Genomic DNA, 95,426 nt, shown 5'->3' with positions numbered 1-95,426 from the left:
TTCCGGAATGCGGGGCAGATCGGAGAAGACGGAAATATCAGCCTTTCCTTCTCCCATGCATCGGACTATGTGGTGGTAGTTGACCAGCCGGAGAACGGGAAAGACAGTGCCCGTTCAGAGGAAAAGGGAGAGAAAACCTGGAAAGAGAGAGAGACCGCAGAGATTAAGAAGAAAGAGAATCCGGTCACCACAGACAGCGGAACAGATGAAGACGACAGTAATTCCGATAAGCGAAAGAGTCCGAAGACCGGAGAAGAATAGTATGATAAAAAAGCGCGAAGTTCTTTTAATAAAAAGGCTTTGCGCCTTTTTTGTTCCATATATCCTTGACAGATATATCGTTGTCTGATATATTTGATATGTCGAATGACGATATATCGGGTATTGATAAATAAGAAACAGGGGGTGAGAACTTTGGCAGAAAAACAGGCTGCAATGACAGAAGCAGTCTATTATATTCTTTTATCCCTGCAGAGGCCCAACCACGGATACGGAATTATTCAAAATACGTTGGAACTGACGGGAGGAAGACTGGAACTGGGAGCCGGAACTCTCTACGGGGCCATCAATACATTGTTGGATAAGCAGTGGATTCGGCTGTACAGTGAAGATAAGAAGTCAAGGAAGAAGAAACAGTATATTCTGACAGAGCGGGGACTGCTGGCTTTGCAGCAGGAAGTCAGAAGACTGGAGGAACTGGTGGAAAACGGCAGACAGGTATGGTCAGTTAAGGTTTTGGAACCGGAGATTTTAAGCGAAGAGTGTCTGCCGGCAGCACAGGTTACTCTGGGAGGAATATCATGAGAAAATTCAGATTATATTATGACAAAGAGAAAGAAGAAGCCTGGCTGAATAAAATGACTGGCCAGGGATGGGCCATGACAGGTTTTTTTCTGGGAGTTTTTACGTTTGAACCATGTGAACCAGGAAAATATACCTATCAGGTAGATCTGCCGGAAATTTCCGGAATGTTTGTCAGACGTGGGGAAGCCAGGAGGGAATATATTGAATTTGTGGAAGCCACCGGAGCAGAATATGTGTGTTCCTGGGCAGTATGGGTCATTTTCCGAAAAGAAACAGAGAAAGGAGCATTCAGGCTGTACACAGATGCGGATTCCCAGATTCGGCTGTACCGGCGGATTCGGCTGCTGTTTCTGGTATTTTTACTGTATTGTGCAGGAATCAGTGTATCCAATACCTGCAGTTCCTGGGATTATGTCAGGGAATCTCTGCTGCCTTCAGGATGGAATTTTTTCACCAGCGGTGATTTTCTCTGGCTGCTGCCTCTGGCGGTCAGTTACGCTGCAACCCTTTTGTTCCTGGTTATGGCAGTCCGTTTTACCATAAAAATATATCATCTGAAACGGAAAAAAATTTCTCCTTGACAGAAACCTTAATATGTATTATTGTATTATATAAATAGTACAATAATACATGGATGCATGAAGAAAGGAATGAGTATGAAAGAATTACTACAGGTGCGGGATTTAAAGAAGACTTTTAAAATTTCCGCAAAACAGCAGAAAATTCAAAAAACAAAGGAAAAGGAAAAGGTGGCGGTCAATCATCTGAGTTTTACCGCATATCAGGGAGAAGTTTTTGGGCTCCTTGGTTCTAATGGTGCCGGAAAAACCACCACATTGCGTATGATGGCGTCTCTGATTACGCCGGATGCAGGAGATGTGCTGGTGGACGGAACCAGCGTAGTGAAAAATCCTTCCGGAGTCCGCAGCAAAATCGGATTTCTTACCAGTGAACTGAAACTGGAAGAATTTTTCACTCCCAATTATCTGTTTGATTTCTTTTCAGATCTTCATGGAGTGAACAGAGAAACGGCTGCAAAGCGGAAGAGGGAACTGTTTGACAAATTCCAGATTTCAGAATTTGCGGAAGTGAAGGTGGCAAATCTTTCCACAGGTATGAAACAGAAGGTATCTCTGGTAATTTCCATTGTACATAACCCGGATATTATCATTTTTGACGAGCCAACCAACGGACTGGACGTACTGACAGCAAAAGTAGTGACTGACTTCCTGCTGGAGCTGAAAGGACAGGGCAAAACCATTGTGGTATCCACCCATATTTTCAGCCTGATTGAAAAAATATGCGACCGGGTGGGTATTGTTATTGACGGAACCATGGTGGTCTGTGACACGCTGGAGCATCTGACAGAAGAAAAATCCCTGGAAGAAAAATTTTTTGATATTTATGCAGAAAGAGCAGGTGAGACCGTATGAAAAGCAACATGATAACAGTAATGAAGAAAGAGCTGACACGATTTTTTACCGATAAACGAATGGTGCTTACCACGCTGCTTATGCCAGGACTGATGATTTATCTCATGTATTCTCTGATGGGCCAGGGATTTGCCTCCCAGTATGAGGATTCTGAGGATTTTAAGGCAAAAGTTCAGGTGGAATCTCTGCCGGAAAGCATGAAACCTGTGTGGGATCAGGATATTCCCATGGAATATACGGAACTGTCAGGAGCACAGGAAAAGGAAACTGCACTGGAATCCCTGTCAGAGGGAGAGGGCGAGTATCATCTCCTGGTATCTTTTCCGGAAGACTTTGATACAAAGGTGGCAGAATATGATGTGTCCTCCGGACAGCCCGCCCCTGCAGTTGAGGTTTACTACAATTCCAGCGATACGGATTCCCAGTCAGCCTATGTTATGATGACACGGATGTTAGACAGTTATGAATCTGCTCTGGCCAATAAGTTCGATGTAAATCCCGGCGAAGAAGGGTACGATCTGGCTTCTGAGGAAGATATCTCTGCAAAGATGTTTTCCATGATGATACCCATGCTGATGATGGCTTTTCTGTTCAGCGGATGTATGGCCATTGCGCCGGAATCCATTGCCGGTGAAAAAGAGCGGGGAACCATTGCAACCCTGCTGGTAACACCCATGAAACGAGGACATCTGGCTCTGGGGAAAATTTTGAGTTTAAGTTTTATAGCCCTTTTGAGCGGTCTTTCCAGTTTCCTTGGCACCATGCTGTCACTGCCCAAACTGATGGGTGACTCAGGAAGCGTAAATGCAAATGTTTACGGGATACAGGATTATCTGATGCTGCTTCTGGTGATTCTTTCAACCGTTCTGGTGATTGTTGCCATCGTTTCCATTGTGTCCGCCTTTGCCAAAAACGTAAAAGAAGCATCCGGATGGGTTACCCCCATTATGATTGTTTCCATGCTTCTGGGAATCACTTCCATGGTGGAAAGTCTCTGCAGGACAGAACCAGTATGGTTCCTGCTTCCGCTGTACAACAGCGTGCAGTGCATGAACGGTATTTTTTCACTGAATATGAACATGGTAAATATTGCTGTAACGGTAGCGTCCAATATCTGTTATGCCGGAATCGGAGTATTTGTTCTTAAGAAAATGTTTGACAGTGAAAAAATCATGTTTTCCAGGTAGAAAAACCTGTTGTATATTTCAGCGGTAACGGGTTTTATGCATATTTCAGAAAGACAGAGACATACTACGGAGTAAAAAAGAGAGGTACGGTATGGAATCTGTCTGGAAGAAAAATATTGAAATTCCCCGCAGGGAAAAACTGGAAAAAGAACTTCACACAGAAGTGGTGGTGCTGGGCGGCGGTATGGCGGGGCTTCTGACGGCTTATCTTCTTCAGGAACAGGGCCTGGAGACGGTGGTACTGGAAGCGGGACGTATTGCAGGCGGGCAGACCTGCAATACCACCGCCAAAATCACGTCCCAGCATAACCTGATTTATGGATATTTACAGGAAAAATTCGGCATGGAAAAGGCAGGAATGTATGCCCATGCCAACCAGCAGGCCATTGAAACCTATGCCCGCATTATAGAAAAAGAGGACATAGACTGTCAGTTTAAGCGTTGTCCTGCTTTTCTTTATACCAGAGAGGAAGGAAGAAGAGAGGAACTGGAACAGGAAGCAGAGACAGCCAGGTCCCTGGGAATTCCATCATCCTTTACCAGGGAAACAGAACTGCCTTTTCCGGTGGAGGGAGCAGTACGCTTTGAGAATCAGGCCAGATTTCATCCGCTGGAGTTTATCAGAAAAATCAGTGAAAAATTAACAGTTTACGAGGAATCCAAAGTGGTACGTGTGGAAAATAACTGTGTGTTTACCCAACAGGGTATGGTGGAAGGGCAGCATGTGGTATTTGCTGTTCACTATCCCTGGCAGGTAGTGCCGGGATATTATTTTCTGCGGATGCATCAGGAGAGAAGTTATGTGATTGCACTGGACATATCAGAATGGGAGCCCATGGAAGGCATGTATCTGGGAGCAGGAACAGAAGGATATTCCTTCCGGACCATGGAAAAGGACGGGAGACGGATTCTGCTTCTGGGCGGCGGAGGCCATCGTACCGGTGAGAACAGTTCCGGCGGAAAATATGAGATACTCCGGCAAAAAGGCCGGGAATACTTTCCGAACAGCAGAGAGATTGCCTGCTGGTCTGCACAGGACTGTATGCCCATGGATAAAGTACCTTATATCGGTTATTTTTCTTCGGAAATACCGAACTGGTATGTAGCCACAGGATTTGGAAAATGGGGCATGACATCTTCCATGGCGGCGGCATCCATAATTTCTGATATGATTTCCGGAAAAACCCATGTAGATGAGGAAGTTTTTACGCCCCAGCGTTTTCCGGTGTCAGCCCTGTCTGAAAATTTTACAGAAAATGCCATTCAGGCTGTGAAGGGGCTTTCCAGACAGGCTGTTTCCATGGAGAAATTTCCGGGTAAATGCCCTCATATGGGATGTAAACTGGAAGAAAATGCGGATGAACACACCTGGGAATGCCCTTGTCATGGCTCCTGTTTCACATCAGATGGAAAACTGATAAACGGTCCTGCCAGGCATGGACTGACAAGATGATGCTGAGTTTAAAATTTTCATATGGAATGGAACACAGTTTTATGCTGAGAGAAAAGTGCTGAACCAGTTACAGCCGGACTTTGAACAGTCCGGCTGTTGATATTTTGGATGTGGATGAATATCAGTTGATAATCGCCAGTTTTCCATACTTTTTACAGCAGTTTCCGGGTAATGGCTTCCGCAGTGGAAGATCTGGCTGCTGCAAACAGTTCCGGGTTGCGCTTACAGAATACATAAAAAAGACATTCAATCAGGAAAAGCTGCCCCACTTTGGCGGCCACGGACCCGGACTGAAGAGGACTCTCATTATAACCGCAGAGCAGGATAACATCTGCAAATTCTGCCGCCCGTGATTTTGGAAAATGGGTAATCAGTATAATGGGAATATTCCGGGCCTGGGCAATATTCATAATATCTTCCATATCTTTGGTGGAGCCGGAATAGGAAAAAAATAAAATTACATCTTCGGAGGTTGCCAGTGCAATATTGATGGCCTGCATGTGGGAATCTGAAATATGGACAAAGCGTGAGGAGGCTGTGGAAAAACGTGCCCAGGCCTCCATGGCCATAACCATGCTTCCGCCCTGACCAAGACAGAAAATCCGGTCTGCACAGGAGAGCAGATCTACAGCCTTTGAGACGTCTCTTTCATCCAGAAGCTCCAGTGTTTCATTCAGAGAAAGTACATTGGAAGCATGGAGTTTATGAAAAACGCTGCTTACGGTATCCTCAGAGGTTATGGTCTCCGGAGAATCAGAAGGGTCCCCCAGGTCGGTGACATAAGCTGCTTTTGCCAGCGCCAGTTTAAAGTCATTGTACCCTGACAGTCCCAGACTGTGGCAGAAACGTGTGATAGAAGCCTCAGAAACGCCGCTGTTTTCTGCCAGTGTGGAAATAGAAAGGTACTGGGTGTTGGAAGTGTTGGTAAAAATGTAATCTGCCAGTTTTTTACCGGAGCGTGTGAGGGAATGATATTGTTCCGTGATGTATTCCAGAATATTGCCGTTCAAAATATCGCCTCCTTTGATGTGACGGTAATTCAGGGTCTGAGGACTGTTTTTTTTAAGGGAAAAGGCTGCTTTCAGCAGCCTTTCTGTGCGGTTTTGGTCAGGGAGAGAAGCTGTCCAGGACAGCGGCTCCCAGCATACCTGCCTGATTGCCCAGCTCTGCCTTTTTGATCTGAATGTGGCGGAAGCTGGGGATCAGATTCTGATACAGTTTTTCCTGCACCTGCTGCAGCAGAGAGGACTGTTCCATAACGCCGCCTCCCAGAATTGCACAGGCCGGATTGAGCGTGTGAACAATGGAAATCAGACCATATACAATTTCCATAATCCAACAGTCTATGATTTGCCGAACCTGAGGTTCCTGCTGTCGTTCAAAGACAGCCCTCCCGCTGGAGAGGGCAGGATCCAGTTCCGTGGCAGCTTTTACCAGAGCAGTGGTGGAAGCATAACGCTCATAACATCCGGAAAAAATATCTGCGTCCGGGTTCCGGTCCTGAGGATGAACAATGATTCCGCCAAATTCCCCGGCAGAGCAGCTGCATCCCTGACAGAGTTTTCCGTCTGTGAAAATGGCGCCTCCCACACCGGTTCCATAAGTCAGGCAGACGAAATTTTTCTCTCCGCGCCCCGCTCCGAATACAGCCTCTCCGATGGCTGCTGCATTTACATCGTTCTGTACAGCGGTGGGAACATGAAATTCCTGTTCCATCAGGTCTTTTAACATGGTTCCGGTGTAACCTGGAAGGTTTTCATTAGCATAAATAATACAGCCTCTGGCCGGGTCCACCTGTCCGGCAGTGCTGATGCCGATTTTTTCAAAAGAACATATATTTGTATATTCCCGAATGATTTCCATGACCCGATTAATTACGTGAGCAGCGCCTTTTCTGGCTTCTGTGGCGGTTTCACGGATTTCGGATAACCTTCCGTCCTGATACAGACCGGATTTGATGGCAGTGCCGCCGATATCAAGTACCATTGTGGCCATAATAGTCCTCCTTATGTGCTGGTAAACAGATTTAAAATACAGATACGCCTCTGTGAATGACCTGTTTGAGATTCAGAGCTTCATCCAGCACAGCCAGATTGGCGTATTTGCCTGGCGTCAGACTGCCGTAGTCTTTCCAGAGTCCAATGGCTTTTATCGGATTGGCAGCCGCACATTTCACTGCGCTTTCCAGAGGGATATCCATGTCTTTTACAGCAGTGCGCAGGCAGTCCATCAGGTTTGTTACAGAGCCGGCAATCGTACCGTCCTCAAGTACAGCCAGATTACCGCTGACATTCACGGTCTGCCCGCCCAGGTCGTAAGAACCGTCTTCCATGCCGGCAGCCCGCATACTGTCACTGATTAAAATAATTCTGTCGTCACCGAAGAGTTTGAAAGAGGCACGAACCACTGAAGGATGGATGTGCACACCGTCGCAGATCAGTTCCGCCATACAGTGTTCCTGTTCCGCAGCAGCTCCGATGGGACCGGGAGCCCGGTGAGTGAGGGGCGGCATGGCGTTGTACATATGGGTAAGCTGGGAGGCGCCCAGAGAGAACGCTTCTTTGGATGTCTCATAATCGGCAGTGGTGTGAGCCAGCGAAATATTGATGGTTCCGCTGTTTTCACGGATAAATTCCATGGCTCCTTCTGTCTCCGGCGCAACCACAACGGTGCGGATGCAGCCTCCGGAAATATCCTGCAGGCGTTTCAGCATGGCGGTATCTGCCGGATGAATATAGGCTGCATTCTGAGCACCCTTTTTTTCCAGACTGATAAAAGGCCCTTCCATATACAGCCCGCAGAAATCAGCTCCGTTGGGACAGGAAAAATCTCTGGCTGTCTGGCAGATCTGAGAGAGGACTTCTTCAGACATGGTCATGGTGGCAGGAGTAATGGAGGTGACTCCCTGCCGGAGTTCATATTCGGCAATGGTGCGGAATGCCTCTGTTGTACCGTCACAGCAGTCTTTGCCCATGCAGCCGTGAAAATGAATATCTGTCAGTCCGGGAATCACATAGCTGCCGGAAGCATCGGTAACGGTTTCTTCTCCTTCTGCAGCCTGGTATTCTTCTTCAGATACAATTCTGTCACTGCAGATATAAACAGTTCCCGGAGAAAATACACCGTCCTCCTGAAATACCTGTCCGTGAATAATTTTATGTTTTACAGTCATAATGATTTGCCTTTCTATTTTGCAGAATGAAAGAGAGCGGGACACTGAGACAGAGCGCCTTCATCAGCCACCAGAGTCACATTGCTGTGGAACTGCAGGATGGAAGCGGGAACCTGAGGTGTTACCGGACCGAAAAATGCAGTTTTTACAATCTCAGCCTTATCCTCTCCGGAAACCACAACCAGAATACTGCGGGCGGACATGATGGTCTTTATACCCATGGTATAGGCCTGCCGGGGCACATCCTGTTCAGAAGCGAAAAACCGCATGTTCGCCTGGATGGTCCGCTCAGACAAAGTTACGCAGTGGGTTTCCTTAGCATAGGAAGTATCCGGTTCATTGAAACCGATATGGCCGTTGTGTCCGAGTCCCAGGAGCTGAAGATCCACACCGCCGGTTGCGTGAATGATTTCATTGTAGGTTCTGCAGGCGGTTTCGCTGTCAGCTTCCATTCCATCAGGCAGGAAAGTTCTGCTTTTGTCAATATTTACTTTTTTAAACAGATGTTCATTCATAAAGTAGTAATAACTCTGGTCGTTGTCACGGGGAAGTCCTTTGTATTCATCCAGATTGACAGTGGTGACCTCTGAAAAATCCAGAACTCCCTGATTGTACCATTCCACAAGCTGGCGGTAGGCGCCGACTGGTGTGGAACCGGTAGCAAGGCCCAGAACACAGTTCGGTTTCATAATAATCTGTGCGGAAATAATGTCAGCCGCTTTACGGCTCATTGCATCATAGTCTTTTGTCTTGTAAATTTTCATGATAACCCCCATTTGATTTTTGAAAACAGATGAAAAGTTAATAAGTATCTGCCGCCATTATACCATACCTGTGGCTTTCTTTCAATAAAACAGGAAAATAAATGTTAGAAATTTTCAAAAATAAAATAAAATGAAAAATATTTTCAAAAATCTATTGACAAATGACGAAGGTGACTATATTATGAAATTACAAAATACATAACATGAGCTAACTGAGGTAAGTTCATGTGCAGAAAAGGAGGATGTATTATGAAGTATCGTAAAATTCTGGCACTGGCGTTAAGCTGTGTGATGGCGTTTTCTGTTGCAGCCTGCGGAAACAGCGGCGGAGACAAGAAAGAAGATACCACCCAGAAGGAAGACAGCAGTGCTCAGAAGGAAGACAGCAGCCAGGGGGAAGACAGCGAAAGCGATGACGGGGCCACAGCATCCGGAGACAGCACAGATATCACACTGTGGACATATCCTATTGGAAACTGGGGTGATTCCGCTACGGTAGACGGTCTGATTGCAAACTTTAACAAGGCTCATCCGGACATCAATGTAACTGTGGAGTATCTGGACTATACCAATGGCGACGACCAGATTAACACTGCAATCGAAGGCGGAAAAGCACCGGATCTTGTAATGGAAGGACCGGAGCGTCTGGTGGCAAACTGGGGAGCAAAGGGACTGATGGTAGACCTTTCCGATTTGTGGACTGACGAAGCCAAAGAAGCAATCTACGATTCTGTGGAAAATGCATGTCAGAACAATGACGGTGTATTCTATGAATATCCCCTGTGTATGACAGCACATACCATGGCAATCAACAAGGACATTTTTGAAAAAGCAGACGCACTTCAGTATCTGGATGCGGAAAAAGGAACCTGGACAACTGAGAATTTCCAGAAAGCAGTAGAAGCAGTTGCAGCTTCCGGTCAGGCACAGGTAGGAGCAGTTTACTGCGGCGGCCAGGGCGGCGACCAGGGAACACGTGCACTGGTTAACAACCTGTACGGTGGAACATTTACCAATCCGGAACATACAGAGTATACAGCAGGCAGCGCTGAAAATATCAAAGCACTGGAACTGTTAAACGGAATGGAAGGAATTACCTTTGACGCTTCTATCCAGGGCGGCGACGAAATCAACCTGTTCTGCAATGGTACACTGGCAATGGCATTCTGCTGGAACGTTTCTCAGGAAAAGAATAATGCGGAGAATCTCAGCTTTGATGTTCTTCCGATGGCATTCCCCACTGAAAGCGGAGATCCGCAGCTTTGCGGCGGTATCTGGGGATTCGGTATCTTCGATAACGGCGATGCAGCCAAAATCGAAGCAGCGAAAACCTTTATCGACTTCATGGCAAATGATGAGACACAGGTTGTTGAGAGCGTAAAAGCATCCAGCTACTGGCCGGTAAAAGATCTGGGCAATATCTACGAAGGCGATGAACTGATGACAGAGTATTCCAAATTCATTCCGTTTATGGGTGATTACTATCAGGTTGTCGGCGGATGGGCAGAAGCACGTACCGCATGGTGGAATATGCTTCAGAAGCTCGGAACAGGAACCGATGTGAAAGCAGCGGTAGATGAATTTGTAAGTACCGCAAATGCTGCAGCGGCCGGCGCGGCAGAATAGGAAGCAGTGCAGAGATTCTGATATTTTGAATGGAATTTGCGCCCCTTCCCGAAGAGTGAATATCTGAGGGAAGGGGTGTTTTTTATCTTAACAGGTAAGACCTTGTCACGCTAAATCATGAAAGTGTCTTTCCTGTAAGATAAAAACAAAGATGCACACGCAAATGCAAAGGAAATATGTCGCCAGGGCGACGCATTTGCGGCGCAGAATTTCGTAAAACGAAATTCTTTTTTATAAAATTTTGAAGGATGTGGAAAGGGGGAACTTTTAATGAATAAGAAGAATCCCATGAGCAGAGCGCTGGTGCGCCGGGAAACCATTGCAGGATATGCCTTTATGATTCCCAGCCTGATTTTCTTTCTGGGCTTTGTCATTTATCCCATGGTACAGTGCGTATTCACCAGTTTTTTTGATTCAACCATGAATCGGGAGGATATTTTTGTAGGATTTGCCAATTATACAGAACTGTTTCAGGATGAAATTTTCATGGGGGCGTTGAAAAATACCTTTATCATCGTGATTGTTTCTGTTCCGGTTACCTGTATTTTCTCTCTTTGGGTAAGTTCGGTTATCTATGATCTGAAAGGGCCGGTCTGCTCGGCATTTCGCTGCATTTTCTATCTTCCGGTGGTAACAGGTTCTGTTGCGGTTACGGTGGTATGGAAATGGATGTTCAATAATTACTATGGTATCTTTAATTATGTGGGAACCAGTACAGGGCTGTTAAAGCAGAATATCAACTGGCTGGGAGATGAAAGGTTTGCTCTTGGGTGCATTATCCTGATTCTTCTCACCACCTCTGTGGGCCAGCCCATCGTGCTGTATGTATCAGCCCTGAATAATGTGGACCAGTCTCTGGTGGAAGCTGCCGAAGTGGATGGTGCTACAAAAATGCAGTGTTTCTGGAAAATCAAATGGCCTCAGATTATGCCCACCACTTTGTACATACTGGTAATTACCACTATTAACAGTTTCCAGTGTTTTGCATTGATTCAGCTTCTGACCAGCGGCGGACCAAATCACAGCACAGATACGATTATGTACTACATTTATTACAATGCATTTAAACTGTATCGTTACGGTTATGGAAATGCCATGGGCGTAATCCTGGCAATTATCATTGCAGTTCTTTCTGCAGTACAGTTTAAGATGGCAAAATCAGAATAAGGGAGGAGGATTGTATTATGGATAAAAAATTAAATCGAACCGGCGGATACAAAGTGATTTCCGTAATTATTATCGCGATTTTTGCTATTGCATTTGCATTTCCTCTTTACTGGATTATTACAGGGTCTTTTAAAACTCCTGCTGCGATCAATTCCACAACGCCTCAGTGGTGGCCTCAGGAATGGGTAATGGATAATTATCAGAAACTGTTTAGCCGGCAGGTAGCGCCTCTGTGGGAGATTCGCATTCCCTTTACAGACGCCAGTTTTGCAGGGCCGGAGGTACCGGCAGCAATGCGCTGGCTGTTGAATACCGTGTTTATGGCAGTGGCATCCATGATTCTTACCTGTATTACCGCAGCTATGGCAGGTTATGCGCTGGCAAAGAAACGCTTTGTGGGACGTACTATTATGTTTTCTCTGATTGTATGTGCCATGGCACTGCCGAAACAGGTCATTCTGATTCCGCTGCTGCGTGAAATGTCTTCCCTGGAACTGTACAATACGATCTGGGCGGTGATTTTCCCCATTGTAGGATGGCCGTTCGGCGTATTCCTGATGAAACAGTTTGCGGAAGGTATTCCAGGAGAAATGATGGAGGCGGCCAGAATAGACGGAGCAGGAGAATGGAAAACTTTCTATACCATTGCCCTTCCCCTGATCAAACCGGGAATCGGCGCTCTGGCAATTTTTACCTTTATCAATTCATGGAATGACTACTTCATGCAGTTGATTATGCTGAGCAGTACCGATACACTGACCATTTCTCTTGGTATCGCCAAACTGCAGGCAGAAAATGCAACGGATTTTGGACTGATTATGGCAGGTGCATCTCTGGCAGCAATTCCGATTATTATCGTATTCCTGGTTTTCCAGAAATACTTTACAAAGGGAATTACCATGGGTGCGGTAAAAGGCTAGACGTCCGAAGCGGACACAGACGATTGGAAGGACAGGGGGCGATGTATTGATTTATACAGAACTTAACAGTCTGAAACGCTATCTTGGACTGGGAAAATGTCTGGACAGAGCCATTGAGTATCTGTGCAGCCATCCACTGGAAAATCTGGACGCGGGCCATTATGAGATTGACGGTAATCTGATTTATCTGAATGTGTTCGAATACGATACCATTCCGGAAGACCAGGCATTTTTTGAAGCCCATGAAAAGTATGCGGATATCCATATGACCATCATCGGAGAGGAAATGGTGGGCGTTTCGGAGCTTTCTGCAGTTACAGTAAAATCTTTGAATAAAGAAGCAGATCTTATGGAAGTTGGAGGTGCGGTGGAGCACTATATGCATCTGACGCCGGGAAAGGTACTGATTACCCTGCCGGAGGATGCCCATAAAGTGAAACTTGCGGTCAAAGAACCCTCCGCAGTAAAAAAGGCAGTAGTGAAAGTATATACAGGTTAAGGTTGACAGTTGATTGAACAGCTTTGAAGAGTGAGGGAAAGAAATGAAAAATACAGAAAAATATCAGGGAATTATCCCGGCATTTTATGCATGTTACGATGAACATGGGAAGGTAGACGGAGAACGGGTGGAACTTTTAACCAGGCATATGGTAAAAAAAGGTGTCAAAGGTGTCTATGTGGGCGGTTCCTCCGGAGAATGCATTTACCAGACCGTTGCAGACCGGAAACTGACGCTGGAACATGTGATGAAAGCCGCAGAAGGAAAACTGACGGTGATTGCCCATGTGGCCTGCAATAACACGGCAGACAGCCGGGAACTTGCAGCTCATGCGGAAAGCCTTGGAGCAGATGCTATTGCGGCAATTCCTCCCATTTATTTCCATCTGCCGGAATATGCCATTGCCGAATACTGGAATGATATCTCTGCCAAAGCGCCGAATACGGATTTTGTAATCTATAATATTCCCCAGCTTGCAGGTGTTGCACTGACCATGCCCCTGTTCCGGGAAATGAGAAAAAATCCGCGGGTGGCGGCAGTGAAGAACAGCTCCATGCCGGTTCAGGACATTCAGATGTTCAAGGCAGAAGGCGGAGAAGACTTTGTAGTGTTCAACGGACCGGACGAACAGCTTGTTTCCGGCCTTGCCATTGGGGCAGACGGAGGAATCGGCGGTACTTATGGGGTAATGCCGGAGCTTTATCTGAAAATAGAAGAACTGGTGAAAGCAGGAAATCTGGAAGAAGCCCGGAAAGTGCAGTATGCTGCAAATGAAGTAATTTATGCAATGTGCGCCTGTCATGGAAATCTGTATGGCGTAATTAAAGAAATCCTGAAAATCCGGGAAGGAATGGATTTGGGAGGCGTGAGAAAACCCCTTCCGTCACTGATTCCGGAAGATGCAGAGCAGGTCAGAAAATGTGTGGCTCTGATTGACAGGGCAATGGATGAATACTGCCGGTAGGTGTTTTACACAGCTGCGCACGGGAACCTGACATTCCGTGCGCAGCGGTATTTGAATGAAATGCCGGAAAATGTAAAAATGTTGGAAACCATGGTTTGAAAACAGCAGTTCATAAGTCTGAGCCGCTGTGATTCAGGAGGAAACAGCAGTGAAAAAAGAAGAAATTTTTGAACAGATAAAAGGAAAAGTCATTGTATCCTGTCAGGCAGTGCCGGGGGAACCTCTGTATGTGGAAGAAAAATCCATTATGTATCTAATGGCAAGGGCTGCAAAGCAGGCCGGGACTCCGGCTATCCGTACCAGCAGTATCCGGGATGTGCTGGCCATCAAAGAAGAGACGGGGCTTCCGGTCATCGGTCTGATTAAAGTACAGTATGAAGGATTTGAGAGTTATATTACGCCAACCATGAAAGAAGTGGATGAACTGGTTGCAGCCGGCTCAGATATCATTGCCCTGGACTGTACGGAGCAGAAGCGGGGAGATGGAAAATCTGTCAGCGAATTTATACAGGAAGTGCGTGAAAAATATCCGGAAGCTGTTCTGATGGCAGATATTTCCACCTATGAAGAAGGAGTGAATGCATGGAAGCTGGGCATGGACCTGGTAGGAACCACCATGAGCGGTTATACCTCTTATACACCAAAACTTTCAGGGCCGGATTATGATCTGGTTCGGAAACTGTCCGATACTCTGGACATTCCGGTAATCGGAGAAGGAAGAGTACACAGTCCCGGACAGGCAGTGGAAATGCTGGAAGCAGGGGCTTTTGCAGTGGTAGTAGGCGGTGCAATTACAAGACCTCTGGAAATTGCCCAACGGTTTATTCAGGCGGTGGAAGGAAGGAAGGCATGAAAAAGCATATTGTTTGTTTTGGGGATTCCAATACCCATGGTTACTGTGCCCGGACAGGAGGAAGGTTTGGAGAAGAGCAGCGGTGGACCTGTCTTCTTCAGAACAAACTGGGGGAAGAGTATCTTATTATAGAAGAAGGATTAAGCGGACGTACCACCTGCTTTTCAGACCCCATACATGAAGGATTGAATGGGCTGGAGTATATTTATCCCTGTCTGATGAGCCATGAACCTGTGGATTTGCTGGTAATTATGCTTGGAACCAATGATACGAAAGAGCGGTTCGGTTCTTCCGCTGCCTGTATTGCTCTGGGGTTGAAACGACTGGTACAAAAAGCCATGGCGACGGTGGACTGCTGGCGCGGAGGGAGGGCAAATATCCTGATTGTGACTCCTCAGAATATTCATCCCAATTATGCCCGGACAGAAATCGCGGAAACCATGGGGGCCGGATGTGCACAGAAATCAGAGAAACTGGCGGAAGAATTTCGGAAAATCGCGGAACTGATGGGGTGCCATTACCTGGACGGAAATAAGGTGATTACAGCGGAACCTAATGACATTGACTATATGCATCTTACCGAACAGGGACATTGGCAGCTTGCAGAGGCTCTTGCGGAAGACATCAGAGAGATTTTGTCCTGAGAAGCAGCCTGATTTCAGAAACGTCTTTTAACATCAGGTAAATGCAGAGAGGGTGGTAAAAAGAGATGTAAGGGAAAAGTCTGATTTTCTCTTACATTTTTTTGTTCTTACAGGAAATACTGTTTTATTGCGGGGTGTGAAAGTATATGGGTGAAAATCTGCGGTGCTTTTGCAGCTTCACAGATTTTTCACAAATAATTAGCACTCATCTGTTGACAGTGCTAACAAATAGTGTTATATTACATGTAGAACAAAAAAGAAGCAGTTGAAGGAGGAAGGACTTATGTTAGTACCCAGTATTTTTAATAACAGTCTCAGCAATGATTTTTTCAGTGATTCATTTGACCATATGTTTCGGGATGCATTTCGTTCACCTTTTGAACGGGGAAACAGCCTCGCATGTATGTCCACCGATATCCAGGACCTGGGGGACAGATACCAGATGGAAGTGGAACTGCCGGGATATGATAAGAAAGATCTGAAAGCAGATTTGAAAGACGGATATCTGACCATTTCCGCAGAGCGCAATGAGAGCAGAGAGGAAAAAGATGATAAAGGCAGATTTGTCCGCCGGGAACGTTACATGGGAAGCTGTCAGAGAAGTTTCTATGTGGGAAAAAATGTAACCCAGGAAGAGATCCATGCCAGCTTTGAAAATGGAGTCTTAAAACTTGTATTTCCCAAAAAGGAAGCTCCCGCAGTGGAGGAGAAAAAATATATTACAATTAAATAAATATGGATTCAGGAAATTGTTATATAATCCTGATTTAAGAAACCGCATTCTTTTTATTTTGAAAGGAATGCGGTTTCTTATTTTATCTTACCAGGAAATACATTTTTATGCTGGCGCGGTTGCCTGGCTCATTGCCCGCGAGAATGAAAATTTTCCAGTGAATACCGGGTGACAAAGATAAAATTTTTATAATTTCTTGCAGGAACCTCTTTTTCTCGAAGAAAAATCGTTGTATAATAACTTATTGAGCGTCAGCAGTCAGGAAAGGAGAAAAGAGAGATGGATATGGAGATTAAGGAAGAAGATTTGCGGGAGATGTTCGAGGTTTCCAAACAGGAACTGGAAAAAGGATTCAGGGAAAAAGACCTGGGGGCCATTCATGACGCGGCAGTGGGTCTGGCAGAAATTACCTATATGCTGGATTTTTTTAATGTGGAAATATAGTGGATATATAAAGGAGAATAAACATGAGTAAAGTGAGAACAAGATACGCACCGAGCCCCACCGGGAAAATGCATGTGGGCAACCTGCGTTCTGCATTGTACGAATTTTTGATTGCAAAACATGCAGGCGGGGAATTTATGCTCCGCATCGAGGACACGGACCAGGAACGTTTCGTGGAGGGAGCTACGGAGATTATTTACCGCACCATGGAGCAGGCGGGGCTTGTCCACGACGAAGGCCCGGACAGAGACGGCGGATTCGGTCCCTATGTCCAGAGCGAGCGGATGAAAACAGGGATTTATATGAAATATGCAGAGGAACTGGTGAAAAAGGGAGAGGCATATTACTGTTTCTGTGAGAAAGAACGTCTGGAATCTCTGAAAACGGAGATAGTGGAAGGCAAGGAGATCATGATGTATGACAAGCACTGCCTGTCCCTGTCAGAAGAAGAGGTAAAAGCAAACCTGGAAGCCGGAAAACCCTTTGTGATCCGTCAGAATATTCCCATGGAAGGGACAACCACTTTCCATGATGAACTGTACGGAGATATCACCGTGGAAAATGCAGAGTTGGACGACATGATTTTAATCAAGTCGGACGGATATCCCACCTACAATTTTGCCAATGTGGTGGATGACCACACCATGAATATTACCCATGTGGTGAGAGGAAATGAGTATCTGTCTTCTGCCCCCAAGTATCAGCGGCTGTATGATGCGTTCGGTTGGGAATCTCCGGTTTACATTCATCTGCCCCTGATTACGGATGAAAATCATAAGAAACTCTCCAAACGGAGCGGTCATGCCTCTTTTGAAGATCTGCTGGGACAGGGATTTGTCACGGAAGCAGTAGTGAATTTTATTGCTCTGTTAGGCTGGAGCCCGGAAGAAAACAGGGAAATCTTTTCTCTGGAAGAACTGGTACAGGAATTCGATTACCACAGAATCAGCAAATCTCCGGCGGTGTTTGACATGGTCAAATTAAAATGGATGAACGGGGAATACCTGAAAGCCATGGATTTCCACAGATTTTATGAAATGGCCGAGCCATATCTGAAAGAGGCGGTTCATAAAGAGTACGATCTGAAGAAAATTGCAGCCATGGTAAAGACCAGAATTGAGGTTTTTCCGGATATTAAGGAACATGTGGATTTCTTTGACGGTGTGCCGGAGTATGAGATTTCCATGTATGCCCATAAAAAAATGAAAACCACACCGGAATCCTCACTGGAAGTTTTGCGGGAACTTCTGCCTGTATTTGAAAAGCAGGAGGATTATTCCAATGATGCACTGTATGAGACTCTCTGCGGCTATGTGAAGGAAAAAGGCTGCAAGAATGGTTATGCCATGTGGCCGGTGCGTACGGCAGTTTCCGGAAAGCAGATGACGCCGGGAGGAGCTACGGAACTTATGGAAGTTCTGGGCAGAGAAGAATCGGTGGCAAGAATTCAGGCAGCAATTGCAAAACTGGAAAAGGAATTATAATCTATGAGTCTGAACAAATCTCAGACCCAGGCAGTCAGACATACCGCCGGACCTTTGCTTGTACTGGCAGGTCCGGGGTCTGGCAAGACCACCGTTATCACAGAACGGACAAAATATCTGATTACCGGTCAGAATGTAGATCCGTCCCATATTCTCGTTATCACCTTTACCAAAGCGGCAGCCACAGAAATGAAAGAGCGGTTTTACCGTCTGACAGGGGGTAAAAAATATCCGGTTACTTTCGGAACCTTTCACGCTGTTTTTTTTCATATTTTAAAACATGCCTATGGATTCCATGGTGGAAATATTATCCGGGAGGAACAGCGCTTTCAGTTTATGGGGGATATTATCCGGCGCATGCATCTGGAATATGAGGATGAAAAAGAGTTTATGGGAGATTTGCTGGGTGAAATCAGCCTGATGAAGAATACGGGGATTTCTCTGGAACACTATTATTCCAAAACCTGTGCCAGAGAAATTTTTGAACAGATTTACCAAAGCTATGACAGCAGGATGAAACAGCAGCGTCTGATTGACTTTGATGATATGCTGGTGTACTGTTATGAGCTGTTTGACCAGAGGAAGGATATCCTGTCTGCCTGGCAGCGTAAATATCAGTATATTTTAATTGACGAGTTTCAGGATATTAACAAACTTCAGTTCGATATTGTAAAAATGCTTGCGCTGCCGGAAAACAACCTGTTCGTGGTAGGAGATGATGATCAGTCCATTTACCGGTTCCGGGGTGCAAAGCCGGAGCTGATGCTTGGATTTGCACAGGTATATCCGGAAGCAGGGCAGGTACTTCTGGATGTGAATTACCGCTCCGGGAAATCCATTGTGGATGCATCCCTGCGGCTGATTTCCCACAATACCAGACGGTTTGAAAAAAACATATGCTCCGGTGAAAATCAGGATTCTTCCGTACAATATTATCTCTGGGAAAATCAGCAGGAGGAAGGAAAAGGGGTGATTGAGCAGATTTTAAAAGACTGCCGGGCCGGATACAGCTATAATGATATGGCTGTGCTGTTCCGCACCAATACCCAGCCCCGGATTTTCATGTCTCAGCTTATGGCATACAATATTCCCTTCCGCACCAGAGACAATATTCCCAATCTCTATGAGCACTGGATTACCAGGGATATTCTGACTTACATACGTCTTGCCCAGGGGAGCAGGAGCCGGAAGGACATGCTGCAGATTATGAACCGTCCCAACCGGTATATTACCAGGGACAGCCTGATGGAAGAAACGGTGGCTTTTGATGTGTGGGCAGATTATTTTTATGAGAAGAAACAGCACTGGGTGGCAGAACGGATTGAACAGCTGGAAGCAGATTTGCGTGTTCTGAGCAGAATCGGGCCTTATGCGGCCATCAATTATATCCGGATGGGCATTGGCTATGAGGAATTTCTGGAAACCTACGCGGAGTATCGCAGAATCAATGGAGAACATTTGCTGGAAGTGCTGGATGAACTTCAGGACGGGGCCCGTCAGTTCCGCACTTATGAAGAATGGTTTGCCCATATGGAGGATTATACCAGAGAACTGCAGCGGCAGAAACAGCAGCAGGAGCTGCTGACAGACTGTGTTTCTCTGGCTACTTTGCACAGCGCCAAGGGACTGGAATATGAAAAGGTACATATTCTCGATGTAAATGAAGAACTGATGCCTTACAAAAAAGCTGTTCTGGATCTGGAGCTGGAGGAAGAACGCAGAATGTTTTATGTGGGGATTACCAGAGCCAGAAAAGAACTTTGTATTCACAGTGTCAGGAAATACAATGGCAGGGAGCTGGATGTTTCCAGATTCCTGGAAGAAATGCAGCCGGGTACATCATAAAAAACCAGGCAGAATACAGGATTCCTGGCATACCGTTACATATTGCTGATATGATAACCGTACGGCAGAATCGCTGTATTTTGTCCCGGCTTTCTGTTTCTTTTTCTGAATATGTCAGGAAAAGTGCAGGGAACTGTCTGTTCCGGAGAAATCTCTGTCAGTCATCGCCCAGAAGCGAATCCCATTCTGCTTCATCTAACAGTTCGTCAAACCGGTCGGTGACCGCTTCGTATTCATCGTCGTTTTCGATATTTTCCAGAGAAGGATTTCCATCGTCATCTTCGTGGTAACGGTAGATGAACACCTCGCCCTCCTCATTGTCATTTCCATCCTGATCCAGGGGAAGAAGCACAATGTAATCCTGGTCTTCCAGTTCAAAAATAGTCAGGATTCTGCATTCCACTTCCGAATCGTTGTCCAGGGACAGGGTTACAAGGATATCGGAATCATCGTCTTCCATTCCGTCCGTTTCGGGGCTGGTGTTTGGCTTTTCACTCATAATTAACCTCTTTTCTTCTATATAATTGACTGAATATAAAGTTCTGGGTGTCTGGACAGATCCAGATATTTGTTTGCAGCGGTGCTGACCACCGGACGGGAAAGATATTGTTTGTTGATAAGAATGATCTTACCGGAGGAACCGTCGTTCAGCAGCACAGAGTTACCGATATAAGTGTCTATAATACGGGACAGGAAAGGCAGCAGATACTGAGATTCATACCGTTCAAAGCCTTTCCGCTCAAAAGTGGCAATGACTTCAAAAGGACAGATGCCTTTCCGATAACAGCGGTTGCAGGTCATGGCGTCGTATACGTCAGCGATGGCAATTATTTTGGCAAAGTCAGAAATTTCATTTCCTTTCAGTCCGGAAGGATAGCCGGAACCATCGCAGCGTTCGTGGTGCATGAGAACAGCAGAGCGAACCCGTTGGTCCAGATTGAAATCTGCAAGAATCTCCATACCGTATCGGGGATGCTGTTTTACCTGTTCGAATTCTGCCGGAGTCAGCGTATCCGGTTTGGTAAGAATATCCGGGTCAATTCTGCATTTTCCGATATCGTGCAGTAATCCGGCCAGTGTCAGGATTTCCAGATCTTCATCGGAAAAATCAAGCCATTTTCCCATCATGCGGCTGATAATAGCCACATTGATACAGTGAGCATAGGTAGTGTCGTCAATCTGGCGCATGTTGTGCAGCATATCAAAAACGGAAAGAGATGTGAGGTGGTTGCTGTACAGGCTGCTGATTTGTCCCAGAAGGGCATCAGAGTCAAGAACTTCGGTTTTATTCATCAGATTTTGGAATGCATTTTCCAGAAATCTGGTTTTTTTGGAGTAGTCGACTTTAAACATGTGGAATTTCCGACTGCGCTTTACTTTCTGAGCATAAGATTCCGTATCGTTATCCTGAGCGGAATCTTCCACAGAAGCATCGGAAATTTCCCGTTCCGGGATAATCTGAACACTTTCGATACCGTAAAATTCCAGATAGGAAATTCGCTGGGAAGTTATTATTGTGCGGGCAGGAAACAGAAGCTGGCCTGTTTTACTGTAAACAGGAGCAGCAGTGACCATTCCTGCGGACAAATCTCTGGTTGCTACTTTTGTCATTGCCATTTCCCCCTTTGTCTTGTTAGCAGTGAGAAAGCCGGTTGCAGAATCCGGACTTTTCTCTCCTTTACAGAATACCATATGCAGGAAAAAATTTCTACCGTCATTTGAAATCTTATTGACAAAGGAAATTTTTGTGATATACTTTGAATATCAAAATATTTGAAAATTAAAAGGAGAATGAAAGATGTTAGAGAAAATAAAAGAACTGATTGCAGAACAGTTAAACACAGAGGCAGAAAAAATCACATTGGAGGATTCTTTTAAGGACGACCTGGGAGCAGATTCCCTGGATTTATTTGAGCTGGTAATGGCGCTGGAAGATGAATACTCTGTGGAAATTCCTTCGGAGGAGCTGGAAAAACTGGCAACTGTAGGAGATGTGGTAGAGTATCTGAAAGAAAAAGGCGTGGAATAAGAGGTGTGGCAATTGAAGACGAAGATAACAGAGCTGTTGCAGATAGAAGTGCCCATTATTCAGGGGGGCATGGCCTGGGTGGCAGAACATCATCTGGCGGCCGCTGTGTCGGCAGCCGGAGGGCTTGGAATTATCGGCGCTGCGAATGCGCCGGCAGACTGGGTGCGGGGTGAAATCCGCAAAGCCAGAGAGCTGACAGACCGGCCAATCGGCGTCAATGTCATGCTTTTAAGCCCATATGCAGATGAGGTGGCGCAGGTACTTGTGGAAGAAAAAGTTCCGGTGATTACCACTGGCGCCGGAAATCCTGGAAAATATATGGAAATGTGGAAAGAAAGCAAAAGTAAAGTCATTCCGGTGGTCGCCAGCGTGGCGCTGGCCAGGATGATGGAGCGTGGCGGTGCAGACGCAGTGATTGCGGAAGGGACCGAGTCCGGCGGCCATATCGGGGCTGCCACCACCATGACGCTGGTGCCTCAGGTGGCAGATGCAGTAAAGATTCCGGTGATTGCAGCCGGAGGTATTGGAGATGGAAGAGGCATTGCGGCAGCCTTTATGCTGGGGGCTCAGGCAGTTCAGATTGGAACCCGGTTTGTGGTGGCAGAGGAATCCATCTGTCACCCCAGTTACAAAGAGCGGATTATCAAAGCAAAAGACATTGATTCCGCAGTAACCGGAAGAAGTCATGGACACCCCATACGCCAGCTTCGCAATCAGATGACAAAAGACTACATAAAGAAGGAACAGGAAGGAGTTCCATTTGAAGAACTGGAACTGCTCACCGTAGGCTCTCTGCGGAATGCAGTGATAGACGGGGATGTAAAGAACGGAACTGTAATGGCAGGTCAGATTGCAGGATTAATTAAAAAAGAACAGAGCTGCCGGGAAATGATAGAGGAAATGATGGAAGAAGCCGCAGCTTTGATGCAGGGGGCAGGAAAATGAGAAAAATAGCATTTGTTTTTCCGGGGCAGGGCGCCCAGTATACCGGAATGGGAAAAGATTTTTATGAAAATTATGACAGGGCGAAAGAAGTGTTTGCCATTGCAGGAAAAGTATCCGGCATGTCCATGGAGGAACTGATTTTTCAGGAAAATGAAAATCTCAACATTACAGAATATACTCAGATAGCCATGCTTACTGTGGAACTGGCTATTTTGAAGGTGCTGGAAGAAAAAGGGATTTCCTCCTGCGTCAATGCCGGTTTAAGCCTGGGAGAATATGCGGCCCTGACTGCTTCCGGCGGGCTGTCGGTACATGACGCCCTGAAACTGATTGTAAAACGGGGCAGATTCATGCAGGAGGCAGTGCCCACAGGCGGAGCCATGACGGCAGTTATGGGCGCAGATACCGGTCTGGTGGAAAAAATCTGTGAAGAGACAAAAGGAATTGTATCCATAGCAAACTACAACTGCCCTGGCCAGATTGTGATTACCGGACAGGAACAGGCTGTGAAACAGGCAGCAGAAGAACTGAAGGAATCAGGCGTTAAGCGTTGTATTCCTCTGAAAGTCAGCGGGCCTTTCCATTCTGAAATGCTTGCAGATGCGGGGAAGAAGCTGGCGGCAGAACTGGAAAAAGTGGAAATCGAAGCGTTAAAGACACCTTATGTTTCCAATGTAACCGCTGATTATGTCAGAGACACAGAGGCTGTGAAAGAATTGCTGGAGAAGCAGATTTCCGCTCCGGTGCGCTGGCAGCAGAGCGTGGAACTTATGACAGCAGACGGAGTGGATACCTTTATTGAAATCGGGCCGAAAAAGACCCTTTCCGGATTTTTGAAAAAAATTGCACCTGATGCGGAAAGCCATCATGTGGAAACAGTGGAAGATATGGAAAAGCTGCTGGAAATTCTTAAGACAGAAGGATGAGAACACAGCCAGGGAACAGGAGGGAACCGGTATGGAATTAGCAGGAAAGACAGCTCTGGTGACAGGAGGCTCCCGCGGGATTGGCAGAGCCATTGCAAAAATGCTGGCTGCCAGAGGAGCCCATGTGGTGATAAACTACAATGGCTCCCAGGAACAGGCAGAGCGGACCAGAACAGAAATCCAGGCGGCGGGAGGAAGCGCATCACTGTTTCAGTGCAGTGTGGCAGATCCCGAAGCTGTGGAAGAGATGATAAAGCAGGTGGCGGCAGAATATAAAAGACTGGACATTCTGGTGAATAACGCAGGAATTACCAGAGATAACCTGATTTTAAAAATGACAGAAAAAGAGTTTGACGAGGTGCTGGACACCAATCTGAAAGGTGTGTTTCATACCTGCAAACATGCGGCAAAGCAAATGCTGCGCCAGAAATCCGGCAGTATTGTGAATATTTCTTCCATTTCCGGGATTATGGGAAATGCAGGTCAGACCAACTATGCTGCTTCCAAAGCAGGAGTGATTGGCCTTACCAAGTCTCTGGCCAGAGAACTTGCTTCCAGAGAAATCCGTGTCAATGCAGTTGCTCCGGGATTTATTGAAACGGAAATGACAGAAAAACTGCCGGAATCTGCGGTGGAAGCCGGGAAAGCTCAGATTCCTTTCCGGCGGTTCGGCACGGTGGAAGAGGTGGCGAAAGTTGTCTGCTTCCTGGCTTCTGAAGATGCATCTTATCTGACCGGGCAGGTGATTCAGGCAGACGGCGGCATGGGAATGTAAAAAAAGAGATGGAAATGGAAGGAGACAGAATGAAACGAGTTGTAGTAACCGGAATGGGCGCCATTACCCCCATCGGACTGAATACAGAAGAATTCTGGGAAAGCCTGAAGGCAGGAAAGACAGGATTCAGTGAGATTACCCAGTTTGACACTTCAGATTTCAAGGTGAAAATAGCGGCCAGTGTCAGAGGATTTGAGGGCAGGAATTACATGGATGTAAAATCTGCAAAGCGTATGGAGCTTTTCTGCCAGTATGCAGTGGCAGCGGCAAAGGAAGCGCTGGAGCAGTCCGGCATTCAGATGGATCAGGAGGACCCTTACCGGGCAGGGTGTGCAATTGGTTCCGGTGTGGGAAGCCTTCAGGCCATGGAGCGGGAGCATAAACGTCTGCTGGAAAAGGGACCGGGCAGAATCAATCCCCTGCTGGTGCCTCTGATGATTACCAATATGGCGGCCGGAAATGTTTCCATTCAGTTTGGTCTGAAAGGAAAAAGCATCAATGTGGTGACAGCCTGTGCCACAGGCACCCATTCCATCGGAGAAGCATTTCGGACCATACAGGTGGGAGATGCGGATGTGATGGTGGCCGGAGGAACAGAAAGCGCCATTACCCCCATCGGAATCGGCGGATTTACCGCTCTGACCGCATTGTCTTCCAGTAATGATGTGAACCGCTGTTCTATTCCCTTTGACCGGGAGCGCAGCGGATTTGTGATGGGAGAAGGAGCCGGCGCAGTGGTGTTAGAGGAACTGGAACATGCCAGAAAACGCGGTGCGGCCATTCTGGCAGAAGTAGTGGGATATGGCGCCACCAGCGATGCCTTTCACATTACTTCTCCGGCAGAAGACGGTATGGGAGCAGCCATGGCCATGAAACAGGCGCTGGCAGACGCGAAAATTGCACCGGAAGAGGTGGAATACATCAATGCACATGGTACCAGTACCCATCACAACGATTTATTCGAGACCAGAGCCATTAAACAGGCCTTTGGAGAACATGCTTATGAGCTGAAAATCAATTCCACCAAGTCCATGATCGGGCATCTGCTGGGAGCAGCCGGCGCAGTGGAAGTGATTGCATGTATTCTGCAGATGCAGCATGACTATATTCATGCTACAGTGGGACTGCAGGAGTCAGAGGAAGAACTTGATTTGAATTATATGAAAAATAATGGAAAAGACCAGAAGTTTAAGTATGCTTTAACAAATTCTCTGGGATTTGGCGGGCACAATGCCAGTCTGATTCTGAAAAAATTTGAGGAGCAGGAATCCTGAAAGGGGAAACCGACAATACAGTCAAAACAGGGAGTGGAGACAGCAGCATGGAATTTGAAAATCTTGTAAAACTGATTCAGACTGTTTCGGAGTCTGAACTGACCCGTTTTTCCTATGAGGAAAAAGGGGTAACGATTTCAATGAAAAAAGAGAAACAGCAGACACTGGTTGCGGTGGAACAGGGCACGGGAGGAGTACCGCTGGCGGCGGGAATTTCTCTGCCTGAGGCCGTTCCCTCTGCAGAAGTATCCACAGCCGTTCCGGCAGAAGGAAATGTGGTGAAATCTCCTCTGGTGGGAACTTTTTACAGCGGACCCGAACCGGAGACAGAACCTTTTGTAAAGGTGGGCGATCATGTATCCAGAGGTCAGACCCTTGGAATTGTGGAAGCCATGAAACTGATGAATGAAATCGAAAGCGACTATGAGGGCGTGGTAAAGCAGATTCTGGTATCCAATGAAGATGTGATAGAATTTGGCCAGCCTTTGTTTGTGATAGGTTAGTGGAAAGCCGAAAGGAAAAGACAGGAGGAACTGCAATGTCACAGATGGGAACCAGAGAGATTATGGAAATTATTCCCCACCGGCAGCCTTTTTTACTGCTGGATACCATAGAGGAACTGGAGCCGGGAGTACGTGCTCTGGGGAAAAAATGCGTTACTTATAATGAGCCCTTTTTTGCAGGTCATTTTCCGGGAGAGCCGGTGATGCCGGGGGTACTGATTGTGGAAGCCCTGGCGCAGACCGGCGCGGTGGCCATTTTAAGCCAGCCGGATTTCCAGGGCAAAACCGCATATTTCGGAGCCATCAACAAGGCACGGTTCAAACAGAAAGTGGTACCGGGAGATGTACTGCTGCTGGAAGTTGAAATTGTGAAACAGAAAGGGCCGGTTGGAATCGGAAATGCAAAAGCGACGGTAAACGGAAAAACGGCCGTTTTGGCAGAACTGACTTTTGCTATTGGATAAAAGACCGGATCAGAGATAAGTATAAAAGTTAAAGGAGCATTTTATATGTTTCAGAAAATATTGATTGCCAACAGGGGAGAGATTGCTGTGCGTATCATCCGTGCCTGCCGGGAGATGGGAATACTCTCTGTGGCAGTATACTCAGAGGCAGACCGGGAAGCCCTCCATACCCAGCTGGCAGACGAAGCAGTCTGTATTGGGAAGGCTTCCGTATCGGACAGTTATCTGAATATGGAACGTATTCTGAGCGCAGCTATTGCCACAAAATCCCAGGCCATTCATCCTGGGTTTGGATTTTTGTCAGAAAATGAACATTTTGCAGATATGTGCGAAAAATGCGGAATAACCTTTATCGGCCCCTCCGGGGACATGATAGGAAAAATGGGAAATAAATCTCAGGCCAGGGTAACCATGATGGATGCCGGAGTTCCGGTGGTGCCAGGAACCAGAGAGCCGGTGTATGATGCAGAGCAGGGCCTGGAAATTGCAGAAAAAACAGGATTTCCCGTGATGATTAAAGCCTCCTCCGGAGGGGGTGGAAAAGGTATGCGTGCAGCATCGGACCGGGAAGAATTTGTGAACGCCTTTCATCTGGCACAGCAGGAGTCTGTCAATGGGTTCGGAGACAATACCATGTATATTGAAAAATATATGGAAGATCCCCGGCATATTGAAATCCAGATTCTGGCGGATAAATACGGTACGGTGCTCTGGCTGGGAGAGCGGGACTGCTCCATTCAGAGACGTCATCAGAAACTGCTGGAGGAATCACCCGGTACAGCCATAGACCAGGAACTGCGGGAGCGCATGGGAGAAACTGCCGTGCTTGCAGCCAGGGCTGTGGGCTATGAGAATGCAGGAACCGTTGAATTTCTGTTGGATAAAGATAAAAATTTTTACTTTATGGAAATGAATACCAGAATTCAGGTGGAGCATCCCGTTACGGAAATGGTCACAGGCGTGGATCTGGTAAAGGAGCAGATTCGGATTGCGGCAGGGGAGAAGCTCAAACTCCGGCAGGAGGATATTATGCTGAGAGGCCATGCCATTGAATGCCGCATTAACGCGGAAAATCCGGAAAAGAATTTTATGCCCTGTCCGGGAACCGTAAAAGACCTGCATTTTCCCGGAGGAAACGGTGTGCGGATTGAATCAGCCCTTTACAATGGATACACCATTCCTTCCTTTTACGATTCCATGGTGGCCAAGGTAATCGTACACGGAGAGGACAGAGAGGATGCGATTCGGAAAATGCGCAGTGCGCTGGGAGAAGTGGTGGTGGATGGAATTACCACCAACCTGGATTTTCAGTATGATATTCTAAATCATCCGGCTTTTCTTTCGGGAAAAGTAAACACCGGTTTTATACAGGAATATTTTGAAAAAATAAATCAGGAATAGATAACTGTGGCAATAATTTTGGAAGGAAGGCAGGAAAATAAATGCTGAAATTTAAAAAGACCGGATCTGTTCCAATGTCCGGAAAAGAACCGTCAGTACCGGAAGGTCTCTGGATTAAATGTGATGGCTGCGGAGAACTTCTCTATAAAGAAGATGTGAGACAGAATCATTATGTATGCTATAAATGCGGAAAGTATTTTCGAATTACCACAAAAAAGCGTCTGAGAATGGTTGTGGATAAAGGTACTTATGAAAAATGGGACGAAGAGCTGGAAAACAGAGATCCTCTGAATTATCCGGATTATCAGAGCAAAATTCTGTCCCTGCGGGAAAAACTGAAAATTGACGAGGCAGTTACCTGCGGCGTGGGTACTATTCACGGGGAACGGGCAGTGGTCTGTGTCTGTGACGGAAGGTTTCTCATGGGCAGCATGGGATCTGTCACAGGAGAAAAAATCACCAGAGCTGTGGAACGTGCCACCCGGGAAAGGCTTCCGGTGATTATTTTTACCTGTTCCGGCGGCGCCAGAATGCAGGAAGGTATGGTATCGCTCATGCAGATGGCAAAAACTTCCGGGGCCCTGAAACGCCATTCCGAGGCAGGGCTTTTCTATATTTCCGTACTGACAGACCCCACCACCGGAGGCGTAACCGCCAGTTTTGCCATGCTGGGGGATGTGATTCTGGCAGAACCTGGGGCACTGGTGGGATTTGCAGGGCCGCGGGTCATCGAACAGACCATCAGACAGAAACTGCCGGAGGGATTTCAGCGGGCGGAATTTCTGCTGGAGCACGGGCTCATTGACGGGATTGTGGAACGGGAAGACCTGAAAGATACCCTTGCAAAGCTCATTGCCATGCACCGGCAGGTGGAACCCAGAGAAGGACTGATACCAAACCGGAGAAAAAGGCCGGCGTCCCAGGAAGAATTCCGAAGAAAAGAAAAGGTATCTGCCTGGGAGCGGGTACAGCGGGCCAGAGCCCAGGACCGTCCCGGAGCCCTGGATTATATCCGGGAAATTTTTTCTGATTTTCTGGAGCTTCACGGAGACCGTCATTTTGCAGATGACGGGGCTGTTGTGGGAGGAATCGGATATTTTGACGGCTGCCCTGTGACTGTAATAGGACAGCAGAAGGGTAAAACCACCAAAGAGAATATTACCCGGAATTTCGGTATGCCCTCACCGGAAGGATACCGGAAAGCACTGCGTCTGATGAAACAGGCAGAGAAATTCCGTCGTCCCATCATCTGCTTTGTGGATACTCCGGGCGCTTTCTGCGGGATGGAAGCAGAAGAACGGGGACAGGGAGAGGCCATTGCCAGAAACCTGTTTGAAATGTCCGATTTGACGGTACCGGTTTTAAGCATTGTTATCGGTGAGGGCGGCAGCGGAGGAGCCCTTGCGCTGGCAGTGGGCAACGAGGTGTGGATGATGGAAAATGCCACCTATACCATATTGTCTCCGGAGGGATTTGCGTCCATTATGTGGAAGGATGCCCAGAAGGCCCCAAAGGCGGCAGAGCGGATGCGGGTAACAGCGGAAGATTTAAAGGAACTTGGAATCATTGAAAAAATCATCCGGGAGCCTCAGCCGGCAAATCCTCAGAATATTTCAGAAATTGCAGAGGGAATGCAGGAAGAAATCCGCAGGTTTCTCCATCAGTATCTCCCTTTGGAGAAAGAAGAACTGGCAAAGCAGCGTTATGAAAGATTTCGGAGGATGTAACCATGAGCAGAACACTTAAAATCGGTGATTTGGAAGTGCCCGTTCCTGTCATCCAGGGAGGTATGGGCGTAGGCGTCAGCCTTTCCGGGCTGGCGGGAGCTGTGGCAGGCTGCGGAGGCGTGGGCATTATTTCCACAGCACAGATTGGCTACCAGGAGAGGGGATTTGACCAGTCCCCCATTGAGACCAATCTGAAAGCTCTGGCAAAACACATCCATCAGGCCAGAGAACTGGCAAAGGGTGGCGTGATAGGCGTAAACATTATGGTGGCTACCAGAAAATACGGGGAATATGTTCGGGCTGCCGTAAAAGCAGGAGCAGATCTGATTATTTCCGGAGCCGGGCTTCCCACAATTCTGCCTTCTCTGGTGGAGGGAGCCGGAACGAAAATCGCTCCCATTGTGTCCTCTGTGAAGGCAGCCTCCGTTATCTGCAGGCTCTGGGACAGAAAGTACAGACGCTGCCCGGATCTTGTGGTAATTGAAGGACCCAGAGCAGGAGGTCATCTTGGGTTTTCCAGGGAGGAGCTGGAAACCATAACAGAAGAGTCCTATGAGCAGGAGATACAGGGCATTATGGAAGTGGTTCAGACATATGGCGAAAAGTATCAGCGCCATATTCCCGTGGTGTCCGCAGGCGGAATCTATGAAGGAAAAGATCTGCGGCATGCGTTGGAACTGGGCCTGGACGGAGTGCAGGCCGCTACCCGGTTTGTCACCACTTATGAATGCGATGCCAGCGAAGCATATAAGCAATCTTATATTCAGGCTGAAAAAAAGGATATACGGATTGTAAAAAGTCCCGTGGGAATGCCGGGACGCGCCATCTGCAATGAATTTGTCCTTCAGTCGGAGGGGCGGACAGGAAAAAATCTGAAAAAGACATGGAAATGCCGTCAGTGTCTGGAAAAATGTAATCCCGCAGAGATTCCCTACTGTATTACAGAGGCCCTTATCAATGCGGTAAAGGGTAATCTGGAGCATGGGCTGATTTTTTGCGGTGAAAATGCCTGGCGGGCCCGGAAACTGGAGCATGTGGCAGAAATTATGAAAGAATTCGCGAATGCGTAAAAATATGGTACTAAAGTGCAAAACTCCCGGAAAAAGTCCTTTCCAAATCTTTGAGAAGTTGCTATAATACAAAGGTAGACAGAAACAATTGTTCCAGAATCGGTTCTACTGGAGTGGTTTGAGAAGGCAGAACAAAAGAGACAGGACAGTTACAGAGAAGAGGAAGACATCAAGGGAGGCACATATGAATTTTCAAATCTGTTCCGGAAATCAGGAAAAGGCAGGCGTAACAAAACAAAAGGATATCATTTCGTTTTTCGTTCAGGCAGCAGGAAATTCCGCCTGCAATCTGCTGTTATATCCCAAAGATAATGGTCCGGTCCGGAAAATTCCCATGGAAGTGCAGAAAAATGATGAGACGGTATATACGGTAGGAATTCGCGGACTGGACTGGAAAAATTACGATTATAATTATGAAATTAACGGGGAAGAGGTGACAGACCTCTATGCCCGCAGAATTACCGGGCGGGAAATCTGGGCAGATGAGACCCGCAGGCCCAGAGAACAGAAGGCAGAACCCTTTGTCCCGGAAAAAGAAAAAAAGCGGATGGAGCGGGAACTTCCTGCAGTAAATCATGTTTCCTCAAAACAGCAACTCAGGGAAAAAGGTACAGCAGGAAAAATTAAAAGCTCTTTTTATTTTTCGGATTTTAGCTGGAAAGATAAGGATTTTCGAAGAATTAAAAAAGAAGATATGATAATTTATAAACTGCATGTGCGCGGATTTTCCATGGGTATGCAGGGCACTGACAGGCGTAAGGGAACAGTGGAAGCAGTAGAGCGGAAGCTGGATTATCTGAAAGAACTGGGGGTTACCACGCTGCTCTTTATGCCTTTGTATGAATTTGAAGAAATTATTATGCTGGATAAGACCAAGGTACAGGAGCATCCCAGGGATCTGATTAATTACTGGGGGTATACCTCAGGGAGTTATTTTGCTCCGAAAGCGTCTTATCTGGGTAAAAATCATGATCCCGACAACCTGAAACGACTGATTCAGAAAATGCATGAGAAGGAAATGGAATGTATTCTGGAGTTTTATTTTCCGGAAAAAACAAATCCTCATTTAATTATTGAAGTTTTGCATTACTGGCACAGGGAATACCATGTGGATGGATTCCGCCTGATGGGGATCCCGGCTGTGGCGGAGCTGGCGGCTCTGGACGGTGGGCTCAGCGGCTGCAAACTTTTTTTCGAGAGTTTCCGGGAAGAACTGGCAAAGGACAGCGAGCGGTTCGGGCCGCTGCTGTTTACCTATAATGACGGATTCCTCTACGGCGTGCGCAGAAGCCTGAACCACCAGGGCGGCAGCATTCATGAATTTGCATGTCAGATGCGCAGACAGCAGGCACATCAGGGATTTGTAAATTTTATAGCGGAGAATAACGGGTTTACCCTGTGGGATTCTTTTTCCTATGAGCATAAACACAACGAACAGAACCGGGAGGAAAATCGGGATGGAAATGACTGGAACTGCAGCGGAAACTGTGGTCAGGAGGGGATCAGCAGGAAACGACAGGTGAATGAACTGCGGAAACGGCAGGTGAAAAATGCCCTTACGGTTCTGTTTTTTGCCCAGGGGATTCCCATGCTCTGGATGGGGGATGAATGTGTCAACAGTCAGCAGGGAAATAACAATGCCTACTGCCAGGACAATGAAACAGGCTGGAAAGACTGGAAACGTTCTGCAGCGGGAAAACAGATGTCTGTTTATGTGAAACAGCTTTCCGGAATCCGGAAACATTATTCCATGCTGCGCAGTCCCCGTCCTTTTCAGCTTCAGGATTACCAGAACAGGGGATGTCCTGATTTATCCTATCACAGCGACGGGGCCTGGAAGATGGATTTTGACCGGAATCAGGGATTCATCGGCATGTTTTATTCCGGAACTTATGCAGGGATGAAAGAAAGCCTGTATGTGGCATATAATTTCCAGAGAGTGTCCCAGAAATTTGCACTGCCCGGCGGCATGAAGTGGAAGCTGTTGTTAAATACTGCAAAAGAGCCGGCAGTACCCCAGGAACCGGAAAATCTCATGGATATCCGTGAAATTCAGGTGGAGCGGCAGTCTGTCTGCCTGTTAAGCGGAACCGAGTCGGCGGAATCTCTGCCGGAACAGGAGCTGTCCGGGAAACAGTCTGGCGAGAGCAAATCAGGGACAAAAATAAAGGGCAGGGGAAGATAACAGATGGAAGAACGAAGATTCGGTATCAGCGGTTTTACGCTGAAATGGATTGCCATGGTCTGTATGCTGACGGACCATGTGGGAGCAGTCCTTTTTCCCCAGTATATACAGCTCAGAATCATTGGAAGGCTGGCTTTCCCCATCTACTGCTTTCTGCTGGTGGAAGGGGCGGTCCATACCAGTGATATACGCAGGTATGAGCTGCGGCTTCTGGCCTTTGCGGCATTGTCGGAGATTCCCTTTGACCTGGCTTTTTACAGCAGAATAAGTTTCAGCCACCAGAATGTGTTTTTTACGCTGTTTCTGGGACTGATTGTGGTGGAACAGTATCAGAAAAACCGTACAAAATTAAGTTCACTTTTTATTTTTATTGCGGCCATGGTACTGGCTGAGGTTCTGAGAACAGATTACGGAGCGGCAGGCATTGTGTATATCCTCTGTTTTTATCTTCTGCATCAGTATTTTTTTGCCAGACAGGCAGTTTTTGCAGCTATGAACTTTCTGCTGTATGGAATGAGTGTTCAGGGGTATGCGGGGCTTGCAGTATTTCCCATGCTTTTGTATAATGGAAAGAAAGGGCCTTCCATGAAATACTTTTTCTATCTTTTTTATCCGGCCCATTTGCTGGTAATACGTCTTATATGCGTTTATGCATTGTAATTGAAACAGACAGGAGTGTGAGGAAGAGATGAAAGCCTGGCAGCATTTTAAAACCATTACCCGTCACAAGGCGCTTGTAATGCAGGGGTGTTTTCGTGTGGGACTCTACAGACAGGGACTGCTCCATGATCTGTCCAAATATACCCCTGTGGAATTTCTGGTGGGATGCAGGTATTTTCAGGGGAATTTAAGTCCAAACAATATAGAACGGAAGCAGAAAGGTTATTCTTCTTCCTGGCTGCATCACAAGGGCAGGAACAAACATCACATGGAATACTGGATTGACTACGGAACCGGAGAACACCGGGGGATGACCGGCATGAAGATGCCCATAAAATATGTGGTGGAAATGTTTATTGACCGTATGTCAGCGTCGAAAAACTATCTCAGAGAAGATTACACCGACAGAAGTCCGCTGGAGTATTACGAGAACGGAAAAGCATATCATATGCTCCATGAAGATACCAGGAAACTGTTAGAGCACCTGCTGCGTATGCTGGCGGAACGGGGGGAAGATGTCACTTTCCGCTATATTAAGCAAGTGGTATTGAAGAAAAAGGATTATGGCAGACGCTCATAAAACTTACACAAACTGATTTTTGTCCGGCTGATAATGATAATCAATGGCGGCAAGGGGGCCGGTGACTGCTTCCTGAGAGATGTTATGGCTTTTGCAGAACTCTTCCAGGGACGGATAACGGTCTCTTAAATAAGTATTGATAAAACTTAATAATATAACGGGATCCTTCGGCAGATTCATGATGACCTCCTTTGGCAGTAATCTGCAATAATCTGATGAAGGAAAGTATAACGTTTTTTTCCGGAATTTGCAAGAGATTTCTTTTTTCCGGTTGGAAAGGCACTTCAAAGGCTGATTTTTCATAGTATGTAATAAATCAGCTTAGAGGTGCTTTTTTTGAAAACATTTTTAATGCCGCTGAATGCCGAGGAAGAAACCTGTTATCTGAAGAAAATGAAAGAGGGCAGCCTTGAAGCTAGAAACACCCTGATCGAACGAAATCTGAGACTGGTAGCGCATATTTCCAGAAAATACCAGAACGGGGAAGAAGACATGGAGGATCTGATTTCCATAGGAACCATCGGACTGATTAAAGCCATTTCCACTTTTAACCATGAGCGGGGAAACCGGCTGGCCACCTATGCGGCCAGATGTATTGACAACGAGCTGCTGATGTATTTTCGGGGAAAAAAGAAAACCTCCAGGGAGGTGTCGCTGTATGAGCCCATCGGAACGGACAAAGAAGGAAACCAGATTAATCTGATGGATGTGGTGGAGAGCATGGACCGGGATATTTTCGAGATAATTGAACTGAAAGGAAATACCAGGAAGGTCTATGAAATGATTCCGAAAGTTTTAAACAGGAGGGAGCGGGAGATTATTGAATGGAGATACGGACTGTACAATCGAAAACCGGTCACACAGCGGGAGATTGCAGATAAACTGGGAATTTCCCGTTCTTATGTAAGCAGGATTGAGAAACGGGCGCTGGAAAAATTAAAGGAATGTTTTGAATGATTCTTTTTGCTTTTCAGATTTCTCTTTTCAAAGAAAAGAAAACGTGATATGATATACTCATCTTTTTTCAAAGGGTGTATCTGCCCAAATTCCCGAACCAGTACAAAAGGAGGTATTTTTGTACAGTATTGTATCAACGGCCGTTGTCTGCGGCATCCGGAGCGTTCCGGTACAGGTGGAAGCAGACGTATGCGATGGTATGCCTGTATTTGAAATGGTGGGCATTCTGTCCGCTGAGGTGAAAGAATCCAGAGAGCGGGTGAAAGCGGCCATCCGCAACAGTGGAATCCGGCTTTCGCCTAAAAAGATTACCGTAAATTTTTATCCGGCAGACATTCGGAAAACAGGAACCGGCTTTGACCTTCCGGTGGCGCTGGCGGTGCTGGCAGCTTACGGAAGAATTTCCGAAGCATTTCTGGAGGAAATATTTTTTGCCGGAGAAATCGGTCTGAACGGAGAATTGCGCCCTGCTGCCGGAATCCTTCCCATGGTTCTGGCGGCCAGGGAAGCTGGAAAACATACCGTCTGCATACCCAGGGGAAATGTGAAAGAAGCGGAAATGGTGAAAGGAATCACCATTCTGCCAGGAGACAGTCTGAATCAGGTACTGACGCTGGTGGAGGAATTTCACCGGAAGCCGGAAAAGTTTTCCCCAACGCACAACATGGAAGAAGTATCAGAAGAAGCCAAAGAGACGCCCTGGGATTTTTCCGGTCTGCATGGACAGAAGGTTCTGAAACGGGCCTGTGAAATCGCTGCAGCCGGAAGGCATAACATGCTGATGACGGGGCCGCCAGGAGCAGGCAAGACCATGGCAGCAAAGGCGGTATCTACCATTCTGCCGCCCCTTACCGAAGAAGAAGGGCTGGAGCTTGCCGGAATATACAGTGTCAGCGGTCTGTTTGACCAGCGGGAAGGAAAGTTTTATACGAGGCCGTTCCGAAGTCCCCACCATACCATAAGCACTGCGGGACTGGCCGGCGGCGGAGCTGTGCCAAAGCCGGGAGAACTGAGCCTTTCCCATAAAGGGGTATTGTTTCTGGACGAGCTGACAGAGTTCAGACGGGAGGTGCTGGAGGTGCTGCGCCAGCCTCTGGAAGAGGGCGTGATACGTCTGGTAAGGCGCAGCGGCGCTTATCAGTTTCCGGCCGATATTATGCTCATCGGGGCCATGAATCCCTGTAACTGCGGATACTATCCTGACCGGAATAAATGCAGGTGTTCCTCTGCCGTCCTGGAACGCCATTTCAGCAAACTCAGCCGGCCTTTTCTGGACCGCATGGATTTGACGGTGGAGGTGAAACGTCCCCGGCTTCCGGAAATTGTGGAGGGACGTCCGGAAGAAACCTCCGCCTCTGTTCAAAAGCGGGTGCGGGAAGTGCAGGAAATTCAGAGAAAACGTTTTTCAGACAGCGGAATCCTCTATAACAGCCGGATACCTGTTTCCCATATAAAAGAATTCTGTCCCCTGGAGCCGGAAGGGGAGAAACTGCTGCAGGAATCCTTTGAACGTCTTAATTTAAGCGTACGGGGATATTACCGGACCCTTCGGGTGGCCCGTACCATTGCAGACATGGAACATGCCGGGCGCATAAGCCGGCTTCATATTATGGAAAGTCTGCTGTACCGCAGTGCGGACCGGAAAGAGTGGGAACAGGAATGAGAACAGAAATTTATCACAGCCGGTACGAATACTGGCTGGCAGGCCTTTTATGCCTGTCAGGAAAGAAAAAAATCCGGCTTATTGAGACCGTTGGCAGAGCGGAGGAGATTTACCGGATGAAACCGGAAGAAATCAGGAAACTGCCCGGCCTCACAGAGAGGGAAAAAGAAAAGCTGGAACAGGAAAGAAATCTGCCGGAAGAAGAACTGGAACAGATGCGGGCATACTGCATCCGGAAGGATATCCGTCTGATTCTGTGGCAGGATTCTGAGTACCCCGCCCGTCTGAAACAGATTTGCAGCCCTCCCTACGGTCTGTACTGCCGGGGAAATCTGCCGCCGGAGTCTGCTCCGGCAGTGGCCCTGGTGGGAGCCAGAGCCTGTTCTGTTTATGGCAGGCAGATAGCGGAACAGGCAGGATACCATCTGGCCCGGCGGGGCGTCTCCGTAATCAGCGGTATGGCTGCAGGAATTGACGGGGCAGGCCACCGGGGCGCGCTGCAGGCGGGAGGCTTCTCCTGCGGTATTCTGGGCTGCGGTGTGGACGTCTGCTATCCGGAGGCCAACCGGAAAGTGTATGAGGCCCTTTCTGTCCGGGGAGGGCTGATTTCTGAATATCCTCCCGGCACAAAGCCGCTGGCTCGTTTTTTTCCACAGAGAAACCGGATGATCAGCGGTCTGTCTGACCTGGTACTGGTGGTGGAGGCACGGGAAAAAAGCGGTGCGCTGATCACTGCGGATTTTGCACTGGAACAGGGGAAAGAAGTTTATGCTGTGCCGGGAAGGGTCGGAGACGCTCTGAGTCAGGGAACCAACCGGCTGATTGGACAGGGGGCCGGAATTTATCTGTCCTGGGAAGACTTTCAGAAAGAAATGGATCTTTTTCCGGATTTTTTAGAATCCTGTGAAAAAATTAAAAAATTATCACTTGAAAAATCAGAAAGGTTGGTGTATAGTTGTCTGGATTTGAGTCCGAAGAATCTGGACGAGCTTATGACAGAAACCGGATATTCCCTGAAAGAACTTATGGAAAATCTGGAATCTCTGAGAGAAAAGGACTGTATACTGGAAGTATACAGGAACTGCTATATCCGAAGGGCAGAATGTAAGTGACCATAAAAGGAGCAGACAAATGGCAAAGTATCTGGTAATCGTGGAATCACCGGCAAAGGTGAAGACAATTAAAAAATTTCTGGGAAAGAATTATGAGGTGGCAGCCTCCAACGGGCATGTGAGAGATTTGCCCAAAAGCCAGCTTGGAATTGATGTGGAACATGATTATGAACCGAAATATATTACCATTCGAGGAAAAGGGGATATTCTTGCCGGACTTCGCAAAGAAGTAAAAAAAGCGGAAAAAGTATATCTGGCAACGGACCCTGACCGGGAAGGAGAGGCAATCTCCTGGCATTTGTCCAAAGCGCTGAAGCTGGAAGACAAAAATGTATACCGTATCAGTTTTAATGAGATAACCAAAAATGCAGTAAAAACCTCCCTGAAGCAGGCCAGAGAAATAGATATGAATCTGGTGGACGCCCAGCAGGCCCGGCGTATGCTGGACCGTATGGTAGGTTACCGTATCAGTCCTCTTTTGTGGGCAAAAGTGAAACGGGGACTGAGCGCCGGCCGGGTTCAGTCCGTGGCTCTGCGCATGATCTGCGACCGGGAGGAGGAAATCAACGCCTTTATTCCGGAAGAATACTGGACTCTGGAAGCACAGTTTGCGGTTCCGGGGGAGAAAAAGCGTCTGACCGCCCGTTTTTACGGAGACAGCAGCGGCAAAATGACCATCCGGTCCGGAGAGGAAATGGAACAGCTGCTGCAGAAACTGGAAAAAGAACAGTATCAGGTGCTGGATGTGAAAAAAGGGGAGCGCATCAAGAAATCTCCTCTGCCTTTTACCACCAGTACCCTTCAGCAGGAAGCGGCCAAGACACTGAACTTTTCCACTCAGAAAACCATGCGTCTGGCCCAGCAGCTATATGAAGGCGTGGACATTAAGGGACAGGGAACCGTGGGCGTTATCACTTATCTGAGAACGGACTCCGTGCGTGTATCCGAAGAAGCGGACCAGGCTGCAAGAGAATATATCCGGTCCTCCTATGGAGAAAAGTATGTGGCCAAAGAAGGGCAGGAGCGGAAGGGCTCCGGTAAGATTCAGGACGCCCACGAGGCAATCCGGCCTTCCGATATCACTAGGACCCCGGTGATGATCAAAGAATCTCTGAGCAGAGATCAGTTCCGGCTGTATCAGCTTATCTGGAACCGGTTTACTGCCAGCCGTATGAGCAGTGCAGTATATGAGACTACCTCCATTAATATCGGAGCCGGAGATTACCGGTTTCATGTGTCTGCTTCCCGGATTATTTTTGAAGGTTTCCTTTCTGTCTACACCGGGGACGAGGATGAAAAGAGTGAGAATAACGTAATGCTGAGGTCTGTGGATAAGGATACGAAGCTGAACCTGAAGGAACTGGAAGAGAAACAGCATTTTACCCAGCCTCCGGCTCATTTTACAGAAGCATCTCTGGTAAAGGCCCTGGAAGAACAGGGAATCGGGCGTCCCAGTACCTATGCACCCACCATCACCACTTTGCTGGGCAGGCGGTATGTGGTAAAGGAAAGCAGGAATCTTTATATTACAGAGCTGGGAGAAGTGGTGAATTCCATTATGAAGGAAGCCTTTCCTACCATTGTGGACGAACGTTTTACAGCCAATATGGAGTCTCTGCTGGACAAAGTGGCGGAAGGGGCCATTGACTGGAAGGCAGTGGTCAGCAATTTTTATCCGGATCTGGAAGAAGCGGTACAGGCAGCGGAAAAAGATTTGGAAAAAATCAGGATAGAAGACGAAGTAACAGATGTGGTCTGCGATTTGTGCGGCCGGAATATGGTGATTAAATACGGGCCTCACGGAAGGTTTCTGGCCTGTCCGGGATTTCCGGAATGCCGCAATACCAAACCCTATCTGGAAAAAATCGGTGTGGCCTGTCCGAAATGCGGAAAAGACGTGGTTCTGAAAAAGACGAAAAAGGGGAGAAAATATTACGGCTGTGAAGACAATCCGGACTGTGATTTCATGTCCTGGCAGAAGCCTTCTCAGGAGAAATGTCCCGAATGCGGCGGTTATATGGTGGAAAAGGGAAATAAGCTGGTATGTGCGGACAGCCAGTGCGGATATGTGACAGAGAGAAAGAAGCAGGAAGAATCCTGAAAACCTTTCAAAAACGTGGAAAAATTGACAGGAATAGTTAGAAAATATAAAATTCTGCCAAAGAAAACAGAAAATTAATAGAAACTTATTGAAATTTGTCGGAAAGCGTGGTAGAATTCAAAATATATGTAGGTATTGTTTTGAATCAGGAGGAGTATTATGAGCGTCCAGTTGTTAGACAAAACCAGAAAGATCAATAAACTGCTGCACAATAATAATTCCTCGAAAGTAGTCTTTAACGATATTTGTGAAGTTCTGACAGAGATTTTGGAATCTAATATTCTGGTAATCAGTAAGAAGGGGAAAGTGCTGGGCGCCAGTCGGGAAAATGGAACGGAAGAAATTAAAGAACTGATTGCGGACGAGGTGGGCGGATTTATTGATTCATTGTTAAATGAGCGCTTGCTTGGCATTTTATCCACTAAGGAAAATGTAAATCTGGAGACATTGGGATTTGTTTCCGAAGATGTACGCAGGTATCGGGCGATTATCACCCCCATTGATATTGCAGGGGAAAGGCTCGGAACGCTGTTTGTATACCGGCTGGAGAAGCAGTATGGCATTGACGATATTATTTTAAGTGAATATGGAACCACTGTGGTAGGGCTGGAGATGATGCGTTCCGTCAATGAAGAAAGCGCGGAAGAGAACCGGAAGGTGCAGATTGTGAAATCTGCCATAGGAACCCTTTCTTTTTCAGAACTGGAAGCGATTACCCATATCTTTGACGAAATGGAAGGCAGGGAAGGCATTCTGGTGGCAAGCAAAATTGCTGACCGGGTAGGAATCACCAGAAGCGTGATTGTCAATGCGCTCCGGAAATTTGAGAGTGCGGGGGTGATTGAGTCCCGCTCTTCAGGGATGAAGGGCACTTACATTAAGGTCCTCAATGATGTGGTGTTTGATGAGCTGGACAGGATCAAAAAACAAAATATGAAACATAACTAAAGGGAATTAGTTGTTTTTGTGAAAAGGGATTTGTAGAATAGAGCTATAAGTCCTTTTTGTGCGTGTGAATATGCAAAACTGCAGAATTTACGCAGGATGAAAAGAGAGAATGTCAGGAGACGGCATACAGTCGACAGCTTTTTACAAAAAATACTGCAAATAGTAGATACAATGACAGAAATGCACAAGATGGTGTAAAAAATACGCAAAAACAACAAAAAATGCTTGCATTATTATTAGGATAATTTATAATAAAGAAGAATAACATTCTAATGATAGTATGGGAGCATAAGAGATACCGGAAGATGGAAGGAGCAATATTATGATAAACAGCGGTATTTATGATTATATTGACGTGATGAACAAGGCGGCGGATGCTGCCTGGCTGAGAGAGACGGTAATCAGTCAGAATATTGCCATGGGGGATACACCAGGATACAAACGTCAGGATGTTAATTTTGAAGGCGTTCTTGAACGGGAACTTGGAAAAATGAAGTATGTATCTCTGGATGAAAAGGTGAGAGACCTGAACAAAGGCCATATGGATCACCTGGAAGCTCCGGTTTATACGGATATTGAAAATTATTCCTACCGTCTGGATGAAAACAGCGTGGATCCGGAACAGGAGTATGCGGAACTGGCGTCAACCAGAATCCGGTACAATGCCCTGGTGGATTCCATGACCAGTGAATTTAACAAAATCAAAAGCGTAATCAAGTAGGAAGAGAATAGCAGAGACAGGAGGAAGAGGTATGTCGTTATTTCAGTCTTTTAATATCAATACGTCCGCGCTTACCGCACAGCGGTTCCGCATGGATGTGATTTCAGAGAATGTTGCCAACGCCACTACCACAAGAACAGAGGACGGGACGCCCTATACCCGCAAAATTGTTACGTTTCGTGAGAAGAAGGTGACGCCTTTCAGCAAGGTGCTGAGCAATACCAGGGAATCATACCTGGGAAACGGTGTGAAGGTATCCCGTGTTTCCGAGGATACGGAAAGTGAATATGTGATGAAGTATGATCCGGCGCATCCGGATGCGGATGAGAACGGATATGTATCTTATCCGAATGTAAATATTATAACAGAGATGACCAATATGATTGATGCCAGCCGGGCTTACGAGGCGAATCTGACAGCCTTTGAGACGAGCAAGGCCATTGCTCTGAAGGGACTGGAGCTTGGCAAATAGAAGATTAATCTGTAACAGGGAGGTTCTAAGATGGATATATCAGTGTTGAGCAATATAGGCTCAGAGTATATTAAGAATGCAGCCATGGAGAGCGGGAACCTGACCGTGGGCGACAAAGGGTTTGACAGCCTGCTTAAGTCGGCCATGGACATGGTAAATGAAACCAATGACCTGCAGAACCAGGCAGAAGAGGCCCAGATGCAGTTTATGCTGGGATATTCGACCAATACCCATGATTTAAGGGACATACAGACGAAGTCCGAGATTGCCCTGAATTATACCACAGCAGTCAGGGACAAGATGATAGAGGCATATAAAGAAATTATGAATATGCAGATTTAACAGTTGATTCTGGACAGTTAAATACATAGAATGGATGGGTAGGAGAGTTACATGCAGGAGAAGATTAGAGAGGTTCCAAAAAGGATCCTTGACTGGTGGAATAAGTTTTCAGTCAAACAGAAAACATTAATCGCAAGTATTGCAGTTGCGGTAATCGTTGGTCTGGTCATTGTCACGAAAATACTGACAACGCCCACCATGGTGCCCATAAGAACCTGTGCGGACACGAAGGAAGCAGGTCAGGTACAGGAACTGCTGAAAGGAGAATCAATTTACTATGAGGTTTCCGATGACGGTCTGGAATTTCAGGTAAAAGCTCAGGATAAGGCCAGAGCAGCCATTTTGCTTGGGCAGAATGGAATCCCGGCGACTTCCTATGATTTGGAGAATGTATTTTCCGGCGGTTTCAGTCAGACAGAATCTGACAAGGGCAAACGTTACCAGCTGTATATGGAGAAACAGTTAGAAGAGGATTTGCAGCAGCTGGAATCCGTAAGTTCCGCTACCGTGAATCTGAGTGTGCCGGTGGATGACGGGACGGTGCTGGCGCTGCAGGAAGATTCCTATGCGGCTGTTACTCTGACACTGTCAGGAGAGATGGATGAAGATACGGCGGCCGGACTGGCAAAATGGATTGCCACAGCCATCGGGAATAAAGGTACCGACGATATTACTATTATGGATAATTCCGGAAATATGCTTTTTTCCGGCGGAGATTCAGCTACTGCCATGGGAAATGCAAGTACGCAGCTTGCCTATAAGACCAAGGCAGAGAGCGCAGTAAAAAGCCAGGTGAAAGACATTATGATGGGCACAAATGTGTTCAATAATGTTTCCGTTGGCCTGAATCTGAATGTGAGCTTCCGGGATACCAAGGATACCACCCACAGAACCTATACGGAAGACGGAACCGAACACGGACCGGTAACCAGCAGAAGGCTGTATGAGGAAGAGAGTTCAGGAGGTGAGGGAGGCGTTCCCGGAACAGACCCCAATGATGACGATACAGGATATATGCTGGAGGATGGTGCAACTTCTAACCGGACAGTTACCGAGACAAATGAGAATTATGCCAACAGTGAGCAGATTATTGAGATTACCGGGGGCGTGGGAGAAGTGGATTATGAAAATTCTTCCATTACAGTAGTGGCCAGCCAGTATCGTAATTACAATGAAGATGCGCTCAGGGCCAGCGGCCAGCTGGACGATATGACCTTTGATGAGTTTGTGGCTGCAAATCGTGAACGTGTCAAAATGGATCTGGATGAAGATTATGTACAGATGGTAGCGCGGGCTACGGGATTCCCGGCTGAAAATGTAATGGTTGTGGGATATGAAGTACCGTTCTTTGAATATTCTGACAGTGGAAACAGAGGAATTGTGGATTATCTGCCGGTGGCCATTGCCCTTGCCATTATGGCCATGCTGGGGTATGTGGTTTTCCGCAGTACCAGAAGAGAACAGACAGCAGAAGTGGAGCCGGAGCTTTCCGTTGAGACTCTGCTGGCTTCCACAAAAGAAGCGGAAGAAGAATCACTGGAAGATATTGGATTTTCCGATAAGTCTGAAACCCGCATCCTGATAGAAAAATTTGTAGATGAAAATCCGGAAGCCGTAGCTTCACTGCTGCGGAACTGGTTAAATGAGGAGTGGGAATAGAGTTATGGCAAATTCAGAAGAATATAATGGCGTCCAGAAAGCGGCAATTCTGCTGATCGCACTGGGACCGGAAAAATCAGCCTCCATATTCAAACATCTCAAGGAGGAGGAAATTGAAGAACTGACCCTGGAAATTGCCAATACCAGAAGTATATCTCCCCAGACAAAAGAAGATGTGCTCAATGAATTTTACCAGATTTGTCTGGCACAGCAGTACATTGCAGAGGGCGGTATCGGCTATGCAAAGGAACTTCTGGAAAAAGCACTGGGAGAAGAAAAAGCTCAGGGAGTTATTTCCAAACTTACAGCTTCCCTGCAGGTACGTCCGTTTGAGTTTGTTCGTAAGACAGACCCGGCACAGCTTTTGAACTTTATACAGGATGAACATCCGCAGACCATTGCAATGATTCTTTCCTATCTGTCTGCCGGCCAGTCAGCCATGATTATCGGCTCTCTGGTTCCGGAAAAACAGGCGGATGTGGCAAAACGTATTGCGTTGATGGACAGAACTTCTCCGGATGTTATTAAGGAAGTGGAGCGCGTATTGGAACGAAAACTTTCTACTCTGGTAAATCAGGATTACACAATTGTGGGTGGCGTGGATGCGATTGTTTCTATTTTGAACACCGTAGACCGTTCTACCGAAAAACATATTATGGAAACTCTTGAAATTGAAGAGCCTGAACTGGCAGATGAAATCCGCAAGAAGATGTTCGTATTCGAGGATATTCTTCTTCTGGACGACCGGGCTATCCAGCGTGTGCTCCGGGATGTGGATAACAACGACCTGGGTGTGGCTCTGAAAGCGGCAAATGAAGACGTACAGAATGTAATCTTTAAGAATATGTCCAAACGTCTGGCTACCATGATTAAGGAAGATATGGAATTTATGGGACCGGTGCGTATGAAGGACGTGGAAGAAGCACAGCAGAAGATTGTAGGTATTATACGTAAACTGGAAGATTCAGCAGAAATTGTAATCTCCAGAGGTGGAGGTGACGAGATCGTTGTCTAATCTGTATAAGCAGCGGTATATCGTTGCCAATAACACAGACAGAAGAATCATCAATTCAAATACCAGGATTGAAGAGCGGATGCAGGAACTAAAAGAAGAAATGGCCAGAAATCTGGTTTTTCAGGAGTCACCGGACGGATTTGTGGAAGGATTGGCCATGGAGCAGGTGGAAGTGGTTCCGGAAGTTTCTCCGGAAGAACTTCTGCAGAAAGCTCAGGAAGAATCAGAGGCTGTTCTTGCTGAAGCCAGAGCCAGAGGAGAAGCTGTTCTTGCAGAAGCAAATCAGCAGGCTGTTTCCATCCGGAAACAGGCAGAAGAAACAGGCTATGAGACTGGTTATGGGAACGGATTCCAGGAAGGAAATGAGAAAGCTGAACGGGAGCTGGCTCAAAAAAGCAGCCAGATGGAAGAGGCCCGGCGGCAGATGGAGGAAGAATACCGGCAGAAGATTGATGAACTGGAACCTTATCTTGTAGATATCGTGGCAGATGTATTTGAAAAAGTATTTCATGTACAGTTTGATGACAGTAAGGAGATTTTAATTTATCTGATACAGCAGGCCATTTTGGGCGCTGAAGGGACGAAAGACTTTCAGGTGAGGGTGAGTCTGAAAGATTATGAATTTGTGGAAAATCATAAAGCAGAAATTACAGAGCGGGTGGGAGGTGCCATCCATGTGGAAATCATGGCAGATGCCGGGTTAAAAGAACGACAGTGTATGATTGAGACAGACTCCGGGATTTTTGACTGTGGTTCAGACGTCCAGCTCGATAACCTGATAAAAGCACTGCGGTCATTAAGTTTGTGAGGAAGAGATATCGTGACATATAATTTGGATAAATATTATCAGCTGGCAGACAAAAATTATTGCAGACATCTTGGAAAAGTAGTTAAAATTGTAGGACTTACGATTGAATCTGTGGGACCAAACGCCAAACTGAATGACCTGTGCCGAATCATTATTGATAAAAACAGGGATATTTCGATTATGGCAGAAGTAGTGGGATTCCGGGATAAGAGACTGCTTCTTATGCCTTATGAGAGTGTGGAAGGACTGGGCGTAGGATGTATCGTAGAGAATACGGGACATCCTTTGTCTGTGTGTGTGGGAGAGGAGATGCTGGGCCATACACTGGATGGCATGGGCAGACCCACAGACGTGGAAGAACTGACGCTGCGGGAAGAATATCCTGTGGACGCGGCTCCGCCGGACCCCATGGAACGTGTGATTATAGGTGAAGTGCTTCCTCTGGGAGTGAAAGCGGTGGACGGACTGATTACCGTGGGGAAAGGACAGAGAATTGGAATTTTTGCCGGTTCCGGCGTTGGAAAAAGTACCCTGCTGGGTATGTTTGCCAGAAATACCAGGGCGGATATCAATGTGATTGCCCTGATTGGCGAGCGCGGCAGGGAAGTAAGAGAATTTATTGAACGGGATATGGGAGAAGAAGGAATGCGGCGTTCTGTTGTGATTGTGGCAACTTCTGACCGGCCGGCTCTTCTCAGAAGAAATGCGGCCAAAACAGCCACAGCCATTGCGGAGTATTTCAGAGACCAGGGGAAAGATGTCCTGCTGATGATGGACTCCCTGACACGTTTTTCCATGGCCCAGAGAGAAATAGGTCTTGCCTCCGGGGAACCTCCCGTAACCAGAGGATATCCGCCCAGCGTATATTCCGAAATGCCGAAGCTATTGGAGCGTGCAGGCAATTCTGACAGAGGATCCATTACCGGACTCTACACGGTTCTGGTAGATGGAGATGATTTTAACGAACCCATTACAGATACTGCAAGAAGTATTCTGGATGGACATATTATGTTAGACCGAAGACTGGCACACCGGAATCACTATCCGGCCATAGATGTGCTGCAGAGTATTTCCCGTGTCATGAGTTCCATTGCGGACAGTAATCACAAAGAAGCTGCGGGAAAATTAAAAAATGTTATGGCAACCTATCAGGAAGCAGAAGACTTAATCAATATCGGTGCTTACAAGTCAGGTTCCAATCCGAATATTGATTATGCCATTGAAAAAATCGACGCGGTGAACAGCTTTTTACTGCAGGAAACCCATGAAAAATTTTCGTTTGAGGAGATTTTAAATATGTTAGAAGGGCTGTTTTAATGATAAAAGGGTTAAAGTTTAAAGGAACTGGTAACAAATGGCAAAGTTTACATATAAAATGCAGAATATCCTCGATATTAAATACAAACTGGAGACGCAGGCAAAAACTTCTTTTTCCCTTGCGGCGGCAAGGCTGAACCGGGAAGAGGAGAAACTTGACAGGCTGCATCAGCGCAGGAAAGCATATGAGGAACAGGCCAGAGAACTGGTAAAAGACAGGCTGGATTTTCAGGAAATCAAAGTGAACCGCATTGCAATTGAGACCACTAAGGGAGACATCCGCAATCAGGTGGTTGCAGTCCATGTGGCGGAGCGTAACCTGGAGCAGGCCAGAAGGCATCTGCAGGATGTGATGACGGAGAGGAAAACCCACGAAATCTTAAAGGAAAAAGCCTTTGATGAATTTAAAAAAGAACTGGAAAAAGAAGAGAGCAAGGCGGTAGATGAACTGGTAAGTTTCACTCACAATCATGCAAAAGAAGGATAAGGTGGTGTTAATATGGCAGAGGAAGTAATGGATCAGCCTGGCGAAGAGACAGGGGCCCTGGATAAGAAAGCAAGAAAAAAGGCAGAAAAGGCAAGGAAGAAAGAAGAGAAGCAGCTGAAAAAAGCAGAGAAAAAACAGATGCAGGAGGAAGCGCCGGAAGAGGAAGAAGGCGGAGGCAGCAAAATTGCAGTTGTGGCTGCTACGGTTGTTTTCATTTTAATCTGGCTGGCGATTCTGGCACTTATCATAAAAATGGATATCGGCGGGTTTGGCTCCACAGTTCTTCAGCCTGTGTTGAAGGATGTTCCGGTAATTAATAAGATTTTACCGGAAAACCCGGAAGAACCGGTGGTAGACGCTCAGTATCCCTATACCACGCTGGATGAGGCAATCAACCGTATTAAGGAACTGGAAGTGGAATTATCAGACAGTCAGTCCCAGTCTCAGGGAAGTTCCGATTATGTGGCCCAGCTGGAAGCAGAGGTGGCCAGACTGCGGGAATTTGAGAATGAACAGTCGGCATTTGAAGAAGAAAAAACCAAATTCTACAAAGAGGTTGTGTTCAACGAAAAGGCGCCCGATATATCTGAATATCAGGCATATTATGAAAGTATTGACCCGGCTAATGCCGAGGTATTGTATAAACAGGTAATACAGCAGCAGGAGGCAGACGCCGAAATTCAGGAGTATGCCAAAACTTATTCGGAAATGAAGCCAAAACAGGCGGCGGCAATTATGGAAGCCATGCAGGATAACCTGAAACTGGTGGTAAAAATTCTGCAGAACATGGAAACAGATGCCAGAAGCAAGATTCTTGCAGCAATGGATGCAGAAGTTGCCGCAAGGATAACAAAAATGATGGAGCCATGATATCGCCGGGCGATATCCATGATTTCATATAATTTCAACAGAAAGGAGGAGGAATATGACCAGCAGTAAAGTATCGCAGCTTGCAGCCCTGATGAGGAATTCGGAGCTGACGGGCACCAGAAAAACTTCGCAGCAGGGAAATGACCCTGTGTTTGGCGCACTGTTAAGCCAGACGGCAGGCGGGAATCAGCAGAATCTTTCCCCATGGAAGGGAAATGCGATTCAGCCCCCCAGAGCAGAACTGTCCAATCAGACAGCTTTTGTAAAAGAAACTGCCGGGGCCGGATACAGAGATAACTCGGTTAAGGGGAATACTTCTGATATTCAGAGTAAACTGCCGGGAGATGCCCAGGAGAAACTGTCGGCTTTTGAGGAAAAGGCAACAAAGACCGTGGCAGAAGAACTGGGTGTTACAGAAGAAGAAGTCAGAGAAGCCATGGAAGCTATGGGAATGACAGCATTTGATTTGTCAGACCCTGCTCAGCTTGCAGCTCTGACCATGAAACTGACGGGTATGGAAGATCCCGGAGCATTGCTGCTTGATGAGAATTTTCAGCAGCTTATGGGAGATATGGAAGAACTGTTTCAGAAACTGCCGGTACAGTTAAATCTCACGCCGGAAGACATGGCGCAGCTTATGGAACAGATGGAGGCCATGGAAAATGTCAGCCCGGAAGAAGAACTGACTGTGCAGATGCCGGAATCGGAAGCAGCAGATCCGGACGGTGATTTGACGGGAACAGTTCCGGAGCAGTCAGAACAGAATGCAGACGTAATTCGAACCGTATCTCAGGAAGCAGCCCAGGAGCAGAAAGTACAGAATCCGGATGGAAAAGAACAGGCAGGAAATGAGGCTGCCGCAGACAGCCGCACCACAGAAGAAACCGAAGCAGTAACCGTTCAGACTCAGGAGGAATCCGGGGAAGGGGATGCGGAAAAGAGTCCGGAAAAATCCCTTTCGGAAATGACACAGGATACGAAAGAAGCCGGAAAAGAAGAAGCGGGCAGGAGTCATATTACTTACCAGACTACCACTCAGACTGTGAACCAGGGACAGACAGCAGAGGTTACTCAGACCGTAGTTCAGACCAGAATCAACGTGGAGGACATTATGCGTCAGGTCAGCCAGATGACCAGAGTTATGGTCAGCCAGGCGGAATCTTCCATAGAAATGCAGCTGAATCCGGCTAATCTGGGGAAAGTGTATCTGCAGGTGGTTTCCAGAGAAGGAGTAATTACCGCTCAGCTTGCAGCTCAGAATGAAGCGGTGAGAGAAGCCCTGGAAAGCCAGGTTGCTGTGCTGAAAGAAAATATGAACCAGCAGGGCATTAAAGTGGAAGCTATTGAAGTGACCATCGCAAGCCATGAATTTGAGCGTAATCTGGAACAGAACCAGCAAAGCCCTGCACAGGAGCAGCAGGAGGAAAGTGCACGGAAATCTTCCAGAAGGAATATCAACCTGAACAGTCCGGAGGAGATGGAAGGAGCAATGACAGAGGAAGAAGACCTGGTGGCAAAAATCATGACGGATCAGGGGAACAGTGTGGATCTGACAGCATAGGATACATCACAGGCCTGACAGTGCAGTGAAACAAAAAAGAAAGGAGAGATTTTATGGCAGTTACAGTACCGGTTAAAAACGGTGAAATTGTAAATGGTTATGATCCCACAAAAGAAGCGGAAGAAGCCAAAAAAGAGAGAAGCGGCGGCTCATTGGGAAAAGAAGCATTTTTACAGCTCCTGGTAGCCCAGATGAAGTATCAGGATCCCCTGGAGCCCACTTCTAACACAGAATACATTTCCCAGCTTGCGACATTCTCCTCTCTGGAAGAAATGCAGAATATGCGTGCTTCTCTGGAGGCATCACAGGCAACAGGGCTGGTTGGAAAAACCGTAATTATGGGAGTGGAGACCAGCGGAGTTACAAATTATATATCCGGAAGAGTGGAACAGGTCCGCAGAGAAGGCAGTAAGACCTATCTGTCCATTGACGGTTCCTGGTATAATCTTGACGACCTTGACACGGTTGTGGATGATGAATATATGGAAGCAACCCTGATAGGGGAAGATTTTGAAAAAGCGCTGGCTACCATGCCGGATGTCAGCAAATTATCTGTTGCGGATAAGGAAAAACTGGCTGCAATCACAGCCGCTTATAACAGTCTTACCGCTTACCAGCAGAATTATATTGAAAAATACTGCAAAGATGCATACAATAAGTTTAAGGCGTTAGTGGCAAAAATGAATGAGATCAGCCCGCCGGAGACTGACAAGCCCGATGGTTCAGGCGATAAGGATGACAGCGGTTCCACAGAAGGAACAGAGGGAACAGAGGGAACAGGAAGTACGGAAGGAACCGGAACTACCAGTTAACAGGGATGGCGCCTCTGAGTGAATCAGAGGACAGCAGGGAAGCTGAAGAACGGAGAGATATCATGAATAAAATTTCAAATCAATTCTCTTCCATTGAACAGATTACAGATCAGTATCTGAAACAGAACAGTCAGAACACAGTTGCTGCTGAAGGAGAACTTTCCTTTGATGATATTTTAAAGCAGAAACAGTTTGTGGACGAAAGTTCTGTGCTGAAGTTTTCCAAGCATGCTTCCATGCGTCTGCAGAGCAGGAACATAGAACTTTCCACAGAGCAGAAGGAACGTCTGGAAACAGCAGCGGAAAAAGCAGAAGCGAAGGGAATGAAAGAGTCCCTTGTTATCGTTGACTCCTATTCGTTTATTGTAAATGTGCCCAATAAAACTGTGGTTACAGCAATGGACCATACAGAGTCTGACGAAAATGTATATACTAACATTGACGGAGCCGTAATTATCTAGCCGGACCCATGAAGGAGGCAGAAGACCCTGGAATGACAGAAGGGGTCATGCGGCAGCGGTTATTCTGTGAATGCAGGATAACTGCATCCAATAAGAATCAGGAGGTCATTTCGTTATGATGAGAGCATTGTATTCTGGAGTGTCAGGGTTAAAGACACACCAGACCAAGATGGACGTAATTGGTAATAATATTGCAAACGTAAACACTGTTGCATTTAAGTCATCCAGCACTGCATTCAGTGAAATCATGTATCAGAATATGTCTGGTGCATCCGGTGCGACTGCTACCAAGGGCGGTGTCAATGCCAAGCAGATCGGTCTTGGTGTAACCACCGGTTCCACATCCATCAATATTACCTCTCCGGGAGCAACTCAGACCACCGGAGACGGCTGGGATCTGAGAATCACCGGAGACAGTTTCTTTATTGTAAATAACGGTACGGAAAACCTGTTTACCAAAGCCGGAGCATTTTATATTGACGGAGCCGGCAACCTTGCCACCAAAGCCAATGGTTATAACGTAATGGGATGGCAGGTAGACCCTCAGACAGGGGATATCCGGAAAGATACGGTTTCCGTACTGAATATTATGAACGAGAAGAATCAGACTTCTCCGCCTGAGGCAACTACCCTGGCAACAGTCAGCGGCGTTCTGGATACCAATAACAAACAGGTAAACTCCGGTGACGGTTATGTGCTGAGTCTGAATTTCTATGATGGGCTGGGTTACAGCTATAATGCGAAATTTGCAGTAAAAACCATCAATGGGGATGAGAAAAACTATTCCGTAGAGCTGACAGACATTACAGATTCTACCGGACGTTCCATTCTGAATGAATATGCTGCAAATCAGAATATAGATATGACAGAGGCAAGAAGAAGAATTTTCGGCCCGGAAACTCCTCAGCAGATTACAAGAAAATATAAGATGGCGGCAGAGTTCAGGAACGAGAATGGTACCATAGTAGATAAAAATGGTGTTACGCTTCAGTATGCAGAGAGAGACGGACAGAAGTTATATGAAAGTGCAGACGGTTCCGTATCCTATTCCGTTACGGATGTATTCGGTATCACAGGAGATGCTCTGACAAATTTCAACGGAACATTTACTCAGGTGGGAGGTTCCGGCGTGTTTGAATACCAGGATACCATCAATGGATACGTGCTGGACTACAATGAAAACGGTCTGAATTCCGGAACTTTTAACTATATTGGAAATGCCGGGAATTCTACCGTAGGAATTAACCTGGCAACGATTGGTACTCAGTTCCAGAACATTAATGTGGATTTCAGTACTTCCACCTGTTATGAGAACGGAAATAACTGTACGCTGGATATGCTCAAAGGGGATGAAAAGGGAATTGACGGAACAGGCAGGAAGCTGGGAGCACTGACCGGACTGCAGGTACAGGAGGACGGAAGAATTTTCGGTACATACGATAATGGTAATACCACTCTGCTGGGACAGATTGCGGTGGCAAGATTTGCCAATCCTTCCGGTCTGGAAAAGCTGGGTGACAACTGCTACCGAACCACTCTGAACTCCGGTGAGTTTGACGGAATCGGCCAGGATATTACTGCAGACGGCGGAAAAATGAACAGTGGTGTTCTGGAGATGTCCAATGTGGACCTTTCCACAGAGTTTACGGAAATGATTACCACCCAGAGAGGTTTCCAGGCGAACTCCAGAATTATCACAACTTCTGATACGCTGCTGGAAGAACTGGTGAATCTGAAACGATAATAAACTTATAAAATAAATATGACGGGGAACTGTGTTTCATGGTTCCCCCATATAATGAATCGGTGAAAGGCAGGTGAGGCTCCATGATAGAAGTGACGAAACTGAACGGAAGTACCATTCTGATCAATGCGGAACTGATAGAAAGCGTGGAGGAAACACCGGATACTGTCCTTTCTTTTGTGACAGGGAAGAAATTAATTGTAAAAGAAAGTAGACAAGAAGTAAAAAATTTAGTAATATTATACAAGAGAGAAATTATGACAACGGGTCTTCCCTGGTTGGCAAAAGAATAGCCTGTAGAACAGACAGGTGAAATTACGGATAGAATATATTTCATGGATGAAAAGGGCAGGTGGCTAAATTGGATATAGCGTCTTTATTGGGTATTATACTTGGAATTGTGTTGTTTGTGTTTGGAGTTATCGTTGGTGATGGTAACCTTGTCAGAGACTTCTGGGATGTGCCTTCCGTTATCATTACCATCGGAGGTTCGCTGGCGGGTACGCTGGCTGCTCACAAACTTCCGGATTTTATCAACGGGTTAAAATCCATTACTCTGACATTTAAGGATACCAAATCGGATGTAAGCGAAGTAATTAAGAATATTATTGATTTATCAAACATAGCAAGAAAAGAAGGACTTCTGGCACTGGAAGAAGCAGCCAACGGCATTGAAGACGAATTTCTGAAAAAGGGTGTTATGCTGGTGGTTGACGGTACGGACCCGGAACTGGTACGAGGCATTATGGAAGCGGATCTGGTCAGTGTGGAAGAACGTCATAATGTGAATATTAATTTCTGGAAGACATGGGAAGGTCTTGGACCTGCCTGGGGTATGATTGGTACCCTGATCGGTTTGATTAACATGCTTGCAAAGCTGAGCGACCCGTCTTCCATCGGACCCAGTATGGCGGTTGCTCTGATTACCACACTGTATGGTTCTCTGATTGCCAACTGGCTCTGTAACCCTACAGCGGCGAAACTGAAAGTTAATAATGATGAAGAAATTCGAATAAAGGAAATTACCGTGGAAGGGCTTTTGTCAATTCAGGCGGGCGAGAACCCCCGTGTAATTGAGGAAAAATTAAAATCCTTCCTGTCCCCGAAAATGCGTGAAGGCATGACGGAGCAGGGCGGAGGTGAAGAATAATGGCAAAGAAGAAGAAAAAGGATTCCGGCGGAGGAGCTGCCAACTGGATGAATACCTTCGCAGATCTGATGAATCTTTTGCTGTGCTTTTTCGTGTTGTTGTTCTCCATGTCCTCTGTAGATGTGGATAAATTTGAAGCGTTGGTGCAGTCTCTGGAGCACAGTTTCAGTATTCTGCCTCAGGGAGGTTCCTCCATAGGCGATGGCCAGATGGTGGCGGCCGGTGTCAATCAGCTTCAGCTGCTGGATCAGTATTATAAGGAAGCTGCCAATTCAGCCAGCAAAGAAGATGGGGAAGACAACGAGGAAGAAGAAAAGGATCCGGAACAGGCTTTGAAGGAAGAGATGGCGGAAGCCGGACTGGAAGAGTCTGAAGAGATGGCGGAACAGATTGAACAGATAATGGAGGAACAGGGAATTGCCGGTCAGATGGAAATTGATTCCAATGCCCAGTTTGTGCGTATTACCCTGAACGGAGCGTTATTGTTTGATTCCGGGCAGTCTCAGATCAGAGAAGATGCTCTGCCGCTGGTGGATAAACTATCACTGATATTGGAAAGTTATGACAGTAGTCTGATTGATATAGAGGGGCATACGGATAATGTGCCCATAAGCAATGAAAAGTACGAGAACAATGATGTGTTGTCTGCATACCGTGCATTTGCAGTGAAAAATTATGTGTTGGGAAAAACCGTGCTGGAAGCAGGTAAAATCAATGCCACAGGATGCGGAGAGTACAGTCCCGTGGCAGATAATGCAACACCTGAGGGCAGAGCAAGGAACCGAAGGGTAGAGATAAAAATATACAATTCGTATAATTCAAATTAGAAAGGAAAGACAGCAATGAAAAAGAACTTAATGAGTGTTTTAATTCTGGCACTGGTAGTTGCGAATCTGATTTTAACAGCAATCCTGATGATTTCCGTTGTGCCTCAGTCAAAGAAAGCAAATGAACTGATTACCAAGGTATGTTCCGCCATTGATCTTGAGCTGGAGGGAGGCAAGGATAATTCCTCTCTTTACATACCCATGGAACAGTGCGATACCATCAAGATTTCTGAGGGAGCCAGCCTTACCATTAATCTGAAAAAGGATGACAGCGGAGAGAACCATCATGCAGTGATTTCCGTGGCTCTTGTTCTGGATACAAAGAATGAAGGATATAAGAAGTATGTGACAGACGGTGTAATTGCACAGGAAGATATTATTAAAAGTGAAGTGAATAAAATTGTAGCAGGTCATACCATAGATGAACTGAGGGAAAATCAGGCAGCGGTACAGGACGAGATTCTGAGCCGTCTGCGCAGACTGTACGAATCTGACTTTATTGTAAGTGTGGCATTCCCGACCTATAATTACGAATAAGACAGTGTGGATAAGCGAAGAGAGATTAAAATTGCAGTATAAATGTCAGGTGGTGAGTGAGGATGGGCGAGGTCTTATCCCAAAATGAGATAGACAGTCTGCTGAGTGCTTTGAGCAACGGTGAGCTGGACGCAGATGAGATTAAGGATACCGGGGAAAAACAGGTAAAGGATTATGATTTTGCAAGGCCTGCGAAATTCTCCAAAGAACATCTCAGAACGATGGAGATTATATTCGAGCATTATGGAAGACTGCTTTCTACAAATCTTCCGGCATATCTGAGAAAAAACATTCAGGTGGAAGTCATGAATTCAGAGGCAGTTACCTATTCGGAATTTTCCAATTCCATGTCCAATCCGGTGCTTTTGGGAATTGTGAATTTTGCACCGATGCCAGGCAGTATTATCATAGATCTGGCTTCTAATCTGGGATATGCCATGGTGGACCGTATGCTGGGCGGTATGGGAGTTCCTCTGGAGCGCAGCCGTGATTTTTCGGAAATTGAGCTGTTGATTATTGAACGTATCATGAATGTATGTATCAATCTTCTCCGGGAGCCCTGGGAAAATGTACTGGAGATACATCCAAGGCTGGAACGGATAGAGACGAACTCTCAGTTTGCACAGTTTATTTCCCCCAGTGAGATGATTGCGATCATCACAATTAATATGAAAATCGGGGATGTGGAAGGACTGATGAATGTCTGCCTTCCCTATATGACACTGGAAGACGTGATGGATAAGCTGAATACCAAGTTCTGGTTTTCCACCATGCAGGCCCGCGGTGAACAGGAATATACGGAGATTATTGAGTCCATTATTTCCAAGGCACCCATGCCGGTGAAGGCAGTCCTGGGTAAAAGCGTTATTTCAGTAAATGATTTCATCAATCTTCAGGTGGGGGATATTATCCGCCTGGACAGAAAAGTGGAAGATGAATTGGATGTATATGTTGGAAATATTAAAAAGTTTACTGCTTTGCCTGGTGCATCTGGGGAACAGTATGCAGTAAGAGTTACATCAGTAATCAGAGAGGAGCAGTGAGGTTATGGATGGAATGGACGGAGTTTTATCACAGGAGGAAATTAGTGCTCTGTTGAATGATGATGCCGGTATGGATGCAGCCGCTGCAGGAGCAGGCGGTCTTGAAGATCTGACCCCGGATGAAATTGATGCCATAGGCGAGATTTCCAATATCAGCATGGGAACAGCGGCTACTACTTTATTTTCTCTCGTAAACAGGAAAGTTGATATCTCCACACCGGTAGTTACTTTTGCTACCTGGGATGATATTGTGGAAGCCTATGAGCGGCCCTGCGTATTTATCAGAATTGCTTATACCGTAGGACTGGATGGAAGCAATCTTCTGGTATTAAAAGAACATGACGTGAAAATCATCACGGATTTGATGATGGGCGGCGATGGTACGAATCTGGATGGTGAACTGGGCGAACTGCATCTGAGCGCAATCAGTGAAGCCATGAATCAGATGATGGGCAGTGCTGCCACATCCCTGTCATCCATGTTGAATAAAATGATTGATATCAGTCCGCCGTCAGCTGATCTGGTGGATTTAAAGGATACTCTGAACGGAGAGGAAATTGATGAATTTCTGGCCGGCCGGTTTGTAAAAATTTCTTTCAAAATGGAAATCGGGGATCTGGTAAACAGTGAAATTATGCAGCTGTATCCATTTTCCTTTGCAAAGGAAATGTGTTCCGGTGTGGCGCAGACAATGGAAGCAGATACTTCCTCAACTTCAGCGGAAGCGCCTGCACCTGCGCCGGAAGCACCTGCACCTGCGCCTGCACCTCAGCCGGCGGCAGCGCCTCAGCCAATGATGGGGCAGCCGATGATGGGCGGACAGCCAATGATGGGGCAGCCGATGATGGGTGGACAGCCAACGATGGGAATGCCCATGATGGGAGATATGTCTCAGATGTATGCTCAGCAGCCGGTTAATGTACAGCCTGCTCAGTTCCAGGCTTTTGCAGGAGATTTCAATCCGATTACCCAGCAGGAGAATATCGGATTGATTATGGATGTTCCGCTGGATGTAACTGTGGAACTTGGGAGAACCAGCAAGTCCATTCATGATATTCTGGAATTTGCTCCGGGAACTATCATAGAATTGAATAAGATTGCAGGGGAACCAATTGATGTGTTGGTAAATGGTAAATATGTTGCCAAAGGCGAGGTTGTAGTGCTGGAAGAAAGTTTTGGCGTGCGTATTACCGAAATTATAAATAACTAATAAAAAAGTGATATCAAGGAGAAAAAAATATGGCAAAGAATATTTTAATTTGTGATGATGCAGCGTTTATGAGAATGATGATTAAGGACATTCTTACCAAAAATGGCTACAATATTGCAGGAGAAGCCGAGAATGGTCTGAAGGCAGTGGAGAAATATAATGAGACCAAACCGGATCTGGTACTGATGGATATTACCATGCCGGAGATGGACGGAATTCAGGCATTGAAGCAGATTAAGGCTTCCGATCCTTCCGCATGTATTATTATGTGTTCCGCAATGGGACAGCAGGCAATGGTTATTGAAGCAATTCAGTCCGGTGCCAAAGATTTCATTGTAAAACCGTTCCAGGCTGAACGTGTATTGGAAGCTGTGAAAAAAGTAGTTGGATAAGATGATTTTGCTGGAAATTTCCTCAGGATGGGAAAGTTTTTTCCAATTGCTCGGCATACTGCTGGTATTTCTGCTCGTGCTGGTACTGACCTATGGCGTAACCAGGTGGATTGCCGGATATCAGCAGGGAATGATGGCAAACAGGAACATACAGGTCATTGAAACATTCCGGGTAAGCAATAATAAGTTTATTCAGATTATTCAGGTTGGAAAAAAATGTCTGGTTATTTCTGTCTGTAAAGATACCATTAATATTCTGACGGAACTGACAGAAGAACAGCTGATCTGGAAGCCTTCCCCGGAAGAGAAAAATCCGGTCAATATGAATGAGAATTTTCAGGAAATACTGAATAACCTGAAGAAAAAAATCCCCAGGAAGTAGGCAAAGCATTATGAGAAAGCTGAAAAAAATATATTGCGGAACTTCCTTTGCCTTTGGCACAGTTACACTGATACTTATGCTGTTTTTATGTTTTGGGCAAAGCGCATATGCGACAGGAAGTGCAGCGGATGCCAATCAGCAGATTACGGATACAAGCAGACAGGAGACAGGAGAACTGACTGCTCCCAGTACCGAAAGGGCAGAGCCGGGAACCACGAATGGAATGACATTCAGCTGGAATAACGAGGAGGGAGATCTGTCCGGTAATATCAGAATTTTGCTGGTACTTACCGTGATTTCACTGGCTCCTTCCATTCTGATTATGCTGACCTCCTTTACAAGAATTATTATTGTACTGCATTTTGTAAGGACGGCTATTGGAACTCAGACGGTTCCGCCTAACCAGGTGATGGTAGGGCTGGCATTGTTTCTGACTCTGTTTATTATGAATCCTGTATTTTCAGAAATTAATGAGACAGTGATTCAGCCTCTGGAAGCCAATGAGATCAATCAGGATGAAGCCATGGAGCGGATAGAAGCCCCCATTCGCAGATTTATGTATAAGGAAATGCAGCGAAAGGATCTGAAGCTGTTCTGTGACATTGCGGAAATTGACATGACCGGTATGGATTTAAGCGAACCGGAGACACTGGAGCCCATACCCATGAATGTGGTAATTCCCAGTTTTATTGTCAGTGAGCTGCGGACAGCATTTATTATTGGGTTCCTGATTTATATACCGTTTATTGTGATTGATATGGTAGTGGCTTCGGTGCTGATGTCCATGGGTATGATGATGCTGCCTCCTACTACGATTTCCATGCCCTTTAAAATACTGCTGTTTGTTCTGGCAGATGGATGGGATCTGGTAATCGGAAATCTTGTAAAGACATTTTATTGAGTACAACCACTTGTGGAAGCAAGTGGTTGCGAAGTGTAGAGGTGAAAACGTATGATTACAGAAGGACAGGTACTGGATATTGCCAGGGAAGCATTATTTTTGATTATCAAGGTATCTGCACCGTTGCTGCTGATTTCCCTTATCATAGGTTTGATTATCAGTATTTTTCAGACGGTAACCTCCATTCAGGAGCAGACCCTGACTTTTGTACCCAAGATCATTGCTGTTTTTTTGGGAATGATGCTGTTAGGCGGGTGGATGTTGGAGAATCTGACAGACTTTATGGCGGAATTATGGAATAATTTCGGCCTGTATCTGCGTTAGGTTGAGACAGTATGATAAACTATTTGTTTACAGTATATACATTTGAATATTTTCTGATGATATTGGTAAGGGTTGCATCATTTGTCTTTGTTGCTCCGTTTTTTGGAATGAATAATACCCCAGGCCGGGTGAAAATCGGACTTTCGGCGTTTCTGGCATTAATTTTGTATCAGGCGATACTGCCGAAAGAGTCTCTGGAATATTCCGGAACAATCGAATTCGCCATCATCGTACTGAGGGAAGGAATTACAGGATTGCTTATTGGATTTGCAGCAAACATTTGTAATTCCATTATTGTGTTTTCAGGTAAAGTTATTGATATGGAGATCGGCCTTGCAATGGCAAATATTTATGATCCCATGACCCGTACACAGTCAGGTCTTACCGGAACCATGTATAACTATTTTATCATGCTGCTGCTGATTATTACAGACATGCATCATTATATTCTGCGGGCGCTGATTGATACCTATCAGCTGATTCCTGTGAATGGAACAGTTTTTGACTGGGAGCATCTGATGAGCACTATGAGCATGTATATTGCGGATTTGATGGTAATCGGATTCCGCATTGTTCTTCCCGTTTTTGCCACCAGTATGATTCTCAACTGTATTCTGGGGGTTATGGCAAAGGTGGCGCCTCAGATGAATATGTTTGCGGTGGGAATGCAGCTGAAGGTTTTAATCGGGTTTTCTGTTTTGTTTGTAACAATTATACTGCTGCCGGATATATCGAATTTTATATTCAGAGAAATGAAGAGAATGATTGTTTCTGTAGTTGAAGGAATGTATTAGCGTGAGAGATGAATTCTGTTTTTTGATGGAATATGACCTCCAGTGGTTTGCAAAAGACGGAAATGGCGGGGAAAAGACAGAGCCTGCCACAGCCAAAAAACTGCAGGATGCCAGAAATGAAGGACAGGTGGCCAAGAGCCAGGAGCTGAACAGCGCTTTAAGCCTGATTGCGTTATTTTTAATGCTGAAAGTATTTATCTCCTCTATTGGAGAAAGTCTGTTCCGTAATTTTTATGTGTATTATAATAAGATTCCGGATGTGATTAACGACAGTATCGGCGGTATGTCGGCCTATGCCGCTTCTGTGATTATCAATAATACTATTTTGGTAATTGTGAAAATACTGGCTCCTGTGTTTGCCATAGGATTTACGGTTGCACTTGTCAGTAATATTTTTCAGGTGGGATGGAAGGTAACTACAAAGCCCATGCGTCCCAAGTTCAGTAAATTAAATCCCCTCAACGGGGTTAAACGGATTATTTCCAAGGATTCTCTGTTTGAGCTGTTGAAATCCATAGTAAAGGTGACATTGATTGCCTATGTGGCTTATTCAGCTATCAAAGATCATCAGAATGAACTGTTTCTGTTGTATGATATCCCGCTGATGCAGGTAATTCTGCTGGTGGGAACCATTGTGATTGACGCCGGGCTGAAAATCAGTCTGGTGTATCTGCTGGTTGGAATTGCTGACTGGATTTATCAGAAGCATAAATTTAAAGAAGATATGAAGATGACCAAGCAGGAAGTAAAAGATGAGTATAAAAATACGGAGGGAAATCCGGAAATTAAGGGACGCCAGCGTTCCAGAATGAGGGAAGCCTCCCAGCGTCGTATGATGCAGAATCTGCCCAATGCTGACGTGGTAATTACCAATCCCACCCATTATGCGGTGGCAATCCGGTACGATGCCAGCCAGTATTCCGCACCTGTCGTTGTGGCCAAAGGAGAGGATTACCTTGCCATGAGAATTAAAGATGCGGCCAGGGAACATCAGATAGAAATTGTGGAAAACAAGCCTCTGGCGCGGATGCTTTATGCCAATGTGGACGTTGGCGAAGAGGTTCCGCCGGAATTGTATCAGGCAGTGGCTGAGGTTCTGGCCTTTGTTTACAGTCTGAGAGAGAATAGATAAATGAGACGAAAGGAGAAAACAGCATGAAGAAAGCTGATATGGGAGTTGCACTGTATTTGCTGGTTGCAATTATATTTTTTATCGTGCCGATTCCCTCTATTTTATTGGATATCATGCTGGCATTTAATATATCCATAGCATTGGTAATACTGATGAATGCCCTTTTTGTAAAAGAAGTGCTGGACATGTCCTTTTTTCCAACCCTCCTTTTGTTCACGACCCTTTTCCGTATTTCACTGAACGTTTCTTCCACACGTCTTATTTTAACCACAGGAGATCCGGGTAATGTTGTGCGTACCTTCGGCCAGTTCGTAGGTGGAAGCGATTTCATTATCGGCGCAATTATTTTTGTGGTTATGATTTTGATTCAGTTGATAGTAATCAACAAGGGTTCTGAACGTGTGTCAGAAGTAACAGCAAGATTTACTCTGGACGCCATGCCAGGTAAACAGATGGCGATTGATGCGGATTTGAATACAGGCGTGATAAGCGAAAAACAGGCGCTGGAACGACGGGATAAGATACAGCAGGAATCCAGCTTTTTCGGAGCCATGGATGGTGCTACCAAGTACGTGAAGGGAGATGCGAATGTAGGTATTCTGATTACCCTGATTAACCTGGTGGGCGGAATTGCCATGGGAATGCTCCGCCAGGGTATGACCATCGGTGATGCTCTGAATGAATACGGAGTTCTGACCATCGGTGACGGTCTGGTGAGTCAGATTCCTTCTCTGCTGATTTCTCTGGCAACCGGTATTCTGGTTACAAAGGCTTCCAAAGAAGCAGATTTCGGAGATACGCTGATTCATCAGTTATTTGGCATCCCAAAGGTACTGTATATTGTAGGTGCGGTATTGATTTTCCTGGGTATTGTAACTCCTCTGGACTGGAGACTGTTTCTTCCCTTTGGAATTGCTTTTCTGATTGCAGCCAGAAATATGGATACAAGTCTGGGAATGGAAGCCATTGAGGAAGAAGTGGATATGGCGGAAGAACAGGCGGAGGAAATACGCCGGCCGGAAAATGTGGTATCCCTTCTCCAGGTGGATCCCATCGAGCTGGAGTTTGGATATGGTATTATTCCTCTGGCTGATGTAAATCAGGGAGGCGACCTGCTGGATCGTGTGGTTATGATCCGAAGGCAGATTGCTCTGGAGCTTGGTACAGTGGTACCTATTATCCGTCTCAGAGATAATATCCAGTTAAATCCCAATCAGTACATTATTAAAATCAAAGGTATTCAGGTGACAGAAGGAGAAATTCTCTTTGACCATTATATGGCCATGAATCCGGGATTTGTAGAGGAAGAGATTTCCGGTATTCCCACTTTTGAACCTTCCTTCCATCTGCCGGCGCTGTGGATTACAGAGAGCCAGAGAGAGCGGGCGGAGAGTCTGGGTTATACGGTAGTAGATCCTCCTTCCATTATTGCAACTCATCTGACGGAAGTAATCCGGCTGCACATTGATGAACTGCTGTCCAGACAGGATGTACAGAATCTTGTCAATAATATCAAAGAAACCAATCCGACTCTTGTGGACGAGCTGATACCCAAACTGCTGGGCGTGGGAGAGATTCAGAAAGTTCTTCAGAATCTGCTGCGGGAAGGTATTTCTATCCGGGATCTGCTTACTATTTTTGAAACCATGGCAGACCATGCGGCCACTACCCGTGATACGGATGTACTGACGGAATATGCAAGACAGAGCCTGAAGCGGGCGATTTCCAGTAAATATTTCCCGGCTAATGAAGTGACCAGCGTGATTACACTGGATCCAAATCTGGAGCAGGAAATTATGGGCGCTGTAAAACAGACGGAACAGGGAGCATATCTGACTCTGGACCCGGAAAAGACAAAAGCCATTATGGCGTCTTTGGAGACGGAGACGGCCAAACTGGAGAATCTTGGAAAGAATGCAATTATCATAACATCGCCCATTGTGCGTATGTATTTTAAGAAACTGACAGAAGATTACTTCAGAGACTTAATTGTGGTTTCCTATAATGAAGTGGAATCTAATATAGAATTACAATCAGTAGGGATGGTGAGCCTTTCATGACGATAAAGAAATTTCAGGGGAGAACAGAAGAAGAAGCCACTGCAAAGGCGAGGGAAGAATTCGGCCCTCAGACAGTGATTATGAATGTAAAAGAGATAAAGCCGAAAGGGTTTCTGCGTTCTTTCAAGACCCCTTTATATGAAGTGACGGCAGCCATAGAAGAAGATCAGCAGGCAGGAGCCAGAATTCCCGCACATATGCCTTCGGCTGCTCCTGTGCCCGCGTCTCCGGTATCTCCCATATCTTCAATATCTGCTGTGCCTTCCGGAGTGCCCGTATCTCAGCCGCCCATATCTCCGAGGCCTTCCGGCCCTGTGCCGGTTTCAGCTCCCGGAAATATCAATATTGCGGCAGATGAACCCATTCCCATACCGAAGCCGGAACCATTAAAGGAAGTGTTTGCAAAAGTGGAAAATACCTGGGCTTCTTCCATGGGAACGCCGGAATCGGAAGAAAAGAAAAAAGAAAATGCCATGGAAAATAATCTGGAAGAGAAACTGGAGAGTCTGCAGTCTCTTCTGGAAAAAAAACTGGCGCCGGAACCGGAAAAAGAACTCCCCAAAGAGGTGCCGGTGGATGAGAATTTTAAGTTTATCAAGATGATTTACAGCATTCTGCTGGATAATGAAGTAGATGAAAAATATGTAAATCAGATTATGGATGAAGTAGAAAAGGTAATGAAAGGCGGGGCCAGTGTGGATCTGATACTGTCCAGTATCTATCAGAAAATGATTCTGAAATTCGGACAGCCCCAGCCCATTGAACTGTCCGGGCGAAAACCGAAGGTAGTGTTTTTTATCGGACCTACAGGGGTGGGGAAAACCACCACCATTGCGAAAATAGCATCGCGGTTTAAAATGGAAAAAGGGAAGAAAGTAGCTCTGCTGACAGCGGATACCTATCGAATTGCCGCAGCAGAACAGCTTCGTACCTATGCAAATATTCTGGATACTCCGTTGGATATTGTGTATTCTTCCGAGGAACTGAATGAAAAACTGAGAAATTCCGAGGAATATGATCTGGTACTTGTGGATACTGCAGGATTTTCCCATAAAAATGCGGAACAGCGGAATGAAACAAGGCAGCTTATTGACAGAATACCGGGGGAATATCAGAAAGAGACGTATCTGGTGCTGAGCGCTACCACCAAATACCGGGATTTGCTTGATATAGCAGACGTATATAAAGAGAATTTTCATTTTAAATTAATTTTTACCAAACTGGATGAAACAAGTTGTCTCGGAAATATTCTGAATATGAAACTGTATACGGGAGCGGATTTATCCTATTCCACATACGGACAGAATGTTCCGGAAGATATAGAAGTTTTTAATACGCAGAAAATTGTAAAACTTCTGCTTGGAGGAAAATGACATGGACCAGGCGGAGCAGTTAAGAAATATTGTAAAAAAGAATCAGCAGTCCACCCGTAAAGCTCGTATTTTTGCAGTAACCAGCGGGAAAGGCGGGGTAGGGAAGTCGAACGTGGCGGTAAACCTGGCAGTTCAGATGCAGAAGCAGGGAAAAAAAGTTATTATTTTTGATGCGGATCTGGGGCTTGCAAATGTTGAAATCATGTTCGGAGCCATTCCCAAATATAATTTAAGTGATTTGATTTATCGGGGAAAGACCATACAGGAAATTATTACACCCGGACCTCTGGATATTGGGTTTATATCAGGAGGTTCCGGTATCACAGGTGTAAATAACCTGTCCAAAGATCAGCTGAAATTTCTGGTACGGAATCTGTCAGAGCTGGATGAACTGGCAGACATTATAATGATTGATACCGGGGCCGGAATTTCAGATCATGTACTGGAATTTGTTATGGCCAGCCCGGAGGTGCTGCTTCTCGCCACTTCCGAACCCAGTTCCCTGACAGATGCCTATTCTCTGCTGAAGGCTTTACATCGTAATCCTGAATTTCGCCAGGCGCAGACTAAAATAAAGGTTATTTCCAACCGGGTAGTCTCAGAAGAAGAAGGTACGGGAATTTATGAAAAGCTGAATGCAGTGGTAGGACAGTTTTTAAAAGGAAATCTGGAATATCTGGGGATGATTCCACAGGACGGAGCCATGGAAAAAGCAGTTCGTCAGCAACAGCCGGTAAGTATTCTTTATCCGGATGCGAAATCTACCAGAGCATTTGAAGTGCTGACCGGTAATCTTCTGGAAGGAACCACAGCCCCTCTCCATGAAAAAAGAGGAATTATGCAGTTGTTTTCACGTTTTATTTATAAAAAGAGCCAGGCATAAAAAAGTTGAGTCAGAGGTGCATCATGAATTCTAATATTGTCAGACCAGGAGATAAAGTTGAAATTCGAATTTTACAGCAGGTAGAACAGGGAAAAAAGCTGGGGGAACAGCCTCCTGTATATCACAGCATTGTGGAAAATGTACGGGACGATGGTTTTTTTGAGATGCTGGTTCCCATAAGAGAGGGAAAAACCCAGGCCCCGCCCGGCGGCGTCCGGCTGGAATTTCTCTTCTATGCCAGGGCGGGCATGTATCGCTGTGTGGCACATATTAAAAACCGTTATGTTCGGGAAAATCTCTATCTGATGCTTGTAGAGCCCAGAAGCCCTCTGGAGAAATTTCAGAGACGGGAATACTACCGTTTTGAATGTGCAATGGATATGCAGTACATGATGATTACGGATGAGGAAGCGGAAACAGAGAATATCACGGAATTAAAAGAACATCATAGACTAAATTATCCGGAAGACCTTGCACGGGAAGCCATTGCAGTGGATATCAGCGGAGGAGGTCTCAGATTTATAGGAAAAATGCCGGGAAATAAAGGGGATTACCTGTTTCTTTCTCTTCGGCTGGAAAGTGAAAGTATGAATTATCTTCTGGAAATCGTTGGAAAAGTCCTGCTGTGTCAGGAAATCGAATCCGGAAACAAAGAAAAGAAGTATGAGTATCGTATCAATTTTCTGATGCGGAATCAAAAAGAGCGAGAAATAATTATTAAATATATTTTTGAACAGGAACGAAGAAGAAGACAAAAAGGATGATGTTATGAAAAAAAATATTTTAGTGGTTGATGACTCTGCACTTATGAGAAGGCTCATCTGTGATATAATTAACACAGAAAGTACATTTCAGGCAACGGATGTCTGCCGAGACGGCCTGGAGGCATATGAACGATTGAAAACCACCGGCTACGATGCTGTGATTCTGGATGTAAATATGCCCCGGATGGATGGTCTGGAATTACTGGAAAAACTACAGCAGGACAAAATTGATGCTACTGTTATTATGGTAAGTACCCTGACCGTTAAGGATGCGGATGTGACCATCCGGGCCATGGAACTGGGCGCCATTGATTTTGTTACCAAGCCATGTAATATCATTGAAGCAAAGGGAGAAGAATTTAAAGGAAGTCTGCTGAAGGTTCTGAAAGCAGTTATCAGATCTGATAATGCCAGGAATGCTCTCGGTGTGGCTTCCAGGCCGGAGGAGAAGCCGGCACCGGTAAAAACCGTTCAGATTCCAAAAAAGCCGGTTGGAAAAGGAAGAAACAGGCTGGTGGCCCTGGCATGTTCTACCGGAGGCCCCAAGGCACTTCAGAGTGTGATTCCCTATCTGCCGGAAAACATGGCTGCTCCCATGGTGCTGGTTCAGCACATGCCCGTGGGATTTACAAGATCCATGGCGGAACGTCTCAATGATGTCAGCAAAATTGAGGTAAAGGAAGCAAAAGAGGGAGATGTTCTGGAGAAAGGGTGTGTTTATGTGGCACCCGGAGGAAAGCACATGGAGATTCAGAAGAAACCGGATGGTTCTCATGTGGTTCGTCTGAATGACCAGCCGCCTATCGGAGGGCTGCGCCCCTGTGCAAATGTAACCTATGAATCGCTCCGTACCAGCGGATACGATGAGATTGTCTGCGTGGTGCTTACCGGTATGGGAGCAGACGGAACCGGAGGAATCCTTTCCCTGAAACAGAAGAAAAATATTCATGTAATTGCCCAGGATGCCCAGTCCTGTGTGGTATATGGAATGCCCAAAGCAATTGCCGAGGCCGGCGCTGTAGATGAAGTAGTTCCCTTGACAGAAGTTGCACAAACGATAATAAAGAATGTGGGGGTACAGTAGTATGGATGTAAGCCAATACCTTGAAATTTTTATTGATGAGACAAACGGACATCTGCAGAACCTTTCAGACTGTATCATGAGCCTTGAGAAAGATCCGGAAAATATGGACACCATTAATGAGATTTTCCGTGCGGCTCATTCTCTGAAAGGAATGGCGGGCACCATGGGCTTTAAACGTATGCAGCGTCTGACTCATGATATGGAGAATGTTTTTCAGGAAGTCCGCAGCAACAATATGAACGTTACCAGCAGTCTGGTGGATGTTCTGTTTCAGTGTCTGGATGCCATTGACGCATATCTGGAAAATGTAAAGGAAAGTTCAGAAGAAGGAACAGACGACAATGAAGCCATTATTCAGGAACTGAATGATATTCTGGCGGCAGGAACCGGCGTGGTTCCCGTAAAAGAAGAAAAAGTCGAGGAAAAGCCGAAGGAAGCAGCTTCCGGCGACCGTTTTCAGAAAAAATATATGGACATGGAATTTTCCGAGAAGGAGAAGGAAGAACTCCGTGTGTCAGAAGAAAAGGGCATGAAACTCTATGGCGTCACGGTATATATTCAGGAGGAATGTCTGCTCAAGGCTGCAAGAGCATTTCTGGTTTTCAAAGCAGTGGAAGATTTCGGAAATATCATTGCATATAACCCCTCTTCTCAGGATATTGAAGATGAAAAATTTGGATTTGATTTCAGCTTTTATCTGGCCAGTGAGACAGAACTGGATAAAATAAAAGAAGTGTCAAAGGCTGTTTCTGAAATTGAAGAAGTAATCGGTGAGCAGGTAGCTTACAAAGAACTGACAGCCGCAGCAGCAAGAAAAGAAGAGGCGGAAGCAGCGGCAGCCAAAGAAGCGGAAAATGCCAAAAGTGCGGAAAACCCGCAGGTACCGGCAGCAGCTCCGGCTCAGACCAAACCACAGGCTCCGGCTCAGTCAGGCAAAAAGCAAAATGGCGGCAAGCCGGTGACCAACCGTACGGTTCGTGTGGATATTGAGAAGCTGGATGCACTGATGAATCAGGTCAGCGAGCTGATTATTGCCAAGAATTCGCTGGTATCCATTGGTTCCACTTCCGACGGAGCCACGGGAGGTTCCAATTCTCAGGCATTCCATGAACAGATTGAATATTTGGAGCGCATTACCACAGGACTTCATGAATCTGTCATGAAAGTGCGTATGGTACCCATTGAAAGCGTTGTTCAGAAGTTCCCACGTATGATTCGGGATCTGTCCAAAAAGCTGGACAAGAAGATGGAACTGTATATGACCGGTGAAGATACGGAACTGGACCGGACCGTGGTGGACCAGATTGGAGATCCTCTGCAGCATCTGCTGCGTAATTCTGCAGACCATGGGTTAGAGAGCGCAGAGCTTCGTAAAAAAAGAGGAAAACCGGAAAGCGGATCTATTCATCTGAATGCTTTTCAGGAAGGAAATAATGTTATTATCGAAGTAAGCGACGACGGTAACGGTATTGACACGGAAAGCGTTAAGAGCAAAGCCATTGAACGAGGACTGATTACACCGGAACAGGGTGCGGCTCTGAGCCAGAAGGAAATCATAGATTTTCTGTTTATGCCCAGTTTTTCCATGGCAAAGCAGATTTCTGACGTATCCGGCCGCGGTGTGGGTCTGGATGTGGTGAAATCCAACATTGAAGCATTGGGCGGAGATGTGGAAGTGAAAAGTATACTGGGAGAAGGCTCCAAGTTTACGGTACGCCTTCCGCTGACTCTGGCAATTATCCAGGCATTGATGGTGGAAGTGAGAAATGAAAAATATGCTATTTCTCTGGGTTCCATTGAGACTATTGAAGAAATTATGGCTGACGAAATCAAGTTTGTTCAGGCAAAAGAAGTGATACATATTCGCGGCATGGTAATTCCGCTGATTCGTCTGGACCAGTTGCTGGATTGTGAGCCGGATGATGAAGAACGGGAAAGCCTTACAGTGATTATTGTCCGCAAGGGCGATAAATTTGCAGGACTTATTGTAGATGAGCTGAACGGCCAGCAGGAAATTGTAATCAAATCCCTGGGCAAATACATTAACAACAGTACCAAGATTATCAGCGGTGCAACTGTTCTTGGAGATGGTGAAGTGGCATTGATACTGGATGTTAATACATTATTTTAGGGGGTGTTGATATGGCAAACAATATTTCTGTGGTAGAAGACGGCAAAAAGCAGTTTATCGTAGTGAAAATCGGCAGTGAACAGTATGGAATAGATATCAGTTATGTAGATAATATTGTCCGTATGCAGAAGATTACCAGGGTGCCGAAAGCACAGACCTATTTTAAGGGAATTATCAATCTGCGCGGGGAAATTGTACCGGTAATGAGCATTCGTACCAGAATGGACCTGGAGCCGGATGTATTTACGGATGTTACCAGAATTATTATTCTGAAGCTGGAAGAACACGGGGTGCTTGGCCTTATCGTAGATGAAGTAAAAGAAGTGGTAACCCTTGGTCCGGATGAAATTGACAAAGTAGCTTATGATGCCAGAAACAGCAAAAGCAACTTTATCAATGGTGTTGGTAAGCACGGAGAAGAACTGATTTCCCTGTTTGATACCAACAGCATCATTGATGAATCAGAAAGTGTATAGTTAGACGAAGAGAGGCTGTTGCGGTAAACCGGTATTCCGGGCAGCAGCCTGTTCGTAATTCAGGAGAAATGGAGAACAGCGGTCATGGCTAAATTTAGTTTGGATCAGGTAAATGAAATGTATTTTGACGTGCTGAAAGAAATCGGCAATATTGGTGCAGGCAATGCTACCACCGCAATTTCAAATATGCTGAACCTGAAAGTAAATATGGAAGTTCCCAAAGTGGAATTTCTGACTTTTCAGGAACTTCCCACCGCGATTTCTGCGGAGGAAGAAACAGTGGTGGGCATTTATCTGGAAGTAGAAAGCGATATCGGCGGAAGCATGATGTTTCTGCTGAAAATGGAATCTGCCCGTTATCTGGTAAATCATCTGATGGGAAGACCGGATGATTATGCGGAAGAATTCAATGAGATGGATCTGTCCGCAATCAAAGAAATAGGAAATATTATATCCGGCTCCTATTTATCAGCTTTGTCTACGATGACAAATATGGTAATCACATCTTCTGTCCCATATCTTGCTATTGACATGGCAGCGGCTATATTAAGTGTGCCGGCCATTCAGTTCGGGCAGTATGGGGACAATGCACTTCTGATACAGACAGAGTTTGGAGACGATGTAAAAATACAGGGATTTTTTATTTTAATGCCGGATGTAGATTCTTATGATAAAATTTTATCTTCATTGGGGATTGCACTGTAAAAGGAGCATGGAGTTATGGCTACAATTAAAGTTGGAATGGCAGATTTGAATATTTGCAAGGCACCGGATATGATTACCACGCTGGGATTGGGATCATGTATTGGGATTGCAGTCTATGATCCGGTTTTAAAACTTGGAGGACTGGCACATATCATGCTTCCTGACAGTACACAGATGAGAAATAATTCAAATATTGCCAAATTTGCAGATACAGGAATAGAGGAACTGATAAAACGTGTGGTTGCGGCAGGTGCCAACAAGCGGCGCCTGGTTGCAAAAATCGCGGGCGGGGCAAAAATGTTCCAGGTCAGCGGCCTTTCCACAATCGGAAATGTGGGAGAACGCAATGCCCAGGCTTCAAGAGCGAAGCTGAAACAGCTTGGAATTCCGCTGCTGGCTGAAGATACCGGGTTGAATTATGGAAGGACTGTTGAATTATATCCGGCAACCGGGGAATTTTATATTAAGGCAGTGGGCAAAACATTAAAAATTATTTAAAGGGTGACAGGATATGAAAACGAAGCAGGTACCAATAATTATTACCTTGATAGCCGGACTTGTAACATGTATTATCGGCTTTATGGAACAGATGGAAATGGGACAGTTTGTGAAAATATGGATTATCGTTTTAATATCCTTTTATATCCTTGGATGCATTGCAAAACTGGTGTTGGACAAAAACTTCAGGGAAGAAGCAGAAGAAGCCACGGAAGAGGCAGCGGAGGAAGAAGAGTCAGAGAATCCGGAAGAAGCAGAGGATTCGGAAGCTCAGGAAGACTCCGCAGAGGAAGAAGAAATACAATAGACGCACAGTTTGGAAACTTGTTGTATTTGATCACGCAGGAAAGCCTGTAAAGGCGTTACCTGCAGTCTTGGGGGCTTTGGATGAACGCGGCAGAAAGAGAACGATTGTGGGCAGAATTTTTAAAAAAGCCCGCGGCAGAACTGAGAGAACAGATTATTGTGGAATATGCACCGCTGGTTAAGATAGTGGCGGGGCGCCTGAGTATGTATCTGGGATACAATGTAGAATATGACGATCTGGTAGGGTATGGAATTTTTGGTCTGATTGACGCCATTGATAAATTTGATATAAAGAAAGATGTAAAATTTGAGACATACGCCAGTCTGAGAATCAGAGGTTCCATTCTGGATCAGATACGGAAAATGGACTGGATTCCCAGAACGGTACGGCAGAAACAGAAGAAAATTGATGAGGCTATCAGAAAGATAGAGACAAGAACCGGAAGGAATGCGCTGGATGAAGAAATTGCAGAAGAACTGGAAGTGACCGGTGAAGAACTGCTGAACTGGCAGTCCCAGCTTAAAGTAACAAACATGGTGTCCCTGAATGAATATCTGGAACAGGGAATGGAGCCTGCCATGGACGCCAAAGGCAATTCGCATTTTATTCAGCCGGAAGATGCTGTTGCAGAAGATGAACTGAAAAAGGTTCTGGAACAGTCTCTGGAGGTTCTCACAGAAAAAGAACGCAAAGTAATTACCTTATACTATTATGAGGATTTAACTTTAAAGGAAATAAGCAACGTATTGGAGGTGTCGGAATCCCGGATATCACAGCTTCATACAAAAGCGCTGATGAAGATGAAAAAAACAATGGGACCCTACATGAATATATTAACGGATTAGGTGGTTGATGCTATGGAGAGCAAAAATGGGTATTTCAAATTAGACGTAAGAGATGTGGGAGTATTCCTTCAGGTATTTCCGCCGGAAGAAGGAGGGAAAATCCCGGAATACAAAGAGGTAGTGGCATATCTGGAAGGCAAAGGCTACGGTATGTTCGATGCAAAAGAGCTGAACCGTATTCTGAGCCTTACGGATGGCGTACAGGAGGTTTATGTGGGCGCATGGAACGGCCTTCATGAAAGTGAGCATATGGAAGTAAATATTTCCATAGACAAAATGCTGGTATTCTGTCGTTTCTATCCGCCTTCTAATAATGGAAAGCTGCTGTCAGCAGAAGAAATCGTTGCAAATCTGTCTGGTCATAATATTACGGTCGGACTCAGTCAGGAAGAGATTCAGCGTTTTCTGAAAGACCGCCATTACTGTACAAATTATATTATGGCAAAGGGAATTCCTCCGATAAACGGTAAGGATGCTAAAATTGAATATTTCTTTAACACAAACCACAATCTGAAGCCCAAAAAGAATGAAGACGGGTCTGTAAATTATCATGAACTGAATACCATCAGCCGTGTGGAAAAGGGACAGGTTCTGGCAAAACTTCATCCGGAAATACCGGGAAAGTCCGGAAAGGATGTATTTGGCGGAGAGATCCAGGCAAGACAGGCAAAAACCCTCAAGCTGGAATTCGGCAATAATATCACCTTATCTGAAGATAAAACAGAGATTTATTCCGGTGTGACAGGACATGCCAGTCTGGTAAACGGCAAGGTATTTGTGGAAGATGTATTTGAAGTGCCGGCAGATGTTGACACTTCCACGGGAAATATAGTCTATGACGGCAATGTTACCATCAAGGGAAACGTGAAAAGTGGATTTTCCGTTACTGCCAAAGGTGACATTGTAATTGAAGGCGTGGTGGAAGCCGCTTATCTGTCCGCCGGCGGGCAGATTGTCGTAAAACGTGGAATTCATGGTATGGGCAAGGGCAGGGTTCAGGCCAGTGACAATATTATTACAAAATTTATAGAGAATGCCACTGTAATTTCCGGAGGTTACATTGAGACAGGTTCCATTCTTCACAGTCAGGTATCGGCAGGAACTGATATTCGTGTGGGAGGCAAGAAAGGCTTTGTAAACGGAGGTGTAATTCGTGCCGGCAATCTGGTGGAGGCCCAGACCATAGGCTCAACTATGGGAACTCAGACAAAGATTGAAGTGGGTGTGGATCCGGAAATAAAAGAGCGTTATGGAGAACTCCAGAAGAGCATTATTCAAATCAGTAAGGAACTGGAGCAGATGCGTCCGATTCTTGTGAATTTTAATGAAAAAATGCAGAAGAAGGAAACGTTAAGCGTGGAGCGGATTCAGCAGGTTCAGGCAGTTGCCAGATCTTTTAAGGAAAAGCAGCAGCTTTTGAATTTACAGCGAAAAGAGCTGAAAGAGCTTCATGACCAGATTCAGATGTCCCATAATGCCAAAATAAAAGTAAAGGGCAGTATTTATCCGGGTGTATCTGTGAATATTTCCGAGGTAAGCATGAATATTAAGAGTGAGAGAACATTCTCGAAATTTATCAAGGAACACGGTGAAATTGTAGTGCGTACTTTATAAAAGGAGTGTGGGAATATGTCAATCCGGCCAGTGGAATTCAGCGGCGTGGTTCAGAGAAGTCAGGATATAAGCACGGTGAAGCAGAATGAGGATAACAAATCCATGCTGCAGCAGCAGAATGTGCAGACTCAGTTTGCAAAGGATACGGTACATCATATGCAACAGGTAACCCATGCCAATGATTCTGACAACCCGAAAAAGAAATTTGACGCCCGTGAAAAGGGAAGTAATGAATATGAAGACCGCCGGAATAAAAAGAAAAGGGCGGAGGAAAAAAACAGCGGAAAGGTAAGCGTTAAAACCACAGGTGGTTTTGATATGAAAATATAGGTGGGTACAGGTATGTCAACAATAGAGATTGTTTTACTGGTAATTGGTGTCGTAATGATGGTCGCAAGTTTCTTTGTTACAGAAAAGCTCTCAAATCAGGATCTGGACAAAGTTGCTGAACTGAGTACAGAAGAAATGCGGCGTATTCTGGAGAGAAGTCTGACAGATGCCCAGGTAAAAGTGGACAACATGGTGGATCAGGTGATAGACCATTCCATTGAAAAATCAATGGAGGTGGTAGAACGGGCGCTGGATAAGGAAACCAATGAAAAAATGCGGGCAATCACGGAGTATTCTGATACAGTGTTGGAGTCCATTCACAAAACCCATAATGAAGTAATGTTCCTGTACAGTATGCTGAACGATAAACATTCTGAACTTACAAAATATGCAGGAAGTCTTGCACAGCTTGCCATCAATCTGGAGGAACTGCAGGATAATATCCAGAACATGGTATCCCATTCCGATGATATTCTGAACAGGGTTCAGGAGTCGGCTGAGACACCGGTTCCGGGTATGATGGAGCCGGATCTGACTGACATACCGAGAGCAGAGCCGGCAGAGGAAGTTTCAGGAGATTTGGCCGATGAAAATATGAATCATAATCAGAGAATTCTGGATATGTACCGGAAAGGAAAAACTGACGTAGACATAGCAAAAGAACTGGGACTTGGTGTAGGCGAAGTAAAACTTGTAATCGGTTTATTCAGAGAGGAAGATTTGTAACGTATGAAATTAAAATATTATTTACGAGGACTTGGAGTTGGAGTAATCTGCACTGCCATTATTATGGGTATTGCTCTGTCCGGGAATAAAAAGGAAAAACTGACGGACGCGGAAATCATAGAGCGTGCCAGACTTCTGGGAATGGTTATGGAAGAAGATTCCGGCGGTAAATCTTCAGAAAAAAAAGAAACGGAAGCTGAACAGAAAGAGGACAGTAAAACTCCTGAAAATCAGGATAACAAGGCTAAAGAAGAAAAAGATGATAAAGATAAAGACGATGACGGAGAATCTGACAGTGTGAAACCGGAAGAGGAAAAAAAGGATGAGCCATCTGACAGCAGTTCTCCCACGGAAAGCACGGAGAATTCCGGTGATACTCATAATATGGTGGAGTTTGAAATCAAACAGGGAGAATTTTCCGATGTGGTCAGCCAGAAACTGTTTCAGGCAGGTCTGATTCCGGATGCAGAGGAATTTAACAATTATATGACGCAGAAAGGTGTTGATGATTCTCTGCGGGTGGGAGTCCATTTGATTCCGGCCGGGGCTACACAGGATGAAATCATAGAAATTTTACAGGGAAAACCGCAATAGGACTTGCAAGTAAATTTTTCCTGTGATATAATCTGTAAGATAACATACATTTTTCTCAATAAAGCAGAGAACGGTATGTGAAATGTCTGTCCTTTCGGACAGATAGCTGCATAAAAATCACATATGTGGATTCCAGAGCCGGTGCCCTGTCGGTAGCTTTGGGGGAAGAAGCATATGGAAGAATCTAACCAAATGGAGGTAAAAAATGGGCGTTATTTCGATGAAACAGTTATTAGAAGCAGGTGTTCATTTCGGACATCAGACAAGAAGATGGAACCCTAAGATGGCTCCCTACATCTATACAGAGAGAAATGGTATTTATATCATTGATTTACAGAAATCTGTTGGAAAAGTGGACGAGGCATACAAAGCAGTATCTGATATTACTGCAGATGGCGGTACCATTCTGTTTGTGGGAACCAAGAAACAGGCGCAGGATGCCATTAAGGCAGAGGCAGAGCGCTGCGGCATGTTCTATGTAAATGAGAGATGGCTGGGTGGTATGCTCACCAACTTTAAGACAATTCAGAGCCGGATTGCAAGATTAAAGGCAATCGAAACCATGGCAGAAGACGGAACTTTTGATGTGCTTCCGAAAAAAGAGGTTATCGCATTAAAGAAAGAATGGGAAAAATTAGAGAAAAATCTCGGTGGAATTAAGGATATGAAGCGTATTCCGGATGCAATTTTTATTGTTGATCCCAAAAAAGAAAGAATTTGCGTTCAGGAAGCTCATACGTTGGGAATTCCGCTGATTGGTATTTGTGATACAAACTGTGATCCGGAGGAACTGGATTATGTAATTCCGGGAAATGACGATGCAATCAGAGCGGTAAAACTGATTGTTTCCAAGATGGCTGATGCAGTTGTGGAAGCAAATCAGGGAACAATTGAAGAAGAGGCAGAGGAAGTTCCGGAAGCAGCAGAAGAATAGGAAGATTAACTGAAGTATTTCAGAAGAGGACAGACAGTATTGCCTGTCCTCAATTATGGATAAACAGACCAGGATACCATATATGTCCTGTTTGATCTGTATATGGAGGAAATGAAAATGGCTATTACAGCAGCAATGGTAAAAGAATTAAGAGAAATGACCGGTGCAGGCATGATGGACTGCAAAAAGGCTTTAAATGAAACAAATGGCGATATGGATGCCGCAGTAGAATTTTTAAGAAAAAACGGACAGGCAAAGGCTGAGAAAAAGGCTGGCAGAATTGCAGCGGAAGGTCTCTGTACCGTTGTGGTGAAAGACGACAAAACCGCCGCAGTAGTGGAAGTAAATTCTGAGACAGACTTCGTTGCAAAAAATGATACTTTCAGGGCATTCGTGGAAGCAGTTGCTACTCAGGCGGTAAATTCTGACGCAGCAGATCTGGATGCATTTTTGGCAGAAGCATGGAATGAAGATTCCGGCAAAACAGTTAAAGATGCTCTGGTAGAAAAAATTGCAGTGATCGGTGAGAATCTGAATATCCGCAGATTCCAGAAAGTTACCGCAGAAAACGGCTGTGTGGTTTCCTATATCCATGGCGGCGGAAGAATCGGCGTTATCATTGAAGCAGAGACTTCTGTTGTCAACGATACCGTAAAAGAAGCATTGACAAATCTTGCAATGCAGACAGCAGCACTTTCTCCCAAATATGTTTCCAGAGATGAAATCAGCAATGAATACATTGCTCATGAGAAGGAAATTCTTCTGGCACAGATTATGAATGACCCGAAAGAATCTCAGAAACCGGAGAAAGTTATCTATGGTATGATTGAGGGACGTGTCAACAAAGAACTGAAAGAAATCTGTCTGGTAGACCAGGTATATGTAAAGGCTGAAGATGGAAAACAGACCGTAGGAAAATATCTGGAGACTGTTTCCAAAGAAGTTGGCACACCTGTTTCTGTTAAGAGATTTGTACGTTTTGAAACCGGAGAAGGCCTGGAGAAGAAACAGGAAGATTTTGCAGCTGAGGTTGCAGCGCAGATGAATGCGTAGAAATTTGTCGAAATCAGGCGAATAGAGATAAGAATGAGAACCCTTGTAAGTGGTGTGGGAATGCCATTTATAGGGGTTTTTATTATCACATGAAAAATACTGATTGATGAAATATGAGAGATAATTTATAATGTAAAGAAAGGGACAAATAAATTTCAAGGCTATTCAGAGGATGGGGAACATGAAAGCAATAAATATATATACATATTCAAGAATACAAGAGGATATGGCTACTGAATTTGAAAATATTTTGTCAAAAAGGTCAAAAAAGTTAAAGGTAAAACCACAAGAGTTTGATGCTATAAGAAGTCTTGTTAATATGTTATCAGGTATTGGGGTTGAAATAAAGGATTTTGAAAATTTTTTTCTTTCATTTACGATAGAACAAATTGGAAAAGAATTTGATTTGATAAAACTTGATAAGGATAATCTCGTTTTGAGTATTGAATTAAAAAGTGAAGAGGTAGGAGTGGAGGCTATTCAAAATCAATTAGAAAAGAATAGATATTACCTAAAACATTTAGCACCAGATGTACGATTGTATACTTTTGTGGAAACTGGAAAAAAATTATATAAATATACATCCAAAGGACTTCAGCTTGTCGGGGTAGGGGATTTAAAAGATACCATGCAGTTATTTCAGGAGAGTCTTGGGGAGAACCTTGAATCTTTGTTTCAGGCGAATAGTTACCTTATTTCTCCTTTAAATTCACATCAAAAATTTATGTATGGTGATTATTTTTTGACAAATCAACAGCATGATATAAAGAAAAAGATAGTAGATTTGATTTTAGTGAATGATAAGGAATATGTTTTAGGGATAAAAGGAAAAGCGGGAACTGGTAAAACTCTTCTGCTATATGATATTATTAAGGAAATAGCAGAGAGAGGAGAAAATTGTTGCTTGATTCATAGTGGTATTTTATGTGATGGACATAGAATATTAAGTGTAAAGTGGGATAATGTAACTATTTTCTCAGCAAAGGAATTGAATGGTGATGGAGTTGAAAATTTAAAAAGATATCAATTTATATTTGTAGATGAATCTCAAAGAATTTATTCGTCTACATTTGAAAAAATAATAAAGGAGGTAATTTCTGAATCTAAAACTGTAATTTTTGCTTATGATTATGCACAATCTTTATCAATAACAGAAGAAGAGAGAAATATTCCAGCTAAGTTGCAGAAGATTGATGGATTTATGGAATATACGTTGTCAGATAAGATAAGAACAAGTAAAGAAATAGCTTCTTTCACAAGAACAATGATGAATTTGAATAACCGAGCTAGAGGATATATGGATTATTCGGATATCGATGTGTTATTTGCGAATAATATAGAAGAAGCAAAGAGATTGATTAACTTGTATGATGAGAAAGGCTATATATTTATATCATATACCCAATCAATGTATTATAGGAATTCGATTGACCTATATCCAAATAATTATGATACACATCATGTTATAGGACAAGAATATGATAAAGTTATGATTATGATGGATAAAAATTTTATATATGACAAAGAGAGAAGAATACAGGGAAAAGAACATCCCAATCCAGATTTGCTTTTTTATAAGTTATTGTATCAAGCGATTTCTCGTGCAAGAGAAAAGTTATGTGTGTTAATAGTGGAAAATTACAAATTATTTTCTGATATTTTAAACATAAAGTTTGACATGCTATCCAGATATCAGTACAAAGAAAATAATACCAATATAACCCTATCAGTAAAAAAATTAAATCGGCTTACAAAATCGATTAAAGATAAGCTTTCAGAGGTACATGATAACTATTCCCTTACAATTTCAGAAACAGTAGATATGATAAATGATGAATTAATGGGGGCTGAACTAAAGAAAAAAGTTATACGAAATGGTATAAAGCTACTGAAAATAATACAGAATGAGTTAGTATCTGAAGAAATTTATGAATTGATTTCAAAGTATTGTGATTATGTAGAAGAGACTACAAGAACTGCCAATACCGAATTATGCCTTTTAGGTGATTAGGCTAATAGAGCTTAGGGAAAATGCAATTGATGGATTGGTTATTTAATGGTATACTGTTAACATAGAATAATCTAAGAGGAACGACCAAAAATGAAATTTGAGTGGGACGAAGAAAAAAATATTATTAATAAGGAAAAACATAAAATTTCTTTTGAAACGGCAGCATATGTTTTTGATGATCCTTATTACATTGAAATGTTTGATTTTGAGCATAGTGTTGATGAGGATAGATATATTGCGATAGGGAAAGTCGGCGATGTACTGTTTGTAGTATTTACAGAACGAAAGGAAACGATTCGATTAATTTCAGCCAGGCTTGCAACTAATGCAGAAAAGGAGCTTTATTATGACCAAAACATTAATTATTGAAAGTGGACAAAAACCAACGGAAGAACAATTAAAAGAGATTGAAGAGGCGAAAAAAAGCCCAATTAACTTTGATGAGGATTGTGAGGAGTTGTCGTCAGCCATGATGAAAGCGTTTAAGAGTGCGGTTGTGCAAAGAAATCGTAAGAAAAAAGCTTAGAAATATTGGGGGAAGAATTTTATCCCCCAATATCTCCCAAATGGAAAATGGCTATCCCCCAAATCTGAAAAATATGCAACAAGAAATTTAAAAAAGCAAAATGAATTTTCCCCCAAAATAAAATTTGGGGGATACGGTTGAAAAGCCGCTGGCTTAGAGCAGTCAAAAATTACAGCAAAGCCAGTAAAATACATAGTTCTGGGGATATGCGACCAGAACACAAAAAGAGGAAAGTTCGCAAAACAGATGAATGCATAAGGCGAAGTTTGCCTGGTTATTTTTTAATAAAAAACTCCTGTGAATGGTGTGGGAATGCCATTTACAGGGGTTTTTGGATTATATGTCATCATTCAAAGTTAGAACGGATTACTGATATGCTATCTCTTATTCTAAGAATATTATTTGGAGTTAGTAAATATCATTTTATAGATCATGAAATATGTAATTCAAGAAACAGAAAGGGATATTATGTAATGGGACCAACAATTGACCAATACATAGTTGCAAACTGCTTATATACAATAGATGAATTTAATATCTTGTACAGGGGGATGGGATAAGCCTGAATTAAAAATTGAAGCCGATGAAATGTTCAATGAAATGGATATAACAGTAAGGATAGGCTATCCTTTTAAACAAAATGCTTATTATACAGCAGGAGAAAGTGCCCGGATAAAAAGCACAGAAAATAAACCATGATTTGTATATAGCACAAAGAGATTTTAAAATTGAAGTTTAATATTTGAAAAATTGGATTAGTTCAGCTAATACAAGAGCAGCAAGCAAAAAGTCATCAGTATTTTAACAGGATTTTGATTGGTTAATGGATGAGATAGATAGTGATAAGGTTGGAAAGGTTGCATTTGTGATTGGATGGTTTAATTGTGTGGATTCATTTTCACAATTAATTCAATCAGGGACTGGGAATGGAACATATCATTAGCAGATGAACGAAAGAAAAGATATTTTCCATTTTAGAAGCAAATAAAGTACCAGTGTATACGAAAGATTTAAAGTATTGTTATAAAAGAGCTTATATGGAGTTACCACTTGACTTAATATCTTTTAAATATAACGGGATATACAGATGTATATTTATACTAGAAGAAAAAGATAAATTTCATTTTGCTATATATTTTTGAAAATGAATAATCCAGGTTAATTATTATATTTATAATAAGATATGTAAAAAAGTATTTTAGGATTGAAATAGGTTGAATTCATCCTATAAATTGGATATAATATAAGTATTATACGAGACTAACTATTAAAGAAAGTCAAGTATAAAAACAAAATTAGAAAAAGTGGCAATGACTTTTCATTGCAGTCAGTACCTTGAAAACTGCATGACAATAAGAGCATCTTTGCAGGTGCTCTAAAAAGAGGATATTTGTAGATCAGGTTAAGGGGTTGCTTTGTATGCTTGACCTGATTTTTCCATTGCAAAAATAGTTCTAACAGGTTTTTTTGCTGCATGGGATAAAGCAACATTGTAATGTTTCCCTTCAGAACGCTTCTTTTCAAGATATGCACCGAAGAATTCATCCCAGTGGCAAACATATTTTGTCGCATTGTAAAGCGCATATCGAAGATATCTGGAGCCACGTTTCTCCATGTGAGAGTAACCGTTATCCAGCTGTCCGGATTGATAAGTGGAAGGAGACATTCCAGCATAAGCCAGTATCTTATCGGCTGAATCAAAACGGTGAAAATCGCCGATTTCGGCGATGATCATTGCGCCCATCCGGTAGCTGATGCCGGGAATAGTAAGAATAGGAGAACGGATTTCTTCATCCATGATCCGCTTGACAGCAGTTTCGATTTCATCAATCTCAGTGGTTAATTCCTGAATGAGTTTGATGGTGTGTTTCAGTTCCAGAGATTTTGCGGGCATAACAGAGCCGATAGAATGTTTGGCAGCCTCTCGGAAATGGATAGCAGTATCTTTATCATAATGACCTTTGGATGCTTCAGAAAGCAGATTTGTCAGTCTTGTAAGGTGGGCAGATGCAACATGAGAAGCGCCCGGAAACTCGGACAGTAAAGAATAGACCGATGCCATGTGAAGCGTAGGAACCAGCTTTTCGAGTTCTGGAAAAAGAATGTTTATAAGCCGGGCAATGGAAACTTTCAGTTTTGCCCGTTCTTTTACTTTATCGAAACGATAACGAGTGAGTGATTTTAATTCCTGATTATGATATGATGTTTCTGAGTAGGACTTTAAGTTCACATCAGACATCAGCATGGAAGCAATCGTGCGGGCATCGACTTTATCCGTTTTGGTCTGTCTAAGGCTTAGACTTTTTCTGTACAGATTCGTATGTAACGGATTGATAACGTAGGCGGTCAAACCTTTATCAATGAGATATCCGAGAAGATTGTAACTATAGTGTCCAGTGGCTTCCAGTCCTGCTTTTACTTTTGATGCATCTACCATAACAGATGAGATTTTTTGATAAAGGTCATGGAAACCTTCTAAGTTATTTGTGATGGTAAATACTTTATAAAGGACTTCGCCATCAGAGTTAGTGATAAAGCAATCATGCTTATCTTTAGCAACATCAATTCCTACAAAAATCATATAGGACCTCCTTAAAATGTATTGATACTGTTTTAAGATCCACAGAGCTCCCTGCGATTGTAACCTGCTTCTTGATAAACCGTCATGCGGTAACTAACTGATTAACAAATGAGCAAAGAGACTGTGGTTGGAGCCTCGTATGAACCATCAGGTGGCAGGAGGTGATGAACCAATCCACAGTATCTTAAAACAGCATAGTCGAACCTGTAGAAAAGGTAAAGAATGGCTATGACAATACTAATAGCAGGAGGTATGGACGATGACAATAAATACAAATACAATGGTTTCTATTACAGAAGCAAATCAGAATTTTTCAAAAGTAGCAAGATTAGTGGATGAACATGGAACAGCCATTATTCTAAAAAATAATGTACCAAGATATCTTGTCATAGATTTTAGTAAAGCAGATGAGGATGCTGTTGCATCAAATGAAGATGTGCTGAGTATATCAAAACGATTGATTGAAAAGAATAAGGAATCTTATGAGGTGCTTGCAAAATGATAAAGCTGACAAAAGAACAGATTCTGTTACTTCATACTCAGATAATGGAGACTACTGGAGGAAGTGATGGAATTAGGGATTTAGGTCTGCTTGAATCTGCATTAAAAAGTCCATTTCAATCTTATGGTGGAGAAGAATTATATCCAGGCATACAGGCAAAGGCAGCAAGACTTTGCTATGGATTAGTTAAAAATCATGCAATGATAGATGGCAATAAAAGAATAGGGTGCCATGCCATGTTAGTATTTTTGGAATTAAATGGTTATAGGATGGAATACACGCAGAAAGAATTATCAGATTTAATTTTAGATGTAGCAGCGGACAGGAAACAATATGAAGATATTTTACATTGGTTGTTAGCGCATCAGATGTAAGTCAGATGATTTGTAATATCCTTAGATACGAGCATAAAACAAAAATAGTGAATAAGTATATGTTGAGGGTTATAAATTTGGGGGAATAACCTTACCCCCAAATTCCCCCAAATGGAGAATAGCTATCCCCCAAATCTGAAAAATATGCAACAAGAAATTAAAAAAAGCAAAATGAATTTTCCCCCAAAATAAAATTTGGGGAGATGCAGTTGAAAAGGCATAGATACAGGTCAGTTAAAAATTACTGCAAAGCCAGTAAAATACATAGTTCCGAGGATATATAACCAGGACATGAAAAAGGGAAACTTCGCAAAACAGATGGGCAAGCAGGCGAAGTTTGCATTTGAAATAATCAGTAAACTTCTGAGAAGAATTGATTTACGAACCTCTGAAAATCCCATAGAATGGGCATTTTCAGGGGTTTTTTGCGTTCCTGGGAGAGGTCTGTAAACTGTACCTTATTGGACATTAGTAATCCAATAAGTGTGAATTACCGTATTTTGAGTGCAAATTTTTAGGATAGCACTATCCTTCAAATTTTAATGTAATTGTATGGATGCCCCAGATTTGTGAACGGTATTCGTGTAAGCTAATATAGACAGGTATTTAAAGAGTAACTGATGGTTTGGTTATTTCTTTTTTATATCTATGTATAATAAGGCTGTGGCTGATTCAGTGCTTATGAAGAATAGTTGAAAATGATAATGCACCGGTTATGTGCTGCAGGCTTTGTTTTCTTGATTCACCACACAGTGCGTGATGATTTGAACAGGAAAAACTATTGCTTATTAAATAATTGAATAAGTTGACACAGGTGGATGTCTTAGAAGAGTGGGCCTGGATATAAATATATTTTCCAGATGTTATAAGATGCATGGTAAATAATGGAGCTGAATGGTATAATTAAGGACATAAAAGTTAATGATGATGTCTGGTTTGACAATGTTACTGTCATCACAAAGGAGGTTAAAGTTATGGCCAGATATACAGATGATGAAATAAGAAATTTACCTAAGATCACATGTAAAATTGCAGGAGAATACCTGGGGATTTCCTCTGTGGCGGTAAGTATTGGAATGAGAAATAATTTGCTGCCAATTGGTTTTGCTGTCCATCATGAAGAGCGGGATAGAACCTATGCCGAGAGCTGGTCGTATCATATAGTAGCAGAAAGACTAATTGCATATAAATATGGAAAAATAAATGAAGTTCATGTTCAGAATATTGAGAAGAATCTGGCTGTGATAGCAGAAAAGTTTGATGAGTTGAGGCAGGACCTGGTTTTTATATTAAGCGAAGACGCAGATCAGCAGACTTAGAGTTGTTTGAATATGCGTTTTCGCTTTTTAAGTATGAGGATGAAAATAAACCGTATGAAGGGAGAGGGGATTGGTATGAGTAAAACAGATATGATCATTTTAAAACGACAACAGTTATATGATGAGATATGGAAAATATCGGCTGCTGGTGTTGCTAAGAAATATAATTTGAACTATGGGAAACTTTTGATTAGCTTAAAGGAAGCGAATATTCCATATCCCCCTTCTGGATATTGGACGCGGCTGAATTGTGGAAAGGATGTTTCAAATGATGTAATTGCATTGCCTGATTCAGATATAGAAGATGTAAACTTATATCCTGAAGGGTTCTCATTTAGAAAAAAGAAGAAGAAAAATAATGCGAAAGAGATGCAGGAAAATGTTGAATCAGACACAGAGAGTGAACTGGCAACAGAGGCGTCAGCGGAACGGCTGGCAGAAGTATCGAAACAACAGGAAAATGAAGTAAAATCAGATCCCTTAGATGAAGAAAGTGTACCAGATACCATATTATCGTTTTTACCGAAGGAAGAACGGTCAGAAGTTATTGGGGTTTTGAGAACTATCGAAATAAAGAAAAATGCTCGTTTCCATAGCAAGGTAATTAGTTACAAACAGTCGGTTAAAGAATGGAAAAAGCAGGAAAGAGAAAGACATTCTTATTCATATGGAGGGCGAAGGAATTATGGACAAAATGCAAATGATGTTCCGCCATTCATAAATGATATTTCATCAGAAGGATTAGAACGGGTATATCGGATTCTGGATGCACTTTTTAAGGCTGTGGAACAACTGGGCGGGGAAGTATATGATAATCTGGTCATGAGGATTAGAGAGGATTCTGTTCACATTAAGTTTGCAGAAGGGCAGGACAAAATACCTCATGCATTATCCAGACAGGAAGCCAGATTGCTTGTAGAGTATAATGATGCAAAGAAGCAGGGACGTTATGCTTCCAGGCCGCAAATAAAAAAATATGATTATGTTTATAATGGGAAGCTGCGTATTATTTTTAGTGACGGGAAATATATACGGGACAGTAGCCAGGTCAATATTGAAGAAAAACTGGATGAGATACTGATCAGGTTATATGAAAACTCAGAAGAAAACCGGATTGCTCGGGAGAAAAGAGAAGAAGCGCATCGACAATATTTAGAGGAGCAGAGAAGGAAAGAAGAGATACAGCAGAGATATGAAAAGGAAGTGGATAATACAGTAGCTTTGGTCAATCAGGCAAAGGATTATGAGATTGCCTGTCAGATCAGGAATTATATATTTGCGTTATGTAAAGAAGGAGAACTGACAGAAGAGAAATCAAAGTGGATAGAATGGGCCAGGAAAAAAGCTGATTGGTATGATCCAACTGTAGCGCGTGAAGATGAGTATCTGGGAAAACGAAAATATTCGTTGGCAGAAGAAGAAAAAGAACTTGCGAAAAAGAGGAGGAGTGGATGGAAATTATAGAGGATATCCGGCAGCATAGAAAAGTACGATACAATGTAAAAATATTCTTATTATTGTACTTTTGGCTACGCCTGCTAACTAAGTTTTGCGCCGGCCCGGTTTATAGAAGAACTGATGAAAATTAAAAAACACCATTCAGGATTCTTTGAATCATACATTCATGCGTTTATCGTGATCCCGGAAAAGTAAGGGTGGCGTACAGGCATAAAAGATGTTAAAATGGTTATGGTTCATCTGTGCAGGGATGCGGCTTTCCCAGGAAGGCTTTCGCATGACACTTTTTTCTATAGCGTGGGCTTAGCGGTGTTATCATGTCGAAGCAGATGGGCCTTTTGTAAAATGGAGTGTTAAGATGGTAATAGAATTAAAGTATTCCGGCACAAACACATATCTTATCCGGGGAACAGATGGCAGCATCCTTTTTGATACAGGATGGGCGGGTTCTTTTCCACAGTTTGGCAGGGCGCTTGGTGAGGCAGGGGCGACAGTGCAGGAAATTCGCTATCTGTTTATTTCCCATTTCCACCCGGACCACATGGGAATCGCACAGGAGATCGCCGACTGCGGTGTGAAAATCGTGGTGGCTGATGTGCAGCGGGCACATATTCATGATGCGGACGTGGTATTTGCAAAGGAAGGGAACCGCTTTTACCAGCCGGTTGTGGATAAGAATGTCCGCGTCATTTCCAGCGGAGAGAGCCGCGCGCTTTTGGAGGAATGCGGGATTGCGGGGGAAGTGGTGCATACGCCGGGGCATAGCGAGGACAGCATTTCTTTATGCCTGGATGATGGGACGTTTTTTGTAGGCGACCTCAATCCCCTGTATGAACTGGAACTTCACAGAGGAACGCAGATTGGGGAGAGCTGGGACAAACTGCTGGCAAAAAATCCTGTCAGGGTGTATTATGGCCATGCGAAAGCGGCGGAGCCAGGTGGGAAGCAGCGGATGACGAAAAAAGAGTCCGGGCATTCCGAAGACACTTTCCGGCTTGTAAAAAAGATTGTGAAATGTTTGGATAAGGGTTATACGTTGGAAGACATCGGGCGATCATCGGGTGCCGACATATTATTTGTGGAGGATGTGGCGAGAATGTATCTGACACATCAAAATATAAGCGTACAGGGAATTCTGGACAGAATTGAGATTAAAGGAAAATAGCCTGTCTGCAGAAATGGAAATATGAGCATCTGGAACGCCTGTTGCTGCAGGCGGCAGGGAAGAACGGGAAAGAAACCACATTTCCGGGATAAGAAAATCGGAACTGGTCGAAAGGAACGCGAGGTATTTTAATATGGGATCATTTTCAAAAGAAAAAGAATTTGAAGAAATAACGCCGGCACTCAAAGCAAAATTAGACGAATTTGCTGAGAGGGGCAATCAGTTTGAGGAAGAAGAACAATATGAAAAAGCCATACAGGCATGGGAAGAAGGGCTCGGCCTGATACCGGAGCCGCAACAGTATTATAGCGAAACGATATGGTTTTTAGCCGCTATCGGGGATGTTTACTTTGAAAAAGGAATGTACACGCAGGCACATAAATGTTTTGATAAAGCACGGGGAAATTTGAGCGGTGACGGATATGGAAATCCATTTATTATGCTTCGATTGGGAGAATGCTGTCTGGAAACCGGAGATGAAAAAAATGCCATAGAATATTTGCTTCGAGCCTATATGATGGAGGGGAAAGAAATATTTGAACCTGATGAAGATGGAGAGGACGACGGACAAAAGTATTTCGATTTTTTAAGAATGAATGTTGAACATATTGAGTAATAGGAGATTTGATTGTGGGTAAAACGACAACAGAGGTTCATCCGGGTGATATTTTTATGATCCCTCTTTTTTTGCCATCGCATTCTATGGATGATTATGACACAGATTACAGGAAATATGTTTGCACCTGAGCATATAGGGCATCCTTTTTCCCGGAAAGGGCGTTGGAAAATTATATTCAGCAATCCACATTATGATATACGGAACGCATCGAACTGGAAGAGGCCGGAATACCCATGTGGATTATGAATACCCGCGTAGATTTGGAAGCCAGGATTCGTTCCATACTTGAAGCACAGGGAACAGAGTTAAACTATGAGCGGATCGTTAGTGAGCGGAAATCTGAGTATCCAAAACCAGCAGATCCGGATAAAAAACTAAAGGAAATGATTGCCCCGTTCCGTTGGATGTCAGGAGAAAGAAGATACACATTAAGTCTGGATGCCGGTTTATTAAACTGCGACTGCTTTGCAGGAAATCATATGCAGGGAAATGGATATGACTTGGAAAAAGTTGCATCTGCATTTATTAAAAAGCAGGGAATAGATTCTGAGAAAAAATTCCGTTTTGATTGTGGGCGGATACATTTTCCATAACTTCTTCCTCTAAAAAAATACTGAAGGAGTTTGCGATTTCTTTTCATAAATTTGTTATGGATACAAGTGCCTTTGAAGAATTTTTGAGCCAGCTTTCATGATTGTGCTTGAAAGTCCGGTTTGCAGCAATAAAATAGTTATGGAGTACAGCCAGGTAAATAAACGTATCGGAGTAAAAACAGACTGGGAAGCAAACGGAAAAGGAAAAATATCAGACAAAAGGAGAATTTATGAAAAAGAGGAACAAATATTTTAAAGTGGGATATTGGATATTTGTATGTGCAGTTCTTTGCACGGGCTGCTCGAAAGAACGCAGTACAGAAGAAAGGATTGCAGTGGAAGATGCAAAAGAAGAAATAAAGGAAGGAAAAAAAGAGCAGCAGGAAATAGAATCAGGCAATGTTTCGTCAGAGGAAAATACAAAAGATATGGAAGATGATACCGAAGACATGGCAGCGGAACCAGAGATTACCCAGGCAGACTGGTCAGAATATTTTAACGGATTGAACGGAACGGCGGTGATCTATGATGCTTCTGACAGGCATTACACAATCTATAATGATGAGCTTGCAGCGGACAGACGATCTCCCTGTTCCACATTTAAAATTATTTCTTCCCTGACAGCGTTGGAACATGGAATCCTTGTGCCAGAGGATTCTGCCAGAAAATGGAGCGGCGAAGTATTTTGGAATGAGGACTGGAATAAGGATATTGATTTCAGTGAAGCATTCCGTACCTCCTGTGTGTGGTATTACAGACAGCTCATAGATGATATCGGGCAGGACAGGATGCAGAAGGAACTGGAAAAACTTCAGTATGGCAATTGTGACATTTCTGACTGGGAGGGGCAGTTGAATGCAAACAATAATAACAGGGCTTTAACGGGGTTTTGGATTGAATCGTCTTTATTGATTTCTCCGAAAGAACAAACAGAGGTAATGGAACGCATCTTTGGTGAAAATTCGGAATATTCAGAAGAAACACAGCATGAACTGAAACAGGTCATGCTGGTAACAGAGCAGGAGCAGACAGATATTTTGATCTATGGAAAAACGGGGATGGGCAAAGTCGATGGTATAGTGATTGACGCATGGTTTACCGGATTCGCAGAAACCACAGAGGGGAAGTTATATTTTTGTGTGCGTCTTGGAAGAACAGACGGCATGAATGTATCCAGTCCGCTGGCAAAGGAAATTGCGATTCAAATTGTATCAGATTATGACATACGTTATAATTAAAAATTCACAGAAACGAGGTATAATATGATTGATTTACAGGACAGAAGTTACTGTCCAACGTTGGAAGAAATTGGAGAATATGTTAATAATCCGGTCTTTCACAGATTCTGTTCAGAGCTGAAAGAAAAAGAACCGTTTGAAGCAATCCTTCCGGAATGCACTTCTGAATTAAAAGAAATATATTTTAATACCAGAGAAGGAAATGGGCAGAAATGGCTTATGGTAGAACTGGAAGATATGGACGATATGTATCATGATGTATTGCGAATCATTGAACTGCGCAGGACCTGTCAGCTTTCAGGTTAAGACAGCTTTACAAGGCCCTTTCCCTGTGATAGAATGAAAATGTTATTAACGGTTGTCGATAGTCTGGTCGACAGCGTTTCATTTAAAATATTTCCTGAAACTGATGGAGGGAAACAGTATGAACTGGGAAGAAGCCAGAGAAATTCTGGAAGAAATAAAAAAAAGAACCGGCACATACGCATATTCGCTGGTTATTGACTCTGAAAAGAAACCGGAGTTATGCGACAGCAAGTTTGGAGGTCTGCCTTATTGGGATATGGAAAAAGAATATCCCACAGACAGCGAAGGCAGGAAACTGATGCTTCTTGCTCAGATTAATCTGGAGCAGATGTATGGGAATACGGAGCGGGATGAACTGCTTCCGGAAACAGGAATGCTGCAGTTTTTTATAGCATTGGATGATGTGTATGGAATGGATTTTGACGAACAGGATGTCCAGAAAAATTTCCGGGTAATTTATCATGAGACCATAAAGGAACCTGCCACAGAAGAGCAGCTCAGGGACATGGGCGTTCCTTCATGTACGGATGATGATTTGGATGAATATTCTCCCATCTGGACAGAAGCAGCTTTAAAAATAACCGGAGAACAGGTATGCATGGGGGAAAGCGATTACCGGTTCCATACGTTTTTTCAGGAAGTTGTACAGAAAAAATATGGGAAACAGTTTGAAGGACAGTCTCTGTACCAGATTCTGGACGACGATGCCCTGGACAGGATAGAAGAATTTTCAAATGCAAATCACTGGCTTCTGGGATATCCTTACTTTACACAGACAGACCCAAGAGAGTATGAGGAAAAATACCGATATTACGATACTCTGCTGTTTCAGATGGACTCTGATTATGGAGAAGGTGAGGATTATATTATGTGGGGAGATGCAGGAGTGGCAAATTTCTTCATTAATCGGGAAGATTTGAGAAAGAAAGATTTCAGCAAAATCCTGTATAACTGGGATTGCTGTTAAGGGACACAAGATGAACAAGAGTATAAAAAAGTATCTGCCTGTATTGGGATTATTGCTGTTGGTGTTTCTTCTCATTCTTTCAGTAATCTGGCTGAAAAATGAAAAAAAGCAGTCAGAGGTGGAAGAAACGGTAAATGTTTATACAAATAAAAAAAGCCTGTATGCCGGTTCAGCCAGATGGCTGGAACAGAATTTATCTGAAGAAGACAGGCAGGCAATGATTCGGGCATTTACCATTCAGGAGCCAAATGTCCATACTTTTCTGCAGGGGCCAAAATCCTGGAGTGAAGGCATTCCCTGGTCAGGTGAATGGTGCCAGTATACGGTGGAAGGAAATCCTTTTGGAGGATTCGGATGCGGCCTGTGCTGTATGGCCAACATTTATAATACGTTATCTCCTTATGAGATTTCTCCTCTGGACATGTTTGAATATGCGGTCTCATCCTCTGACTATGCACCGGACGGAAGATATGGAGCCATAGACTGGAAGGAAATGCGGAATGTCCTGAGAGAATGCGGGGTGAGCTGCAGGCTGTATCGGAAGCCTGAGACGTATGAAGCATTTCAGGAACAGATGAAATCATCAAAATCAGCAGTTGTGCTGATCAGCAGTGCAGAGGATGACACTTACTGGCAGGATACGCCCGGACACTATGTGAATATCTGGCTGTATCAGGAAGAAGATGATACCGTGTTTCTGGCGGAGCCGGGAAATCCTGAGAATAATCGTTCCAGAATTCCTCTTCGCTATATTTATGATGCACTGAAAACCGTCAGCAGATTTCAGTATCTGGCCGTAGAGGGATATCTGGAAGAGGACAACCAGTGGAAAGCTCATGGAATTGACGAGCACTGGAATCGTCCCTGAATATTAAAGATACCAGGTTGCACATTCCATGACAGCGGAATATGGGTAATTATCTGGTTATGAAAAACCATACAGATATAACCTGAAGGAATATATATCAAAAATAATTCGTATGGCTGTCGGGAAAACAACGAGAGGAATCTATTGACAAACCTGTTTAATATGCTAAACTTATTAGTAATCGCGCAGGTGAAATAAATCACCGAAAAGTATCTGTGAATCAGAGACAGAAAGGAAAAGGCAGGTTTTATACATGGAAACACAGGCATTATCAATTCTGGTTGAGAATACACCCAATGTACTCAGCCATGTATCCGGTCTGTTCAGCCGGAGAGGTTATAATATAGACAGCATATCTGCCGGCGTAACGGCAGATCCAAGATTTACCAGAATTACTATTGTTTCCAGCGGTGATGAGCTGATACTGGAGCAGATTGAAAAACAGCTGGCAAAACTGGAAGATGTGGTGGATATTAAAAAACTGGAAAGCGGAAGTTCCGTATGCCGGGAACTGATTCTGATTAAAATCCGTGTAAAAAGTACGGAACGACAGGCAGTTATTTCCCTGGCAGAAATATTCAAGACGAAAATCGTGGACGTAACCAATGACTCCATGATGATTGAACTGATTGGCAGCCAGAGCAAACTGGAAGCCTTTCTGGAACTGCTGGAAGGATATGAAATTCTGGAACTGGCCAGAACAGGAATCACGGGGCTGACAAGAGGTTCCTCAGACGTTAAAATGTTTGACTGATTCAGCAGAGCAGGTATTATTTGCATCTGCAACATACAGTGTATGGAGCAAATGCGATATTATAAATTATTTCAGGAGGATGAGAAAATGGCAAAAATATTTTATCAGGAAGACTGTAACCTTTCTTTACTGGAAGGAAAGACCATTGCAATTATCGGGTATGGCAGCCAGGGACATGCCCATGCATTAAATTTAAAAGAATCCGGATGCAACGTAATTATCGGTCTGTATGAGGGAAGCAAATCCTGGGCAAAGGCAGAAGCACAGGGATTTGAAGTATTTACCGCAGACAAAGCCGCAAAAAAAGCAGATATTATTATGATTCTTATTAATGATGAGCTGCAGGCAGATATGTATAAGAGAGATATTGAGCCCAACCTGGAGGCAGGCAATATGCTGATGTTCGCCCATGGATTCAATATTCATTTCGGAGCAATTGTACCTCCGAAAGATGTGGATGTTACCATGGTTGCTCCGAAAGGGCCCGGACATACCGTAAGAAGTGAGTATCAGGAAGGAAAAGGAGTTCCCTGTCTTGTAGCGGTGGAGCAGGATGCTACCGGAAAAGCACAGGATCTTGCGCTGGCATATGCACTGGGAATCGGCGGGGCAAGAGCCGGAGTTCTTGAGACAACTTTCCGTACGGAAACAGAAACAGACCTGTTTGGTGAACAGGCTGTGCTGTGCGGCGGCGTATGTGCACTGATGCAGGCTGGTTTTGAAACACTGGTAGAAGCAGGATATGATGCAAGAAATGCATATTTTGAGTGTATTCATGAAATGAAGCTGATTGTAGATTTGATTTACCAGTCCGGATTTGAAGGCATGAGGTATTCCATCTCCAATACTGCAGAATACGGCGATTATATCACAGGGCCAAAGATTATCACGGAAGATACCAAAAAGGCAATGAAGAAAATTCTGTCAGATATTCAGGATGGAACTTTTGCCAAAGATTTCTTACTTGATATGTCTCCGGCAGGACGTCAGGTTCACTTTAAGGCAATGCGTAAACTGGCAGCAGAACATCCCGCTGAGGAAGTAGGCAAAGAGGTGCGCAAACTTTACAGCTGGAACAATGAAGATGACAAACTGATAAATAATTAATCAGAAGAACATATATGTTTCGGATAAACACCGTTGACAGTGAAATTTTGTCAGCGGTGTTTTTGACATAAAAAACAGAGAGAATACAGGGCATGCAGGGTTTTTAAAGAAAAATTCACCAAAATTTTCTACATATTTGTGCATGGATTATTTTCTTTTTTTGTGTTATAGTCAGGAAAATTTAACATACGCAGAAAGGGGAAAATAATATGACAGATCATGAATTGTTATCATCACTGTCTGATATGATGGACAGTAAGCTGTCACCGATAAAAAGTGATATTGGGATTTTAAAAGAGGAAGTGAGTGGATTAAGAAAAGACGTAGATATATTAAAAGAAGATGTAGGAACACTGAAAACAGAAGTGAAAGAACTGAGAAAAGACGT

At 44.5% G+C, this 95,426-nt stretch carries 101 protein-coding genes; 93 read left to right on the top strand and 8 right to left on the bottom strand.

Annotated features, from left to right (window positions below):
* The 6 genes from C805_RS16690 to C805_RS16670 form a co-directional block, all read left to right on the top strand.
* Positions 1-261: hypothetical protein (locus tag C805_RS16690; protein WP_016215094.1), on the top strand; the 261-nt coding region annotated here is incomplete at its 5' end.
* 174 nt (positions 262-435) lie between these two features.
* Positions 436-804 carry a PadR family transcriptional regulator gene (locus C805_RS16685; RefSeq protein WP_081640330.1) on the top strand — a complete coding sequence of 123 codons (369 nt, stop codon included), beginning with the start codon at positions 436-438 and terminating at the stop codon, positions 802-804.
* The gene (locus tag C805_RS25335) at positions 801-1,385 is read left to right on the top strand and encodes a DUF2812 domain-containing protein (protein ID WP_016215092.1); all 585 of its coding nucleotides are present in this window, start codon (positions 801-803) and stop codon (positions 1,383-1,385) included. Before C805_RS16685 ends, C805_RS25335 begins: the two co-directional genes overlap by 4 nt.
* Positions 1,386-1,460: 75 nt before the next feature.
* Positions 1,461-2,237 (top strand): ABC transporter ATP-binding protein, encoded by a 777-nt coding sequence (locus C805_RS16680; protein WP_016215091.1) that lies wholly within the window; start codon positions 1,461-1,463, stop codon positions 2,235-2,237.
* The gene (locus C805_RS16675) at positions 2,234-3,424 is read left to right on the top strand and encodes an ABC transporter permease subunit (RefSeq protein ID WP_016215090.1); all 1,191 of its coding nucleotides are present in this window, start codon (positions 2,234-2,236) and stop codon (positions 3,422-3,424) included. Before C805_RS16680 ends, C805_RS16675 begins: the two co-directional genes overlap by 4 nt.
* A 91-nt stretch (positions 3,425-3,515) precedes the next feature.
* Entirely contained in the window at positions 3,516-4,877 is a 1,362-nt protein-coding gene (locus C805_RS16670) for an FAD-dependent oxidoreductase (RefSeq protein ID WP_016215089.1), read from the top strand.
* Between the two features lie 152 nt (positions 4,878-5,029).
* Here C805_RS16670 and C805_RS16665 read toward each other — a convergent pair whose 3' ends face one another.
* The 4 genes from C805_RS16665 to nagB form a co-directional block, all read right to left on the bottom strand.
* A complete protein-coding gene (locus C805_RS16665) occupies positions 5,030-5,887 on the bottom strand; it encodes a MurR/RpiR family transcriptional regulator (RefSeq protein ID WP_016215088.1) in 858 nt (285 codons plus the stop codon).
* 97 nt (positions 5,888-5,984) lie between these two features.
* Positions 5,985-6,872 carry an ROK family protein gene (locus C805_RS16660; protein ID WP_016215087.1) on the bottom strand — a complete coding sequence of 296 codons (888 nt, stop codon included), beginning with the start codon at positions 6,870-6,872 and terminating at the stop codon, positions 5,985-5,987.
* A 31-nt stretch (positions 6,873-6,903) separates the two neighbouring features.
* Positions 6,904-8,049, bottom strand: a complete 1,146-nt coding sequence (nagA, locus tag C805_RS16655; RefSeq protein ID WP_016215086.1) for an N-acetylglucosamine-6-phosphate deacetylase — start codon at positions 8,047-8,049, stop codon at positions 6,904-6,906.
* Between the two features lie 14 nt (positions 8,050-8,063).
* Entirely contained in the window at positions 8,064-8,813 is a 750-nt protein-coding gene (gene nagB / locus C805_RS16650) for a glucosamine-6-phosphate deaminase (protein WP_016215085.1), read from the bottom strand.
* A gap of 249 nt (positions 8,814-9,062) precedes the next feature.
* On the opposite strand from nagB, the gene C805_RS16645 reads away from it, so the two are divergent.
* The 11 genes from C805_RS16645 to C805_RS16600 all read left to right on the top strand — a co-directional run bounded on the left by C805_RS16645 (position 9,063) and on the right by C805_RS16600 (position 19,992).
* Entirely contained in the window at positions 9,063-10,439 is a 1,377-nt protein-coding gene (locus tag C805_RS16645) for an ABC transporter substrate-binding protein (RefSeq protein WP_016215084.1), read from the top strand.
* A gap of 270 nt (positions 10,440-10,709) precedes the next feature.
* Positions 10,710-11,606 (top strand): carbohydrate ABC transporter permease, encoded by an 897-nt coding sequence (locus C805_RS16640; protein WP_016215083.1) that lies wholly within the window; start codon positions 10,710-10,712, stop codon positions 11,604-11,606.
* A 17-nt stretch (positions 11,607-11,623) separates the two neighbouring features.
* Positions 11,624-12,526, top strand: coding sequence for a carbohydrate ABC transporter permease (locus tag C805_RS16635; RefSeq protein WP_016215082.1), 903 nt, complete (start codon positions 11,624-11,626; stop codon positions 12,524-12,526).
* Between the two features lie 46 nt (positions 12,527-12,572).
* Complete coding sequence (locus C805_RS16630; protein ID WP_016215081.1) at positions 12,573-13,025, top strand: NanQ anomerase/TabA/YiaL family protein; 453 nt, start codon at positions 12,573-12,575, stop codon at positions 13,023-13,025.
* A 43-nt stretch (positions 13,026-13,068) separates the two neighbouring features.
* Positions 13,069-13,989, top strand: a complete 921-nt coding sequence (locus C805_RS16625) for a dihydrodipicolinate synthase family protein (RefSeq protein WP_016215080.1) — start codon at positions 13,069-13,071, stop codon at positions 13,987-13,989.
* Positions 13,990-14,137: 148 nt separating this feature from the next.
* A complete protein-coding gene (locus C805_RS16620; RefSeq protein WP_016215079.1) occupies positions 14,138-14,842 on the top strand; it encodes an N-acetylmannosamine-6-phosphate 2-epimerase in 705 nt (234 codons plus the stop codon).
* On the top strand, positions 14,839-15,486 hold the full coding sequence (locus C805_RS16615) for an SGNH/GDSL hydrolase family protein (protein WP_016215078.1): 648 nt from the start codon (positions 14,839-14,841) through the stop codon (positions 15,484-15,486). The genes C805_RS16620 and C805_RS16615 overlap by 4 nt, the downstream gene beginning before the upstream one ends.
* A 283-nt stretch (positions 15,487-15,769) precedes the next feature.
* Complete coding sequence (locus tag C805_RS16610; protein WP_016215077.1) at positions 15,770-16,219, top strand: Hsp20/alpha crystallin family protein; 450 nt, start codon at positions 15,770-15,772, stop codon at positions 16,217-16,219.
* A gap of 279 nt (positions 16,220-16,498) precedes the next feature.
* On the top strand, positions 16,499-16,663 hold the full coding sequence (locus C805_RS26410) for a hypothetical protein (protein ID WP_016215076.1): 165 nt from the start codon (positions 16,499-16,501) through the stop codon (positions 16,661-16,663).
* A gap of 23 nt (positions 16,664-16,686) precedes the next feature.
* Positions 16,687-18,147, top strand: a complete 1,461-nt coding sequence (gene gltX / locus C805_RS16605) for a glutamate--tRNA ligase (RefSeq protein ID WP_016215075.1) — start codon at positions 16,687-16,689, stop codon at positions 18,145-18,147.
* A 3-nt stretch (positions 18,148-18,150) separates the two neighbouring features.
* The gene (locus C805_RS16600) at positions 18,151-19,992 is read left to right on the top strand and encodes an ATP-dependent helicase (protein WP_016215074.1); all 1,842 of its coding nucleotides are present in this window, start codon (positions 18,151-18,153) and stop codon (positions 19,990-19,992) included.
* 157 nt (positions 19,993-20,149) lie between these two features.
* On the opposite strand, the gene C805_RS16595 is transcribed toward C805_RS16600, so the two are convergent.
* Together C805_RS16595 and C805_RS16590 are read right to left on the bottom strand one after the other, a co-directional pair.
* Positions 20,150-20,491: a DUF1292 domain-containing protein gene (locus tag C805_RS16595; protein ID WP_016215073.1), complete on the bottom strand. Its 342-nt coding sequence runs from the start codon at positions 20,489-20,491 to the stop codon at positions 20,150-20,152.
* Between the two features lie 17 nt (positions 20,492-20,508).
* Positions 20,509-21,603 carry an HD-GYP domain-containing protein gene (locus tag C805_RS16590; RefSeq protein WP_016215072.1) on the bottom strand — a complete coding sequence of 365 codons (1,095 nt, stop codon included), beginning with the start codon at positions 21,601-21,603 and terminating at the stop codon, positions 20,509-20,511.
* Between the two features lie 187 nt (positions 21,604-21,790).
* On the opposite strand from C805_RS16590, the gene acpP reads away from it, so the two are divergent.
* The 13 genes from acpP to C805_RS16525 all read left to right on the top strand — a co-directional run bounded on the left by acpP (position 21,791) and on the right by C805_RS16525 (position 34,531).
* On the top strand, positions 21,791-22,021 hold the full coding sequence (acpP, locus tag C805_RS16585) for an acyl carrier protein (RefSeq protein WP_016215071.1): 231 nt from the start codon (positions 21,791-21,793) through the stop codon (positions 22,019-22,021).
* A gap of 12 nt (positions 22,022-22,033) precedes the next feature.
* Positions 22,034-22,966 (top strand): enoyl-[acyl-carrier-protein] reductase FabK, encoded by a 933-nt coding sequence (gene fabK / locus C805_RS16580; protein WP_016215070.1) that lies wholly within the window; start codon positions 22,034-22,036, stop codon positions 22,964-22,966.
* Positions 22,963-23,892 (top strand): ACP S-malonyltransferase, encoded by a 930-nt coding sequence (gene fabD / locus C805_RS16575; protein WP_016215069.1) that lies wholly within the window; start codon positions 22,963-22,965, stop codon positions 23,890-23,892. Before fabK ends, fabD begins: the two co-directional genes overlap by 4 nt.
* 31 nt (positions 23,893-23,923) lie before the next feature.
* Entirely contained in the window at positions 23,924-24,667 is a 744-nt protein-coding gene (gene fabG / locus C805_RS16570; RefSeq protein WP_016215068.1) for a 3-oxoacyl-[acyl-carrier-protein] reductase, read from the top strand.
* 29 nt (positions 24,668-24,696) lie between these two features.
* Entirely contained in the window at positions 24,697-25,941 is a 1,245-nt protein-coding gene (fabF, locus tag C805_RS16565) for a beta-ketoacyl-ACP synthase II (protein ID WP_016215067.1), read from the top strand.
* Positions 25,942-25,988: 47 nt separating this feature from the next.
* On the top strand, positions 25,989-26,444 hold the full coding sequence (gene accB / locus C805_RS16560) for an acetyl-CoA carboxylase biotin carboxyl carrier protein (protein ID WP_016215066.1): 456 nt from the start codon (positions 25,989-25,991) through the stop codon (positions 26,442-26,444).
* Positions 26,445-26,479: 35 nt separating this feature from the next.
* Positions 26,480-26,908 carry a 3-hydroxyacyl-ACP dehydratase FabZ gene (fabZ, locus tag C805_RS16555; RefSeq protein ID WP_016215065.1) on the top strand — a complete coding sequence of 143 codons (429 nt, stop codon included), beginning with the start codon at positions 26,480-26,482 and terminating at the stop codon, positions 26,906-26,908.
* 45 nt (positions 26,909-26,953) lie between these two features.
* Entirely contained in the window at positions 26,954-28,309 is a 1,356-nt protein-coding gene (locus C805_RS16550; protein ID WP_016215064.1) for an acetyl-CoA carboxylase biotin carboxylase subunit, read from the top strand.
* A 41-nt stretch (positions 28,310-28,350) separates the two neighbouring features.
* The gene (locus tag C805_RS16545) at positions 28,351-30,036 is read left to right on the top strand and encodes an acetyl-CoA carboxylase carboxyl transferase subunit (protein WP_016215063.1); all 1,686 of its coding nucleotides are present in this window, start codon (positions 28,351-28,353) and stop codon (positions 30,034-30,036) included.
* Positions 30,037-30,038: 2 nt separating this feature from the next.
* The gene (locus tag C805_RS16540) at positions 30,039-31,106 is read left to right on the top strand and encodes an NAD(P)H-dependent flavin oxidoreductase (protein ID WP_016215062.1); all 1,068 of its coding nucleotides are present in this window, start codon (positions 30,039-30,041) and stop codon (positions 31,104-31,106) included.
* Between the two features lie 184 nt (positions 31,107-31,290).
* Entirely contained in the window at positions 31,291-33,291 is a 2,001-nt protein-coding gene (locus C805_RS16535) for an alpha-amylase family glycosyl hydrolase (protein WP_016215061.1), read from the top strand.
* A gap of 3 nt (positions 33,292-33,294) precedes the next feature.
* Positions 33,295-33,951 (top strand): TraX family protein, encoded by a 657-nt coding sequence (locus C805_RS16530; RefSeq protein ID WP_016215060.1) that lies wholly within the window; start codon positions 33,295-33,297, stop codon positions 33,949-33,951.
* Positions 33,952-33,979: 28 nt separating this feature from the next.
* Positions 33,980-34,531, top strand: a complete 552-nt coding sequence (locus tag C805_RS16525) for a DUF5662 family protein (RefSeq protein ID WP_016215059.1) — start codon at positions 33,980-33,982, stop codon at positions 34,529-34,531.
* Between the two features lie 3 nt (positions 34,532-34,534).
* Here C805_RS16525 and C805_RS16520 read toward each other — a convergent pair whose 3' ends face one another.
* Complete coding sequence (locus C805_RS16520; RefSeq protein ID WP_016215058.1) at positions 34,535-34,711, bottom strand: DUF4250 domain-containing protein; 177 nt, start codon at positions 34,709-34,711, stop codon at positions 34,535-34,537.
* A gap of 147 nt (positions 34,712-34,858) precedes the next feature.
* Here C805_RS16520 and sigK point away from each other — a divergent pair, with 147 nt between their 5' ends.
* From sigK to C805_RS16275, 50 genes are all read left to right on the top strand, one after another.
* The gene (sigK, locus tag C805_RS16515) at positions 34,859-35,488 is read left to right on the top strand and encodes an RNA polymerase sporulation sigma factor SigK (RefSeq protein ID WP_371197636.1); all 630 of its coding nucleotides are present in this window, start codon (positions 34,859-34,861) and stop codon (positions 35,486-35,488) included.
* 118 nt (positions 35,489-35,606) lie between these two features.
* A complete protein-coding gene (locus C805_RS16510) occupies positions 35,607-37,151 on the top strand; it encodes a YifB family Mg chelatase-like AAA ATPase (RefSeq protein WP_016215056.1) in 1,545 nt (514 codons plus the stop codon).
* Positions 37,148-38,263 carry a DNA-processing protein DprA gene (gene dprA / locus C805_RS16505; protein ID WP_016215055.1) on the top strand — a complete coding sequence of 372 codons (1,116 nt, stop codon included), beginning with the start codon at positions 37,148-37,150 and terminating at the stop codon, positions 38,261-38,263. The genes C805_RS16510 and dprA overlap by 4 nt, the downstream gene beginning before the upstream one ends.
* A 19-nt stretch (positions 38,264-38,282) precedes the next feature.
* A complete protein-coding gene (topA, locus tag C805_RS16500) occupies positions 38,283-40,364 on the top strand; it encodes a type I DNA topoisomerase (RefSeq protein WP_016215054.1) in 2,082 nt (693 codons plus the stop codon).
* Between the two features lie 159 nt (positions 40,365-40,523).
* Positions 40,524-41,312: a GTP-sensing pleiotropic transcriptional regulator CodY gene (gene codY, locus C805_RS16495; protein WP_016215053.1), complete on the top strand. Its 789-nt coding sequence runs from the start codon at positions 40,524-40,526 to the stop codon at positions 41,310-41,312.
* Positions 41,313-41,634: 322 nt separating this feature from the next.
* Complete coding sequence (flgB, locus tag C805_RS16490) at positions 41,635-42,033, top strand: flagellar basal body rod protein FlgB (RefSeq protein WP_016215052.1); 399 nt, start codon at positions 41,635-41,637, stop codon at positions 42,031-42,033.
* 31 nt (positions 42,034-42,064) lie between these two features.
* Entirely contained in the window at positions 42,065-42,505 is a 441-nt protein-coding gene (gene flgC / locus C805_RS16485; protein ID WP_016215051.1) for a flagellar basal body rod protein FlgC, read from the top strand.
* Positions 42,506-42,535: 30 nt separating this feature from the next.
* Positions 42,536-42,847 carry a flagellar hook-basal body complex protein FliE gene (fliE, locus tag C805_RS16480; protein ID WP_016215050.1) on the top strand — a complete coding sequence of 104 codons (312 nt, stop codon included), beginning with the start codon at positions 42,536-42,538 and terminating at the stop codon, positions 42,845-42,847.
* Positions 42,848-42,898: 51 nt separating this feature from the next.
* Entirely contained in the window at positions 42,899-44,506 is a 1,608-nt protein-coding gene (locus tag C805_RS16475) for a flagellar M-ring protein FliF C-terminal domain-containing protein (protein WP_016215049.1), read from the top strand.
* Positions 44,507-44,510: 4 nt separating this feature from the next.
* Positions 44,511-45,521: a flagellar motor switch protein FliG gene (gene fliG / locus C805_RS16470; protein ID WP_016215048.1), complete on the top strand. Its 1,011-nt coding sequence runs from the start codon at positions 44,511-44,513 to the stop codon at positions 45,519-45,521.
* Positions 45,514-46,329: a FliH/SctL family protein gene (locus C805_RS27115; RefSeq protein WP_016215047.1), complete on the top strand. Its 816-nt coding sequence runs from the start codon at positions 45,514-45,516 to the stop codon at positions 46,327-46,329. The genes fliG and C805_RS27115 overlap by 8 nt, the downstream gene beginning before the upstream one ends.
* A 9-nt stretch (positions 46,330-46,338) precedes the next feature.
* Positions 46,339-47,646, top strand: a complete 1,308-nt coding sequence (fliI, locus tag C805_RS16465) for a flagellar protein export ATPase FliI (protein WP_371197653.1) — start codon at positions 46,339-46,341, stop codon at positions 47,644-47,646.
* A gap of 37 nt (positions 47,647-47,683) precedes the next feature.
* Positions 47,684-48,133: a flagellar export protein FliJ gene (gene fliJ / locus C805_RS16460; RefSeq protein WP_016215045.1), complete on the top strand. Its 450-nt coding sequence runs from the start codon at positions 47,684-47,686 to the stop codon at positions 48,131-48,133.
* A gap of 12 nt (positions 48,134-48,145) precedes the next feature.
* Positions 48,146-49,003, top strand: coding sequence for a MotE family protein (locus tag C805_RS16455; protein WP_016215044.1), 858 nt, complete (start codon positions 48,146-48,148; stop codon positions 49,001-49,003).
* 55 nt (positions 49,004-49,058) lie between these two features.
* On the top strand, positions 49,059-50,564 hold the full coding sequence (locus C805_RS16450; RefSeq protein ID WP_016215043.1) for a flagellar hook-length control protein FliK: 1,506 nt from the start codon (positions 49,059-49,061) through the stop codon (positions 50,562-50,564).
* A gap of 53 nt (positions 50,565-50,617) precedes the next feature.
* A complete protein-coding gene (locus C805_RS25330; RefSeq protein WP_016215042.1) occupies positions 50,618-51,376 on the top strand; it encodes a flagellar hook assembly protein FlgD in 759 nt (252 codons plus the stop codon).
* A gap of 62 nt (positions 51,377-51,438) precedes the next feature.
* A complete protein-coding gene (locus tag C805_RS16440) occupies positions 51,439-51,837 on the top strand; it encodes a TIGR02530 family flagellar biosynthesis protein (protein WP_016215041.1) in 399 nt (132 codons plus the stop codon).
* Between the two features lie 115 nt (positions 51,838-51,952).
* Complete coding sequence (locus C805_RS16435; protein ID WP_016215040.1) at positions 51,953-53,581, top strand: flagellar hook protein FlgE; 1,629 nt, start codon at positions 51,953-51,955, stop codon at positions 53,579-53,581.
* An 83-nt stretch (positions 53,582-53,664) separates the two neighbouring features.
* Positions 53,665-53,874: a flagellar FlbD family protein gene (locus C805_RS16430; RefSeq protein WP_016215039.1), complete on the top strand. Its 210-nt coding sequence runs from the start codon at positions 53,665-53,667 to the stop codon at positions 53,872-53,874.
* A 59-nt stretch (positions 53,875-53,933) separates the two neighbouring features.
* The gene (locus C805_RS16425; protein WP_371197635.1) at positions 53,934-54,731 is read left to right on the top strand and encodes a motility protein A; all 798 of its coding nucleotides are present in this window, start codon (positions 53,934-53,936) and stop codon (positions 54,729-54,731) included.
* Positions 54,731-55,558, top strand: coding sequence for an OmpA/MotB family protein (locus C805_RS16420; RefSeq protein ID WP_016215037.1), 828 nt, complete (start codon positions 54,731-54,733; stop codon positions 55,556-55,558). Before C805_RS16425 ends, C805_RS16420 begins: the two co-directional genes overlap by 1 nt.
* 15 nt (positions 55,559-55,573) lie before the next feature.
* Positions 55,574-56,095: a flagellar basal body-associated FliL family protein gene (locus C805_RS16415; RefSeq protein WP_016215036.1), complete on the top strand. Its 522-nt coding sequence runs from the start codon at positions 55,574-55,576 to the stop codon at positions 56,093-56,095.
* A 62-nt stretch (positions 56,096-56,157) separates the two neighbouring features.
* Positions 56,158-57,138 carry a flagellar motor switch protein FliM gene (fliM, locus tag C805_RS16410; protein ID WP_016215035.1) on the top strand — a complete coding sequence of 327 codons (981 nt, stop codon included), beginning with the start codon at positions 56,158-56,160 and terminating at the stop codon, positions 57,136-57,138.
* 13 nt (positions 57,139-57,151) lie between these two features.
* On the top strand, positions 57,152-58,348 hold the full coding sequence (gene fliY, locus C805_RS16405) for a flagellar motor switch phosphatase FliY (RefSeq protein ID WP_031201157.1): 1,197 nt from the start codon (positions 57,152-57,154) through the stop codon (positions 58,346-58,348).
* Between the two features lie 29 nt (positions 58,349-58,377).
* On the top strand, positions 58,378-58,740 hold the full coding sequence (locus tag C805_RS16400; protein ID WP_016215033.1) for a response regulator: 363 nt from the start codon (positions 58,378-58,380) through the stop codon (positions 58,738-58,740).
* A gap of 1 nt (position 58,741) precedes the next feature.
* Positions 58,742-59,122: a flagellar biosynthetic protein FliO gene (locus C805_RS16395; protein WP_016215032.1), complete on the top strand. Its 381-nt coding sequence runs from the start codon at positions 58,742-58,744 to the stop codon at positions 59,120-59,122.
* 10 nt (positions 59,123-59,132) lie between these two features.
* Positions 59,133-60,023, top strand: a complete 891-nt coding sequence (fliP, locus tag C805_RS16390; RefSeq protein ID WP_016215031.1) for a flagellar type III secretion system pore protein FliP — start codon at positions 59,133-59,135, stop codon at positions 60,021-60,023.
* A gap of 51 nt (positions 60,024-60,074) precedes the next feature.
* Positions 60,075-60,347 carry a flagellar biosynthesis protein FliQ gene (gene fliQ, locus C805_RS16385; protein WP_016215030.1) on the top strand — a complete coding sequence of 91 codons (273 nt, stop codon included), beginning with the start codon at positions 60,075-60,077 and terminating at the stop codon, positions 60,345-60,347.
* Positions 60,348-60,358: 11 nt separating this feature from the next.
* The gene (gene fliR / locus C805_RS16380) at positions 60,359-61,141 is read left to right on the top strand and encodes a flagellar biosynthetic protein FliR (RefSeq protein WP_016215029.1); all 783 of its coding nucleotides are present in this window, start codon (positions 60,359-60,361) and stop codon (positions 61,139-61,141) included.
* 1 nt (position 61,142) lies between these two features.
* A complete protein-coding gene (flhB, locus tag C805_RS16375) occupies positions 61,143-62,273 on the top strand; it encodes a flagellar biosynthesis protein FlhB (RefSeq protein WP_016215028.1) in 1,131 nt (376 codons plus the stop codon).
* 23 nt (positions 62,274-62,296) lie between these two features.
* A complete protein-coding gene (flhA, locus tag C805_RS16370) occupies positions 62,297-64,333 on the top strand; it encodes a flagellar biosynthesis protein FlhA (protein WP_016215027.1) in 2,037 nt (678 codons plus the stop codon).
* Positions 64,330-65,706, top strand: a complete 1,377-nt coding sequence (gene flhF, locus C805_RS16365) for a flagellar biosynthesis GTPase FlhF (protein WP_016215026.1) — start codon at positions 64,330-64,332, stop codon at positions 65,704-65,706. Before flhA ends, flhF begins: the two co-directional genes overlap by 4 nt.
* Position 65,707: 1 nt before the next feature.
* Positions 65,708-66,589 carry a MinD/ParA family protein gene (locus C805_RS16360; protein ID WP_016215025.1) on the top strand — a complete coding sequence of 294 codons (882 nt, stop codon included), beginning with the start codon at positions 65,708-65,710 and terminating at the stop codon, positions 66,587-66,589.
* Between the two features lie 23 nt (positions 66,590-66,612).
* Positions 66,613-67,353 (top strand): flagellar brake protein, encoded by a 741-nt coding sequence (locus C805_RS16355; RefSeq protein WP_016215024.1) that lies wholly within the window; start codon positions 66,613-66,615, stop codon positions 67,351-67,353.
* 4 nt (positions 67,354-67,357) lie between these two features.
* Positions 67,358-68,437, top strand: coding sequence for a protein-glutamate methylesterase/protein-glutamine glutaminase (locus C805_RS16350; RefSeq protein ID WP_016215023.1), 1,080 nt, complete (start codon positions 67,358-67,360; stop codon positions 68,435-68,437).
* Position 68,438: 1 nt separating this feature from the next.
* Entirely contained in the window at positions 68,439-70,568 is a 2,130-nt protein-coding gene (locus tag C805_RS16345; RefSeq protein ID WP_016215022.1) for a chemotaxis protein CheA, read from the top strand.
* An 11-nt stretch (positions 70,569-70,579) separates the two neighbouring features.
* Positions 70,580-71,044 (top strand): chemotaxis protein CheW, encoded by a 465-nt coding sequence (locus tag C805_RS16340; protein WP_016215021.1) that lies wholly within the window; start codon positions 70,580-70,582, stop codon positions 71,042-71,044.
* Positions 71,045-71,128: 84 nt separating this feature from the next.
* A complete protein-coding gene (locus C805_RS16335) occupies positions 71,129-71,749 on the top strand; it encodes a chemotaxis protein CheC (protein WP_016215020.1) in 621 nt (206 codons plus the stop codon).
* A 15-nt stretch (positions 71,750-71,764) separates the two neighbouring features.
* On the top strand, positions 71,765-72,247 hold the full coding sequence (locus tag C805_RS16330) for a chemotaxis protein CheD (RefSeq protein WP_016215019.1): 483 nt from the start codon (positions 71,765-71,767) through the stop codon (positions 72,245-72,247).
* Between the two features lie 13 nt (positions 72,248-72,260).
* Positions 72,261-72,554 (top strand): hypothetical protein, encoded by a 294-nt coding sequence (locus C805_RS16325; protein ID WP_016215018.1) that lies wholly within the window; start codon positions 72,261-72,263, stop codon positions 72,552-72,554.
* 80 nt (positions 72,555-72,634) lie between these two features.
* Positions 72,635-73,399 (top strand): FliA/WhiG family RNA polymerase sigma factor, encoded by a 765-nt coding sequence (locus C805_RS16320; protein ID WP_016215017.1) that lies wholly within the window; start codon positions 72,635-72,637, stop codon positions 73,397-73,399.
* Between the two features lie 12 nt (positions 73,400-73,411).
* Positions 73,412-75,013: a DUF342 domain-containing protein gene (locus C805_RS16315; protein WP_016215016.1), complete on the top strand. Its 1,602-nt coding sequence runs from the start codon at positions 73,412-73,414 to the stop codon at positions 75,011-75,013.
* 15 nt (positions 75,014-75,028) lie between these two features.
* Positions 75,029-75,343 (top strand): hypothetical protein, encoded by a 315-nt coding sequence (locus tag C805_RS16310; RefSeq protein WP_016215015.1) that lies wholly within the window; start codon positions 75,029-75,031, stop codon positions 75,341-75,343.
* 12 nt (positions 75,344-75,355) lie between these two features.
* Positions 75,356-76,069, top strand: a complete 714-nt coding sequence (locus C805_RS16305) for a DUF6115 domain-containing protein (RefSeq protein WP_016215014.1) — start codon at positions 75,356-75,358, stop codon at positions 76,067-76,069.
* Between the two features lie 3 nt (positions 76,070-76,072).
* Positions 76,073-76,663 carry an MltG/YceG/YrrL family protein gene (locus C805_RS16300; RefSeq protein WP_016215013.1) on the top strand — a complete coding sequence of 197 codons (591 nt, stop codon included), beginning with the start codon at positions 76,073-76,075 and terminating at the stop codon, positions 76,661-76,663.
* A gap of 205 nt (positions 76,664-76,868) precedes the next feature.
* Positions 76,869-77,597: a 30S ribosomal protein S2 gene (gene rpsB, locus C805_RS16295; protein WP_016215012.1), complete on the top strand. Its 729-nt coding sequence runs from the start codon at positions 76,869-76,871 to the stop codon at positions 77,595-77,597.
* A 117-nt stretch (positions 77,598-77,714) separates the two neighbouring features.
* A complete protein-coding gene (gene tsf, locus C805_RS16290) occupies positions 77,715-78,650 on the top strand; it encodes a translation elongation factor Ts (RefSeq protein ID WP_016215011.1) in 936 nt (311 codons plus the stop codon).
* A gap of 181 nt (positions 78,651-78,831) precedes the next feature.
* Positions 78,832-80,661 carry an ATP-binding protein gene (locus C805_RS16285; protein WP_016215010.1) on the top strand — a complete coding sequence of 610 codons (1,830 nt, stop codon included), beginning with the start codon at positions 78,832-78,834 and terminating at the stop codon, positions 80,659-80,661.
* A 90-nt stretch (positions 80,662-80,751) separates the two neighbouring features.
* Positions 80,752-81,030, top strand: a complete 279-nt coding sequence (locus tag C805_RS16280; protein ID WP_016215009.1) for a BrnT family toxin — start codon at positions 80,752-80,754, stop codon at positions 81,028-81,030.
* Positions 81,008-81,187, top strand: a complete 180-nt coding sequence (locus C805_RS16275; protein WP_016215008.1) for a hypothetical protein — start codon at positions 81,008-81,010, stop codon at positions 81,185-81,187. Before C805_RS16280 ends, C805_RS16275 begins: the two co-directional genes overlap by 23 nt.
* A 1,402-nt stretch (positions 81,188-82,589) precedes the next feature.
* Here the strand turns inward: C805_RS16275 and C805_RS16270 are convergent.
* Positions 82,590-83,768 (bottom strand): IS110 family RNA-guided transposase, encoded by a 1,179-nt coding sequence (locus C805_RS16270; RefSeq protein ID WP_016215007.1) that lies wholly within the window; start codon positions 83,766-83,768, stop codon positions 82,590-82,592.
* Positions 83,769-84,027: 259 nt separating this feature from the next.
* On the opposite strand from C805_RS16270, the gene C805_RS16265 reads away from it, so the two are divergent.
* From C805_RS16265 to ilvC, 13 genes are all read left to right on the top strand, one after another.
* The gene (locus C805_RS16265; protein WP_016215006.1) at positions 84,028-84,270 is read left to right on the top strand and encodes a hypothetical protein; all 243 of its coding nucleotides are present in this window, start codon (positions 84,028-84,030) and stop codon (positions 84,268-84,270) included.
* On the top strand, positions 84,267-84,644 hold the full coding sequence (locus C805_RS16260) for a type II toxin-antitoxin system death-on-curing family toxin (RefSeq protein WP_016215005.1): 378 nt from the start codon (positions 84,267-84,269) through the stop codon (positions 84,642-84,644). Before C805_RS16265 ends, C805_RS16260 begins: the two co-directional genes overlap by 4 nt.
* A 974-nt stretch (positions 84,645-85,618) precedes the next feature.
* Positions 85,619-85,963 (top strand): hypothetical protein, encoded by a 345-nt coding sequence (locus C805_RS0105650; RefSeq protein WP_022751188.1) that lies wholly within the window; start codon positions 85,619-85,621, stop codon positions 85,961-85,963.
* A 75-nt stretch (positions 85,964-86,038) separates the two neighbouring features.
* The gene (locus C805_RS16255) at positions 86,039-87,427 is read left to right on the top strand and encodes a hypothetical protein (RefSeq protein WP_016215003.1); all 1,389 of its coding nucleotides are present in this window, start codon (positions 86,039-86,041) and stop codon (positions 87,425-87,427) included.
* A gap of 352 nt (positions 87,428-87,779) precedes the next feature.
* Entirely contained in the window at positions 87,780-88,586 is an 807-nt protein-coding gene (locus C805_RS16250; protein ID WP_016215001.1) for an MBL fold metallo-hydrolase, read from the top strand.
* Positions 88,587-88,719: 133 nt separating this feature from the next.
* On the top strand, positions 88,720-89,202 hold the full coding sequence (locus tag C805_RS16245; protein ID WP_016215000.1) for a tetratricopeptide repeat protein: 483 nt from the start codon (positions 88,720-88,722) through the stop codon (positions 89,200-89,202).
* A gap of 236 nt (positions 89,203-89,438) precedes the next feature.
* Entirely contained in the window at positions 89,439-89,798 is a 360-nt protein-coding gene (locus C805_RS16240) for a hypothetical protein (protein WP_016214999.1), read from the top strand.
* Between the two features lie 230 nt (positions 89,799-90,028).
* Positions 90,029-91,036, top strand: a complete 1,008-nt coding sequence (locus tag C805_RS16235; RefSeq protein WP_016214997.1) for a penicillin-binding transpeptidase domain-containing protein — start codon at positions 90,029-90,031, stop codon at positions 91,034-91,036.
* Between the two features lie 24 nt (positions 91,037-91,060).
* Positions 91,061-91,342 carry a DUF3788 family protein gene (locus C805_RS16230; protein WP_016214996.1) on the top strand — a complete coding sequence of 94 codons (282 nt, stop codon included), beginning with the start codon at positions 91,061-91,063 and terminating at the stop codon, positions 91,340-91,342.
* Between the two features lie 118 nt (positions 91,343-91,460).
* Positions 91,461-92,309, top strand: a complete 849-nt coding sequence (locus tag C805_RS16225; RefSeq protein ID WP_016214995.1) for a YwqG family protein — start codon at positions 91,461-91,463, stop codon at positions 92,307-92,309.
* A 10-nt stretch (positions 92,310-92,319) separates the two neighbouring features.
* The gene (locus tag C805_RS16220) at positions 92,320-93,177 is read left to right on the top strand and encodes a hypothetical protein (RefSeq protein WP_016214994.1); all 858 of its coding nucleotides are present in this window, start codon (positions 92,320-92,322) and stop codon (positions 93,175-93,177) included.
* A 253-nt stretch (positions 93,178-93,430) separates the two neighbouring features.
* Positions 93,431-93,931: an acetolactate synthase small subunit gene (gene ilvN, locus C805_RS16215; protein ID WP_016214993.1), complete on the top strand. Its 501-nt coding sequence runs from the start codon at positions 93,431-93,433 to the stop codon at positions 93,929-93,931.
* 51 nt (positions 93,932-93,982) lie between these two features.
* Positions 93,983-95,038 carry a ketol-acid reductoisomerase gene (ilvC, locus tag C805_RS16210; protein WP_371197634.1) on the top strand — a complete coding sequence of 352 codons (1,056 nt, stop codon included), beginning with the start codon at positions 93,983-93,985 and terminating at the stop codon, positions 95,036-95,038.
* The last annotated feature ends 388 nt before the right edge of the window (positions 95,039-95,426 follow it).

The sequence above is a fragment of the Eubacterium sp. 14-2 genome (assembly GCF_000403845.2).
Lineage (GTDB): Bacteria > Bacillota > Clostridia > Lachnospirales > Lachnospiraceae > Petralouisia.
Note: the sequence above shows the minus strand (reverse complement) of the source record. Positions and strands in the feature narration are given on the sequence as shown.

Coding starts and splice junctions, on each gene's coding strand:
- C805_RS16685 (WP_081640330.1), top strand. CDS start 436: ATGACAGAAGCAGTCTATTATATTCTTTTATCCCTGCAGAGGCCCAAC.
- C805_RS25335 (WP_016215092.1), top strand. CDS start 801: ATGAGAAAATTCAGATTATATTATGACAAAGAGAAAGAAGAAGCCTGG.
- C805_RS16680 (WP_016215091.1), top strand. CDS start 1,461: ATGAAAGAATTACTACAGGTGCGGGATTTAAAGAAGACTTTTAAAATT.
- C805_RS16675 (WP_016215090.1), top strand. CDS start 2,234: ATGAAAAGCAACATGATAACAGTAATGAAGAAAGAGCTGACACGATTT.
- C805_RS16670 (WP_016215089.1), top strand. CDS start 3,516: ATGGAATCTGTCTGGAAGAAAAATATTGAAATTCCCCGCAGGGAAAAA.
- C805_RS16660 (WP_016215087.1), bottom strand. CDS start 6,872: ATGGCCACAATGGTACTTGATATCGGCGGCACTGCCATCAAATCCGGT.
- nagA (WP_016215086.1), bottom strand. CDS start 8,049: ATGACTGTAAAACATAAAATTATTCACGGACAGGTATTTCAGGAGGAC.
- nagB (WP_016215085.1), bottom strand. CDS start 8,813: ATGAAAATTTACAAGACAAAAGACTATGATGCAATGAGCCGTAAAGCG.
- C805_RS16645 (WP_016215084.1), top strand. CDS start 9,063: ATGAAGTATCGTAAAATTCTGGCACTGGCGTTAAGCTGTGTGATGGCG.
- C805_RS16640 (WP_016215083.1), top strand. CDS start 10,710: ATGAATAAGAAGAATCCCATGAGCAGAGCGCTGGTGCGCCGGGAAACC.
- C805_RS16635 (WP_016215082.1), top strand. CDS start 11,624: ATGGATAAAAAATTAAATCGAACCGGCGGATACAAAGTGATTTCCGTA.
- C805_RS16625 (WP_016215080.1), top strand. CDS start 13,069: ATGAAAAATACAGAAAAATATCAGGGAATTATCCCGGCATTTTATGCA.
- C805_RS16615 (WP_016215078.1), top strand. CDS start 14,839: ATGAAAAAGCATATTGTTTGTTTTGGGGATTCCAATACCCATGGTTAC.
- C805_RS16610 (WP_016215077.1), top strand. CDS start 15,770: ATGTTAGTACCCAGTATTTTTAATAACAGTCTCAGCAATGATTTTTTC.
- C805_RS26410 (WP_016215076.1), top strand. CDS start 16,499: ATGGATATGGAGATTAAGGAAGAAGATTTGCGGGAGATGTTCGAGGTT.
- gltX (WP_016215075.1), top strand. CDS start 16,687: ATGAGTAAAGTGAGAACAAGATACGCACCGAGCCCCACCGGGAAAATG.
- C805_RS16600 (WP_016215074.1), top strand. CDS start 18,151: ATGAGTCTGAACAAATCTCAGACCCAGGCAGTCAGACATACCGCCGGA.
- C805_RS16595 (WP_016215073.1), bottom strand. CDS start 20,491: ATGAGTGAAAAGCCAAACACCAGCCCCGAAACGGACGGAATGGAAGAC.
- C805_RS16590 (WP_016215072.1), bottom strand. CDS start 21,603: ATGACAAAAGTAGCAACCAGAGATTTGTCCGCAGGAATGGTCACTGCT.
- acpP (WP_016215071.1), top strand. CDS start 21,791: ATGTTAGAGAAAATAAAAGAACTGATTGCAGAACAGTTAAACACAGAG.
- fabD (WP_016215069.1), top strand. CDS start 22,963: ATGAGAAAAATAGCATTTGTTTTTCCGGGGCAGGGCGCCCAGTATACC.
- fabG (WP_016215068.1), top strand. CDS start 23,924: ATGGAATTAGCAGGAAAGACAGCTCTGGTGACAGGAGGCTCCCGCGGG.
- fabF (WP_016215067.1), top strand. CDS start 24,697: ATGAAACGAGTTGTAGTAACCGGAATGGGCGCCATTACCCCCATCGGA.
- accB (WP_016215066.1), top strand. CDS start 25,989: ATGGAATTTGAAAATCTTGTAAAACTGATTCAGACTGTTTCGGAGTCT.
- fabZ (WP_016215065.1), top strand. CDS start 26,480: ATGTCACAGATGGGAACCAGAGAGATTATGGAAATTATTCCCCACCGG.
- C805_RS16550 (WP_016215064.1), top strand. CDS start 26,954: ATGTTTCAGAAAATATTGATTGCCAACAGGGGAGAGATTGCTGTGCGT.
- C805_RS16545 (WP_016215063.1), top strand. CDS start 28,351: ATGCTGAAATTTAAAAAGACCGGATCTGTTCCAATGTCCGGAAAAGAA.
- C805_RS16540 (WP_016215062.1), top strand. CDS start 30,039: ATGAGCAGAACACTTAAAATCGGTGATTTGGAAGTGCCCGTTCCTGTC.
- C805_RS16535 (WP_016215061.1), top strand. CDS start 31,291: ATGAATTTTCAAATCTGTTCCGGAAATCAGGAAAAGGCAGGCGTAACA.
- C805_RS16530 (WP_016215060.1), top strand. CDS start 33,295: ATGGAAGAACGAAGATTCGGTATCAGCGGTTTTACGCTGAAATGGATT.
- C805_RS16525 (WP_016215059.1), top strand. CDS start 33,980: ATGAAAGCCTGGCAGCATTTTAAAACCATTACCCGTCACAAGGCGCTT.
- C805_RS16520 (WP_016215058.1), bottom strand. CDS start 34,711: ATGAATCTGCCGAAGGATCCCGTTATATTATTAAGTTTTATCAATACT.
- dprA (WP_016215055.1), top strand. CDS start 37,148: ATGAGAACAGAAATTTATCACAGCCGGTACGAATACTGGCTGGCAGGC.
- topA (WP_016215054.1), top strand. CDS start 38,283: ATGGCAAAGTATCTGGTAATCGTGGAATCACCGGCAAAGGTGAAGACA.
- codY (WP_016215053.1), top strand. CDS start 40,524: ATGAGCGTCCAGTTGTTAGACAAAACCAGAAAGATCAATAAACTGCTG.
- flgB (WP_016215052.1), top strand. CDS start 41,635: ATGATAAACAGCGGTATTTATGATTATATTGACGTGATGAACAAGGCG.
- flgC (WP_016215051.1), top strand. CDS start 42,065: ATGTCGTTATTTCAGTCTTTTAATATCAATACGTCCGCGCTTACCGCA.
- fliE (WP_016215050.1), top strand. CDS start 42,536: ATGGATATATCAGTGTTGAGCAATATAGGCTCAGAGTATATTAAGAAT.
- C805_RS16475 (WP_016215049.1), top strand. CDS start 42,899: ATGCAGGAGAAGATTAGAGAGGTTCCAAAAAGGATCCTTGACTGGTGG.
- fliG (WP_016215048.1), top strand. CDS start 44,511: ATGGCAAATTCAGAAGAATATAATGGCGTCCAGAAAGCGGCAATTCTG.
- fliJ (WP_016215045.1), top strand. CDS start 47,684: ATGGCAAAGTTTACATATAAAATGCAGAATATCCTCGATATTAAATAC.
- C805_RS16455 (WP_016215044.1), top strand. CDS start 48,146: ATGGCAGAGGAAGTAATGGATCAGCCTGGCGAAGAGACAGGGGCCCTG.
- C805_RS16450 (WP_016215043.1), top strand. CDS start 49,059: ATGACCAGCAGTAAAGTATCGCAGCTTGCAGCCCTGATGAGGAATTCG.
- C805_RS25330 (WP_016215042.1), top strand. CDS start 50,618: ATGGCAGTTACAGTACCGGTTAAAAACGGTGAAATTGTAAATGGTTAT.
- C805_RS16440 (WP_016215041.1), top strand. CDS start 51,439: ATGAATAAAATTTCAAATCAATTCTCTTCCATTGAACAGATTACAGAT.
- C805_RS16435 (WP_016215040.1), top strand. CDS start 51,953: ATGATGAGAGCATTGTATTCTGGAGTGTCAGGGTTAAAGACACACCAG.
- C805_RS16430 (WP_016215039.1), top strand. CDS start 53,665: ATGATAGAAGTGACGAAACTGAACGGAAGTACCATTCTGATCAATGCG.
- C805_RS16420 (WP_016215037.1), top strand. CDS start 54,731: ATGGCAAAGAAGAAGAAAAAGGATTCCGGCGGAGGAGCTGCCAACTGG.
- C805_RS16415 (WP_016215036.1), top strand. CDS start 55,574: ATGAAAAAGAACTTAATGAGTGTTTTAATTCTGGCACTGGTAGTTGCG.
- fliM (WP_016215035.1), top strand. CDS start 56,158: ATGGGCGAGGTCTTATCCCAAAATGAGATAGACAGTCTGCTGAGTGCT.
- fliY (WP_031201157.1), top strand. CDS start 57,152: ATGGACGGAGTTTTATCACAGGAGGAAATTAGTGCTCTGTTGAATGAT.
- C805_RS16400 (WP_016215033.1), top strand. CDS start 58,378: ATGGCAAAGAATATTTTAATTTGTGATGATGCAGCGTTTATGAGAATG.
- C805_RS16395 (WP_016215032.1), top strand. CDS start 58,742: ATGATTTTGCTGGAAATTTCCTCAGGATGGGAAAGTTTTTTCCAATTG.
- fliP (WP_016215031.1), top strand. CDS start 59,133: ATGAGAAAGCTGAAAAAAATATATTGCGGAACTTCCTTTGCCTTTGGC.
- fliQ (WP_016215030.1), top strand. CDS start 60,075: ATGATTACAGAAGGACAGGTACTGGATATTGCCAGGGAAGCATTATTT.
- fliR (WP_016215029.1), top strand. CDS start 60,359: ATGATAAACTATTTGTTTACAGTATATACATTTGAATATTTTCTGATG.
- flhA (WP_016215027.1), top strand. CDS start 62,297: ATGAAGAAAGCTGATATGGGAGTTGCACTGTATTTGCTGGTTGCAATT.
- flhF (WP_016215026.1), top strand. CDS start 64,330: ATGACGATAAAGAAATTTCAGGGGAGAACAGAAGAAGAAGCCACTGCA.
- C805_RS16360 (WP_016215025.1), top strand. CDS start 65,708: ATGGACCAGGCGGAGCAGTTAAGAAATATTGTAAAAAAGAATCAGCAG.
- C805_RS16355 (WP_016215024.1), top strand. CDS start 66,613: ATGAATTCTAATATTGTCAGACCAGGAGATAAAGTTGAAATTCGAATT.
- C805_RS16350 (WP_016215023.1), top strand. CDS start 67,358: ATGAAAAAAAATATTTTAGTGGTTGATGACTCTGCACTTATGAGAAGG.
- C805_RS16345 (WP_016215022.1), top strand. CDS start 68,439: ATGGATGTAAGCCAATACCTTGAAATTTTTATTGATGAGACAAACGGA.
- C805_RS16340 (WP_016215021.1), top strand. CDS start 70,580: ATGGCAAACAATATTTCTGTGGTAGAAGACGGCAAAAAGCAGTTTATC.
- C805_RS16335 (WP_016215020.1), top strand. CDS start 71,129: ATGGCTAAATTTAGTTTGGATCAGGTAAATGAAATGTATTTTGACGTG.
- C805_RS16330 (WP_016215019.1), top strand. CDS start 71,765: ATGGCTACAATTAAAGTTGGAATGGCAGATTTGAATATTTGCAAGGCA.
- C805_RS16325 (WP_016215018.1), top strand. CDS start 72,261: ATGAAAACGAAGCAGGTACCAATAATTATTACCTTGATAGCCGGACTT.
- C805_RS16320 (WP_016215017.1), top strand. CDS start 72,635: ATGAACGCGGCAGAAAGAGAACGATTGTGGGCAGAATTTTTAAAAAAG.
- C805_RS16315 (WP_016215016.1), top strand. CDS start 73,412: ATGGAGAGCAAAAATGGGTATTTCAAATTAGACGTAAGAGATGTGGGA.
- C805_RS16310 (WP_016215015.1), top strand. CDS start 75,029: ATGTCAATCCGGCCAGTGGAATTCAGCGGCGTGGTTCAGAGAAGTCAG.
- C805_RS16305 (WP_016215014.1), top strand. CDS start 75,356: ATGTCAACAATAGAGATTGTTTTACTGGTAATTGGTGTCGTAATGATG.
- C805_RS16300 (WP_016215013.1), top strand. CDS start 76,073: ATGAAATTAAAATATTATTTACGAGGACTTGGAGTTGGAGTAATCTGC.
- rpsB (WP_016215012.1), top strand. CDS start 76,869: ATGGGCGTTATTTCGATGAAACAGTTATTAGAAGCAGGTGTTCATTTC.
- tsf (WP_016215011.1), top strand. CDS start 77,715: ATGGCTATTACAGCAGCAATGGTAAAAGAATTAAGAGAAATGACCGGT.
- C805_RS16285 (WP_016215010.1), top strand. CDS start 78,832: ATGAAAGCAATAAATATATATACATATTCAAGAATACAAGAGGATATG.
- C805_RS16280 (WP_016215009.1), top strand. CDS start 80,752: ATGAAATTTGAGTGGGACGAAGAAAAAAATATTATTAATAAGGAAAAA.
- C805_RS16275 (WP_016215008.1), top strand. CDS start 81,008: ATGACCAAAACATTAATTATTGAAAGTGGACAAAAACCAACGGAAGAA.
- C805_RS16270 (WP_016215007.1), bottom strand. CDS start 83,768: ATGATTTTTGTAGGAATTGATGTTGCTAAAGATAAGCATGATTGCTTT.
- C805_RS16265 (WP_016215006.1), top strand. CDS start 84,028: ATGACAATAAATACAAATACAATGGTTTCTATTACAGAAGCAAATCAG.
- C805_RS16260 (WP_016215005.1), top strand. CDS start 84,267: ATGATAAAGCTGACAAAAGAACAGATTCTGTTACTTCATACTCAGATA.
- C805_RS0105650 (WP_022751188.1), top strand. CDS start 85,619: ATGGCCAGATATACAGATGATGAAATAAGAAATTTACCTAAGATCACA.
- C805_RS16255 (WP_016215003.1), top strand. CDS start 86,039: ATGAGTAAAACAGATATGATCATTTTAAAACGACAACAGTTATATGAT.
- C805_RS16250 (WP_016215001.1), top strand. CDS start 87,780: ATGGTAATAGAATTAAAGTATTCCGGCACAAACACATATCTTATCCGG.
- C805_RS16245 (WP_016215000.1), top strand. CDS start 88,720: ATGGGATCATTTTCAAAAGAAAAAGAATTTGAAGAAATAACGCCGGCA.
- C805_RS16240 (WP_016214999.1), top strand. CDS start 89,439: ATGTGGATTATGAATACCCGCGTAGATTTGGAAGCCAGGATTCGTTCC.
- C805_RS16235 (WP_016214997.1), top strand. CDS start 90,029: ATGAAAAAGAGGAACAAATATTTTAAAGTGGGATATTGGATATTTGTA.
- C805_RS16230 (WP_016214996.1), top strand. CDS start 91,061: ATGATTGATTTACAGGACAGAAGTTACTGTCCAACGTTGGAAGAAATT.
- C805_RS16225 (WP_016214995.1), top strand. CDS start 91,461: ATGAACTGGGAAGAAGCCAGAGAAATTCTGGAAGAAATAAAAAAAAGA.
- C805_RS16220 (WP_016214994.1), top strand. CDS start 92,320: ATGAACAAGAGTATAAAAAAGTATCTGCCTGTATTGGGATTATTGCTG.
- ilvN (WP_016214993.1), top strand. CDS start 93,431: ATGGAAACACAGGCATTATCAATTCTGGTTGAGAATACACCCAATGTA.
- ilvC (WP_371197634.1), top strand. CDS start 93,983: ATGCGATATTATAAATTATTTCAGGAGGATGAGAAAATGGCAAAAATA.